Below are 115,343 nucleotides of genomic sequence, written 5' to 3'. Positions count from 1 at the left end.
GAGTTTCTGCATCTGGCTTGACGCTAATATCGGCAAACACGGGTTGGACAACAGCAGTCCAAAGATCTGCTTTAATCTTGGCTTGAACTGCGGCTGTTTCGGTGATATCGTCGATCGCCTCAGTGTGCTGAGTAGAAATTAAGATCGTATCAATGCCAACAGGTTTCCCGTCTTCGTAAATTACGGTAACTTGGCTTTTACCGTCCGGACGCAGGTAAGGCAATTGACCAGTTTTGCGGACTGCGGCCAGTTGACGGCAAATCCGGTGCGCCAAACTAATAGGTAAAGGCATCAATTCCGGCGTTTCGTTGCAAGCAAAACCGAACATCAAGCCTTGGTCGCCAGCGCCGATGGCATCCAACTCCTCTTCACTGGACTGTTCGCGACTTTCGTGGGCTGTATTCACCCCTTGAGCAATATCGGGAGATTGAGAGTCCAAAGCCACCAGCACCGAGCAGCTATTGGCAGAAAATCCGTTGTCAGCGTGGATGTAGCCAATATCGGCTATTTTTTTCCGCGCCAATTCTATGTAATTTACCTGAGCTTTGGTGGTAATTTCGCCCGTCAGCAGCATCAAACCCGTGTTGACGACAACTTCGGCTGCGACGCGACTTTTAGGGTCTTCGGTCAGCAAGGCATCTAAGATCGTGTCTGAAATTTGATCGCAGATTTTATCGGGATGGCCTTCAGTGACCGATTCAGAGGTAAACAGGTAGCGGCGTGACAATGATTATTTCTCCTATTCGTGCGAATCTGCTTGACATTGGCGACAGACGACTGACTTTTCAGGTAGAGGCGCAGAATCATCGCGTCTCGGTCGCCAGAAAATTTGTGTCGGTCTGGTGCGAGTTTAGGCAGGGTTTGAGATTAGCTAAAGTGACACTACTATAGCAAAGTGAGTTCCGAGAAGTCCTGAAAAACTTACATTTTGTCCGATTGTCAATAAGTCTTTGACACCGATCCTCTACCCCCCCCTAATCTGACAAAGGTAAGATACAGTCAGGGTATCGCCTCGCGGATGCACTATGGCAGGAATCCAAAAATCACCAAATTTAATCCAAACGGTTGCAGACCTGGAATTTCCTGGGGGCCCAATACCGCTTGACTCTCGATTTTATATCGATCGATCGCCCGTCGAAGCCCGAGCTTGTGCAGAAATTAGCAAGCCAGGGAGTCTGATTCGGATTAAAGCTCCCAGAAAAATGGGCAAAAGTTCGCTGATGCTGCGGATAATTCAAGCTGCGGTCGATCGCGGATACCGCACAGTCACTGTAGACTTTCAGCAAGCCGACGAAGCAGTTTTTGCTACCTTAGATAAATTTTTGCGCTGGCTGTCTGTCAATGTCGCTCGCCAACTCAAACTAGAACCAAATCTCGATGAATTTTGGGATGAAGATATGGGCAGCAAAGTAAGCTGCTCTCTTTACTTTGAGAACTATTTGCTCGAACAAATTGACAGTCCCCTGGTCTTGGTACTCAACGAAGTCAACCGAGTATTTGAACGCGCCAATATCGCTCAAGAATTCCTGCCGCTGCTCCGTTTTTGGTACGAACAAGCGAGACAGAGCGAAACCTGGGAAAAACTGCGAATCGCGGTCATTCACTCGACAGAAATTTATATTGCTTTGAGTCTCAATCAATCTCCATTCAATGTAGGGCTACCGATTAAACTCTCAGAATTTAGTGCCGAACAAGTCCAAGAGTTGGCGCGCCGCCACGGACTGAACTGGAACGACAGCTATCCGGTCGAGCAATTAATGCAAATGGTAGGCGGTCATCCTTATTTAGTGCATTTAGCACTTTATCACCTGGCAATTTTACAGCAAAACCGCCTGTCGGTTGGCGAGAATGAGTCTGGGGAGGATCTGGGGCGGGCCGAGTTGGAAGAACTATTAAAAGCAGCTCCTACTCAAAGCGGAATTTATAGCGACTACTTGCGGAATCAGTCGATCGCCATTCAGCAGCAGCCAGAACTCGCCTGGGCATTCCAACAGGTTCTTGATGTTAAAAATAGCATTCACCTCGAACCTTTGATGGCCTATCAGTTAGATAGCATGGGACTTGTCAAATTAGCGGGCAATAACTGTAGTTTGTCTTGCGAATTATATCGGCTGTATTTTCAAGAACAAAATTTATGCGAGGACGGTTTCTCGGCTGTAGGTTTTGAGGAGTTGCAGCAAGAAAATGAAAGACTGCTAGCTTTAGTTAATGTGGACGAACTTACCCAAATTGGCAACAGACGACATTTTGAAAGTTGCTTGCGAGCGGAATGGAAACATAATGCTCGCGATGAGTCTCCGATATCTTTAATTTTGTGCGACATCGATTATTTCAAAATTTATAACGATACCTACGGACATCAAGCTGGAGATAGTTGTTTGCGATCGGTAGCTCAGGCAATTCGCCGATCGCTCCAGCGTCCTGCTGATGTAGCTGCTCGCTACGGCGGTGAGGAATTTGCGATCGTTTTACCTCAAACTGATGCGGCGGGCGCTCTGCTGGTTGCGGAACGCATTAGAGCGAAAGTTAAAGCTTTGAATATTGTTTTTAACCCGAGTAGTGTTGAATGTTTGCCTAATTCTGTGGTGACAATTAGTTTGGGAATTGCCAGCGTTGTTCCCGGCCCGGAAAATGATGCAGCAACGCTGGTACTGGCGGCTGATGAGGCTCTTTATGACTCAAAAAGGCACGGGCGCGATCGGAGCACTATGAGTACGCTGTTAAATTTTCGATTTGCTGCTGTTAATTAGCATTCAGATCCTGTCAGCCCAAACCCGATAATAAACAAAGGTTCGTAGTAAGGACTTTAGTCCGCATCCGGTTCGTAGTGAGGACTTTAGTCCGCATCCGGTTCGTAGTGAGGACTTTAGTCCGCATCCGGTTCGTAGTGAGGACTTTAGTCCGCATCCGGTTCGTAGTGAGGACTTTAGTCCGAACGATAGAACCTAGATTGCGGTAGTTGGAGCGGACATCAGATTAATAGCGGGGGATGGTGCGATCGACCAATATTGAGTAAGCATCGATGCCACCAACGATATTTTTAACGTTGTTAAATCCTCGATCGCTCAACCAGTGACACATTTGAGCCGATCGCACTCCGTGGTGGCACAGTACCAGGGTTTCTGTATCGCGATTTAGTCGATCGTCAATATCACCACACCATTGGGCAAACTCGCTCAGCGGAAAAGCCACAAATCCCGGCAGCGCGGCGAGTTCAATTTCGTCAGGTTCCCGCACATCTACAAGCTGCAATTTATCAGCATTGGTTTCTGCTAATTTGCGAGCTAATTCTTCGACTGTAATTTGACCAAAAACTTCTGACATTTGATTATAAAAAATAGGGAAGAAGGAAGAAGGAAGAGGGAAGAATTACAAAGGTACGTAGTTGCGCTTCAGCGCTCTTTGTTTATATAAACAAGAGCGAAGAATTACAAACAGTCCTGGAAGTAATTGTCACATCAAAGGTATGTAGTTGCGCTTCAGCGCTCTTTGTTATATATAAGACAAGAGCGAAGAATTACAAACAGTCCTGGAAGTAATTGTCACATCAAAGGTATGTAGTTGCGCTTCAGCGCTCTTCGTTATATATAAGATAAGAGCGCCCAAGCGCAACAACGTACCTAATTCGCATTTCCCAATTACCCATAACTAATTAATTGAGTCGCGAAGGCGGTGGAATTAACTCCGTAGGAGGTGTCGGTGCAGGACGCCCGTCCAACTGACTCACTGCGCCCCTGGGATCGAGACAAGTGGCAACTAACCTGTCCGTGGGAAAGTCGAGTCTGCCGCTCAACCCGACTACGCATTCAGCAAATAGCTCTGGCAATAAACTGCGGCGGCACCCATCAAGAACTAACAGGGCAGCAGCAGGTTGAGTTTTAGTTTTGCTATTAATATTCACCACGCAAGTAGTTAATTCGTTGGGGCGCCTCACCCGCCGACAACTAGAGAGCGCTTCGAGACCAGAAATATTGGTTTTGCGGCTGATTTGGAGGGCGCATCTAGATATGTCGCGGGGGTGGAGCGCGTCGGCACAAGCTGCTGCTGCTTCCTCTGCACCGATTCCCGCTTCGATTAGTTCCTTAGCGCAGACGCGATAGGGATTTTGAGTTCGGGGGAATCTCAGGGTGATGGCTGATGCTGGCGAGATTGGCAGTGCTGCTGCCAACAAACTCAGCGCGACTAAGGGAGTGCCGAGAGCCAACATCCAGCGCGGTGCTGGCTTTGGGGAAGCAGTGCGGAAAAAATTGGGGTTTTGCATGGCAGCTCGGTTTGTGAGTTTTTTGGGCTGGTTGGGTCGATCGCTCGATCGGCTTTTACTTCAAAATTTACCGCACATTACGGATGGCTGCGGTCGATCGATTTTTTTTTATCGATTTTTGTTAGAATTTTCACCCTTATCAACATATAATATAGAGTCTGCATAAAATTGCATACAGAGATTAGAGAGGAAAATAAATGTCTCGATATCGAGGCCCCCGATTAAGAATCGTCCGTCGCCTGAAAGAGTTGCCGGGTCTAACCCGCAAAACTCCCAGACGGGATTATCCGCCTGGGCAGCACGGTCAAAACCGCAAAAAGCTCTCTGAGTACGCGGTTCGCTTGCAAGAAAAGCAAAAACTACGTTTCAATTACGGTGTGACGGAACGCCAATTGCTCCGTTATGTCCGTAAAGCCCGTCGTGTGACGGGTTCCACAGGTCAAGTGTTACTGCAATTTTTGGAAATGCGCTTGGACAATACTGTGTTTCGGATGGGAATGGCTCCAACCATTCCGTCCGCTAGACAATTGGTAAATCACGGTCACATTACTGTGAACGATCGTGAAGTCAATATCGCCAGCTATCAGTGCAAGCCTGGTGAAGTGATTGCAGTCAAAAATAGAGAACGCTCTCGCACAATGGTTGAAGCTAACCTCAAAGATCCAGGCTTGGCTCACTTGCCCAGTCACTTGGAATTTGACAAGCAAAAACTGGTTGGCAAAGTTAACGGCATTGTCGAACGTGAGTGGATTGCTCTTCAGATTAATGAACTGCTAGTTGTTGAATACTACTCGCGTCAAGCTTAATTTATTAGTCATCAGTCATTGGTCATTAGTCATCAGTTTATCAGGAAATTGCTACTGATACAAAACTGACGACTGACGACTGAGGGCTAACGACTAATGATTTTTCACACTCCCACCCCTAAAAAGGGATGGGATTTTTTGCAGGTTTCGCTTGAAAAGTATTTTTTCCTAGTGCTTATGCTTCCTCAGTATTGAAATTGCCCGGAAACTCCAGTTAGAAACGGTATAATAATCATGTCTGCGATTATAGCAACGACCAAGGGGATTGCTCTATTATGATGCGAACGAGTCGCACTCAGGCTCCGGATGTTTTTTGCTTGCTAATATGGATGTAATCGAGGCAGCTTTCGTGGACAGCTATAAGATTATTGATTTTCCAATTGTTATGGTTGCCATCGGCATGATGGAGAATTACGTTTTTTGATAGTTATAACTGAGTAGTAAGATCCTCGGAAAAATCCTCCTATGTCCAACAAATTTTCTCACGGTTATGCTCTGTTGATCGGTATAGGTGACTCAGCTTCTTACTCAAACTGGTCGCTCCCGGTTACTGTCAAGGATATTCAGGAACTCCAATCCATACTCATTGATCCTAGTTTCTGTGCCTACCTAAACGATGACGTTCATATGCGCCTCTTATCTAATGCTGGTGCTACACGGGGTGCAATCTTGGACGGTTTAACCTGGATCAAAAAGCAGGCTGCTACCGATTCAGAGGCTACAGTAATCGTGTATTACTCTGGTCACGGCTGGTTGGATGAGTCTACGGGCCAATATTACTTAATTCCCCATGATATCGAACCCTTTGATATAGCAAATTCTGCTCTCTCTGCCCAAATCTTTACGGAAGCACTGCGCGAAATTCAAGCACACCGACTGCTGGTTATCATCGACAGTTGTCGCGCCGAGGGAATGGCTACTGCTAAGAACGAGCAAGCAACAACGAAACTTCCCTCTAGTTTTGTACAGACTGCTTTTCCCAAAAAACTGATTGATGAGCTTAAACAGGGTGAGGGACGGGCAGTATTCACGTCTTCCCGTGGCACACAAAGTTCTTGGATTCGCTCTGATCGTGCAATGAGTATCTACACTTACCACTTGATCGAAGCGTTGCGAGGTGCAGGAAGTCAGCCAGGCGAAACGGTTGTGCGTATTTCCCACATAATGAATCATGTAGGCAAAACTGTTCCTCAGAGCGCTCACAGTATGAAAGTTGAGCAAACACCGTTCTTTGACTTCGCTACCGAGGATTTTGCAGTGGCGTTATTGCGTGGGGGGAAAGGTTTACCTAAAGATGGATGGGATGCAGTGGAAGCAGAAGCTGCTGAGACAATTAGCGCAATGATGCCAGGTAGGGATACTATCACTATTTCTGGCAACCAGGAAGTAGATCAGTCAGGTTCCGGCAACATAAACCTAGGAAACATCGGACAAGCTAGAGACATAACTCTAGGTAGTAAAACTCAGGCAAAAGATTAATCCCAACTTGATATGAGCAATCATGATGACTTGGAGGCAATTCTAGACCGGATTGCCGAAGATAGACATACTCAGGCTGATATTACGGCGCTACGCCATGCCTTGAATTTTAGTGGCAAGCAGGTTGTATTGCAATGGGGCAAGGACAACATCAACCTTGGTAATATTGGTCAAGCAAGAGATATTAATATTGGTGCTCGTCACTATCAAGGAGCCGATGCTGAAGAGATTAAGAAAGTTTTGCGTCACATTTTAGAGAAAAACAGAGATTATCCTCTAACCATTAGAACCAGTAATATTTTTATTGAGTCATTATTCGACTATTTTGAGTACGAAATTGGAAGTAGTACAAAAAAGCTTCTTCAGATATTATTTTTTTTATTGTTATTGAGTTTTATTGTTTTCCTTATATTTACATCTATTCAGATTGAGAATAATGATTACATTAAAATTAACAACTTATTTTTTGCGTTTATATCAGTATCCATTATACTAACTCTCTTTTTACCTTGGGTGTTCAGATCCATTCATAATCAGAGAAGTTTTTGGAAAGAGCTATCTCTAGATGAAAAAAAGATTGTGTTCGTTTATCTAACAGAAATCAAGCGAAGGTTGGTTGAAAAAATCGAGCTAGCTTTCAATACCGAAGAAGATCATGTAGCTCTTTCAGGGAAGATAGAAAATACTTATCCTCATCAAGCATATGAAGAAAAATCACCTACTCGTAAGAAAATAAAAGATTTAGATAGATATTTATTGTCTCCAAATATTAAGCGAATTTTTATTTATGGATCTCCTGGTAGTGGAAAATCAACAACCCTTTATAAGGCTTTTTTAAATTATCAATCCAAAATTAGATCGCAGAATGTAAATTCTATCCCAATTTTTATTCATGCTAATGAAATAGCTCAAATTCTCGATCGTAATACAAATCATGCAACCAAAATCAATGAATTTATTGCGAAAATTTACCAAGGTGAAGACTCACGAGAGGTTATTGAATTTGTTAAGCTACTGCGTAAAAAAACAAATATTAATTTAGTCATAATAGTTGATGCCTTGGATGAATTTGTAGATAAAACTAAGCGAAATCAGCTATTTGACTATTTATCTACCTTAATGAAGAATTCTCCTGGAGAAACAAAGTGGCTCCTCTCTTGTAGAGAGGAGGAATACAAAGCTTATTCAAACAGGCTGAATGTAGCAAATGTCCGTATTCAGCCAATGGATCTGCTGCAAGTAAATAAGTTACTTAGCAAAAGGCTTAAATCTCTTAAGTTCAATGAGCAACAGTGTACTAGCATGAGACGTACAATACTCAGTATTGCTAAGACAGATAAACAGAATGAAACATTTCTAAAAAATCCTTACTATCTGTCTTTATGGCTTTGGCAGCTAGCTACTTCCTCAGATTATGACCCTAATATTCCTTCAATCAATGAGCTTCATACTTTAGAAATTAAAAGAGAGATATCCAAGAGCATCAACGAAAATCCTACTGAATTTGGATCGGTCGATCAAAAACTCGTAAGTAATACAATTAAAGTATTATCCGTACTCAGTTTTTATTTACTACAATTGTCATTAGAAATAGAAGTTCATCAGGGATTAGACCTAAATAATTTTAAAGTTATTCAATCTTTAATACAAGTCATCCTGCCTATTGATCTTGACAGTCAAGACGACTTGACGCGCCGACGAATTCGATACTACTCCGATCTTCTGAATAGAAACAATTCTTTAATCTCAAATACACCTGAAGATAATGAATTTGTCGTCTTAGTAAATGTTTTCGCTCCTTCCTTTTTTGATAATATTTTTCGCTTTGATTTGAGCAAGCATCAACAAATAATATATTGTCTAATTGTTATTACGAGCATTATCGATCAATCCCATAAAAATCGTTTAATCGATTGTGATACTACACAAGCTTTACTATTTGGTTTTTTCAATCAAAGAGCTGCTGACTATCTGGCAGCATGTCATTTGAAAGATATCGGCTTGACAGGTATTTTAAAAGGAAACGAGATAAATTTTTGGTTGTTTCGTGCTATTGCTATAGCCATAGCCATATCAGAAAGACCTCAAGATGTTCTTGAATTTGACATTTTTCCTAAAGACCCTGTGTTTGAAACTGCTATTGGTAACGGCTTAACACTAATTCCATCAAAAAAGAAAAAGGAAATCAGACAATTTGTCAATAAATTTATAATACATATAATGAATGAAGAACGCTTATTTAGTGAGGATTATGATCCTTGCGATCCTTTGAGGATTTTGAGGGAAATTAGGAGATTGTGCTTAAGTGGTTACAGTGAACATATAAAGTTGACTGATACAGTTTTTTTCAAGTTGCTGAAGCATAAGGATGCTGGCATATCTGAAATGGCTACTGAAACCTTACTAATTTATGCCTGTCAAGTAAGCTTCAGATATGACCTTTGGGAAACTATCCTAAAGCATCTGCTCCAAAAATCTATTCTTTTTGAGTTTGGATTTTTTAATTCTTTAATTAAATTTTGGTTGGCTATCAAGGAGATATAAAAGTGAAACAGCCTCAATTGCCGTGGTTGACTTGCATAGTCTTACCATTTCTGACTGAACTAATCTTTGGCAGTACGATTGTGTTGCTATGGCTTTTTATTCCCGGATATATCCTCATTTTTAAAGCTAGTGAGATCAACAATGTAGATCTAATAATATTTATCTACTTTGCATGTTCATGGCTGTATGCTGTATGGATATTTTTTAGACATAGTATATTTATTCCAAAATCTTTATTAAGATTTCCTTTTTTTATCAAAGATGTTTGCTGGAAGCGTCAAAGTAATCGAATTATATTCCTTGTATTAGTTGTCCTAACTGTAATGACTTGGCAGGTACTTAACAAACCAGAAGCAAAAATTAGTAATTTAGATACGATTAAGTCTCGTCTGGCTAGTGTCACTGAATCAGTTGACAGCGCTATAAAAGTCATGTCGTTAACATTAGATTCCCCAAAGCAAAAAAATACTGAATTCATTATAGATGGATGGAATAAATTCTCTAAATATCCTCAACCAAATCAAATACCTCAAGATAAAGATGGTATAGAAGCTTTATCAAAAGATTATCAGCAATTTTTAACATATATCAAATTACGCCAAGAGGAAATAAGAGAAAATGAAACCTCAATCTCTAGCCAAGAAACATTTTTTGAAAGTAAAAATATTCTAGTAACTCAAATTGAAGAAGAAATCAAGGCTGTATGTAATACTAATGATAATTCACAAAATGCACCTACTTGTTCATCTATTCTCCTCAAAATACAAGAACTAAGAATTTTAATTAGCTCTGGCTCTCAATTATTGAATAATCACAAACAACATTTAAATTCTATAAAAAATAGTTTTGATATACCTGATAAATCGCTTGCTATTTGGGAAACAAAAATCGAGGAAATTGTAGGGAAATTTTATTTTAACACAAATAGTGTTAATCATTGGCTATTTTTAGCTAATGATTATCAAAAGGGAGCAAAAGATAGTATATTAAATGCTCAGAAAATCAAATATTTAATAACAAAAAACTATGCAGGAGTGATTGATAGTTATTCGATGCAAACAAACAGGTTTGAGAGCGAAATCATAAGGTCTGAAAAACAATCTCAAGTTTCTGTAGAAGCCAAAATTATCATCAAGAAAGTTAAAAATACTGATATTGAATTAGCTAATCTAAATCAAGAAATTAGTAATTTAAGCATTGAACTTAAATCAGTAGATTTGCAAATAGAACAAGCATTAAATCAATTGAATTTTCAGTATAACACCCATAAACAGATTGCTGGTGGGGGGTATAGACTATTAGTTTATGCTAGGAGCAATTCGGAAGGCAAGCGCTACATAGACGAAATTGTTGATAAAAAGAAAAGAGTTGATAATTTAATTCAAGAAATAAGCTCTTTAAAAGATGAATTATATGGATTTAAGAATCAATTTGAAGCAAACATACAACAACAGCTTTTGAGCTTGGACAAAACTGCATTTTTAGCTAAAGATTTGCAAACCAGGAATAAAAAATTAAAGAATAAGTTGGAGTGGGTTATTCTCCGGGCTTTTCTTGTTAAAATTATACTGGCATTCGTTGTAATAGGAATATTGGTAGGTTTAGCTATATACCAGCACAAAAAGAAGCTTCTTGCTAGATCTAGACAATTAGGAACTAATCTATCTGAATTAATGCCAATAATTACCAATCCTAAAGAATTTCTACAAATCAGGTTGCAAGCTGTCAACATTCTTGAAGAATATAATTTAAGTAACCGAGAAGACATAAATGAAATTAAGAGTCTAATTAGAGACTTGGAGAAATCTAGTTTCCGTGATGATGGAGCGGTAGCTTCCCAGCTCCGAAAAGTAGCAGATTCATTAGAATTACGTTTAACAGAACAGCGCAAATCGTTATGAACTCTTCTCGAAATCGACCAATTTATGCGAACCTTTCCTAGCCCTGTTTGAATTTGAATTGTAGAAAAGTCAGGACGATCGCCCTCAGCGACAAGCTGTGCGGTTCTCGAACCAAAATTAAAGGCAGCAAGCCCACCAGCCGCACAGCAGCCGAAAGGGCAAACAGTGCGCCCAAACTCATGCCCGGAAGTTCGGCAAGAAAGCCGCCGGCGGTAGTTCCCAAAGCCCCAGTTACTCCCGAAACTGCTGCGGCGATCGCAAAATAAGTCGATGGTTGTTCGATCGGCGCTATCTCCATTTGAATATTGTTAGTACAAAGCACGATCGCCCCTAGAGTAGTTCCCCCGAGCAAGTGCAGCAGCGGCAACCACACCCACACCGCAAACGGATAATTGCCCGTGCCCAACCACAGCAAAGGCGTCACCGCTACCACCAGCCCCACGGCAATTAGCAAGGGGCGATTTCCCCAGCGATCGGCTAACTTGCCCCAAAACAGCAGCAGCAACAGATTTGCTCCCGAGCTCAAACTGTTGTAAATCGTTACCAAACTGACATCCAAGCTTAAATCTTTCAGCAGGTAGATATTAAAAAAAGGCGCGCTGAGATTAACTGCAAACGTCCACACGCTAAAGTAAATCAGAAACATTAAAAAATTAGAATCTTTCAGCACCGAAGGCACAAAATCTGTTAGAGCTTTTTCTTTTTTGTCGGGAACTCGATCGCTCTCTGCATCTTTTCGGTATGCCTGCGGGTTCACATCCACCATGAAGAATTGATACCCCAAACTAATCATTCCCGCCACAACACCCAAAAATAAAACCACACCGTAGCCCAAAATTGGATCTGCGCCCCAAGTTGACATCAACAGTCCCATCAGTGGCACTCCCAGCAAAGTAACTAAGCTAGTAGCACTGTTGCGAAATCCAAAATAGCGTCCCCGCAAACGGTGAGGAACCACCGCAGCCATCCAACTAAACCAATTAGAAGTAGCAAAAGCTGCCAGCACGCTAGCGGCGATGACAGTGACCAGAGTCCACTGGAGCAATTGTTGGGGATCTGCGTGCTGTCGGCCCCAAACAATTGCGATGACGAGCACTAGCCACAGCAGCCGCGACACGCCGAATATTGCTAGGTTGTACCAGTGGCGGCTGGTTGTGCGATCGGCGATGTATGCTCCTAATGGTTGCAGGAGATTTACCAGCATCGGAATAGCAGATAATATACCTATTTCCACGCTGCTCGCGCCGACTTGCAGCAAGAAGTTGCTCAGCAGCAGGCCGGTAGTCGCCGACTCGAAGACAGCGGCAAAAACTCCCTCTATAGTTGAGGCTTTGAGAGTGGCTCGAATGTCTTGTTTAGAAATTTTGAGAGCTGTTTTTGGAGGTAGAACGAGCTGAGATATTGTCTTTTCTAGTATTTCAGGAGTCTGAAGACAGAGAGGTTCATTTAACTCTGCAACTGGTTCAACCATAGTCATAGGATTTTAGATTTTAGATTTTAGATTTTAGAATTGCAAAATCCTTGGTTTGTAAAGGTTTTGGGCTTGATTGGGATTAAATTATTTTTATACCAAAAAGAATTGGTTGAAAGCCCCAAGCGCGATCGGGAGAAATTAAAAGAAGACGATTCATTACTCTAATCCTCGGACTTCCAGGTAGAGGTCGCCCTCCGAAGTCAACTGTCAACTGTCAACTGTCAACTGTCAATTGTCAACTGTCAATTGAAGCCTTGGCGTCAATCAAATTTAATCTTTCTGCTCTTATAGCGCAATACGGTTTACTTAAGGCAGATCCCCCCTAACCCCCCTAAAAAAGGGGGGGGACAAGAAAGCTCTTAAGTCCCCCTACAACCAGGGGGATGCGAGGGGGATCTCCGGGGCAGAAAAAGTGTTAAGTAAACCGTATTGTCTTATAGCGGCTCTAGCTCTCATATTCGCGGACGTTTTTGGGAAGAGGGCCCTATACGTTTAAGCGGTTATGTAAGCTGTCAGTCATACCTCACCTTTTTGAGAAAAGCTATAATTGCTGAGTCCACCTAGCAAGATAAAGCCAGTCTAGCTTTCAAGATGTTAGCTTGAAAGCTAGACTGGCACTTCCGGGTAATTGTTATAAATATAAATGACAATCGCTCGCTCGGACATCAACCGCTTGGAAGATTTGACATACTCACGCCTGCTGAAGCAAGGGTGATTCTTATTCATGGTTCACAGAAGTCGGCTTGCGATATCAGGCTTCCCTTTTATAGTAGAGGCAGTCTTCTCCCCATGCTTTCCCGATTGCTCGGCAGATTCCTAATGCCCTTAGGTACTGTTAGATGGAATTAATTATTGTTTTTGTTTTTTTGGGTACTTATTTATTTCCCCTAGCTATGTTTTTCTTGGCTTTCGCTACCCAATATTTTGCAGATCTAAGCTCTACTTTCTGGTTCAAGGAGTCTTAACAAGCCACCACCATGGGATTTCCAACCGCTATAATTATAGTAAAAGTCGTGCTAGCACGGGGCTTTAGACCCAATTTTTTGGTAATTTTGCAAATTGTAAAAAAGTAGGTTTTACCGCTTCACAAGGAAGCGATCGCAACATTTCGTCTGTCAAAAATTGCTCGAATTTCCCCTCGAACAAGTCGCCCCAAGGGCCAAAACAAATTTCGCGCGAGCTCCTCCACTCGGCTCTCAAACCTATATAGGTGGCTAAATCTATAGAATCAAAGACGATCGACTTGCCGAGTATAGCTGCTAACTCCAGCCCTCGGGCTAGCACGGCTATTCCATCTGGGGCGACAACATCCACTTGCTGCATATCCACAACAACTCTCAGAGCGGCCATTTCCAAAGCTTGCTCCAAATTAATTTGGAAATCTAGGACATACCGCTACGTGCGCGTAAGGCTTCGGTGTGGGTTGTTGACGATCGCACCTGAAAAAAAATGTTGCTTGCTTCAAGACAACAGGTTGGACAAAATTCTTGCTTGACAAAAATGAGGCTAACTGCTAATAATAGCAAACCCTAGAATGAAGCTCAAGTGTTTGATGGGTATCACTACCACACTGTGATGTCGATCGCCCACTAATTTAAGGATTTCTGCATTTTGTGACAAAAACTCAACCTTTATCCGGGTATACACTGCCAGTATTTGCCTGTGCGGCCGCACTTGCAGCTTTGCGATGTTTGCGCGCAGGTACTCAGTCTGTAGGTAGCGTATCAGTAGATTTACTGGAACCGCCGATCGCGGCAGAAATTGCGATCGAACAGGCGTCCGTACTCAAAACTGGTACAGCTTTAGGCGTGACTCGCTCCGATCCGGGAGACAACCTCGATCTGACTCGCAATACGCCCGTTTGGGCAATGGTGGAATTGCTCCCAGAGGGAGAGGGGGAGAATGGGGGAGAGGGAGAGCAGATTGTGATTGTCGGGGGCGAGGGAATTGGACATCACAAAGTAGGTGGTGGAGCGGCAATCTATGATTACGCGATGCGACTGCTGCGATCGAATCTGAGCCGAGAACTCGCACCGGGAGAAAGAATTACTGTCACCCTGATTCTGCCCTTGGGGCGCCAACTCGCCACCCGCACTTCTAACGAAGCTTTCGGCGTCGTCGAAGGACTTTCGCTGCTGGGTACAACTGGGATTTCTCAACCTCTGAGCGCCCCCGGACAGTTGGAAATTTACCGCGAACAACTGCAACAAAAAGCCGAACTGTTTGACACTTTAGTCTTCTGCATCGGCGAAAATGGGTTGGATTTGGCGCGACAACTGGGCATCGATCCGCAGCGGCTGGTGAAAACTGCTAACTGGCTGGGCCCGCTGCTGGTAGAGGCTGGATGTCAGGGCGTGCGATCGATCTTGCTGTTTGGCTATCACGGCAAATTGATGAAATTGGCGGCGGGGATTTTTCACACTCACCACCACCTCGCTGACGGGCGCCGGGAAATTTTGACAGCTTTCTGTGCTAAAGCTGGAATGCCCGCTGCTGCCTGTTCCGCGATTTTTGCTGCGGCGACAGCCGAAGAAGCTCTCGGCCAACTGCGGGCTCTAGATGTGGCAACTGGCACCCATTGGGTCGATCGAATTTACGGCGACATCGCCCGAGAAATCGACTTGCGATCGTCCGATTGCATTTTCACTCACACAAACCAGCGTATCCCCGTGGGTTCAGTGATGTTTGGGCGCGATCGCAAAATAATTGTTAAGAGTGACACAGGAGATACATTTTTGACGCAAATTTGTTAATGTGGTGTGAATATCCCTTAATGCTGTTCAAAAGATAGCACAGGGAGAGTATTTAAAAAGTAATAATTCTGAGTCCCTAGAACTTAATTAAACTAGGTTCATTTCTGACCCATAATACCTCCGCTACGTTCTGCCCAATTAGCAATTATTAACTACGCAATCACCGTGACTACTCAAATAGAAACTGAATCCGACCTCACCAATTCTTCTCTGGGGCAAATAGACCGCCAGATGATCGTGATTCTCGACTTCGGTTCGCAATATTCCGAACTGATTGCTCGACGCATTCGCGAAACTCAAGTATATTCAGAAGTTATTTCTTACCGCACTACGGCAGAACAGTTAAAAGCTATCAATCCTAAAGGAATTATTCTTTCAGGAGGCCCGAGTTCTGTATACGATGACAGAGCTCCCCAATGCGACCCGGAAATTTGGAATCTGGGAATACCAGTGTTGGGCGTCTGCTACGGGATGCAGTTGATGGTAAAGCAGCTCGGCGGGACTGTTGAGCGGGCTAAGTTGGCCGAATACGGCAAGGCATCGCTATTTATTGACGATCCGACGGATTTGCTCACAAATGTCGAAGAAGGCGCGACGATGTGGATGAGCCACGGAGACTCCTGTAACGAATTGCCATCTGGTTTTGAGATTCTCGCTCACACGAACAATACTCCGTCTGCTGTTGTTGCTCACCACGAGAAAAGTTTATACGGGGTGCAGTTTCATCCAGAAGTGGTTCACTCGATCGGCGGACAAGCTTTGATTCGCAATTTTGTTTACCATATTTGCGAGTGCGAACCGACTTGGACGACAGCTACTTTTGTGGAGGAAACTATTCGCGAAATTCGAGCCAGAGTCGGAGACCAACGAGTTTTGTTGGCTCTATCTGGCGGGGTTGATTCTTCAACTTTGGCTTTTTTGCTGCACAAGGCGATCGGCGACCAACTTACCTGTATGTTTATCGACCAAGGGTTTATGCGGAAGTACGAACCGGAACGGTTGGTGAAATTGTTTCAAGATGAATTCCACATTCCGGTGCAGTACGTTCTAGCTCGCGATCGCTTTTTGGCTCAACTTGAAGGCGTTACCGATCCTGAAGTAAAACGCAAGCGGATCGGTCACGAATTTATCAGTGTATTTGAAGAAGAATCGAAGCGCCTCGGCCCCTTCGATTACCTCGCTCAAGGTACTCTTTACCCGGATGTAATTGAGTCGGCTGACACGAATGTAGATCCGAAAAGCGGCGAACGAGTTGCTGTTAAGATTAAAAGCCACCACAATGTGGGCGGATTACCTAAAGATTTGTGTTTTAAGCTGATCGAACCGCTGCGAAAGTTGTTTAAGGATGAGGTGCGAAAAGTCGGTAGATCGATCGGGCTTCCGGAAGAAATCGTCAACAGACAACCTTTCCCGGGCCCGGGGTTGGCGATTCGGATTACGGGAGAAGTTACCGCAGAGAGGCTGAATATTTTGCGGGATGCAGACTTCATCGTGCGCCAAGAAATCAACCGCCACGGATTGTACAACGAACTTTGGCAAGCTTTTGCAGTGTTGCTCCCGATTCGCAGTGTAGGCGTTATGGGCGATCAGCGCACCTATGCTTACCCAATTGTTCTGAGATTTATCAAAAGCGAAGATGGGATGACGGCTGACTGGGCGCGGGTTCCCTACGATTTGTTGGAATTGATCTCGAACCGGATTGTGAATGAGGTTAAGGGCGTTAACCGGGTGGTTTACGATATTACTTCTAAGCCACCTGGTACGATCGAGTGGGAGTGATTGCTAGTTAGCTATTGAGTGGGCGGACAATATTTTTGTCCGTCTGCTGCACTGACGAACTTTTGGAAGGCTGTGCGCTCTGATCCAAAATCAGGAGATAAATTAGGGTATTGTGTTGTCAAAATTGAGAATGATGTCGCGAATCTTGTCGGTAGCAATGCTGTCTTCATCTGACTTCGAGTACATAGTAACTAGAAGAATGATGGTTGCTTCTTTGAGTTGGTAGATAACACGATATCCGGCGCTTTTACCTTTTTGAATGTCGCTATTTTTGAGTCTAACTTTGAAAGTGGTGTATCCAGTTCCCACAATTTGATCGCCGACTAAGTTGCCAGATTGGAGTTCCTTAATCAGTGATTGTAAGTCGGCTTGAATACTGCGATACCGTTTTGCTAGGGTTCGCAGCCGAGCTTTAAATTCATCAGAAAATAGGATCTCGAAGTTGGTTAAGTCATTAGACATCGATGCCATCCCAGAGTTCAGAAATGGGATGAACTTTGCCATCACGAACTTGTTGGAGGGAGCGATGGAGACTTTCTAAAATGAGTTCCTCCGGTTCGTTGTCGGGATCGATTTCGTCAGTTTCAGTTGTTGCAGCAGCAAGGGCGCGGTTGGCTAGCAGTTGTTGCAATTCTGGTGGGGAAATTTGGGCGAGTTGGGCGGCTTGGGTGAGGGTGAGGTTGGTTTGTTGACAAAGGGCGATCGCGATTTCCCGCAGCCAGTCACTCTGGTTGAAGGTATCGGTTTGGGTGAGGCTTTCGGGTAGAGTCAGGGTGATTTGCATGGTGGGCGCTGATGGCGGCTGTTTTTATTTTAGAACATAGTTGAAATGGTTGAAGAGGTTAGGCAGGATGCGGGGCAAGATGTTGAAAATATTCGTTATCTTTGGTTGAGTGTCTGCTGGCGCTGTGGGCGACGATCGGTCAAGAAGGTGAATCCTTAATGTGGTTGAATCCTTATGGAATGGTAAAGTGTTCCACAGAGGATGCGAGCAACCTAACGAGTAACGAATGAGAATTAAATAATACCATTTTTTTCAAGTTATGACAGACTTTTGCAAAAAGAGAAAGTTTATAAATTACAATCTCTTGTTGTCCTCGATCTCTATCTATCGTTATAAAAATGGTATTGGTATGTTGTTGGGCCCCGGCCCCAAGAGCGCTTGCATCGCAACTACGTACCTGGTTATACCATTTTTTTCAAGTTATGACAGACTTTTGCAAAAAGAGAAAGTTTATAAATTACAATCTCTTGTTGTCGTCGCTCTCTATCTATCGTTATAAAAATGGTATTGGTATGTTGCTAGGCCCCAGCCCCAAGAGCGCTTGCATCGCAACTACGTACCTGGTTATACCATTTTTTCAAGTTATGACAGACTTTTGCAAAAAGAGAAAGTTTATAAATCAATACAGTTTACTTAAAAAAAATCTGACTTGCCCAAAATGGCTGTATTGCCAGAAAATCCTCAGATGAAATTCATCAAAAGCGTTAAGTAAACCGTATTAAATTATAATCCACTCCATCAAGAGAAGAGTTTTGAACCGTATTGGGGCGCTTTTGGCGCAGAGGGAAGAGTATTGCGAGGGTTTTGGATGTCGTAAAAAAACCTTTTGTCCCTCCCCTCTCTGTGTTCTCTGCGTTCTCTGCGGTAAAATCTTCTTAAGATCTATTTCACCTCTTTATAATCCAAAAATCGTCAGATGAAATTTATCAAAAGCGTTAAGTCAACCGTATTGGTTTATAAATTACAATCTCTTGTTGTCGTCGATCTCTATCGATATTTAAGAAAAATGGTATAAGCTTTGATGTTCTCTAATCTAGTATGGCATAGCGACTTAAAAGTTGCCAAATCGCACGCCGGACACGGCATTGCCGTGTCCTGATATCCCGTACAATTCAGTCAACAATCAAGGCAAAGTCGAGCCATTTTGTGGTTCTATGTATTCATTTTCCCACAGCAGTCGGCTGCTTGCGGTTTCGCACTTCCAGATAAATTAGCAAAGCATTAACATCCGCCGGATTCACCCCGCCAATTCTCGCCGCTTGGCCAATAGTCAAGGGTCTAATTTTAGTCAACTTTTCTCGCGACTCCTTCGATAGAGTTGTAATTGCCATATAATCCAAATCCGCAGGTAATTGGCGGCGTTCGTGTTTGGCAATGTCATCGATTTGATTTTGCTGTCTTTGCAAATAACCGGAGTATTTGAGCTCGATTTCTGCACCATCTTTCTCAGCCAATTCTAGGCTCGAATTGCCTAAATTGTAGCGTTCTAAATCGACGTAGTGAAAACCGGGACGGCGCAGCAAGTCGGCGAGAGTTATTGAACCTTTAATCACTTGTTGAGTGTCAGCAAAAATTGCTTTACCAACTTCTTCGTGTTCTTTAACGCGAGTTGAATATAAACGGGCTTTTTCCGCTACAATATTAGCTTGCTTGCGCTCGAATAACTCCCAGCGACGATCGCCAATTAAGCCAATTTCCCGTCCAAGCGGGGTCAAGCGTTGGTCGGCGTTGTCCGATCGCAATAACAGCCGGTATTCCGATCGCGAAGTCAACATCCGGTAAGGTTCCCGCAAATCCTTCGTACACAAATCGTCAATCAAAGTGCCGATATAACTTTGCTCGCGGGCAAACACAATCATCTCCTGATTCTTCGCAAACCTAGCCGCATTAATACCTGCGACAATCCCCTGTGCAGCCGCCTCCTCATATCCAGTCGTACCGTTCACCTGACCCGCGCAAAACAGGCCTTCGATCTTCTTCGTCATCAGAGTTGGATAACACTGAGTTGCAGGCAAATAATCGTACTCCACAGCATAAGCAGGCCGCATCATCTCGCACTTTTCCAAACCCGGAAGAGTCCGCAGCATTTGCAACTGCAAACTTTCCGGTAAACCAGTCGAAAATCCTTGGATATAAAGTTCAGGAATATCCCTACCTTCCGGTTCAATAAAAATCTGGTGGCTTTCCTTATCTGCAAAGCGCACGATTTTATCTTCAATACTCGGACAATAGCGCGGCCCCTTTGCATCAACCCAGCCGCCGTAAACTGGAGAAAGGTGCAAGTTGTCTCTAATTAACTGGTGAGTTTCGGGCGTGGTTCGAGTTAAATAGCAGGGCATTTGTTCCCGTTCCACCCAGACTTCTGGATCGAAACTAAACCAGCGAACATCTGTATCTCCCGGCTGGGGTTCCAGGTTAGTATAATCGAGAGTGCGCTTGTCAACTCTTGCCGGAGTTCCTGTTTTTAACCGTCCGGTTTCAAAGCCCAAACGATTGAGAGTTTCTGTCAAACCGACAGCAGCAAATTCTCCGGCGCGTCCGGCCGGCATCGACTTGTTGCCTACCCAAATTGTGCCACCTAAAAAAGTTCCGGTTGTCAAAATTACGGCTTTGCATCCAAAGCCGACGCCGAAGTAGGTTTCAACACCGATGACTTCTTCGTTTTTGCCCAAAACTAAGTCTGTAACCATTGCTTCGCGGATGGTCAAATTCTCTTGATTTTCGACAATATTATTCATGACAGCGGCGTATTCCCGCTTGTCTGTCTGGGCTCGCAACGCCCAAACTGCGGGGCCTCTCGAAGCGTTGAGGATGCGTTTTTGTAGGTAAGTGCGATCGGCCATTTTGCCGATTTCTCCGCCTAGGGCATCGACTTCGTTGGTAAGTTGAGTTTTAGCGGGGCCGCCGACGGCTGGGTTGCAGGGTTGCCACGCGATTTTGTCGAGGTTGAGGGTGAGTAAAAGCGTGCGGCATCCGAGGCGAGATGTGGCGAGGGCGGCTTCGCAGCCGGAGTGTCCGCCACCTACTACGATGATGTCGAAACTGTCTTGAAATTGTACGGGGGTTTGTGCGGTCATGGTCTGCGTTTGAGCGGCAAGGACTCGTACTTTATTTTAGCAGTAATTTGGATAATTAGGTAAGCAGAAAAAGACCATAATATTTGGCAAATAATTGGTAGCGGGGGATAATTCCACCGACAAGAAACAAATCAAAAAAATCTTTTTTTGTGGAACTGGCCGGAGAGCCTGTTCCGAAGCAGACAAGATTTTCACCTTATAATAAATAAATCAAAAAAATCCTTTTTTTTGTGGAACCAGTATCTTTCCCGTTTCGAGGCGGGCTGATAGCGCAGCCCTGTGTCCACTCAGCGCATCACTTTGAATAGAAATATCATTGATTGTACTCCCATTCTGCTGCATCGGGCGATCGCCCTGCACGCCCGATCGCCCTACACGCGCGATCGCCCCAGTTACACCCTGTAGTCCCATTTAACATCGGTTCCCAAAACCAATACCGCTATAGGACTGATTCCCAACCTCGATCGCATTACTTGCCAAGTCAATCTAAAATCCCAAATCTCAAATCTCAAATCGATCGACTCGCCCTACTTTATTAGTAGCGCCCAAGTAATGTATCATTGTCACCAAACCTTAAGCAACAAAAATTTCCGTGTTAGAAGCCTTCGTATTTGCCACAGTATTGTGCGGATTTTTTGGTATCATCCTTAAAAAGAACCTGGTGATGAAGATCGTCTCTATGGACGTGATGAGCACCGGTGTAATTGCCTATTATGTCGTGATTGCATCCCTAAATGGCTTGTTCACGCCAATTATGGGAGATGTCAAAAATAGAGCTTTCGCCGATCCAGTCCCCCAAGGGATCATCTTAACTGCGATCGTCATCGGCTTTTCGATTCAAGCCCTGATGCTGGTAGGTGTGATGAAGCTAGCACGGGATAATCCCACATTGGAAACCAGCGAGATCGAGAAAAATAACACGCCGTAAAACCCATCCATGAATATTATTACGATCGCTTGGCTGACAATACCATTTTTTATCGGGTTCGTCATTTATCTACTTCCCAAGCTTGACAAATATCTCGCCTTAGCAGTCACCTTTGTTTCAGCAGGCTACGCGCTACAACTATTTCTCGAAAAATCGCCCCTCAAACTCAAATTACTGGATAACTTCGGGGTTGAAGTAGTCGCCGATCAGTTAGGCGCCTACTTTATCTTGACAAATGCCATAGTAACTGCTGCCGTGATTTTCTACTGTTGGCACAGTGGTAAATCAGCCTTCTTTTACTCCCAGATGATTATTCTGCATGGCAGTATAAATGCTACCTTTATCTGTGCAGATTTTGTCAGTTTATATGTCGCCTTAGAAGTCAGCGGGATTGCAGCTTTTCTGTTAATGGCTTATCCTCGCACCGATCGCTCTTTATGGATAGCCTTGCGCTATTTGTTTGTCAGCAACACCGCCATGCTATTTTACCTCGTGGGCGCGGTGCTAGTCTATCAAAAACATAATTCCTTTCTTTTTGACGGTTTAAAAGGTGCGCCACCAGAAGCTTTAGCCCTAATTTTTCTAGGATTGTTGCTCAAAGGCGGGATTTTTGTATCGGGATTCTGGCTGCCGCTAACTCACTCAGAATCAGAAACCCCAGTCTCCGCCTTACTCTCAGGAATAGTCATCAAAGCGAGTATCTTACCTTTATTGCGCTGTGCTTTGGTTTCCGATGACATTGATACTATCGTCAGGATTTTTGGCGTAGCAACAGCTTTAATGGGAGTGTCCTATGCCGTCTTTGAAAAAGATACCAAACGGATGCTGGCTTTTCACACAATTTCCCAGTTAGGCTTTATTCTAGCAGCACCGGCAGTCGGCGGATTTTATGCTCTCGCTCACGGTTTAGTTAAATCAAGCCTCTTCTTACTTGCCGGTTCCTTACCAAGCCGCAGCCTCAAGGAATTGCAATCTAAGCCGATCGATCCTAGTCTTTGGATTGCTCTAGTTATCGCCAGTCTTTCTATTTCTGGCTTTCCCTTGTTGGCAGGATTTGGAGCCAAAGTATTGACGGTGAAAAATCTGTTACCTTGGCAGGTAATCGCCATGAATATAGCCGCCGTAGGTACAGCAATATCCTTCGCCAAATTCATCTTTATACCTCGGGGAGAGAAACAAGAAGTCCAGCCAGGTTTGTGGCCAGCCGTCATCCTCTTAATTGGCGGGCTAGTTATCGCAAACGTAGCGTACTTAGATGCCTATAGCATTGAAAGTATCGTCAAAGCAGTAGGAACGATCGCGATCGGGTGGCTGATTTATGTTTTAATTATTAAACGGTTAGCGATCGCCCTACCGCGTGCAGCCGAGCAATTCGATCATCTGGTAGGTGTGATGACTCTAACCTTGATCGTACTTTTTTGGATGGCATTAGCGACAGGAACCCACACTTAAACAATCCCAACTGCGATCGCTAATAGTAAAGGTATGCAAGAAACCTCTGTTCATTCAGTTGACAGTTGACAGTTGACAGTTGACAGTTGACAGTTGACAGCCGCCCCTACCTGGAAGTTCGAGGATTGGAGTAATCAATAGTCTGATTTAAATTTATCGATTACAAGGGAGAGGATTTAAACCACTTCTTTCTAGTAAAAGTAGAAAGAATATTGTAATTATCTGTGTGGCTGTCTGTTTATCTGCCTGATATCTGCGGTTTTTGTACCAATCCCAGAGTTGTGCGAGAAATCTAACAAGGAAAAAACATGATTGGAAGTTTCATATTACGATTGACAATTTGGTTTTTGTTGACAGCCGATTTCACTCTGCCAAATATCATCATTGGTATAGCGATCGCATTTCTCCTACCCCGCGGCAATACATCCCCGGAAAGGATCAAGGAATGGCTAAGTATGCTCAAAAAAATCCTGATTGCGATTCCGGTAGCATACATTGAAGCCTTTGAAATTATCATTCGTCCCCATAACGGAGAAGATATGATTTTGGAACGGGCAAAAATGAAAAGATCGCCAATCATGATATTTTTGGATGTATTCCTAATCACGTTTACGCCCAAAACAATTGTGGTGAGACACAACCAAGAAGGCTGCTACGAAGTTCACCGGGTTTTCCCGATTAAAAAACCATGAATTTGCTCTTAATTGCGATGATTGCAGCCATGCTCATCCCCATGTACGAGGCATTGACGGATGATGATATTTGGCAGAAAATGTTAGCCTTGGGCAGTATTTCCACCAAGGCAGGAATTATGACTTTGTTCATCTCTGTCTTGCGGGACGATTGGATGATTGGGGCTGTAGGGGCAATTATCCTGACTGTGGGAAATGCGGGATTAATGCTGTTAGCACACATAATAAAACGAATGGACGATCTATGATTGATGTGGTGAGTTATGTCTTTTTTGGTGTAGGAATATTCTTCTGGTTTTGGGGAACTTCTCACCTAGTCGGCAAGCGATCGGTATTATTTAAGTTACACAGTCTTTCGGTTGCCGATACCTTGGGTTCGATCCTAATCGTGCTCGGGCTGCTGATCAAAATACCTAGTAGATGGCCGCTGCTAACTTTGGCAATTCTTTCCTTAGCAATTTGGAATACAATGCTGGGATATGTGTTGGCGCATTGTTCGAGTGAAGAGCAAGAAAATCAGACGGAGTTTCCCACAGAGACATTATGAATGATGATAGCTATATCTATATCTTAACTGCGCTGTTGCCCTTGGCTGCTTGTATGGTAGTAGTTCAGGCTAATCCCTACCATGCCCTAGTCATTCGCGGCATATTAGGTGCGATCGCAGCATTGATCTATTCAGTGTTTGGGGCGGCGGATGTGGCTTTGACGGAAGCCTTGATGGGTACGATGTTGGCAATAACCCTGTATGCGGTGGCAGTGCGATCGTCCTTGGTGATGCGTTTGGGCGTGTTGGAAGAGGAGAAAGTCGAGTCGGACGGTGATGTTTTGAAGGTAGAATTGACGGTAGAGAGTCCCCGCGATTTTAACTCATTGATGAAGGATTTTCGCCGGATTTTCAGCAAGTATTATCTCCGCATTGAGGTAGTACCTTTCACAAGTGTGGAGGGTTTACATCGCGCCCTGATGGAGAAAGAAATTCATGCAACTTGTGTGCCTGTGTTAGATAGCGATCCAGAAACCAAACATTATCAAACTGTGACTAGAATCCAACGGCTATATGACATCATGCAAGCCGAAATTTCATCAGTAAATACCAGTCTGGCTTACAAAAATGCTACAGATTTAGCGGAGGATTTTCAATGAAATGGGTTTACATTGCGGCGGGAATAGTGCTTTACATTAAAATGCTATTTTTCGCCAATCCAGCGTCAGGTTTATCAGGTTTGGCGATCGTAGAATTGATTGTCAAAGATAGCGGAATTCCGAATGCAGTATCGGCGATTATTTTCCGCAATCGCCTTTATGACACGATTTTTGAAGTGGTGGTATTTACGATCGCCATTATGGGCGCTAATTTTCTGTTAGCCACGGAAAGACCATCCTGCACAATTTATCAGTTTACCGATCAACCTTCAATTGTGTTAGCCCGTTTGGGAGCGACTATTGCGGCTTTGGTGAGTATTGAATTGTCACTGCGAGGACATTTGACTCCGGGGGGCGGTTTTGCGGCGGGTGTCGCGGGGGGAACTGCGATCGGTTTGGTGGCGATTACTTCGTCATCCGAGTGGATGCAGCGGATTTACGATCGATCGCACGCGGCGACTTGGGAGAAGATTTCGGTATTGGTTTTTGTGGTTTTGTCTGCGATAACTTTGTGTGGGTACGAGTTGCCGCACGGACAGTTTGGCGCTTTGGTGAGTGGTGGTGTAGTGCCTTTGCTGAATATTTTGGTGGCTGTAAAGGTTGCTTTGGGCTCGTGGGCGGTGGTGTTGATTTTTATTCGCTATCGCGGTTTGTTGTGATGGATTTTTAGGGGATGTCGATCGGATTCTCATTCATCCATATAGAACCCATTTCAGATCTATTTTGCGTAAATATCAGAAACCGGGTTTCTCTCTATATTTCTCGTCACCCAACCCAAAAACTCGTAAAAACCCGGTTTCTCGCCCCTTGCGTAAATATCAGAAACTGGTTTCTCTCTATATTTCTCGTCACCCAACCCAAAAACTCAAAGATGTCAAATGCGTTCTATAAGTCGCTACAAATTCCCGCGTAACAATTTTTGAAAAGACTCAGCTACTGTTGTCTGCACCCCTCACTCCATTTAATTAACAGCAAACGTTGAAACCAGGTAAAACGACTATAGCCCGACAACCCCGCTACAGCAAACAAGAATTTGCTGTAGCGGGTGATCGGATTTATCAATCTCAAGTCCTGCCTCAAGTCGATACAGCCGATCGCGGTAAAATAGTGGCGATCGACATTTAGACAGTAGCTTTGGCGCGATCGCACTTTACCCAACAAATCTCTTCACATCCGCCACCTCCCCAGACAGCACCTGAACCACTTCCTCTACCCGTCGCTATCTCCCCAACCTAAGCATCGCCACGTCCGATCGCAGATAGCTACCTTCCTATAGGGCTAATTCTACTTCCATTAGGTCGATCGAGTAATGTCTGCGATCGCTCACGAGAGCAACCAGGACGAACGCACTATATACAAAGAGCGATCGCAACTTCCCAATTCATCTCGCCGACAACTCCCATCAATTTTTGTAAACACCGCCCGACCATCCAAAAAATTTGAATTAGGATGGGTGGGAATAATAATTAATCTTGACTTAAACAGCATTTACAGCATTGAGTTTAACCTATAAAGGTTATTGGTTGGCATCGACGAGTTATTAGCGCTGGTTATACAAAACCAGAAACCTCGAGCCCATCATACTTTTGTGCAATTAATGCAATTGGCCATCAGCACATATAAAACAACTGTTTCCTATGGCAATCAATCAGAAAGAGTTTGATAAATTAGTCAAAAATTTGGAAGAATTCTCGCAGCGTCATCCGGGAAGTTACCGCTTGCGAGTAGCCCTGTTTGCCGTATTAGGTTATGCCTACATCTTTTTAATACTTGCTGGGTTATTCGCACTGATCGGGCTGTTAGTCTTTGTGATGATGTTTAGCCATCACATCAATGGTTACATCATTAAGTTTGGCATTTTGTTACTGATTCCGGCATGGGCAATTGTACGATCGCTCTGGGTAACTTTCCCCCATCCTCAAGGATTGAAACTCAGTCGCGATCGAGTTCCTCACTTATTCGGCATGGTAGACGAATTGACCGCTAAACTTGAGGCTCCCCGATTCCACAACATCTTGTTGAATCGAGAATTCAATGCAGCAGTCGTTCAAGTTCCGCGGCTGGGTATCTTTGGCTGGCAAAAAAACTACTTGCTTCTAGGACTTCCCCTGATGCAGTCCTTGTCTTTGGAACAATTTAAAGCCGTTCTAGCACACGAATTAGGACATCTCTCTGGCAATCATTCTCGCTTCGCGGCATGGATTTATCGAATTCGCAAAACCTGGTTGCAGATTTACGAACGGTTATACCAGAGCGAGCAACATGGAGCATCAAAGTTGTTTAATAGCTTCCTAGAATGGTATTGGCCTTCCTTTAATGCCTACTCTTTTACCCTAGCACGGATGGATGAGTACGAAGCCGATCGCTGTGCAGCCCAACTCGCTGGAGTACGCCATGCGGCTGAGGCGCTAATTAATGTAAAAATCAAAGCCCGTTTTCTAGAAAGTTCCTTTTGGTCAGATATCCAGAAGCAGGTTGCAGATCGGGTCGATCCGCCGGACAATGCTTATTCTTCTATGTTGACTTTCCTGCACGGTGCGATCGCAGAAGCACAGACCAATCTATGGTTAGAGCAGGCTCTGGCAGAAAAGACCGATAATGCAGACACCCATCCCTGTCTGAGCGATCGACTCAAATCCCTAGGTTATCTGAGAACTCGATCGCCAAAATTGCTTCAGTCAGTAACCATACAAACAAGTGCAGCAGAACATCTTCTCGGAAACAGCTTACAACAGTTTGCTACCCAGTTCGATCGCGATTGGAAAGAAGCAGCATCGACACCTTGGCGGCAGCAGTATGCTTACCTCCAAGAAATCCAAAGTAAACTGCAAGCTTTAGAGCAAAAAGCACAAGTGCAAGCACTGGATGAACCAGAAGCATGGGAACGAGCCCATTACACATTACAAGTGCGAGGTGGTGAAGCCGCAATTCCCTTGTTGCAAGATGTCTTAAAAACTCACCCCGATTGTGCAGAAGCCAACTATAGCCTCGGGCAGATCTTACTACAAAAGGACGATCCAGTAGGTATTGCTTGCCTGGAAAAGGCTATGACACAAAGGATAGATTGGGTAATAGACGGCTGCGAGCTAATTTACTGTTTTTTCTGGCAACGAGGTCAAACTGACAAAGCAGACAAATATCGCGATCGAGCCGAGAAGCATTCTCAGTTGCTGCTCAAAGCTCAACAGGAAAGAGCTAGCGCGAGCGATCGCGACCAACTCAAACCTCATACTCTAGAACCATCAGAAGTAGATGAACTAAAACAACAGTTGGCTCCCTATTCACAGGTTGAAGAAGCTTATTTGGTAGAGAAAGTTATCACCTACTTTCCCGAAAAAAAATTATGTATCCTAGGAATCGTTCGCAAACGAGGTTTGATAGAAAATGAGAATGCGGCTCATAATGTGGCCGACCTGCTGGCGAAAAGTTTGCAGTTTCCTATTCAAGCTTATGTCATCATTTTGAATCACAGTAGTTCCGGCAATTTGCAAAAAAAGATGTCCCTGGTGGAAGGGTCTTTAATCCTGAAACGTTAGTGCTATCGGCGTTGCTTAATCATGGTATGAAAAAAATAAGTTTAAAATCCAAAACCTTTGTGGATACAGGTTTCTATGACAGACCTATTTAGCCTTTCATACCGTAAATCAGCAACGCCATTTTCGTTCCTTAAATTTCGGAATTCTGTGCTTGCGCTTCCGGGACTTTAACTTCTGCATCCGGCAGATTGACAGCAACTTCCGCAGATTCTACAATCTCTAACGGATCGGGAGTGCGCTTAGAAAATCCCCAGACAAACATTAAGGCGATAGAAGAAACTACCAGCCACTGGGGAGGTACTAAACTCTCATTGATTACCTTCACCAGCAGTCGCATTCCCACGAAACCGACTGTAATGTAGCCAGCAGTTTCAAGGTGTACGAATTCATCCAGCCAGCGGATGAACAAGCCCGCCATAAATCGCAGGGTAATGATGCCAATTGTCGCGCCCGTCAACACCAGCCAAGTTTGGTCAGAAATCGCGATCGCAGTTGTAACGCTATCCAAAGAAAAAGCTAAATCCGTCAGAGCAATTACTGGAATTGCTTTCCACAGAGACGCAAATCTGGGGCCGTGATGTTCTCCATCAGAGTCAGCCTCTGAGGCAAAGTGCTGGAAAACTAGCCACAGCAGATACAGGGCTCCCAGCAGTTCAAACTGCCAGAACTGGATCACCCAAGTCGCCATTAAAATTAGTGCTATTCGCAGTACAAAAGCAATTATCAAACCGATGTTGAGAGCTTGTTGCTGTAGCTTGGGTTCTTCTAAACCTTTGGAAATAGATGCCAGGGCGATCGCGTTGTCAGCCGAAAGCACCGCCTCCAAAGCTACCAAAACCAACAATAAAAAAAAGGTGTCAACTCCCAAATTGGGTGAAGCCTCGAGAAATTGATCTAGCATTAATTATTTTGTGCACCTAACGATTTGCAAGGGTCGAGCTCAGCGCAAATCACCGGCTCTGTTTATAAATGAGTGTCACCTTCACTTATCGTAACCTAGTGCGGTAACTTTGTCGCGGGCGATCGCGATCGCTATGGCAGTTCGGCAACAAGCAATCTACGGGATTTTAACGGATGTAGCGGATTTAAGCGATCGATCTCGCTCCGAGAACCAGAAGTCAACCATCAAGATTTTCCCCATCTCCCGCGATCCCCCTCTCCCACTCCTCCCCAACGGCGCCGAATTACTTGTCGATTTGTAACAAAAGATTCCCAAAAGCGCCAATTTGTCTCAAATTGATGAAAGCTCGTGCCCGTAAAATGGAGTTTTCCTCATATGTCTTTAACAGATACCCAAGTCTACGTAGCGCTCGTAATTGCTTTGATTCCGGGAATCTTGGCTTTCCGGCTGTCAACAGAACTGTACAAGTAGTTTCGAGACACCAGTAGCGAACCGCACCGTCGCCTGTCCTCCTTAGTTAAATCTCGAAATTACAGACAATTGCTGTCATCGTGCAGTAGATTGTTTGTGGTCACGAAGACGAGACTGCAAGGGCAGGCATTTTTATTGGGAAATTCCGTCCTCAGCCGTCACCCAGTCTCAAAAATTTGGGCTGCGAGCACCCTGACAAACAGGGGCGGGTGTGCGTTAAACTCAGAATTTTCTGTGGTCAGCTCTAAAAAGTCAGTCTCAGGTATTTGAAAAAAAAATTATGCAAGCGATTCAACCTACCGTTACCCCACTACGTCCTGTAAAAACTCCCCCTCGGGTTACTCCTCGTCGCAGCAGCAGCCAGCGTTCCTACCCTCATCAAACGCTCGCCGCCGAAACAGGAGTCAAGTTAGCAGTTAATGTAGTTCTGTCAGTGTGTGCGACTTCTGCTTTGATTCAGCTTTGGCCCCACTACCGGGGAGTCCAAGAAAAGTTGCACGAAATCCAAGCTGAAGTGAATCTTACTCAAGCGCGAGTCGATAAGTCGCGATCGGACTTTAACCGCTATTTTGACCCCAGTCTCGCTAAAACTGTGATGCAAGAGCAAAGCAATCGAGCCGATCCCCAGCAACGCCCGGTGATTTTGCAGGAACCCGAAGCACCCGATTCTGAGGAATCTACCCTGCAACCTTAATCTGAAGAGCGGGCGAATTCCATTCGCCCCCATACAAACAAAACCCGCCTGATGCGGGTTGAAGAAGTGGTAGTTGAAACTACTTTATTGTCTTGCGTCTGCGGAGGCGGACATTGTTTGTCTGGGCGCGGTTTCAACCGCCGTCTTTGCCATCACAGTTTTTTCTTTTAGCAGTTGCAATGCAGCTTGATATTGTAAGTCTTCTTCAGTGCCAATTCGATCGCGCGCAATCGGTTCTAGCGGCACTGCGCGATCGGGCGAAATCCCCAATTTGTTAATATCCGTGTGGTTCGGTGTCTCGTATTTAGCAACAGTTACAGCCAACCCGGAACCGTCGGACAAATCAAACAGCGACTGAATCAGTCCTTTGCCGAAAGTCTTTTCGCCCACCAGTTGAGCTCTGCCGTTATCTTGCAGCGCACCCGCCAAAATTTCGCTAGCACTAGCCGTTCCCTTGTTCACCAAAACAATCAGCGGATCGCCAGTCAAGGCTTGTCCAGAAGCCTCAAAACTGCCGAGAATGCCTTGTCTGTTGACCGTGTAGACGATCGTCCCGGAATCGATCCACAGGCGCGCAATTTCAATCCCAGCTTGCAACAGCCCGCCCGGGTTGTTCCGCAAATCGAGAATGTAAGCGGCGGCGCCTTGTTTTTCCAAACGATCGATCGCGTGGGCGACTTCCTCAGTGGCGTTAGCGCTGAATTGACTCAGGCGAATGTAGCCCAGAGGTAAATTGTCCGGCCCCGACTGCAATTCGGCGTAAACCGGATTCAAAGCAATGCGATCGCGCACCAGCTCAACGTCTTCAGGAACCTCCCTGCCTTCGCGTCCCAAGGTCAAGGTAACAGCAGTGCCGATGCGGCCGCGCATTCGAGTTGCAGCTTCGTCCAGGCTCAATTCTGAGGTAGGAGTGCCGTCAATTTTCAAAATGCGATCGAGCGGTTGAATGCCGGCTTTATCCGCCGGCGAACCCGCCAAAGGAGCCACTACTGTTAGGGTATTTGTCTCGGGGTCGATCGCAATTTGCAGCCCAACTCCCGTCAATTCTCCCGAAGTGTTGACCTGCAAACTGCGGTACTGTTCTGGTTTGAGCAGTCGAGTGAAAGGGTCGTCAAGATTTGCCAGCATCCCTTGAATCGCCGCGTAAGTCTGCTGTCTGTCGTTGAGCGGTTCCTTGACGGCTTTTTCGCGAATCGACCACCAGTTTTTAGAGTTGAAGCTGTCGTCCACATAAGAGCGGTTGACAATTCGCCAAGCTTCGCTCAACAACTGCTGTTCTGGAGTTAGCGCCGCCGCCGGAAGAGCCCATGCGCCTAGAACCAGGACGACTTGGAGAAAGAAGATAATTGCTGTCTGGAAAACTCGTCTCTGCATGATTTTTTTGTGTCAAAGATAGGCAAGTATGGCATTTCCTGTATTTTAAGTTTGTAAGCTTTTAAGCTTTTGTGCAGTCAACTGTCCCGGAGACATTCAGGATTCATCATTGCCCAGCCGCGAACAAAAAATTAGCTCATTGTAACATTAAATTGCAAATTTAGTGAAGTTTTATCATGAATATTAAATTTTACGGCTGGGCCAGCCTCGGCCGGCTCGGACTTTGCTCCTGGGCTCGGCTCTTGGCTGTATGCCAGCTTGGGGCGAATGTTGAGCTGGCAAAAAATGCTATTTCAGACGAAGACAAAAGCATCGCTCCGTGAAATTTGTACAGCAATTATGTTACATTTTTTATCACACTCTGGAATTCGATCGCGCAACGCCAGCGAGTAGGGATCAGCTCTAGTTTAGTTTCCCAGTGCTCGCGGGCGATCGCACAATAGATTTCCTTTCGTGAGCTCCAAATTTAAAAATAGCCTCAGGCATTTGCTAGTAAAAGCCAACTGCTCGGCGCGGGGCGACAAAAAAACCTTGTGGCTGCTGCCCTGAACCTCAACCACAGCAATATTCTTTTAGGAATTCTGGCTCCATGTTTTCTAAACAAATCACCGAATCAAAAACCTACCAGTGGTTTGATGAACGCCTGGAAATTCAGGCGCTCGCAGACGACATCACTACAAAGTATGTACCTCCCCACGTCAACATCTTCTATTGCTTGGGCGGGATTACTCTAGTTTGTTTTCTAATTCAGTTTGCCACTGGCTTCGCCATGACTTTCTATTACCGTCCCACGGTAGCAGAAGCTTTTTCTTCAGTGCAATATCTGATGAATGAAGTCAACTTCGGCTGGCTGATCCGCTCCATCCACCGCTGGTCTGCCAGCATGATGGTACTGATGATGATTCTGCACATTTTCCGGGTTTACTTGACCGGCGGCTTCAAAAAGCCCCGCGAATTAACCTGGGTGACAGGAGTAATCTTGGCAGTCATCACTGTTTCCTTCGGTGTGACAGGCTACTCGCTACCTTGGGATCAAGTCGGTTACTGGGCCGTTAAAATCGTTTCCGGCGTACCCGAAGCTATCCCGTTTGTCGGTTCTTTGCTGGTGGAACTGCTGCGCGGCGGTGTCAGCGTAGGTCAAGGCACTTTGACCCGTTACTACAGCTTGCACACTTTTGTGTTGCCTTGGCTGATTATCGTCTTCATGCTGGCTCACTTCTTGATGATTCGCAAGCAAGGCATTTCTGGCCCGTTGTAAATTTTGAGTTGTGGGGGCGGTATTTTTTTTGCCCCCCTGCGGAATTTTGGGTTGAAAATTCAGAATTCATCTCTCATGATATTTATTAGGGTCAATACTTCCTGCGATCGCGCCGCTGATTCGGACTAACGAGTACAGCGGAATGCCAAGCCCGGGTAAAACTAAAAGGAGAACACTCTCACTATGTCTATTATCAAAAAACCAGATTTGAGCGATCCAGAGCTACGCGCTAAGCTCGCTAAGGGCATGGGTCACAACTATTACGGCGAACCAGCTTGGCCCAATGACTTGCTGTACGTTTTCCCCATTGTGATCATGGGAACAATTTCTCTGTGCGTCGGTTTGGCTGTACTTGACCCAGCTTTAGTTGGCGAACCTGCTAATCCCTTTGCTACTCCGCTAGAAATTCTGCCGGAATGGTATTTGTGGCCTGTGTTCCAACTCCTGCGCGTTTTGCCTAACAAACTGTTGGGAATTGCTTGCATGGCCGCTGTTCCAGTTGGCTTGATTTTGATTCCGTTCATCGAGAATGTCAACAAGTTCCAAAATCCGTTCCGCCGTCCTGTGGCTACTACAGTCTTCCTGTTGGGAACTGCGGTAACTCTGTGGTTGGGTATTGGTGCTATTTTCCCGATCGACAAATCTTTCACGCTCGGTCTGTTCTAAGATTTAAGCTTGTCTAATTTTGACGCCTGCGGGTTTCCGATAAAGTGCTTTTGTACTGCTGGGAAACTTTAGCGGGCGTCATTTTATTTGGGAGCCGTTTAGGTACGTAGTTGCGATCTTTGCGCTCTTTGATAATATAAGCTAAGAGCGCTCTTCGCGCAACTACGTACCTTGGCCCGATCGCGCGAGCCGACCTTTGAGCGATACTTTTGGTAGTTTTATATCTCCTATCCTGACAATAAAACCACCTTCCTCATGTCAAATTCCATTAAATTTTATTGCGAAGGCTAGACAAACAGACAGAGAATATGTGGCGTAAGCCCTGGGTATCTTTGTATAACTGCGGGAACTTCAGACCTATAAAATAATAGCCACTACCGCAGGTGTAAGCTATGTCCTCAGAGAAAGCATTAATTCTCGATTTTGCCCAGCCAGACGCGATGAAATCGATTCTGCCGAATACCTCAATCCTCTCGAGTCACGGCGCAAATTGGCAGGGAATTCACGTCGAATATCACCGTCAGCCGCCAAACGAATCTCCCGCACACTATCTCCAACAACACAGCATTGGCATAATATTCTCTTCAGCTATCGGGGGAGTAGCACTGAACGGAAAACAGTACGGTAGCGAACCGTGCCAAAGTGGACAGATGTTCATCGCTGCTGCTGGTACTTATTTTCAGTCACATGCAGTCGAAGAACATGAATTTATGGCGATCGCGATCGACCCTACCGACTTCGACAATACAGTTCACGAATCTACAAACGGGAATCTCATTGAATTTATACCGCACTGGCCAATCAGCGATCCGTTAATTTTCGGCATTGGCTGGGCCCTCAAAACCGAACTCCAATCAGGTGGATTAAATGGTACTCTCTATGTCGATGCACTAAAAAATGCGCTTTCACTACACCTACTGCACCGGTATTGTGCACAAAAACCAAAACTGCAAGATGTTGAAGGCGGTCTTGGTTCTCATAAATTGCAGATAGTTTTTGACTACATAAATGACTACCTCAGCCGAGATTTGCACATAGCTGAACTGGCTAATTTAGTGCAAATCAGTCCTTATTATTTCAGTCGTTTGTTCAAACAATCAACGGGAATAGCACCCCATAATTACGTGACCCAGTGCCGGATGAAAAAAGCCAAGCAGTTGTTAAAAATCCCCGATTTATCAATAGCATATATCTCGCAGCAAGTCGGGTTTCACGACCAAAGTCATTTTAGTAAAACTTTCAGCAAAATCGTCGGTGTGACTCCTAAGAAATATCGCGATTCACTTTAATAAAGGTAACACCCGCAGTCCGGCCCTCCGGCAGTCAGGCCCTCCGGCAGTCCGACAGTCCGGCAGGGGTTTAAACCCCTGCCTCATAGCGAAAGTCGGTTGAGACCGACTGGTAAATCTAGATTAAATTACGATTAATATGAGTCCTCTTTGAGAAGACTTTCGCTATGAGACAGGGGTTAAAAACCCCTGGCGGACTCTCGGACTTACCCAAAATATTTCGCATTCAAAAGTCTTCGCATTACCCAAAATATTTCGCATTCAAAAGTATTTATTACCCAAAATATTTCGCATTCAAAAGTCTTCGGATTACCCACAAGTCCGCCGGGAAATCAATTCCCCGTCGAGAAAGCGAAAATCGGTTGAAACCGACTGAAAAACCAAATTAAATTACGATCGTCAATCCCAGTCCTCTGTGAGAGGACTTCCGCTATGAGACAGGGGTTTTAACCCCTGGCGGACTATGAAACAGGCATTTTAACCCCGGTTGGACTATGAAACAGGCATTTCAACCCCTGGCGAACCCTCAGAATGTCGCACTTACAAATCGCACCCCCCAACCATTGTTACAATTATTCACAAAAATCCGAGAAATTTCGCAAGAAAATTGTATTTTTCGCAAATTTTTCGCAAGAATTTACAATACAGCCGAGCTGGTACTTCCGTAGACTTACTGACATAACATAAACCAGGGGTACCAGCTATGAATTCTCCAAATCAACAAACATCTTACGGTCAAATTCCCTTAAGTTTTATTGCAAATGCTGGACAAACAGACCCTAATGTGAAATTCCAGGTCAAAGGCGCCGGTCACAGCATCTATTTCACTCCCAACGAAATCACCTTTACCGCTTTCCAAAAACCAAATGAACCGGGAAACCAAGCCACAAATTCTGCCATTGTCCGCAGCAGCTTAGCCAACAGCAACCCGAATCCTACAATTTCCGGGCTGGAAAAATTGCCCGGAGTTGCTAACTTTATTTTAGGCGAAGATTCCAGTCAATGGCACACTGACGTTCCTACTTTTAACGGCGTTGTTTATCAAAACGTTTATCAAGGAATCGATCGCGTTTTAAAAGGCACGGAAGGACAACTTAAAAGCGAGTTTTTGGTTGCACCTTTTGCCGATTCGAGTCAAATTAAGATGAACTATAGTGGTGTTAACAACATCCGGTTGCGTGACGACGGAGCACTGATACTAGAGACACCGCTAGGCGAATTAATTGATAACGCACCGATAGTTTATCAAGACATCAACGGACAGCGGGTGAATGTTCCCGCAGCTTACAATTTATTAGGAAACGGTCAAGTAAGTTTTAGTTTGGGAGATTTCGATCGCACTCAACCCCTAGTTATTGACCCGGTTTTAGCTTACTCGACTTACTTAGGCGGCAGCGGCTATGATGGTGCCAACCGCATGACTGTAGATAGCACAGGTGCGGCTTACATTATTGGAACTACTGTTAACAATTTTACGACTACTCCTGGTGCATTCCAAACTACACCAGGGGGTCAAGCTGATTTCTTAGTTACTAAAATCAACCCCCAAGGAACTGCCTTAATTTACTCTACTTATATCGGCGGTGCTGGCAATGAATATGGTTTTGGAATTGCGGTAGACAGTCAAGGCAATGCTTATTTAACTGGACAAGTCGATCCGGGTTATCCAACTACACCTGGTTCTTTTCAACCTATAGCACCTAATTATACTGCTGCGGTAACTAAACTCAATGCAGCCGGCAATGCGTTAGTTTATTCTACCTTTTTAGGCAATAGCAGCAGCGGCGCCCTAGGCAACGGCATTGCGGTAGACAGTAACGGGAATGCTTATGTTACCGGACTCACAGGTGGCAACAACAGTTCCCCCCCTGTAGTTAATGGCGGTTTCCCCACAAAAAATGCTTCCCAGCCTACAATAGGAGGCGACATTGATGCGTTTATTACTAAAGTCAATCCAACTGGCAATGATTTAGTTTACTCTACTTATTTCGGCGGTTCTAGTCGCGAAGATGCTCAAGCCATTGCCATAGACAATAATGGTAATGCCTACATTACTGGAATTACTTATTCGACGAACTTGCCGGGGAAAGATTTAGGCTTTCAAAATGCCCTTGCAGGTGAATATGATGGTTTTGTCGCTAAATTTGACGCGAATGGTGCGCGCGCTTATGGCACTTATTTAGGTAGCTTTGGCAATGAAGTAGGTCATGATATCGCTGTAGATAGTTCTGGAAATGCCTATGTTGTGGGACGTACCACTTCAACAGAGTTTCCGACTAAAAATGCAGTTCAAGCGACTTATGCAGGTGGTGCAAATGATGCTTTTGTCATCAAGTTAGGCCCTCTAGGTAACAATGCGATTTATTCAACTTATTTGGGTGGCAGCGGAGATGACAACGGGCATCGCATTACTCTAGACAGTGCGAATAATGTTTATGTTACGGGAGATACGACTTCGACTAATTTCCCGACTAAGAATGCGATTCAAAGTGTCAGCGGTGGCGGCAAAGATGCTTTTGTCACGAAAATCAATGCGTCGGGTTCTGCCTTAGTTGATTCTACTTATCTTGGCGGCAGCGGCGACGACAACGGTAGTGGTATTGCGGTGGATGCTTCTGGTGCAGTTTATGTGGCGGGATCTACTAAATCTACTAATTTCCCAACAGCAACCCCTTTGCAAGCGGCGAATGGGGGAGGTGATTATGATGCTTTTATTACTAAAATCATTCCTGGCGGGCCGCAGGTGAAGATTGTTGAGTCGGGGGGCAGTACTAATGTAGCAGAAAGCGGCACGACTGATACTTATACAGTGGTGCTCACTAATCAGCCTACTGCAAATGTGGCGATCGCCCTCAACACCGCGACTCAAATTCAACCGATTGCTGGCCTTAGTTTCACTCCAACTAACTGGTTTGTACCGCAAACGGTGACAGTCAGTGCAGTTGATGATACCGTAGCAGAAACTTCGCCACACACCGGCCCGATCGCCCATACTGCTATCAGTACCGATGCTAATTATAACGGCGCGACTGCAAGTTTTACAGTTAACGGTACTGCCGGCAACACTGTCAATGCGAACATCACCGATAACGACATTCCAGGCGTTAGCATTACTCCTGCTACTACGACTGCTACAGAAGGCGGTGCCAATGGCAGTTATACCGTTAAATTAAATACTCCACCGACGGCACCTGTTACGATTAACTTGGCTACGGGCAGTCAAATTCAACCAATTACCGCACTTACTTTTACCCCTAATAATTGGAATGTCGCTCAAACTGTGCAGGTGAAAGCAGTTGACGACAATTTAGTTGAAGGAAATCATACAGGTGCGATCGCTCTTACTTCTACCAGTACCGATACGAAGTATAACAACATCACAATTCCCAGTGTTAGTGTCGCCATTACTGATAACGACACGGCAGGTTTCAGCGTTACACCTACAAACATAACTGCTACAGAAGGCGGTGCAACTGGCAGTTACAAAATCAAGCTAACCGCGCAACCGACAGCACCGGTTACGATCGCGTTTAATACTGGAACTCAACTCAATCCGATCGCCACACCGATTACTTTTGACAGCACTAACTGGAATGTTGAAAAAACAGTGACTGTGACTGCGATCGACGACAGTTTAACACAAGGAACGCACAGCGGTACGATCGCTCACACAGCTACGAGTACCGATGCAAATTATAACGGCAAAGCCATTCCCGATGTGACAGCCTCGATTACTGATAACGATAGCCCTGGTGTGTCTATTGTCCAATCAGGAGGCGGCACAGATATTGCTGAAGGCGGCGCAACGGATACCTACAGCGTAGTTTTGACTACCGTACCTACTGCCAACGTCACGATTAACTTTGAAACTGGGAATCAAATAAGTGCGATCGCGCCTGTTACTTTCACCCCGACTAATTGGAATGTAGCGCAAAGTGTCACTGTTAAGGCGATCGATGACAGCATAGCGCAAGGAACGCGCAGCGGCACGATCGCTCACAAATCTGTCAGTACCGATCCTAAATATAACAACCTGACAATTCCTCCGGTAACTGCCACGATTGCTGACAACGATACCGCTGGTGTGACTGTTTCACAGGAAAACATCACAGCTACAGAAGGCGGTGCCACAGGCAGTTATACACTCAAGTTAAATTCGCAACCAACTGCGCTAGTTACAATTAATTTTGATGGGGGAAATCAAATAAGTGCGATCGCCTCCATCACCTTCGACGCTACTAACTGGAATGTGGCGAAGTCAGTCACAGTCACGGCTGTTGACGATACGGTTGTGGAAGGAAATGATACAGGCAGTATTTCTCATACCGCTACCAGTACCGATAGCAAGTATAGTGCGATCGGCATTCCGGCTGTGAATGTCGCAATTACCGATAACGACACCGCCCCAACACCAACACCTCCAACCCCAACACCTCCAACCCCAACACCTCCAACCCCAACACCTCCAACCCCAACACCTCCAACCCCAACACCTCCAACCCCAACACCTCCAACCCCAACACCTCCGTTACCAACCCCAACACCTCCAACCCCAACACCAACTCCAACGCCAATTAGAAGAGTACCTCCTGGTATTACTGTTAACCCAACAACAGGATTAGTTACTGATGAAGGCGGACTAAAAACAACATTTACTGTTAAACCCAATACCCAACCTACTGCCGATGTCACAATAAATTTAAGCAGTTCTAATACAGCAGAAGGAACTGTTTTTCCGCCATCACTTACCTTCACTTCTGCCAACTGGACTATAGCACAAACGGCAACAGTAACAGGTGTTGACGACCGTGTAATAGATGGCGACAAAGCTTACACAATTATTACCGCACCTGCTATCAGCAATGACAGCAACTACTCCGGGTTAAATGCAGCCGATGTTGCTGTTACCAATCTTGATAACAAGACCAATACTGCCGCACCAAAGGACGACGCAGGAAACTCTGCAAGTACAGCCAGTGACATCAATGTAACTTCTGCTCTCAAAACTCATAGTGATTCAGTTAGCAGCGCTGACGAGGATTTCTACAAATTCACGATCGGTGCTAAAAATGACTTCAGTTTGTCAGTCAACGGATTCACTTCAGATGTGAAAGTTGAATTACTTGACAGCAGTCTCAATGTCATCTCAACGGCACAAAATTCTGGCAACTCTTCCAAGTCAATCAATCGTCTTTTGGAATACGGCACTTACAGAATTCGAGTTGCTTCAGTTAATGGCGCTGAAACTCCATACAACTTAAATCTGTCTGCTGTACCTCGCCTTTCAGGTGTCACAACCACAGGGTATCAAGTCACTTCCTCTACACCTACGCCGTTAAGTTCAAATACCACAAACTCTTCTAACAGCAGCAACCCCAATTCATTCAATTTCCTGAGCAATAACAATTTCCTTGCTGCCACACCGAATCTTACCAATGTTAACAGCAACAACAATCTTGTTAGCACTTTCAAGCCTGCTACAACCAGTTTGCTGATTAATAACAACCCGATCGCCCCAGCGAATTTTAACGATATTGACGGCACTGATGACCCTAATCCCAATAATGTTAAGCCCGCCAGTGTATCGAATTCATTGATTAAGCTAGATAAATTCCGCGAGACACCGAGTTTTGCCGGGATTGACGGCAGCGGTTATTCTGTAGCAGTATTAGATACTGGCATTGACTTAAATCACCCATTCTTTGGCCCGGACACCAACTCAAACGGCATCAGCGATCGCATCGTTTTTAACTACGATTTTGCTGACGGCGACGCGGATGCTAGCGACAGAAAAGGACACGGATCGAACATTGCAAGCATCATTGGTTCCCAAGACTCAACCTACAAAGGGGTGGCACCAGGTGCTAACATTATCAGCCTCAAGGTGATGCGGGATACGACTCGTGAGAAAGACGAAAAGAATAAGTTTGCTTTTGTAGAACAAGCCTTGCAGTGGGTATTGGAAAATGCAGACACTTACAAGATTGCCAGTGTCAATATGTCCTTAGGCGACGCCGAAAATTATCCCAATCCTGCTTCACCCTACGGTATTGAAGATGAACTGGCAGCTTTGGCGGCGAAAAATATAATTGTTGTCTCTTCATCAGGCAACCGTTACTACCAGTACCAGAACAATCCAGGCGTGCAATACCCTGCCGCCGATCCAAATTCTCTGTCAGTTGGCGCGGTATATAACTCTGACATTGGTCAGTACAAGTATGACGATTATTTTGTCAATTATGAAACTAATAACTTCGTCACCGCTAATACCACTGCTGCCGATCGCATTCTCCCCGTTTCTCAGCGTAGCGCGACATTAACCACAGTTTTCGCACCGGGGGCACCTATCACCGGTGCGGGCAAAGATGGCGATTTAATCACCTATCACGGTACCAGTCAAGCTACAGCCTACATTAGCGGAATTGCTGTATTAGCCCAACAGTTAGCACAGCAAAAATTGGGCCGCAAACTGACGCCAACCGAGTTCGCCAAACTTTTGAAATCAACGGGTGTCACTATCAATGACGGCGACGACGAAAAGGATAGTGTTGCCAATACCGGTCTTAATTTCAAGCGCGTTGATGTGCTGGCTTTGGGTCAAGCTATTGCTGCTGGAGGTGTTGTTGGGAACCGTCCGCCACAAGAGAAGATTCATTTAGCCTATTACTATAAGGAGTTTAATCAAGACATTAAAAATGTCTACACCGATCCGGATGGCGACTTGATCTCCTACAAATTAACTCTCAAAGATGGCAGTCCTTTAAGCAGCAATTTCAACAGTCGTTGGCTGGGATTCTCTTTCGACTCTAACAAGAACACCATCAAACTTACTGGCACTCCCCCATCGTTTAATATTAATGGACGACCGTTGAGTTTTGTCAGACCATTTGAGGTGAAGTTAACCGCCACCGATCCGGCCGGTGCTAGCAGTTCTCAGATTTTCAAGATTACGAAACTTAACGGTCGCTGGGTGATTGATAATTACATTGCAGGTGCCAAGGTATTTTTGGATGCCAATAAAAATGGTGTTCTCGATGCTAACGAACCATCAACCAATAGTGACAGCACTGGTCTATTTAATCTCGATTTCCCCTTCGAGGAATTTGACAAAAATCAAAATGGGGAAATTGATTCAAATGAAGGCAATTTAGTTGCTTTTGGCGGCATTGATACCGCGACCGGTTTGCCTTTAGAAACGCCTGTTACTGCACCTGCTGACGCTACTGTGGTCACGCTTTTAACAACTTTGATGGTGGACTTGGTAGATAAGGGCATTGAGGGCGATCGCGCCGAATCTCTGATCAAATCTGCTCTTGCTATTCCGGCTGATGTTGCGATCGCAGATTTCGACCCGATCGCAGCCACCAACGACAGCGAACCGGGCGGCGTCGCCACTTTATCCGCAATGGTAAAAGTTCAAAACGTCATCACTCAAACTGCTGGTTTGATTGACGGCGCATCTAGTGCATCTACTAAGGATATTGTCAAGGCGGTTGTGAGTTCAATTACTGAAAAAATTCAATCTGGTTCTGCCTTAAACCTCAGCAATGCAGCCACTTTAGAACCCATAATTCAGCAAGCAGCAGCGAAAATACAGCAGATTGACCCCAGTTTCAACAGTCAAAAAGTCACCTCAATTACCTCGCAAGCTGCGACAGTAATGGCAACAGCAAATCAACGCATTGATACTGCTGTCTCCAGTACAACAACATCAATTCCTGCTTCTGTTGCCCGCATCCAAAAAATAGCTTTGGGCGCAACAACTCAAGATTTAAAAGCCGTTGGTGCGGGAAGTAAGCCAATTTCTCAGGTAGTTACTGACAATACTGGTTCTGCTTTAGATAGCAAACTTCAAGCTGTCACATTACCTGCTGGGATTGCGAGTCCTGTTGTCAGTGGCGACGCGGATTTGACCAGCAATTCCGCCGATCGCATCGTCGGTACAAATGGCGACGATACCCTGACTGGCGGCAGTCCGAATAACGTTTTGCTGGGCATGAGGGGCAATGATTCCCTCGATGGCGGTGTTGGGAATGACACTCTATTCGGCGGCAAAGGTAGCGATACTTTGCTCGGAGGTAGTGCTGATGATGTCTTGTTTGGAAATCGCGGTGATGATTTGTTGGATGGCGGTTTGGGAAGTGATAGTTTGACGGGAGGAAATGGGAGCGATCGCTTCTTATTATCTACCAATTCTGGCATCGATACGATCGCCGATTTTGAAGATGGCAAAGATTTGCTCGCACTCGCCAGTGGCATTACTTTCTCGCAATTAGCAATTATTCAAAGTGACGGTGCAACCTTAATTCGCTTGGCGGCTACCGGAGAAATTTTAGCTTCTCTAACTGGAGTATCGTCGAGTCTGATTGGTGTCGCCGATTTTGCCTCAATCTAATAGTAAGCAGTCGCAGATAACCGCAGTTATCTGCGACTCTCAGCAATTGGCACTATAGCGGTTCTCACAAAGATGAGGTACGTTGTTGGGCTTCAGCCCTCTTGGTTTCAGCGGTTATACAACCTGCCAGTCATACCTCATCTTTTTGAGAAAGGCTATAATACTTGAAAACTAGAGAGTACATATACTTACTAGGAATTGTAATAAATTACAGTCAATCTCCGGAATAAGGCTAGACTTGAGCGCAGACATATTCAGTAGAATTAATCTATATTGCCACGACGTTTACAAATAAAGATGGCTATAGTTGTACTTACTGATTTTGGCAATCTTTGAGGGTCTGAAATCCCGGTAAATAAGGGTTCAATACTCTCTTGCTGCTAAATGCGTAGCGTGTTAAAGCCTAAAGAACTCGGAGGAAGATCGTGAACCTAAATTTAGATACTATTTTCTCACCGCTGATGAACCCGGCCCTGAATGAGTTTCAGGTTTGGGCTTTGGAAAACCCCCAGGAGGGCCTCAGCAAAACGATGCTGCCAGCGATCGCCCTGATCGAGGGTTTAATTGCCAACGAACCCACCTATTTGCCAATAAAACGGCTGGCTTTCGGGGCTAATTTTTGCTGCGCGGGACAAGTGGTGATGGGAGAGTTTGCAACACTCGAAGAAGCACTCACATCGCCCCAGGCGCGCGGATGGCGGCTGGGTACTTCTGTGCTCGATCCGGATCTCTCCCCCAACCAAGATGTCGGCGGTAGGAACCTTTTCCTGCTGTCTTTGTCCGATCGCGAACCAGACGGTAGCAGCAATCACGCAGCCTTCCGAAGCTGTATGCAGAAGTATCTCTTCAACAGCGCGACAACCGATCGCCAAGCAGACGAAATCAGCAGGCGGTTGCTCGATCGCCTAGCATCAGATTATACCGAGATGTCGCACGGTGCGGGGGGAACATTTTTTACCGATGTCAGGCGCGGTTGGATGGGATTTTTAGTTCCATATTTGCACTACGTAATTTTTGGGATTAACCCAGATGACAAAGAGTCGATCGAACTTCTCACCGATTTACATTACATCCGCCAAAGCCCCGCGCACTACTTCGCCGTCGCGGGCAGCCTGCTGCAAAGCCTGAACCTGTTTGGACACGGGGATTTGTCGGCTTTAATCGAGCGCGCGGCGACTATCTACGAAAATTCTCCCGCCCTAGCCGACTTCGATGTGAGCTCGGAATACAACGGCATGACTAAGCGGGAATTGGCAAAGCTGATGACAGCAATTATGGGGATAGCGGGACTGCAAGGCCCCCTGCACCTAGGCTACACGGCTATGGGATACCGTCCTCTCCCGGCGTATAAAGGAACACAGACGGCTGACATTAATCCGACGGATTTTTGGGACGATCTTGATTTGGACGATCGCCAGTCGATCGAGCTTTTCCTGTTGGAATGCGGGCGCCTCTGGGCTCCCGTCAGCGCTACCCACCGAGTGGCGACAGAGCCATTTACCGCCACGATCGGGGGCAGACAGCGCACTTTCCCCGCCGGAACAAAGGTACTGATACCGCTCAGTTTGGGGCATCTAGACGCGAGTTTCTGGGGTTCTACGGTGTACGAATTCAATCCTAAGCGCGAGAATTTGTGCCCTTATCACATGGGTTTTCATGCGGTGGGCGATCGAAGTGCGGGACGGATTTGCCCAGCTAAAGATATCGCACTGAAGATGCTGGTGGATGTTATTAGTACCGTTGGTAAAGTGAGACGAGCTTCGGCACCTAATTTGCAACAGTAATTAATCAGGTTTGTAGTGAGGACTTTAGTCCTCTATCCTTGTCCGAAGAAGGACTAAAGTCCTCACTACGAACCTAATTTTAGTTATCTAACTGGACAGGTTTGTAGTGAGAACTTTAGTCCTCTATCCTTGTCTGAAGAAGGACTAAAGTCCTCACTACGAACCTAATTTGGATTATCTAACTGGACAGGTTTGTAGTGGGGACTTCAGTCCTCTATCCTTGTCCGAAGAAGGACTAAAGTCCTCACTACGAACCTAATTTTGGTTATCTAACTGAGCGCGAAATCACAAATATTTTCGAGGTTAAATAATACCATGTTAATCGAAACAAAGAAACAAAAAGATATCGCAACTTGGATGAAAGCAGAACATCCACCCGAATTCCCCGAAGCCCTCCAAGGCATCTTCTTTATGGATGGGAATATTTTGCCAGACTATTGTCTGACGATGTCCAATTCAGAATGGAATCCCAGCCAACGGACGTTATTGCTGCGGATTTATGAACCAGTTGTCTGGACATTTCATTCATCAATGGCGGGACGGATGTTGCTGTATGCCGTCAAAATTTCTCGCTTCAGCTACTTGTTTCGCTTCACGGATGCAACTTTGCAGCACGGGCACATCACGCCGATCGCGTTTGGATTCTCTGTACCGCCGTGGATTATGGATTTTTTGATCGATCGCGATCCGAACACTCCCAATGGGGATATCTGGGATCGCAGAAACTCGTTTTTCGGCAGAGCTCCTGAAAAAGGCTATACACTCCGCAGAGTCGTCAACAAAGATAGCAGCCCCACAGCAGCATTTCCTGATTTTCTGTCGAAAGTTGGCAGTGATTGTTTAATTATTGCTCAAGAATGAAAATTTTACCACAACTACTAAACCCGCTGAATAAGGCGGGTTTTTGCGATCGAAGTACCGGAATTTATATCAAATCCGCTCTTCATCATCAGGTGATTCATCTCTCCATTCTCTCCCTCTGTGTCCTCTGCGCCCTCTGCGGTTTAATTATTCCGGTACAGCCGGATTTGATATTAAACCTACTAATCAGACTAATACAATCTTAAACACGTAAATAATTATCACAAAAACATTATTCACCCTCTCATTTGTTGTGTTATGTGAGATATTAAGTTAAGGATTGACAGCAGAGATTTAATAAAATATGTGGGGTTTAGACTATGGTGGATAGTTTATCAATTCCAGAAGATTATCATATTTTCCTGCGGGAACTCAAAGAACGCATCCGCAATGCTCAAGTACGGGCAGCAGTTTCTGTTAACCGAGAATTAGTGTTGCTTTATTGGCAAATTGGACAGGATATTTTAAATCGGCAACAGCAGCAAGGATGGGGTACTAAAGTTATAGACACTTTGGCGACTGACTTGCAAAAAGCTTTTCGTGAAATGAAGGGTTTTTCATCTCGCAATCTTAAATATATGAGGAGTTTTGCGGAAACTTACCCGGATTTTGAATTTGTGCAAGAGGTGCTTGCACAAATTACTTGGTATCACAATATTGCCTTAATGGAAAAGGTTAAATCCACAGAGGAACGTCTATGGTATGCAAGACAAACTATCGAGGAAGGATGGAGTAGAAATGTGTTAGTTCATCAGATAGAAAGTGGGCTATACCGGCGGCAAGGGAAAGCTGATACTAATTTCTCTCGCACTCTGCCAAATCCGCAATCAGAACTGGCTCAACAGTTATTTAAAGACCCTTATAATTTTGAGTTTCTCAGTTTAGGTAAAGCAGCACAAGAACGCGATTTAGAGCAGGCTTTGATTGAACGAATCCGCGATTTTTTGCTGGAGTTGGGAGTAGGGTTTGCGTTTGTGGGCAGTCAGTATCATCTAGAGGTTGAAGGCGAAGATTTTTATATGGATTTATTGTTTTATCATTTACGGTTGCGTTGTTTTGTGGTAATAGACTTGAAGGTGGAAGCGTTTAAGCCGGAATTTTCGGGAAAGATGAGTTTTTACGTTTCGGCTGTGGATGATTTACTCAAACACCGGGACGATATGCCGACTATTGGGATGATTTTATGCAAGAATAAAAAGCAGAAGATTGTCGAATATTCCTTGCGAGACATGAATAAGGCGATCGGGGTTTCGACGTATCAATTGCGGGAGACTTTACCGGAACAGTTACAGGGGAGTTTGCCGACTTTTGAGCAGTTGGAAGCTGAGTTAGGAGCCGTGGATTTGGAGATTGAGGAGGAGTTATGAAAAAAAACAATGAAATGGTTTATGAGATAGCATTCGACAATATTTAACAGCACATTCCGACACTACGATTATGAATTTCTTACTCCCTCCCCTTAGCAAGGGGAGGGCTGGGGTGGGGTAAAAAAATCACGACTCATGCAAGGATTGCTACATACATAGAAAATTATTTAGGATCGCCATCTATGACATAGGTTTGTGTACAATCTAAAAAAACCTACGACAAAACTTGTGCATTCTATCAATTAAAATGAAACCAAAAACTTCACAAGCTCCTATTGCCACTAAAATCAAGAAATGGGTTCAAACAGCCAAGGAAGCTGAAAAAACTCGGCTTGCTATTTCCATAACCAGGCTGACAAGTATCAAAAGTTTGTGTACCGAGCAAGTTGCTGCTGAAAAATTTGCGATTTATATTGCGAAACGAGTGCAACAAGATATGAATCAGACTACTTGTCCCGAACACTACCCTGAAGAAGAATGGGAAGTGCACAAACAGGTAATAGCTGAAGGAATCGCCACAATGGAAATTTACCTAGAAAATCCTAGTAATGAAGGCGAGCATTCTATCCGTAACTTATTGAGAACAATTAACGGCCTACAAGGAGACGATCGTCGTAATGTTGCCTGGGGAACAGTACATTTTGTTCGCAGTGGAAATTTACTAAAATTAGACTATGCACTGCGTTGTTTTGCAGAGAACGATTTTCCTTATTGGATCTATAAACTAGCTAAAGAATACGTAGAACGTTATGGCCCGCAGTATGGTTCAGGTATAACTTCTGAATCTATACCGATGTTGTTAGAAGTAGCAGAATTTTGGTGTCAGCATTATTTCTCTCAAAGTTTGAGTGAGAAATTTCCTGGTTTTGTCTAAAAGAAGTCCTTACTCCCTCCCCGATGCCTTGGGGAGAGTTGGGGTGGGGTTAAAATTTTACAACGACTCCTGCAAAGATTGCTATATACGGTTCAGCTAGCGATCGCAAACAGCACTAAAAGAAATTGTGCTGTTTGCGAAAATAAGATGCTCCCTACCAAAACATCGGGAGCATCTGCACAAAAAACTTTACAAACCCCGAGGGTTGCTGTGATGGTTGCCTTGGGAAAATTGGGGAGGCTGCCCTTAATAATTTGTTGCAATATCGTAATAATCCTATACGCGGATCGTCGTATTGTTCGCAAAGTTTATTTTGAAGAGGATGAGAGCAATACTTCGCATATTGTTTGATTGCGAACCGTAGCATAAGGGTTTCAGGGCGATTGTGCGATCGCCTTTCCGGTAAATCAAGGTTTTTAGGCTAGGAGCTAAAAACTCCGCAGTGTGAATTGTTTACACTGGAAAAATTGAAGCTAGAATGGGAGAATAAAAGTTCCTTCCTTGTACAGCGGGAGCGCCATCTCCTTTGGGGATGTTGAAGGCAGGAAATCTATCCTGCCCAACAGATGAACCTCACAAAAAATCTTGGTTTCACAAGGATTTAAGTTTGTTTGCACAAGCTCGGGAACTCGCATTTGTCTGGGTCATTCCTGACATCGTTGCCGTTTCTATTTCCTGAATCTACTGCGTTCACACCTGATTCAGGTAGATCGAAATAAATATTCTCAAGCATCGCTGGTTATTTGGAATAATTTTTCAGCAATTCAGTACGCCTTGGGATTTACAGTCTCTAGGCATTTACTTTTGAGGAATTTGTCATGACTAAACTTTCGGAAATCGACTCGAATCAAGTTGAGCAATTACTAAAACGCATCGAACAAATTGAAGCTAAGCTCGGAATCCAAGTTGACTTGGGTGTCGGAGAATATAGTCAAAAAGCACAACATTTTTGTGCTATGCCAAAGGTTGCTCCACGCATCTTGGATGCAAGTGTGTCGCCGGATCGAGCTCGTCTCATACGGTACATCGGCAAGAAGTGGGTTAACGGTACAAAATTACGTTATTACTTTTTTGAGAGCGGCCCAAATTCAGGCCCGAACGAGCAGAAGGAGATTGTCCGTCAGGGGTTTGAGGTGTGGAAAAAGGTAGGGATTGGTATCAAGTTTGAGGAGGTTCGGAACATCGGCGAAGCAGAGATCCGAATCGGCTTTGTGCAAGACGATGGAGCCTGGTCATATCTTGGCCGCGATGTGCTCAGTATTCCTAAGCAGGGCGAGCGAACCATGAACTTTGGCTGGGATCTGCGGCAAGATCCCCGTGGGGTAGATGTCCCCGTTCACGAAATTGGCCACACCTTAGGTTTCCCTCACGAACACCAAAACCCCTTTGCAGGTATCGTATGGGACGAAGAAGCTGTTTATAAATATTTTGGTGCTGCTCCTAACAATTGGGATCGAGATACAACTTTTTACAATGTGCTCCAAAAGCTTGGAGTAGGAGAAGTTGAGGGTTCAAAGTGGGATCCCAACTCAATCATGCACTACGGTTTTGCAGGGGGACTGATTCAGAAACCCGTGGAGTACCAAAAGGGATTAAACCCGGCTGGCGGACTTTCCGAGCAGGATTTGTCCCAGGTACGATTGTTCTATCCCCCGCTTGATGACTCGAAGTATACTGAGCTTAAACCGTTCCGTTCGGAGATTCTGTCCCTCGCGCCTGCTGAACAGAAAAACTTTGCGATCAACCCGGATGCTACCCGAAGCTATACAATTGCGACTTTCGGAAAAGCAGATACAGTAATGGTTCTGTTCGAGGATCAAAACGGTGATTTGAAGTATGTTGATGGTGACGACGACAGTGGCACAGACTTGAATTCACAAATTACTGTTCGGCTTTATCAAGGTCGGCGGTATGTGTTGAGAATCCGCTTGTACTCTAACTTTTCTGCTGGCGAGGCCTCAGTGATGCTTTCTTGAGGGGGTTGTCGATCGCAATTACACTCACCCATAAAAACAACAAAACCTTCTCAAACGAGAAGGTTTTATCACGATCTTTATCACAATCGGAGCGGCGGGATTTGAACCCACGACCCCTACTACCCCAAAGTAGTGCGCTACCAAGCTGCGCTACGCCCCGACAGCTTTAACACCTTAGCATAGAATCTCAGAAAAAGTCAAAAAACTTTTAAAACTTTGGTTGCCTGCACCAAACTAGGAACCGCAGCAGCCGCCCAAAAACCCTCGCACCTCCTACCAGCATTCAAGATCAACTGCACGCTGTAAGCTTGGGGATAGCCTTCTAACTGCACCCACAACAAGTCGCTTTCGGCTTCAATGGCGATTTTTTCCTCGTCCATGAGCTCAGAGGCCATTTGACTCATTGTGGCGGCTAATTGTCCCAACAACCGGCAAAAGTCGTTTAACTCGGCTTCGGTGAGTTCGATCGCCCAACCGTCCCCAGCCACCAAACCCTGAAACTCTTCTGCGTTTGGGTTCCATCCCAAACGCCAGCCAACACCCGTCTTAATTACACGTTCCATTGTTGAGAGATTTTAGATTTTGGATTTTGGATTTTAGGACTTATATCATGTCCGGTCGATTACCATAACAACAACCGATCGCGCGTGCGCCCTCCCATTCCGCAGCCGGATAGCGGACTGAAGTCCGTACTACAAACCAATCGCGCGTGCGCCCTCCCATTCCGCAGCCGGATAGCGGACTGAAGTCCGTACTACAAACCAATCTGCGAGATTTAAGCTAAATTTGATATTCAATAAAATCTTAAGGTGCGAGCAATTTTGCATCTCCCGGCTGCGGCTGCGGTATTTCCGGGGAAGTCTCGCGCCCTTTTGGTGTTTCGCCCGCCGCCGGTGTGCGCGATGGCCCCGAATTTTCGGTAAAAACATCAACCAAAGCTTGAACCAAAGCATCCCGCTGTTTTCTATTTAAACTTTGAATAGCCGCGCGATCGCGTTCCATCGGATTTTCTCGCAAAACATCTTTTCCCGGATACACGCCTTCCACCAAATAATCGGGAGTCGCCCCCAGATAGTCAGCCAAACTCAACTTCCAATCAAAACGGTAATTCGGCGGCCTTCCTTTGACAAACACGTGATATCGAATCAAACGCCCGACTAAAGTATTGTTGGGATCTACTTTGCCGGTTTCCTTAGAAATGTAGTTATTCTCGATCGGCAAATCAGGCACTTTTTCATACACCAATTTCCACGCATCTTGCGCCCTCAATTGCTGTGGCGCCGATTGTTGAGCAACCAGTTCTCTAGACCCAGAACCGCGCAGCAGCGAAGGTTCCAAAGCCGACACACTTAATTTGCCCGATTCCAATACCCCACTCAAAAGCGTAAAAATCGCCACACTCAAAGTAACTAGCAGAAAACTGAAGCCCAGCTTGAATTTCTTTTTCACGGTTTTGACAATAATTTCAATTCAAAAATAGAATAATTCCCTAAGCTCACCTACCAGCAGATATCCTAATTTCTGATTTGAGGACTTTCCCAAAATCAACCCGATTGGGTTCATCGCGATTTGGTGAAGATAGTTTTTTAAGAGTGCGAGGCGGACACTCCCTTGTCTATATATTTCTACCTCTCTTCGGTAGATATAGAAGTCTTTGCATGAGTCGTAAAGTTTTTCACCCCACCCCAACCCTCCCCTTATTAAGGGGAGGGAGTAAGAAATTCACAAATCATTTAGGATTGTTATATAATCAACCGGATTTTTTGGCCAGTCGCGCCAGTCTATTTGAAGAAAGTTTTGAGTTTTGAATTAACAAAAATTGTTGAAATTCACCACTCAAAACTCCCCAAGTCTAGATATCCCCGATAATTTCCGGCTGAGTGAGTTCGTCCGACATCTCAAATATCGCCCGCATCACAGGCTTCATCATTTGAGTGTCGTCCATATTCTCGAAATCTTCATAGCGACGGCGTTTGGCGCGGTTCGCCACTTGCACCGTAATCCGATAGCGGTTGGATGCAGCACCGATCAACTCTTCTGCCCGACGGGTTAGCTGAGTTGAATCGAAGGTTGGACGCTTAACCATGAGATTACCTACTTTATCTAATGTTACATTCTAGTCTAGTATGCGAAGATTCAAAATTACTAACTGAGTATCATTGCTTATGCAGGCAACAACAGCCTATTCCTTTGGTAACTTACATCGGGTAAATTCTCATCCCCTCAAATTGGTTGCTTTCGGCGACAGTTTAATCTACGGTTTCGGCGACGGTGTAGGCGGGGGTTGGGTGGAAAGATTGCGGCGACAGTGGATGTTAACGGAGAGTGCAGGACACGTTTTATATAATTTGGGCGTTCGGGGCGATCGCACCTATCAAGTCGCCCAGCGGCTCGAAAACGAGTTTAAACACCGCGGCGAGCTCAGAAACCGCGTCCCAGATGCGATTATTCTGTCGGTAGGCCTCAACGATACGGCGAGGGTGCAGTCGCCTACTGGGCGCAGCTATACTGATTTTGAACATTTTAAAGCTGTTTTGGATAATTTGTTAAACATATCGCAACAACTTTGTCCGGTGATATTTGTCGGGATGGTGCCGGTGGATGAAACCAAAATGCCTTTTCAAGATTGTTTGTACTACAATCACGCTGACCAATATCGCTATAAAGAAGCCACGAAGTTAGCTTGTTTGGAACGGGGAATTCCCTATTTAGATATTTTTGATAAATGGATCGATCGCGGTAATATTTGGTGGCGTTCTTGTCTGACTTCGGATGGTCTCCATCCCAATGCAGCCGGTTATCAATGTTTATTTGAAGATGTGACAAGTTGGGAGCCGCTACTTGCTATTAGTCATTAGTCTAGGTACGTTGTTGCGCTTTAGCGCTCTTTCCTAGATCTCAAAAGAGCGCTTAAGCGCAACTACATACCTTTATCTAGGTACGTTGTTGCGCTTAAGCGCTCTTTCCGATATCCCATTTAAAGATGTGACAATTTGCGAACGGTTACTCACTATTAGTCGTTAGTCTAGGTAAGTTTTTGTGATGTAAGTGCTTTTTCCTACATACCTAAGAGAGCGCTGAAGCGCAACTACATACCTAAGAGAGCGCTGAAGCGCAACTACATACCTAAGAGAGCGCTGAAGCGCAACTACATACCTAAGAGAGCGCTGAAGCGCAACTACATACCTTTTACGTACCTTTCTTCCAGGTAGATAAGGAAGATAAGCAATATAAGGATTTTAAGGAATTTAAGCATTTTAAAATCGACCAACTAGCATAAAAATATTTATTTTAAAAGACCGTATCTTCCCCTCGCCACAAATAAAAGCATTTAATAATGATGACATCACTGAGCACTCATAGCAAGCTAGGCAAGAATCAATCAACGATAAATAGCCGGACAAAGGCTTGCTTTTTTCTCAATAAAAAACTTGTGTAAATTGGAGAATCAAAAATGTCTGTATTTCAACGCATTAAATTCGGCACATCTGTTTTATTAGCCTTGGGAACTGTTGCTGGAAGCGCAGCGCCGATGCTCGCTCCCGCGCCTGCTTTTGCTCAGACAGCTTTTTCAGATGTTAGTAATAACTATTGGGCAAAAGACTTTATTCAAGATTTGTCGGAAAGAGGAATTATCAAGGGATTTCCCGATCGCACTTTCCGCCCGGATGCACTGGTAACGCGGGCAGAATTCGCAGCCATGATCCGTTCTGTGAAAAAGGCGAAAACTCGCGCTGCTATAGGTTTTGTCGATGTTCCGTCTAATTTTTGGGCGCGGGGGGCGATCGCCGAAGCTTATGAAATGGGATGGATGTCTGGCTATCCCGGCAATGTTTTTCGGCCATCACAGCAGATTCCTCGCGTTCAAGTTGTAGTGGCTTTAAATAACGGACTGGGTTATGAGCCTACTTGCAATTTTCAAGATGTTCTCAGCTACTATAATGATGCGGGTGAGATTCAAAGTTATGCTGTGAAAAGTGTGGCTGCTGCTACTGAAAAACAGTTGGTTGTCAGCTATCCCAATCCTAAATCTCTGAAACCAAACCAGTCAGCGACGCGGGCGGAAGTAGCTGCTTTTATCTATCAAACATTAGTCAGTACCAATCAAGCAAGAGCAATTAATTCTCCTTACATTGCTAAGGTTGATATTGGCCAGAATGTGGCTGTGAAAATTCCCAGCGGGGTGACTATTCCCATCGAGTACGCCAAAGGCAAGATTTTGCTCGCGCCCAATGACAAGTCTCCGATTACGCTGACTGTGGCGGAGGATGTCGCAGGGAGTAATGGCAAGGTTATGATACCCGAAGGCTCGAAAATTAGCGGTGAATTGCGATCGACTGCTGAGGGCGTTCAGTTTGTGGCACAAGAATTGAGTATCATCAACGGTAGCAGGGTGCCTTTGAATGCTACTTCGCAGGTGATTACTCGCAAAGAAAGTGTGACGAAGGGCGTGAATGTTGGTAATCTGATTAAGAACACGGCTTTGGGTGCAGCAGCGGCGGCGGCGATTGCGGGAGTTACGGGCGATCGGGCGATCGCAACTGAAGAGGTACTCGGCGGTGCGGGAGTCGGGACTTTGGTTGGGGTATTTTTAGGTAGAGATAAAGTCGATTTGTATGCTGTTAATCCCGACACCGATTTAGATTTGTTGGTGAATTCTGACTTGGTATTGGGTACTGCAAATACAGGCATTTGTCGCACTCGGTAGAAGCAATTTCGGCAGCGGATGTAGCAGATATCAGTGATGCTGACTTAACAAGGTTCGTAGTGCGGACTTTAGTCCGCATAATGCGGACTAAAGTCCGCACTACAAACCCATTTTATTCAGTCTTATTTAAATCAAAATTTCTACGAACATCCCAGACTTTCTCGCGTAGAAACTCCCGTCACGGGATTGACACCATCTGCTTTTTCGCACATCATTGTTACTTGATAAGCATCGATAATTGCGTCGGTAAAATCAGCCCCGGAAATGGCAGCATCAAAAAAACGACTGCGAGTCATAATTGCTTCGGTGAAATTAGCATTCGTCAAATCAGCGCCATCAAATGTAATTCTATCGGCTAAAGCACCGGTGAGATTTGCACCTGATAAGTTGGCTTTCCACAAAACTCCCTTAGTCAAAATCGCATTGGTTAAATTAGCGCCTTGAAAGTTAGTTCCCCGCATCTCGGCGGCGACGAATGTTCCCCCGGCTAAGTCAGAATTGGAGAAATCGCGATCGGACAAGTTAATATTTGTATAATTAATATTGGTTTTTGGTAGCGCAAATGCCGGAGTAGCACTCAGCATTACCCACCCAAAGGCTAAGACTACACTTATAATTAGGCTCAAGACTATTCGGAATACACTTTTCACAGATTTTTTACTCATGGTAATTGACTAATAACTAATGATAGTATGTCCGAACCGAACAACAACTATAAAATCGGTTTGTAGTGAGGACTTTAGTCCTCTTTCAAATCAGAGGACTAAAGTCCTCACTACAAACACTTGTGACTAATTAAAATCGCTTTACCAAATCTTCGCCGACGCGAAGTGTCAAGTCAGATTCAATTTCACCAGTAGAAGATGCCTCTATTTTACCGTAGCCTAAAGTTTTTTGCAGAAGATTTGCTGCTTCTAAATCGCCTTGCTGTACAATAATTTGACTTTGACGTTGCTTGTCGGGCCAATCTTTGACTACAGATACGTTAGAAAAGCCCTTTTTTCTGAGAAATTCAGCGACGGTTTTGGCGGTTTTTGGGTTGCTACAAGCATTTTGGACGGCGATTTTGAGGCTGCTGGGTGAAACTGGCTGGCTGGGATTGGCGGTTCGCCCTTGGGCAAAATCCGCTGCGCCTTGTTTGAAATATTGTGTCATAATGCGATCGCGCGCAGCAACATCCACAATCCAATAACTCCTCAAATCCCCTTGTGATGAGCTAGAGCGTCCCGGCAACATCACCATTTTAAAATTATCTCGCTCCAATTGCAAACCGAAATTGGCGATCGTCAATATTTCCTCAAAATTTAGGTTTGTATCTACATATTTTTGCATCAATCGCACAATTTGTGGCAATCGCACCAATATTGATGGACTCGTGAGGCGGTTGCGAATAGCTTGAATTAAAGATTGCTGTCGCCCAATTCGCCCGATATCTCCCAAACCGTCGTTGCGAAATCGAGCCAATTGTTCTGCTTGTTCTCCGTTGAGATTTTGCCATCCCTGTGCTAAATTTATGCTTAACTTTTGGGCTTTATCTGTATAGGACATCGCCCGAGGTACAAATACCTCAACTCCGTCCAACAAATCGACTAATTCCCGAAACGCACCGCTGCTGACTCGCACGTATCTTTCAATTGTCGCATTGTTCGCGATCGTGCTCACCAATCGCGCCGCCAAAACAGCTCCTCCTCTAGCATTTGCTTCGTTAATTTTGCTGAAGCGAATTCCGGGAATTTCGACTTTTGTATCTCGCGGAATTGAAAGCAAATTAATAGATTTATCTCTAGGATCCAGGTGGAATAAAAGTATTGTATCGCTGCGGCCGTTAAAAATCTTGCGGGAATTGGGGGCAGCGTGCGGCACGCGGTCAACTCCGAGGATTAAGATATTAACAGGCCGCGAAAGGCGGTATCCAGAGCGGTTGGATGATATATAGTTAAAGCCTGTAGCGTCTAGGACTCTACTAATAATTGGGGGTTCGACGGGCGCTAAGAGGGCGGTAATTGCCCCAATTCCTGCGGAGATGGCTGCTGTGACAATTAGCACAAATAGCCCAAATATACATAGTGCTAATTGGAGCTTTTGTCTAGATTTGCGATCGGCTGGTTTAACAAAGTTTCTTTTAAAGATTGACAAGTTTTTCATTGACTTGCTTTTAATTATTACATTTTTTCAGCTTTGCAATAAAACTTGGGCGGTGCTTCTAGAAAGTATTTAAACAAAGCCGGGCACAGCCAGCCTTCCATATTTTTGGCTTCCCACCGATACCAGTTACCGCCGTATTCTGCTTTAAACCAAGCCATTTCTGCTTGATATCCGGGAAATGGATTGGCTGAAAATAATAGTCGGAAACCTTGAGCGGCATTGGGAATGTCTGCGACAAGTAGGTTAATCATTTCGGGGACGCCCTGAACAAATGGTTCTCGGACAAGTCCGGCTCGCTCGTCGTCAAAAACCCAGGTGTACTGTTCGCGATAGGGGAAAATTACCATCATGGCATTTGACATCGTATTCTCCTCTTTTTATTTTGTTTTTTGGGGATATAGCGATTCTCAGAAAGATCAGGTACGTTGTTGGGCTTCAGCCCTCTTGGTTTAAGTGATTATATGAGCTGTCAGTCATACTTCATTTTTTTGAGAAAGGCTATAAATGCAAGTCTTGATACATTATATTCGGTGGGGCGGAAGTTGTGTACAATCCGATTAGAGCGCTATGTTTTAATACCAATTTAAAATAAATTGCTACAATTCTTAATATTGTGCCAATTATTAAAACTCGCTGTTCTGTGAGCTAGGCGGCATTGTCGTATCCCTACAGATGCTCACATACTATTTATATTTCGCCAGTTTTTTTAGGAAGTGAAGTACGTTGTTGGGCTTCAGCCCTCTTACCGTAGATTATAGATCGATACGGTTCAGTTAAGCATAGTCAGGCTGTTAAAAAATGCTTGTATTTTCTGTAAATTTGTGAGATTAAACTCATTTGAAAGCTTTAACCCAAGCGTATTTAGGTAGATTCGGTAAAAGCAGTTGTTGCGTAACTTGTCATTCGTCACAAATTTTCGGAGGGCTGAAGCCCAACAACGTACCTGAAAGAGGGCTGAAGCCCAACAACGTACCTTGTTTTTTTTTGGGAATTTCTTTAGTTAAGGGTTAGGTTTTTTTTGGGTAACTTTTAGTCAGCTTCCTGTTAGCTCAGCTAGCGCTTTCGCTAAATATTCATACTGTGGCAAGGTATTGTAAAATTGAGCTGAAATCCTCACCAGCCGCTTGCTAGTATCCGGCCAAGGAATCACGGGTACTTCTATTTTAAAAATCTGCCACAGCACCTCTTGCAATGGTGGAATTCCACCCGTTGCAGCGGCGTCAGGCTGTTCGTCGGCTAGTGGTATAACAGCCATGGAACCTACCATTTCATCGGGACAAGGCAGGGGCAAATCTAATTTATCTGCTAATATTTGTCTCCCAGCCAATGCTAAATCATGATTCTTTGCCATCAATTCCGGCCAGCCGCCACTCAACAAAGAACCCATGAAATCAATGGCTACAGGTACGCACAAATAGGGACTTGGATCGACTGTTCCCATCCAGTCAAATTCTAGTTGAAAGCGCGATTTGTCGGCGCGCGGTGAGTTGGCGCCGTGACTGATGGTAGTTGGCCGAATGCTATGTTGTTTGTCGCGCCGCACGTACAGGAAAGCTGCTCCTTTGGGCGCGCAAAGCCATTTGTGGCAATTTCCTGTGTAGTAAGCGGCGCCGATTTCTTCTAAATTCAGTGCTACCATTCCTGGCGCGTGAGCTCCGTCTACTAATACATCTACGCCACGATTAGCTAATTCGCCGACTAACTGTTTGATGGGGAAGATTAAACCTGTTTGGCTGACAATATGGTCTAATAAAGCTAGTTTTGTTTTCGGGGAAACGCACTTAATTATTGCTTCGATAATTTGTTGGGGCGATTCTATGGGAAATGGTATTTCTGCTACTATTACTTTGGCACCTGTGCGCTCTGCGATAAAATCTAGTGTGTTGCGGCAGGCGTTGTATTCCTGATTTGTGGTTAGCAATTCGTCGCCCGGATTAAAAGAGATCGATCGCAAAACGGCATTGACTCCAGTGGTAGCATTCGGCACAAAGGCTAGCTCTTCTTCGCCTGCACCGATAAAGGCAGCTAACTGATTTCTAGCGTTATCTAACAGCGGCTCAAATTCCCGCATTAAAAAGCGCAATGGTTCTCTTTCCAGTTGTTCTCTAAAACTGGTTTGTGCTTCCAGTACGGGAATCGGACAGGCTCCAAAGGAACCGTGGTTGAGGAATGTGATTTCGCGATCGAGCAACCAATATTCGTTAATCATTAGTTATTAGTTATTAGTCATTAGTCATTAGTCATTAGTCATTAGTGTGAGCTTAAGAGCTCGCGAACGCTATTAGTCCTTAAGTATGAGCGTCCCCGCTCGCGAAAGCTATTCGTCATTAGTCTGTCAACTGTCAACTGTCAACTGTCAACTGTCAACTGTCAAACATTTTACCTTTTAATTGCTCAAACTCTTCTGATGTATTGCAATTTGATAACATTAGTGCTTCTGGTTCGCCTACGGGTAGAGGGATTGCTTGGATTTGATTTAACCACTCTTGAAATGAACGTCCCCCTTTGTCAATAAAACTTTGCAAGCTGGATAGAGATTGTTTGCGGTAGAAACCGCATAATGGCTCCCAGCGCGAATTTTGATAGGGGACAACTGCTAAGGTAGATGGGGGAAATTCTGTTAACTTACTCGCCCAATTATCAATGATTCGGGAATCTAATAAGGGCAAATCGCAAGCTAACAGTAAAATCCAGTCGGCTGAAATGTCCGTCAGTCCTTGAGTCAATGCCACTAAGGGGCCGGAGCCCGGATTGTACTCTACCAGAAATTGGGATTTTTGGGTTGCGGTCGATCGATAGCGATCGGGCCAAGCTGTCAAAACATACACTTGTGGCGTTAAGGCTGCTGCAACCTCACACGCCCGCTGCAACAGGCTTTTACCCTCAATTTCTAGGAGAGCTTTATCCGTACCCATCCGCGAACTTTGACCGCCTGCGAGTACAATTACTGCTATTTTATCGTTAGTCATTGGTCATTGGTCATTAGTCATTAGTCATTGGTGATTGGTCATTAGTTAACTGTCAACTGTCAACTGTCAACTGTCAACTGTCAACCTGATTGATTGTGTTCAATTCAAAGCACTAACTGCTTTGCTAACTTCCTCTAGTTTTTGCACGACTTCACCGCTGCTTAATAAATTTTCCGCTTCAATTAAGCCCGAGTTCATATCCAAACAAATTCCGCTGCGCCACAGATAAAATCCGCCGTTCCAGATAGCAGATTGCATCAGTTCTGAGGGTTTTCCTAACAAAACTTCCTGCATTTGTTTGAATAACTCAGATGCTGATTCAAAGGCGGGATTTGTACTGCTAAAACCGTAATCTCCGTGGGCTAAAAGCACTCGCTCGAACTCGGCGCCCGGTTTAGCAATGCCGATAATTGCAGTTCGATCGCGCGGCAAGTCGCAACTGCCCTCCAATCCTTTGACTGTGGTATAATTCTTGACTCCCCGCAACTCAAAGGCTGCTTGAAACATACCCTCTGTAGGCGGGTGCACGTAGCCTGAGATGACGTTAACGTCGCCGGCGCAGGGACACCACATCAATTCCATTGTCGAAAAAGGCGGCCGTTTGCCGATTTCGCGGCGGTAGGGCACTAAACTCGCGGCTTGAGGAAAATGCTTGGGAAGGTAAACAAAACCTAAACCGGTATTGTCAAAAACTTGCTGGACTTTTTCTAAACTAAGTTTTCTCCAGTCAACTCCCAAACCGCGCCAAATTTCGATTAGGGGAATGCCTTCTTTGGTTGGCATTGTCTCCCCTCCGTGCATGACGGTTGGGACGCCAGAGGCGGCTAATATTAGGGCGGTTATTGGGCTAATTGGAGCGGTGCGCGATCGCCCGTCGTAGGCTACGCCAAACACGGCGACGCTAGAAACGGCAAATCCTTTTTCTCGGTTGGGAGGGGCAAGCATTGGCCCCAATTCTTCGTAAGCATCCAGCATTCCGGCTAATTCTTCGCCGGTGGGCCGTTTGATGCGATGGGAAATCATGAAAGCTCCGATTTGAGTCGGTGTTGCTTCTCCTAGCAGCATCATTCGCGTGGCTGCTGCTGATTGCGATCGAGTTAAGTTTTCTCCTGTGTGTATTCCGCTGCCAATTTTTCGCAGCAATTCTCTAAATGCGTCACTCATAATTATTGAAGTTGGGAATTTGTCAGTTGTCAGTTGTCAGTTGTTAGTTGTTAGTTGTTAGTTGTTAGTTGTTAGTTGTTAGTCGTCATTGGTTGTTGGTTGTTGTTATTGGTTATTAGTAATTGGTGACGCCCTCAAATCTCAAATCTCAAATTTCAAATCTCAATTAGAAATAGATATTAATTTCAGGATTTTACTACTTTGATGACATCACGTGGTGGCACAAGTTCCCGTACTAGATTCCAGAAATGGGCGATCGGCGGAATTTGCATTCGATCGTGAGTTGTTACCAACACCACTTCGCGAGTCCAAGTCGGATCGATCGCCGATTGTCCGTTAGGGAAGCCCTCGAAGAGGATCGCCGAAACCTTGGAATTTGCGCTTTCTTGAGCGATCGAGCGAATTGCTAAAGTGCGATCGGCCTTAGCGTCTAGCAAAGCTGAATGCGGCAGCAAAGCAATCAATTCTCCCTGGCGCACCACGCCTCGAAAAGCATCGAGAGTGTTGAGTTCCAAAACAGCATGAAGTTTAGCACCGATGCGTCCGAATTGCTCTTGTACCATGCGCTGCATTCCGTACCCGTCCTTAAACACCACTTGCGGGTAACAAATCAATTCCGGCCAAGGTACTCGATCGTACTGGGCCAGGGGATGACTCGCGGCCATTAATACCTCGATCGGCTCATTGTAGAGCACCTCAACCAACATTTCCGGGGCTTGAGTAAAATAGCGGTTGTTCATCACCACCGCGATGTCCACCAAACCGTCTTTGAGAACTTTCAAAGCTCGATCGCTTCCCAGGGATGTCACGCGCAACTGCACCTCAGGATAGCTGCGACAAAACCTTTGCAGCACAGGCGGTAAATAAGCAGCGCAAACCGAGTGAATCGCAGCCACGCAAAGTTCCGGCTGCTTTCCCGCCAGCAAGTCTCCCAATTCTTCCGCAGCATTTCGCCAACTCTGACAGATTTTGCGAGCGTGAGGTAACAGGCGTTCCCCTCCCACTGTCAGCTTGGCATGGGCGGTGCGGTGAAACAGCGACAAACCCACCTCCGCTTCAAGTCCCTGCACTTGACGGCTAATAGTCGATTGGGTAACGCCGCACTTCCGGGCTGCTTGCTGAAAGCTACCGGTTTCAGCAACTGAAAGAAATGCTTGAAGCTGCTCTAAGCGCATGGATGTTTAATTCGAGATGGTTTGAGAAATTTGACTGGGAGATCGTCAGAGACTTTAGAGACATTAACCGATTGAGTAGAATAATTTAGTACAGCTTGATACAGGTGCAGATTAGTTTGGATTCTGGTTCTAGAGGCGCGGATGCTTGGCCCTATAAATTAATTTGCTCGGTTAGGATTTATTAGGCTAAATAAGACTTAGACTATTCCATTCTCCTCTATTGAATCCATTATATTATATGAACGGGCAATTTTATCAATCATAACGATTCTGTTGAGCAAAATTGAGCGAGCGATGTTTTCAAGTTGGCAACTCACGATCGCAAATTAAATAATTTACACAGTTTTGTGGGATGGGCCCAAAGAGCCCGTTCAGAAAGGACGGGCTCTTTGGGCCCATCCCACAAGAATTATCAAATTGTATGTAAGTTGTTTAATTCTCATTCCTAAGCAGCTTCGATCGACTGTACAGTGGCAGTGGTTTTTTCCAGGACTTTAGCTAAGTTTTTTAGATAAAATCAAAAGTTGAAATTTAGCATTTTATATCGTATATTTTTGTGAAGATTATAGTATCTAACTCTCCGTATTACTGTCAACGAATGTCCGAATCTTGCCGACAGGTTGAAATCTGCGATAAACTTTCATCCGCCGCCTAAAGTTATTGTTGTTTTCGGTTTTTTTGTGTATTGTAAAACTTCGTTGAGTTTATAAGAAATTATAAACAATGGTAGTATGATATTATCATGGTGGTCGAGTGAACTACACATAGGTTAAAAAATGGAAGCCTTAAATGCAGCTAACAGAAAGGCACATCATTAAATCGACGGAATATCGTTTCACTGAAATTGACACACTAGCTTTTAAATCAAAAAATCTCTACAATGCGGCCAACTACGTCATTCGTCAGAGTTTCATTTATGGATGGGGCTATGTCGGCTACAACGAAATGAATTGCTTGATGAAGTCCCACGAGGCATACAAAGCCCTGCCAGCTAAAGTAAGCCAGCAAATCTTGATGGTGTTAGACAAAAACTGGAAATCATTTTTTGAGGCTCTCAAGGCTTACAAAAAAGATTCCTCTAAATTTACTGGCCCTCCAAAACTGCCAAAGTACAAAGATAAAGTCAAAGGTCGAAATATCCTAGTTTATACAATTCAGGCGATTAGCAGCAAGCAACTGAAGAAAGGAATCATTAAGCTGTCGGGTACTGAGATTTTAATCAAAACCAAAGTAAACCCCGAACGAATCTGCCAAGTCAGACTGGTTCCCAAATGCGATGCTTATGTAATTGAGGTAATTTATAATGAGCCGGAGTCCACCGCTAGTAGTAGCAACTTCGTAGCTAGTATCGATTTAGGACTGAATAATTTAGCGGCGCTAACTTCAAATCAACCGGGATTTATTCCTTTGTTGATTAACGGGCGACCATTGAAGTCAATTAACCAGTTCTACAATAAACGCTCATCGCGATTGCAGTCTCAATTGAAAGGTAGTCGCAAAACCTCATCACGCATTCAACGCTTAACCCGGTGTCGCAACCAAAAAGTCGATAATTACTTGCATCACACAAGTCGATTAATAGTCGAACTTTTGACAACTCATCAAATTGGGACGCTAGTAATTGGCAAAAATGCACAGTGGAAAACAGAAATTGACCTGGGAAAACGAACTAATCAAAACTTTGTCAGCATTCCTCACGCTCGACTAATTGAGATGTTGGAATACAAAGCTCGATTGGTGGGAATTAAGGTGATAGTGCAAGAAGAATCTTACACGTCTAAATCGAGCTTCTTGAATCTAGATCCAATTCCTGTGTACGGGTCTACTGGCGCTTTGGATGTCATATTTAGTGGCAGGCGAATCAAAAGAGGATTATACAGAACATTAGCCGGTCAATTAATTAACTCTGATGTGAACGGTTCTTACAACATCCTCAGAAAAGCAATCCCAAATGCGTTTAGCAATGGGATAGAGAGCTGCGTAGTTCAGCCGAGGCGGGTTAATCCGCTCAAAGTAAAAGTGAAGGGGGAGGGATTTAACGCCTCCCATGTCATGTAATAAATGACTATACTTTTACCAGCTATAAACTAGGAATTAGCGGGTCAGCAACACAAGTGCAAGTACGATCGATCGCACAGGAAAGGCGAAATGCAGAATTTTCTTAAGATTATGTCATTTAAGCACAATTTTATGCCCCAAGGTGGATGGGAAGAGTGGCAATCGCAGTTAGTGGGATTGCACGCGGTGAGCGATTTGTTAATTGCCTTGGCTTATTACTCAATTCCAGCGATGCTGATCTACTTTGCCAGGAAGCAGCGGGACGTGCCTGCAAGCAAGGGTTTTATCCTATTGGGACTCGGGTTTTTCTGCGGTGGCACAACTCACCTGATGCAAGTTTCGATGCTGGTGCATCCCAGTTATGCGCTGTCAAGTTTGCTCGCCGCCGTTACCGCTGTCATTTCTGTGTGGGCTGTGTTGGAATTGATGCCCTCGCTTTTTCAAGTGTTGGCTGCGGGGCGGGCGACACAATTAGCAGCAAATACAGCGCTGGAAACTCAAAAGGCCGATCGACCGCAAGCTGGCTGTACCTTTGAAAATCCCGTCCCATCCCCCAGCAGCGAACTCGGGCCAATTAACCAGCAATTGCTCCTAGAAATAGCGCAGTCGGAGGGAGTCCAACAACTCCTGCTGGAAATTGCCAACAAGCTGCAAGCAAGCGAAGAACGCTTTCGCGCTTTTCAGGAATTATCTCTAGACGGATTTAACGTGTTTCGCAGCATTCGAGACGGTTCCAAAATTGTCGATTTTGAATGGGAATACGTCAATCCCGCTGCGGCAAAAATTCAGCAAAGCACTCCGGGCGAATTGGTCGGAAAGCGATTGCTGCAAGTGCTGCCCGGTCATCAAGATAGCGGTTTGTTCGATCGTTACGTGCAAGTTGTAGAAACAGGAATTCCGCTCAATACTGAGATTTCTTACAACAGCGAAGGCATTGTCGGCTGGTTTCGGATTATGACCGTTAAATTGGGCGACGGTATGGCTATTTCTTTTAGCGATATTACTGACCGCAAGCAAGTAGAAGCATCCCTGGGCGACGCCCTGCAAAAACTGACTTCTCATTTTGAAAATACGCCCCTAGCTGTGATTGAGTGGGATGAAAATTTTCGCCTCAGTGGGTGGTCTCCGGCTGCTGAAAAGATTTTTGGGTGGAAGGCAACAGAAGTTTTAGGCAAGCATTTTAGCGAATGGAACTTTATTTTTGACGGCGATGTGAAAGATGTACAAGCGGCAATTGAGAGTTTGAAAAACCAACACGAACGGTGCAATGTCGTTCGCAACAGCAATTATGATAAGTCGGGTTCTTTGGTGCATTGCGAGTGGCACAATTCGGCTTTTTACAGCGATTCTGGACAGTTGATCTCGATGCTGTCTCTGGTTTTGGACGTGACGGAACGCTTTAAGTTTATGGAAGTGCTGCGACAGTCAGAAGAGCGGTTTCGGATTGCGGCAGAAAGTGCTAGCGATTTAATTTACGAATGGGATATCGAGACCGGTATCGTGCTGTGGTTTGGTCGTGTAGATGAAATTTTGGGGTACAAAAAAGGCAGATTTCCGAGGACGAGAGCAGCTTGGAACAGTATTTTAAATTCGGAAGACCGATCGCAAATCGAGGCCGCAGTCGATCGATATTTGAGCGGGCCAGACAATTGGACTGCCCCATTTTTGCAGGAATACCGCGTGCAATGCTCCGGTGGTGGCTTGCTCCACTGGATCGATCGGGGCAAAGTAGTTCTTGACAAACAAGGCCATCCGTGGAAATGGATCGGCGTCATTAGCGACATCAGCGATCGCAAAGAGGCCGAAGAACAGCGAAATCAGGCTTGGGCGCGGGAACAAACCGCCCGTCGCGCAGCCGAAGCTAGCGAACATTTGTACCGCATCCTCGCAGAAACTATCCCCCAAATAGTTTGGACTGCTTGGCCTGACGGCTGGATCGACTACTACAACCAACGCTGGTTTGAATACACCGGTTTGACCCTAGAAAAAACTCAAGGCTGGGGGTGGCAGCCAGTGGTACATCCAGATGACTTGGAAAATTGCCTGGAACACTGGAATGAGTCGGTGCAGATGGGGGAGACCTACGAGGTGGAATACCGCTTGAAACGGGCATCTGACGGGGTTTACCGCTGGCATCTGGGTCGCGCCATGCCAGTGCGGGACGCTGACGGAAACATCCTCAAGTGGTTCGGGACTTGTACTGATATTGACGATCGCCAGCGATCGGCCGCCACAGCGGATTTGCGCGCCCGAGCTTTGGCTGTGCTCTCATCGGCTTCTTTGAATTACCAAGAGGCGCTGCAAGATTTGGCAGATTTAGCAGTACCGGGGCTGGGGGATTGGTGCTGCGTGCATTTAATCGAGGCTGACGGCTCGATCGGCTTGCAAGCAGTTGCTCACTCAGATCCGAGCAAAGTCGCTCTGTTGTGGCAAATCGATCGCCGTTTGCCGGTAGACCCCCAGGGACGCCACGGAGTAGCAAAGGTGCTGCGGACTGGGGAATCGAAGCTCTACCCAGAAATACCGCATTGGGCGATCGAGGCGGTGCTGTCGGACAACGAACTGTTGGAAGTGCTGTGCTACCAGAACCCGCTGTCGGCAATCTGCGTGCCGCTGATCGCTCGCGGGCGGACGCTGGGAGCGATTTCGTTGCTGTGCGGAGAGTCCGGCCGCCGCTGTTGCGAGGGCGATTTGATTTTGCTCTCGGATTTGGCGCGGGATGCGGCGGTGGCGATCGATAATGCGCGGCTTTACCGGGAAGCAGCGGAGGCCAACCGGATTAAAGACGAGTTTTTGGCAACGCTTTCTCACGAGTTGCGGACGCCTCTGAATGCAGTTGTCGGCTGGGCCCAGATACTGCGACAGCGCAAGTTGAGTGCCGAAAAAACGGCTGTGGGTTTGGAGACGATCGAGCGAAACGGGCGGTTGCAGACTCAGATGATTGAGGATTTGCTGGACGTTTCCCGGATTGTGAGTGGCAAAGTGTGTTTGAAGCTGCGCCCCGTGGATTTGGTGCCGATTGTAGAAACCGCAGTCAAAGCGCTCGCCCCTGATGCTGAAGCTCGGGGAGTTGAATTGGCGACTTTTTATGGCGAAGGGGTGAGCTTGGTGAGGGGCGATGCTACTCGTTTGCAGCAGGTTGTGTGGAATTTGGTCTCGAATGCCATTAAGTTTACGCCACCGTCCGGTAGCGTGGAAATCAGGCTCTCGGAGGAGGGGGAACCGCGATCGGCTCCTAGTGCGATGTTGTCTCCGTCTCCGGTTCGCTCTGTGACGATCGCCGTTACCGATACAGGAATTGGCATCAGCAAGGAGTTTTTGCCCTTTGTGTTCGATCGCTTCCGCCAAGCTGACAGCAGTCATACACGCAATTACGGCGGGTTGGGAATCGGATTGGCGATCGTCCGCCATCTCGTGGAACTCCATGGCGGCACTGTCTGGGCCCAAAGTCCCGGCCTGGGACTCGGCTCGACTTTCGGTGTGCGATTGCCTATTGAAAAGAGGTAAAGAAGACAGTTAACCTGTGGTAGGGGCAGTGTTCGTAGTGCGGACTTCAGTCCGCAGCCAGAAAGCGGACTGAAGTCCGCACTACGAACCTTTAAAGAAGTGCGATCCTAATTCTCTTGCCATTCTTGCAGGGCGATCGCAATTCCCTGTTTTAATCTGGGTTCGAGACTTGGACGATCGACTAAACTTGCTAATTGCTGCCGAACCTCTCCCCCACCCAGCCGTTTGAGTGCTGATAAACTATGCAGTCTGACGCTGTTATCGGCATCTGCCAACAGTTGAACCAACACATCTAAAGCTCTGATATCTCCTAATTGTCCTAACGCTAAAGCCAAAGATTGTTTGATTTGGGAAGACTGCACAGCGGGATGATTGCTCTCCAGCAAATCGATCGCAATTTCAGCAGCTTTGGCTTTTAATTCCAGCTTTTCCACTCGCCCCAAAACAGTGACAATCTCTTGACAAACAGCAGGATTCATGTTTTCAATTAATCGGTGTTCGCCGACAATTGGAATTGCAGAATTACTTGTCAATGTCTCGCCTTCCAAATCAGCAGCCGATCGCCAGATCAGCGCTTTTTGCAAATATTCTAAACCGGCAGTGGTTTCGCTCCAGCCGAGGGCGCGCACAGTTTCGATTTGCAATTCAAGGGGAGTTGCGGGCGATCGCAACAATTCAAATAAAGCCGCCGCCGCAGCATCGGTTTTTAGTCGCCCAATTGCGATCGCCGCTTCCTGACAAACTTCTAATCCGATATCCCAAAGCAAAGGTTTGAGCAACTTAACTAAATCTAATTCTGCATCTAAATAGGCGCGCACTCCCAAAGCCCGCACGGCTTCTTTTCTGACTGCTGTCGCCGGATCTTTGAGTGCACCTACCAGTATTGGCGGAATCCGAGAGTCGTGAAAACTACTCAACGCCTCAATAGCGCAAGCACGCACCGCAACTTGAGAATCTGTGACTACACTCAACAGCGGTGCGATAATTTCGGGGCGCCGAATTTGGGCGAGGGCTGCTGTAGCAAACTGTCGCGAGTCTGGTTGTTGCAGGAGATTTGTCAGGGATTCGATCGCACTCGTGCCGAAATTTCCTAGGGTTTCCGCCGCAATTTGGCTCAATTCTTCATCAGAATTTTCGATTAATTTGACTAAAGCTTGCATCACTTCCGGGCGATTCCCTTCGGGATAGCTAGGCTTCACAAACTTTCCGAGGATGCGGGCGGCAAACCACCGGGGCTCTGTATCTGCCTCTTCGTCTTCAAGCAAGGCGATTAAAGGTGCGATCGCGCCATTTCCCAGATTGGGCAATACTTTAGCAATTTCCCAGCGGTCTTGAAAATCCCCCCATTCTAAGGCTGCGATTGCTAAACTGACAGCTTGTTCCAAAATATGTGCTTCCGGCTGCTGACTGCCGTTTGCTGTCACTTGCTGCAAGCATTCCACTAAAAGAGGCCAGTTTTGGCGATCGGCAGCAGCCTGCGCTTGTTCTAAAATATTCGACATGATTTTAATTTAGCTTCAAGAAGGTAGATGACAGCTAGCGCAGAATGCGAGAGACTTTTCAGCAATCTTTTGCTATAATTATCAATTATTTAAGATTAATGTCAATCCATCACCATAGGTATAATGTAATTAAAGCATTAAATTCATGCACTTAAGTCATCCACCTGTTAAATTCTTAATTTGAAAAACCAAAATCGCAGTCGATCGCAGCTTTGAGACAACCAAGATAAAAACAACGACACCCAACCGCGATCTAATTATTTTTCCCAATTCCCAATTATTCATGAAAAAAGCTCTCCTTTTAGTAAACCAGCACTCCCGCAAAGGGAAAAATCTGTTATCTCAAGCCACTCTAAAATTACAAGCACTTGGTTTTGATTTAATTGTAGAATCAACCAACCGCGCCGATGAAATTCCCGACACAATTCGGCGCCACCAAAATCAAGTCGAATTAGTCATCGTCGGCGGAGGCGACGGCACACTCAACTGCGCCATAGAAGGTTTGATAGACACTAAATTACCCTTAGGTATTTTGCCCATGGGAACTGCCAACGATTTAGCCCGCACTCTGAAAATTCCTACAGATTTATCCGCAGCTTGTCAATTAATTGCCAGCGGCAAAGTTCGGCTCATAGACTTAGGTTGGGTGAACGGCCAGCATTTTTTTAATGTAGCGAGTTTAGGATTGAGCGTGCAAATTACCCAGCGCCTGACTAAAGACGCCAAGCAGCGCTGGGGAGTTTTAGCTTATGCTTTTACCGCTTTGCAAACAATTTGGGAATCGCGACCATTCAGAGCAGAAATCAAGGTCAACAACCAATCTTTTAATGTTAAAACTATTCAAATAGCCATTGGCAACGGCCGCTATTACGGCGGCGGCATGACAGTTGCCGAAGATGCAACCATCGACGATAAGCGACTAGATTTGTATAGTTTAGAAACAAAAAATTGGTGGGAAATCATTGCTTTGCTGCCAGCGATGAGGCAAGGAAATCATAACAGTTGGCCAAACGTTCGCGCCTTGCACGCTCAAGAAATTGAGATCAATACTAGCAAGCGCCGTCCGATTAATACCGACGGTGAAATTACCACTCAAACCCCTGCAAAATTCCGAGTGATTCCTAAAGCTTTAGCTGTTATAGCGCCTGTATAACCCACAACTCATATATCAGATAAGACGGCGGTTGAAACCGCGTCTACACAAACCAAGTCCGCCTCCGCGGACTAAAGAAAATTAACTGTTTTAACTCGTTGCCAGGCTGAAGCCTGGGAGCCTGGTAACGAGTTAAACTGCTTGCTCTTCAACCCGCGGAGGCGGGTTTTGTCTGTATAGACGCGGTTTCAACCGCCCGGTATTCTACAAATAAAAATACTGAGAATTAATAATCCCCTCCAGCGCCGTATTTCCAGGCTTCAACCAATCGGTGAAAATAGTATTGCTGTTGGGCCCCTAAATTTTTCACCTGCGGTTCTACCGCTTTCCCTAAAGGCTGCAATCCTGTATAAATCCCTAAATTCACATAATGAACCATCCAATCGAGCAAATTAGCTATCCCCACCTGCGGGACAATTTTCATCACCAATCCGGGATGGCTGATTGCTGTTTTAAACAAAGTTTGCGACAAAGCCGGAAACAGCACGATATCCTGAAGAAACGGCTTGAGCACTGGTTCTCCCAATTCTTCCATTATCCCAAATACAGCAGCCAAAAGTTGATTGATTTGATTGGGGTCTATTTTCTGATTCATCGCAGCACTCATCGAACGCTGAAACAACCAAGTAACTGATAGATTTGGTTGATACGGTTGCAAAAGTGCCAGGGAATTTTTGTCTAGACTTTCGCTGGTTAAAGCTTCGTCAATTCCGAGAGTCAAGCGTTTGAGGTGGCGCACCATTGCCCCGAAACCGCCGAAGCTGAGGGGCGATTGGCTGCCGCTGCTGTCTCCGACTGGAAGTATCCGATTCCAAGGCATTTTTAGAGGGCTTTGGCGGTAGCAGGGAAAGAATCCGTAGAGTGCTCTTTGGAATTTTAAGTGTTCGAGTTCGACGTTTTGATATTCGGGAAGCAAGCGCAAATAGTCTTCAAATAATGTTTCTAAACTAAATCTTTCTGTGTCGGCATCTATATAGGTAAATAAGTAAGTCGTGCGCCCGTCTCTGGCGGGAAATGCTTCCCAAAAATATTGGCACTGATTTTGCATGGGGGTGAAGGATGCAAAGATATCGCCAGTGTCATTTTTGGGGTATCCTTGGGCGCAACTGCCGACTACTAAACATACGGCGTCGGGTTTTTTGCCTTGTCTGGCCTGGCGGACAATGGGCGAAAAATGTCCCATTGCGTCTAATAATAATCTGGTTGTAAATGCAGTGTTGACATTTTGTGAGTCGGTATTTTCTGATTCTACTATAACTCCGTTGGGGTGAATTGTTGCTGTTTTAAATGGTGTATTTTCAAATAGTTTTCCTCCGGAATTGAGAAATTTCTGTTTGAGGGTTTCGAGGAGGTAAATAGGATCGATGCCGATGTTGAGTACGTCGCGAACCCAGATGTCGGGGGTGTTGCTAAAGCTGATGCGGGCTGGGTTGTATTCGGTGGCAATTGCTTTGTCTATTTCTGCAACTGAAAGCAAGTTTAGTTCTAAGAATGCGTCTAATTCTTTGCGTGAAATGTTCCATTCTTGTTCGCGCCCTCGCAGGATGCCGCGTTCGAGCAAGGCTACTCGCCAACCGCGTACTGCTAAGGCTGTACCGATTAATATTCCTAGGGTTCCGCCGCTGATAACTATGTCGAAGTCGAGGGTTTCTAGGGGTTGTTGGCTGTGTTTGACGGCTGCGGGTGTTGGGGCGGTGTTTTGTTTGAGGTTTTCCCAGAGTCGATCGACCTTTCGCAGGCCTCCAAGGGCGTCTCCCGGCACTTGGGAGAGAATTTTTTCGGTGAGGGACATGGGATTTTAATATTTAAGAGCGGTTAATTTGATATAATTTAGCTTAAAATTTGGTCTGCATTTAAATTTAAGTTTCGTGGGATGGGCGTCCCGCCCGTTATTTTCATGACGGGCGGGACGCCCATCCCACAAGAACCATCAAATTGTAAGTTTTTGATAAGTAGGGTGCGTCAGCTAGGATGATTTTGGTGACAAACCCACAATCTCACACCTGACGCACGCCGGGAATCATCTTATATCCGGTGGATTACCATCACAAAAACAGTTTGTAGTGCGCCCGAAAGCTCGCAGCATTTTCCAGGGCGTTTTTATTGTCGTCAGACAAATTAGGTACGTAGTTGCGCTTGTGCGCTCTTTCCTAATATCAGCTAAGAGCGCACAAGCGCAACTACGTACCTTGGCCCAAACGCGAGCCGACCTTTGAGCGATATTTTTGGTAGTTTGAGATTTCCTATCCTGACAATAAAACCACCCTCCCATTCCGCAGCATTTTCGGACTGAAGTCCGTACTACGAACAAATCTTACTGCGGTTAATCGCACACGATATCAATGGTGCGTCAGCCTGAGACTTTGGGTGGTGATTGAAAATGTCACACCTGACGCACCCTACTTATTTGTCAACTGGTTTAATCAGGTGCGCTTAATTCTTCAACTCGCAGCCGATCGCACAAAATTCGCTCGCACACAATAGCACCCGTCTCGGCACTCCTGCAAACTTCTAACTGAGCTTCCGGGAGCGCTTCAAACAAAAAACGTTCTCCCGGAAACACCGTCCGCTCAAAATACCAATTCGGAATATTTGTAATCCGAGCAATTTGCATTTGGCTAGTAGTATTGAGATACCAACACAAAATACGCGCATCACGTTCCGAAATTACCTGAGTAAGTGTCATATTCATGTTTTTAACTTGTTTGTGAAATTGTGCAAGGTATCTGTCACCAGCCTCAGTCTAATATATATCCGCTCGCCTGTCAAAATCAAATTTTTCCCGACATTCTTTAGATTAATTAATAATTAATTAATTAATTAATTAATAAATAAATGTCCCTGAGGAAATAGTGGCGCCTTCCACTTGTTCCCAAGAAGGTGCAAAAGGCGGCAGTGCTAAAGTGCAAGATTTCCATCCTCCTCGCACTGGTGCGCCTAACAATTGACAGTGACCCACGGCACCTCTTTGCATCTTGTAGTGACCGCAAAATTTACACTTAGAAGTCTGATTGCAGCCGCGATCGCTAATTACCCGATTGGGATTGCTGTGAATGTTGTGGCGTTCGAGAGTCAGGGTTTCCATCAAGATCTTTTTTAAATCGTCACTCTCAAGTATGACAGCCGGATTTCAGTCGTCGCGTCTATCTCAAGGCTTAGTTCGTTACTTAAGTTTTATTAAGGATCGATATAAAACACATTATTTTTGACATTATAAACCCAGGGAGCAATTTAATTTTGTTATTGTCGAATTGCTGGCTTTGGCTGGACGGGCGATCGCCTTAGCGCTGTGTATACCTCCTAAGACATAAGCTAATTATCCTCTCCTAACTTGCTGAACAAGTCGGCTAAAATTGTATTAGAAAACAAAAAACCTTCGGGATCGCTCAATCTCAAATTTCCCGAAAGCGGCAGTTTTTCACCTTCGGCTAAAGTGGCGATCGCCCCAGCATTCACAATTTCCACCAATCCCTGCCGCCAGTAGGGCTGCAAGCAATGCCAAATGCGATCGACAGTTTGCTGAGTAAACTTTTCAGTCAGCGCCGGCAGGTTAACTCCTGCTGCTAAACGCAAGCCTAGCATCAGCGTTTCTAACAAAACATCATTGTCTGAGACTTGAAAATTGGGTTCAATTGCTGGGTGAATATCGGTCTGGGTTTCCCCCCCCAGTTGGGCGGTAGCAGCAGAAGTTGTCTCGGAAAGATTTCGCACCCACTGATAATATTCTTGAGTTTTGCGAGGCCTTGTCAACCTCCGGCCTTCCACATAACTCGCCGCCCCCATCCCCAAGCCGTAGTAAGGGCGATTTTCCCAATAAACGCGGTTGTGCTGACACTGATAGCCCGGCCTAGCATAATTAGAAATTTCGTAATGTTCGTAGCCAGCATCAGTCAGAATTTCCTGCGCTAAACGGTACATTTGAGCAGCAGTTTCATCTGCTGGAAGCGGCTGGGAACCTGCTTCAAAGTATCGCCCGAAAGCTGTTCCCTTCTCAACAATTAAGTCGTAACTCGACAGGTGAGTCGGGCTAATTGCTACGGCTGATTTTAGGGAAGATTCCCATTGTTCTAAGGTTTGGTGCGGCAGTCCGGAAATTAGGTCTAAACTGAAATTGACAATCCCAGCCGATCGCACTATTTCTACTGCTTCCCAAATTTCTGCCACCGAGTGCGATCGGCCGCAAGCTTGCAGCAATTCATCCTGAAAAGCTTGCACTCCCAAACTAACTCGATTTACTCCCGCTGCGGCATATCCCCGCAACTGTTCTAAAGTAAATGTTCCAGGGTCAATTTCTATTGAAATTTCTGCCCCAGCAGCAATCCCAAATTTGCCGTCGATAGTTTCTAAAATATGGCTCAATTGACTGACAGAAAGTAGCGAAGGCGTGCCACCACCAAAAAAAACTGTCTTTAGAGATGTGCCTAAATTTCGAGTTTCTTGAATTTCTTGACACAGTACGGCAACGTATTGGACAATTGTGCCGGAATTTTCGCCATTTTTGCGATCGCCCACCACAAAAACCGGAAAGTCGCAGTAGTAACAGCGGCGGCGACAAAAAGGTACGTGCAGGTAAGCCGAACTCGGAATGCCGAAATTTGACACCTGCCCACTTTTTGGGAATTCAAATGTTAAATAATCTGTGGTAGGGTTCATTACATTTCCAGCCAAAAGTGCAACTTCAAATCTAAAGTTTTAATTAAACCGTCATGAATAATTATGTATATTGTGACATTTTCTTAGCAATAACGCACTGCGAACGATGGCGTCGGGCCCCACAAGTTACGGCTATTGTAGCTCGATATCCTAGCGATGGCGATCGGCAGAAATTCCCGAACAGGTTGCAGGGCGGTCTATTGGCACCTCGTGTCTGCCCGTGAAGGGGCGCGCTAAATGCCGCGAAGCACGGGTAGCAGATCCGCATTCACGGTACAGGCGCGAAATATAAGTTCATAAAAATTGGTGAGTAAAGATAGCGATATCCGATCGCAACTACGAAAAAACTATCAGCACTCGAAAGATATAATGTAAACACATTCATTAACCTAGAACTAATGCTAGACGCAATCATAATTATCTCATTCATAATTGCAGGCGGAGGAATCGGCTATTACGGAGTCGAGCTCCTGCCAAACAACCTGCTGGAGCAAGTTACAAATATACAAGGCCTAAGTTCGGTACTCGGCTCGTTTGGAGCATTAATCGGCTTCGTGTTGGGATTAGTGGCTCAAACAACCTACCGGCGGGTAGAAAAGCAAGTCCGCGATATGCCGGTGGAAATGCTGCTGACAAGGGCTATAGGCTTAATCATCGGGTTGCTAGTCGCCAACTTAATGCTGGCTCCGCTGTTTTTGCTGCCAATTCCCCGCGAGTTCGGCTTCATCAAACCGCTAGTCGCAGTATTGGGTAGCGTCATGTTCGGCTTCACAGGCGTCAGTTTGACAGACACCCACGGCCGCGCTTTCCTGCGACTGATCAACCCCAAAAGCTTAGACACCACAGTGTTGATAGGCGAAGGTAATTTCAAGCCAACAAGTGCCAAAGTTGTCGATACAAGCTGCATTATTGACGGCCGGATTGAAAACCTGCTAGAAACAGGCTTCCTCGAAGGTCAAATTATCATCCCGCAATTCGTGCTGCAAGAACTGCAACTGATAGCTGATTCCGCCAACGATCAAAAGCGAGTGCGCGGGCGTCGCGGCTTAGATATTCTCAACCGCATCAAAGAAACATATCCAGAACGGATTCAAATTCACTCGGCTGACTACGAAGAGATTGCCACAGTCGATGCTAAATTAGTCCGATTTGCTTTGGATATCGACGGCATTTTGCTCACCAACGATTACAACTTGTCGAAAGTAGCTACCGTTCAAAAACTGCCCGTTTTAAATATCAACGATTTGACTCATGCAGTGCGCCCGACTTATTTGCCGGGAGATACGATCGAACTAAAAATCCGCAAAGAAGGCAAAGAACCGTCTCAGGGAATCGGTTACTTGGATGACGGCACAATGGTTGTCGTAGAAGCAGGCAGCAGCTACGTCGGCGCCGAAGCCCGAGTCGTAGTCACTAGCGCCTTGCAAACTAGCGCGGGCCGCATGATTTTTGCCCGCCCTCAAGAGTCAGTTATTGCTTGAAACTGAGAAACAATGACCAGAGGAATTAGAATCAAATATTGCGATCGCTGTTCCCAATCTGCCCCGATTCTCTACCGCGCCCGGTATGACGAGTCGGGGCAGTGGTTTTTTCTGTGTCTTAACTGTTGGGAATTGGTAAGCAAAAACAATGCTTTGTACTTCTACGGCGGCACTTGGAAAGCCAGCAAGAAGAAATAAAGTTTGTAGTGAGGACTTTAGTCCGCTGTTTGTAGTGAGGACTTTAGTCCGCCCTCTGCCGTTTAGTCGCTCAGGACTAAAGTCCTTATTACGAACAATTTTGATGAATTAGAGCAGTATCGCATCTTCATACAATGCCTCGATCGCACAGCTAAAATCAATACTAGCAAACTGAACGTCTTGCCCTTGAGTATAAGGATAAAGCACCCACAAACCCTCTGCATTCCGGCGAAAACACTCTACACTAACTCTTTCTTGATTGATTAAGACATACTCTTGCAAAATTTCAGAAGTGCGGTAATCGGCAAACTTTTCGCCTCTGTCAAAAGCCGCTGTTGTCGGCGATAAGACTTCCACAATTAAGCGCGGGTAGATAATGAAATCTTCAGCAGTATTTCTGTCCCGTTCATCGCAAGTCACCGCTACATCGGGATAGTAATAACAATTTGCGGCCTCAATCCGAACTTTTATGTCTGCCACGTAAGGTATACAGCCACTTCCCCGAAGATTATTTCTCAAAAGAGCAAACACGTTTCCCGTAATAATGACATGAGCTTTGCTTGCTCCTGCCATTGCATAGATTTCACCTTGTCTGTACTCGTGTTTGATGGGGCTGACTTTCTCGCCTGCTAAATAGTCTTCGGGGGAGACGTAGGTGTCGCTTTTACTTGCAACCATATAATTTTGAGGTGGGTGAGGATTACACAATTATAGCTCGTCGATGCGCGATCGCTCAGAATACCAGGCGGTTGAAACGGCGTCTGTACAAACTCTCATCCCAACCCAGAGGGGTTGAAGAGCGGTTAAAATTAGCAGAAAGAATTAGTTGAAAGCCTATCCCTTATAAGGAGAAATAAAAAGAAAACTATTTATTACTCCAATCCTCTTCCTTCTAGGTCAACTGATGTCCTAGGTTAACCATTCGACTACGTTCACGGCAAGCTGTCAACTGTCAACTGTAGACAAGATTGCATAAGTCTTCGATCGATCCTGCAACCGCAGATGTCAGACAGATAAACACAGGTAAACGCAGATAATTTCAGGGTGTTTTCCGATTTTTGCAAGAGGTCTTGTCAACTGTCAACTGTCAACTGTCAACTGTCTTTGGGGTTTGTTACGAAAAATAAATGTTCCGATTGTTGACAACTGCTATCTCTATAGATACGATTCACTTAGCGATCGCTAAAATTTCAGATTTCAAAAGATGCTGTTTAACTCCACATTATTTTTGGTCTTTTTGGTGGTGGTGGTGTATGTCTATTACTTGCTGACACCGCAATACCGACGTTGGTTTTTGTTATTGGCTAGCTACTGCTTTTATTGGGTGTGGAGCGTACCTTACTCACTCCTAATGGTTTTATATACCCTGCTAGCTTATATAACAGCTCGCATCATAGAGTCATCAACTAAAAATAGAGATAGAACTACTGCCTTAATTGCTTTCCTGGTTGTAGTTATAAGCACTCTCTGCGTTTTCAAATACGCAAACTTTTTTTCGGCTTCGGCACACTCCCTGTTGGGATTTTATCCTTGGCCTAAACTAAATCTACTATTGCCTCTGGGTATTTCTTTTTACACATTCCAGACGATCGGTTACATAGTCGATGTCTACAAGGGCGTTACACCTGCTCAAAAGTCATTTCTCGACTTAGCACTGTACGTCATTTTCTTCCCTAATCTGGTTGCTGGCCCGATCGTCCGCGCGAAGGTTCTCATGCCCCAGTTGACCTGCGAGTCAGCGGTAGACTGGGTTCAGATCCGCAGCGGCATTGCCCAAATCATCTGGGGGATGCTGAAAAAAGTTTATATAGCTGACCCGATGGCATCAATTACCAGTGAGGCTTTTAGTGGGCCCCAGAGCGTTTCCGGGTTGGGGTTGTTACTAGCTACGTTCGCCTTTACAGTTCAAGTCTACTGCGACTTTTCTGGTTATTCAGATATGGCGATCGGTTCTGCCCGCCTATTCGGAATAGAACTGCCGAAAAATTTTGACAGGCCTTATCTGGCCTACAGCATTACTGATTTCTGGCGCCGCTGGCACATTTCACTGTCAAATTGGCTGCGCGACTATCTTTACATTCCCCTGGGTGGCAACCGGCAGGGCCAACTCCGTACCTATGGAAACTTAATGATTACGATGCTGCTGGGAGGGCTCTGGCACGGTGCTGGATGGAACTGGGTTGCTTGGGGAGGTTTGCAAGGGGCAATGCTGTCAATGGAAAGAGCGTTTGGACTCTCCTCTGCACCTAAGTCGAAAGCCAGTTATTTCCTGCACTGGCTGTTGACCTTTTTTGTGATTTGTACTTCTTGGGTACTCTTTGCATCATCTGATTTGAACAGTGCGGGTGTGGTATTTCAGCGGATATTGACTTTTGCTGATGGCCGGATACCTATTGACTATCGCCCGATATTCTACCTGGCGCTAGTTTTGCTAGCTCAATGGGGGGATGTGAAGCAACGATGGATGAGTTGGGCTCAGATGCACCCAAATTTGCTCAAGTGGATTGTTTGTACGATCGCAATTGCGCTGATATTTACCTTTGCCGGCGCCTCAAGTTCAAATTTCATTTACTTCCAGTTCTAATCGGATCGATCAGTTATGCTCCCAATATTTAATGACCAAGCACTTTCCCATATAAAAACCGCATTTCGCCGCACCACCGCAGACTTGTCAAAGCTATTGTTAGCAGCTTTATTATTGGAAGGAATGCTGCAAGTTATTGCTCCTGAGTACAAAAATAACGTTTACGATCGCCAATTTACAGGAGGTCGTCCCATCGCGATGAGCAGTGCGGGAAATCGCGGCCCCCTGCTGCCGGTTCAGAAACCCCCTGGCGAAGTGCGAATCCTCGGGATGGGGGATTCAACAACATTTGGGACTGGGATTGGTGCAGAAGATACTTGGCCAGCTCAACTAGCAACTGTTTTTCAGAAAAATGGTGCCAAAGCAACCTATATCAACAGCGCTATAGAAGGTTATACGGTCAAAGAAATTAACTATGTTTATCGCAACCAGTGGTCGGCCTACAAACCAGATATAGTAGTGCTGGCTGTAGACAACAACATGGTCTCAATGACGTGGTTTCGCCGCGAGGACAAAGGTGCGCCGAAAAACCCCTATCTAGAGCCTGCCCCTCAATCCAAACTGGACAATTTGAAAAACGGATTAAAACAAGTTACTCACGTCTTAGCTTCTCCTTCCTGGCTGAGAATCAACTCCCAAAAATGCTTGTACTTGCTAGGTTTATCAAATAACAACATCAACCCGGAAGTTCCTTTGGGCGCAACGGTAGCCTCTGGCTGGAAGCAGGCTAATGTACCTCCAGATCTCCCCGATCGCGTTTGGAAGCAGTTTGAAGAAGATTTGAGCGTACTCCGAGACTCCGTTGCTGCTGACGGTCGATCGCTGGTTGTAGTTTACTTACCTGCTCGCTTTATTGCTTTTGACGGGTTTTTTGACAACGAGCAGCGAGTGCCAAAAAATCGGCTGACTATCGACGCGGGCAAGCGACTTGGGGAAATTAGTCAGTCACTCGGTGTACCCTATCTCGATGGTACCGAACCAGTCCGTCGGGGTCGATCGCAAATTGCCAAAAAAGAAGGTCGTTCTGCTCCCATGTATATTAAGTTTGATAGTATCCACCTTGATAAAGACGGCAATCAAGCTGTTGCTGAAGGGTTGTTCGATCTCGTTAGCAAATCTGAAAAAGCTCGATAAAATCTGTCTGTCGTGTTGAATGGTTTGTAGTGCGGACTTCAGTCCGCAGCCTAAAAGCGGACTGAAGTCCGCACTACGAACGAATCTTCTTGCGGTTAACCGATCGCTAGTTTTAACGCCGGCGCGGGGCCGGAAGCCTCGCGCTATTTGACGGTTGCGGTTTTTCTTGCAGCTTCATCGTCAAACTCACCCGCTTTAACTTTTCATTCACCTCCAAAACCCGCACTTTCACAACTTGTCCGACTTTCACAACCTGTTTCGGATCGTCCACGAAGCGATCGGCTAATTGAGAAATATGAACCAAACCATCTTGGTGCACTCCCACATCTACAAAGGCTCCAAAGTTAGCTACATTCGTGATGATGCCTTCCAATTCCATCCCAACTAGCAAGTCGGAGATTTCGTTAATTCCGGCTTGGAAAGTAGCATATTTAAACTCGGCGCGCGGGTCTCTTCCGGGTTTTTCGAGTTCGGAAATAATGTCTCGGAGTGTCGGTTCTCCGACTTTCTCGGTGACATATTTCTTGATATCTACTGTCTTGACTTTTGCCGATATTTGTGTTATTTCCGTCAGCGGCAAACTTAAATCTTTGGCGATCGCCTGGACAACAGGATAACTTTCAGGATGAACTGCTGTATTGTCTAACGGGTTTTCGCCGCCGCGAATGCGGAGAAATCCGGCTGCTTGTTCAAAAGCTTTTGGCCCGAGTTTGGGAACTTTCAACAGTTGGCGGCGATTTTTAAAGGCGCCGTTTTCGTTGCGGTAATTGACGATATTTTTGGCAACTGTTGCTGTCATTCCCGACACAAATGTCAGCAGTTCTTTGGAAGCTGTGTTTAAGTCAACTCCGACATAGTTAACGCAGCTTTCGACTGTTTCGTCGAGTTTCTTTTTGAGCAGTTTTTGGTCAACGTCGTGTTGATATTGACCGACTCCGATTGATTTTGGGTCAATTTTGACAAGTTCGGCTAAAGGATCTTGCAAGCGCCTACCGATGCTGACTGCACCCCTGACGGTGATGTCGAGATCGGGAAATTCGGCGATCGCCACATCACTCGCTGAATAAATCGATGCGCCGGATTCGTTCACCATAACTTTAATCGGTTTTTTGTCCATATCTGCCAAAACTTCCGACACAAAGTCATCGGTTTCGCGGGAAGCTGTACCGTTGCCGATCGCGATTAATTCAATTTTATATTTTTCCAGCAAATGCTTGACAATTTTACCAGCTTGTTGTCTCTGACCTGGGGCTTGGTGGGGGAAAATGGCTTGATATTCCAAAAACTGCCCGGTTTCGTCGAGGGCGGAAACTTTGCACCCCGTGCGAAATCCCGGATCTATTGCCAGTGTGGGTTTCATGCCCGCCGGCGCCGACAGCAACAACTCGCGGAGGTTGGTTTCAAAGGTGGTGATGGACTCGATATCAGCCTCGGCTTTGTGGTGCGATCGCACTTCCGTCATCAGCGAAGTCTTCATCAGGCGGTTGAAAGCGTCCTTCAAGGTCGATCGATAAAACTCTTTAACTTCAGGTATCCTAGTTCTAATTTCCTGAGATTCCAAATAAGCCATCACCGCCGATTCATCAAAGGCTAAGTCTAAATCTAAAACCCCCTCCGTTTCCCCGCGAAACAAAGCCAACATATTGTGCGACTGAACATTTCTCGCTGCAATTTGGTAATTGCGGTACATTTCAAATTTCGTAGTTCCTTCCGGGAAATCATCTTTAATTTTCGAGACAAAAACCCCAGTTTTCATCAAGAAATCTCGCAAATAAGCTCGGTACTCAGCTTTTTCAGAAACCGCCTCCGCCAAAATATCCCCAGCACCTTTGACAGCTTCTTCTGTTGTCTTCACGCCCTTTTCTTCCGAAATATATTTAGTGGCTTCCGCTTCGATATCGACTGGTTTCGCCGTCGGCAAATTCAGAGACTTAATAAAAATTGCCAGCGGTTCTAAACCTTTTTCTCTAGCAATCGTCGCCCGCGTCCGCCGCTTGGGTTTGTAAGGCAGATAAAGGTCTTCGAGTTCATTTTTTTGCAAGCACGACTCAATTTTGGCTTGCAATTCGGCCGTAAGTTTGCCCTGGGAGGCGATCGTCTCTAAAATCGACTTTTTGCGGTCTTCAATTTCCGTCAAATAGGTGAAGCGATCGGAAATATCCCGCAACTGAATTTCGTTCAGCAAATCGGTGCGTTCTTTGCGGTAGCGGGCAATAAACGGAATAGTTGCGCCCTCCGCGAAAAGTTCCAGAGCATTGTTGACTTGAGAGAGGTTGATGGAGAGTTCTTGGGCAATCAGTTGAGGAATGTTGAGCATAGTACAGAAGTTCGAGTCAGTCGATTTGAGCTTTTAGATTGGAGATTAACTTCACGGAATAGACGCAGAAAAGGGGAGCATCCAGATTTTATAAAAATGGTTTTTTATAAGTGCGAGAATCCGCTAGCGAGCCGATAATCTGAGAGCATCCAGATTTTATAAAAATCGTTTTCTAGGAGTGCGAGCGTCCCGCTCGCGAGCCTATATATTTAAAGCTCGCGAGCCTATATATTTAAAGGTGTTATTACTCGCCCTAGCAGTATTAAAATAATGTTAGCATAAATGCAGTCATTTCTCAATATTATATGTTTCCTTTTAAATATCCAGTGCCGCAAAGCGATCCGCCGCGATCGCCCAGAGAAACGCTGCCGACAATGTACGATTTACCTAGCGAAGATCCGGAGGAACCTGGTTTGCCAGACGAATTTCACGATTTGCAGCCGCAGTTGTTAACCCTGGCGTTTCGCCCTCCGAATTATCAGGCTTCTGAGATATTTAGCGGCACCGACATGAACCTGTATTATGACGTGCAGCACACTCTGTGGCACAAGCGCCCGGATTGGTTTGGAGTGGTGGGAGTTCCGAGACTTTACAATCAATCCGAACTGCGGATGAGTTACGTCACTTGGCAGGAAGGCGTGAATCCTTTTGTAATTGTGGAACTGCTTTCGCCGGGAACGGAAAAAGAAGATTTAGGTGCAAATATCGATGAGGAAAAGTTGCCAACTCAGCCGAATAATGTGGGTAACGGGCAACTTTTACAGGCTGATACAAATGAGAAACCGCCCAGTAAATGGGAGGTTTACGAGCAGATTTTGCGGGTTCCTGTTTATGCAGTTTTCAGCCGCTATACTAACAGGTTGCGAGTGTTTGCATTGAATGCCGGACACTATCAAGAATTAGAATTATCTGACTCGCGAGTCTGGATTCCGGATCTAGGTTTGGGCTTGGGTTTGTGGCAAGGGGAGTTTCAGGGAATCGATCGCCTGTGGTTGCGCTGGTATGATGTTGATGGCAACTGGATTCTGACTGAAGCGGAACAGCAACGGCAGCGCGCTGATTCAGCGGAATCTAGGGCCGAGTCAGCGGAAGCTCAATTGCAGTCTTTAATTCAGCGGTTGCGGGAATCTGGCATCGATCCCGATCGATTTTTAAACCGTTAGAAAAAACGTATAGCGCTTCTCAGAAAGATAAGGTACGTTGTTGGGCTTCAGCCCTCTTAGAGGTTGAAACCGCCTCTAGACAAACAAAGTCCACCTCCGTTTTTCAACCGTTAGAAAAGACGGCGGTTGAAACCGCGTCTACACAGACAAAGTCCACCTCCGTGGACTGAAGAAAATAACGTATAGCGGTTCTCAGAAAGATGAGGTACGTTGTTGGGCTTCAGCCCTCTTAGCGGTTTCAACCGCCCGATTTTCTTGTTTATTGCTGACACAATTTACCAAGAATAATGGGTTTAAAGCCTCCTCCTTCTATGGGTAATAAAACAAAATTATTCACTGTTTTAATCCTATTCCTTCTAGGTAGAGGTCGATCTAAAACTGTCAACTGTCAACTGTCAACTGTCAACTGTTGAACGTAAATCCTTCCGCATAAGGTGACTGATGCAAATAAGCCTTACCAGCAGAACCGAAAAGTTGCAACTTGCCCGCAATCACCGATCGCATAGCAGCGATCGCCTTTTCCATAACTTCCAACAAATCCGGATCTGACAAAGAATTGCTAGTTTTCAACACCTCCATATAAGCATCGCGAACTTCCGTATTTACATTAAACTTAGACACACCTAATGTAATAGATTGATTAATCATAGATTCCGGCAAACCGCTAGCGCCGTGCAGCACTAACGGCACCGAAACAGAAGCTCGGATTTTTGCCAAACGCGGAAAATCGAGTTTCGGTTCGCTGAAATATTTACCGTGAACGTTGCCAATTGTTACCGCCAAAAAATCCACCTTAGTTGCTGCAATAAACTCTACAGCTTCCACCGGATCGGTCATCTTTGCCGCTTTTTCTTCAATTGTCAAACCGTCCTCCGTGCCGCTAATTCTGCCGATTTCCGCTTCAACTACCGCACCGTTAGCGTGGGATAACTCAGTCATTTCGCGAGTAAAGATTAAGTTTTGTTCGTAAGACAAAGGAGAACCGTCAGCCATGATGGACTTGATACCGGCGGCGAGGGCGAGGTGAATGTCTTTTTCTGAGGTGCTGTGATCTAAGTGTACTGCGATCGGCACTACAGACTTGCGCGCTGCTTCCATGCAAAGCGCGACTAAAGGCGATTTTCCGTATTTGAGAGCGCTGGGATGAAGTTGCAACATCGCAGGACTTTGCAGCGCTTCGGCGGCATCGATGACGGCTTTTACTCCTTCGAGATTGTACACGTTAAAAGCGCCGATCGCGTAAGCATTTCTCCGGGCTGTGTTCAGCAATTCGCTAGTTGAGGCGAGCATAAGTACCTGGCTTAAAAACTTGTCAGTTGTCAGTTGTCATATCATGTCCGGTCGATTACTATAACAAAAAAAGGTTCGTAGTGCGGACTTCAGTCCGCAATATGCTGCGGACTGAAGTCCGCACTACGAACCGATATTATCGCGGTCAATCGACCGGACACGATATCATTAGTCATCAGTCATTAGTCATCAGTCATTAGTTAACTGTCAACTGTCAACTGATTAACGCTATCAACTATTTTTGTGTATTACCAGCGTGCAAACCGCACTCTTTCATCGTCGATTCTTCCCACCACCAACGACCTTCGCGTTCGAGTTGGTTTGGCAATACTGGTTTCGTACAAGGTTCGCAACCAATGCTGACAAAACCGCGTTCGTGCAACTTGTTGTAAGGCACTTCCAAAGCGCGAATATAATCCCAAACCTCTGCCGAAGACCAGTTTGCTAAGGGGTTGAATTTAATTAATTCATGGTCTGGAGTTGAAAAAGCACCGTCAGCTTCAATCACCGGAATACCGTTGCGGGTACTGGGACTTTGGTCTTTGCGCTGACCGGTAATCCAAGCATCAAGAGTATTCAATTTGCGGCGAAGCGGCTTGACTTTCCGCACGCCACAGCATTCTTTGTGGCCGTCTTCATAAAAACTAAACAATCCCTTTTCATCTACTAGGGCTTGTACTTCTGCTGCATCGGGAAACATTACTTCTAATTTAATGCCGTAATGTTTTCTAACTCGCTCCAGAAACTCATAGGTTTCTGAGTGCAACCGTCCCGTGTCTAGGGTGAAAACGCGGAAGTTTTTGGTAATTTTTGATGCCATGTCGATCAGAACTACATCTTCGGCACCGCTGAAAGAGATTGAAATATTGTCAAAATTGTCTAGGGCAAATTTGAGAATTTCTCGCGGTGTTTTTTGACTGTATTCTGCTTCCAGGGCGGCTATGTTGAGATTCTTCTGAGTGGCAACCATATTTTTGCGCGATCGGTGTTCTTTTTTTCTAACTCTTGATTATAGCCGATCGCAGTATCTATCTCACGGATTAATTTTACTGCATCTTGCGACAGTCTTTTCGGCTGTGCGATCGGGATCGAGGATGGCGATCGCCCGTTTGTCGTAATTTCGGTCAAGCCAAAACTCTTATACCGGGGAAAATATCACTATCGCGCCGTCAATGAGCACTGATATCACCTCCGCTCGATCTACCACTATAAAACAGGTTTGTAGTGAGGACTTTAGTCCGCATGAATTTTTGCGGACAGGTTTGTAGTGAGGACTTTAGTCCGCATGAATTTTTGCGGACTAAAGTCCTCACTACAAACTGATTAGTCGCAATCATTATGACAAAGATTCCATTTCTTTCTGCCACTTTTTCAATAAAACTTCCCGCTCTTTTTGTTCCTGAGGTTCCGGGATTCTCAAGCCATTTGTAGAATCATATTTGCCGTAATACTGCGACATTCCCTGAAAAGATTTAGTCCCCTCATTGGGCATGATTTTTTTCTGTTTCAGCCACTTTTCGCAAGAACTTTGCCACATGAAAACGCGATCGTGCACTTCACCGCCTAGTTTTCTGATGCGCTTAACAGACAGTTCTTTTTTGACAAACAACAGCCGATCGCTCTCTTTGGTACGCTTAATCAAGCGAATTTCGGCGCCTGTACCCCGGAAAAACTCGATCGCGCAATAGCCCTCCAACTGAAAAATGCAAACTTCCGTTGGAGGAGCGCCGTCTTCCGGTAAGATATCCACATCAAACGGCAACTGGTAGCCGATCGCGCTCACAGACGACTGCGGCAACAGCAAGCGCACCCGCAGCAGGCGATCAGTATAATTGGCCCAAAAATCCCGGCGCTCCTCCAACTGCTTAATTTCCACATCAGACAGCCGCAGCATCCGCGCCACCAAATCAATTGTTTTCTGGAAATAACTGTAATTTAGTCCGCCAATCCATCGCCTCAGCGACTCTTGGGCGGGAGTCGAAAGTAACTGCAATTTCGGATAATATTCATCTCGCACCCACTCCACCAATTTCGGCCGTTGATTTTTGAGAATATCGCTCGAAATTTTAACTAACAACTCTTCAACTGCTGCAAGTTGCGGCGCTGGTGGCATTTCCTTCAAGCACCTGAGCAGCCATTCTACACCCGACAAATCGGCAACCTGATTTTTGGCAAAAATTCCAGCAAGATGTGGCCCGGCGCGATCGACTACGGGGATACTTGCGGGTAACTGAGCTTTTCCTAATAGTTCTACGGGGGTTTTTAGGTATTGCCAACTCAGTTTTGCTAGCTCGTAATCTGGTAAATCGCGGGTCAGTATTTTAATGATTTGTACTGGCAAAGCATCGGTACCAGTCGCTGTATTAGCAAAGTCGGCAAAGCACTCTACCAAAGCTCGATCGAGGGCGGGAGCATTGCTAGAAACAGGATTTTCTAACTGGTGGCTGTAATGCAGCGCCAAACGCCACAACAACTGCTGTTTCAGGCGCACGTTGTTCTGAGCTACCAGCCAAATAGCTTGAGATACTTCTCTAGTGCGATCGGGATTTTTCAGATCCCATTGAGATTTAGCCCAGAGACAATAAGTCCATTCTAGAGGAGTAATACTGTCAGCTCGATCGCCCTCAATATCTGCTATAATTTCTGCCATCCCTCGCAAAATACCTGCTTTCACTTCGCTAATATTTGGCTTGCTTTTCTGTGCAAAGCTTCCCGCAGTTTTTGTTTTTTCTGGCAGTGGCTGGGTGGGATTTTCCGGTAGTTGAATTTGGCGAAACTGAACGCTCATATTTATAATTTGTTCCTATAAAGTTGCTGCACTAGCCATTATGCAATTTTTGATCGGAAAGAATTGGTTTAAAGCCTCTCCCTGAGTGGGATAAATTCAAAGAAGGCGATCTATCAATCCAATCTTCTTCCTTCCATGTAGAAGTCGCTGTCAACTTTCAACTGTAAGTAAGGTGCGTCGCTCATCGATAGTCGATTTTTATTTGTGATGCTTGGTGGCGAGGCACCCTACAACTGAAAGAGGGCGTGCCCGCACCATCCACGGCCCCTACAACTGTCAACTGCCAACCAACTATTGTAAAGAAATCTCTTGCAAGTGCGCGATCGATCGCAATTGAAAACCCCGTTGATTGGCTCGCCCGCGCGTCATTTCTGTGATTGCAATATTTTACACAATTTTCGATATTAAGGGAAGGTACGACTGGAAAAACGAGCTGGCGTTGGGCGTTATTCTCTCTTTCGGCAGAAGTCAAGCTAGCTTTTCCGTGGCGCAGTAGCCCTGTAAACTCAAAAAAGAAGCACAAAAGTGCGTTAGCGAAGCCCTCGAAGAGGATCGGCTTGGCTGACAATCTCCCTCTCAGGTAGCATAGACTAAATTTGTAAATTGTTATTAAATTTAATTGTGCGCGACAGTAACTTAAAAGTTAAGAGAAGTTGCTAACACTACCTAGTGTAACAATCCTCAATCGCGTAGGAAATTTTACAGTAAATAAAATTAGAAGGTTTGTGATGAGAATTGCCCAAATTGCCCCCCTGTTCGAGCGAGTTCCGCCCCCAGCTTACGGAGGAATTGAACTGGTGGTCAGCCTCTTGACCGAAGAATTAGTCAGAAGGGGACATGAAGTCACCTTATTTGCCTCCGGCGATTCAATTACTTCTGCTACTTTAGAATCAGTTCACCCCAGAGCGCTGCGTCTCGATCCCACCGTTAAAGAATACGGCATTTACGATATGATGCAACTGAGCAAAGTATATGGAAAAGCCGGAGAATTTGATATCATTCATTCCCACGTAGGCTGCACAGCTTTGTCTTACTCGCACTTAGTAAAAACGCCCACAGTTCACACCCTCCACGGCATTTTTACCCCAGACAACGAAAAGATGTTTAGCTTGGCCCGCACTCAGCCCTATCTAAGTATTTCTAACTCTCAGCGGGAAGATAGATTAAATCTCAACTACGTCGCCACAGTTTATAACGGCATCGATCCGGTGACTTACGAATTTCACCCCCAGCCCGAAAATCCTCCTTATTTAGCTTTTCTAGGTCGCATTTCGCCGGAAAAAGGTACTCATTTAGCCATAGAAATTGCTAAGGCTTCCGGTTGGCATTTAAAGATAGCAGGCAAAATTGATACTGTCGATCGCGAATATTTCGAGCAAGAAATTAAGCCGCACATTGACGGCGAGCAAATAGAATATTTAGGCGAAGCTAACCACGCTCAAAAAAGCGTGCTGATGGGCGGTGCAGTCGCCACATTATTTCCGATTACTTGGCGCGAACCTTTCGGGTTAGTCATGATTGAGTCCATGGCAACGGGAACGCCCGTAATTGCCATGAAATTAGGCTCGACTTCCGAAGTTATTGTTCACGAAAAAACTGGTTTTCTGTGCGAAAGCGTGGCAGAATGTATCGCCGCCATCGAACCCGCCCGACAACTCGATCGCAGCGCTTGTCGCCAACACGCGATCGATCGCTTCAGCGTTAAAACAATGGTCGATGGCTATGAAGCAGTTTACCGACAAATTTTAAAAGAGCGATTTTCTCAAAATGGTCACGCGCATCATTTGACAGAATTTGAACTGCGTAGCAGATAGCTGCTTAAACAGTTGACAGTTGACAGTTGACAGTTGACAGCGAAGTGATAAGAACGGAGATTTAAACTCCGTTCTTATCACAATCTGCCGACCTGAGTAAAGGCTTCAAACCCGGCTATTCGGTGAGGACAAATTAAACCCACGGTTGACAAATCCAAAATTTACGCACAATACTCAATTCACGGGTCTTTTTACGAAAATATTCTATTTCTGTGTGACGAATGTTATCGTTTTAGCTGTGGGATGGCAGAAGGAAGAATATCAATCCCGCGTGATTTATTGTAGGGAGACGAGACTGCCGTCTCCGACTTTGCTATAATTTCAATGCAGCCAAAATTGATATCACTTATATTTTCTATTTTAAGAAAAGTTGATTTTATTTTATCAACCTAACTATTAGTTAGCAGGAGGGGATAAAAATGGTAGTATAAGAATAGTGAAGCATTACATTAGGGTGCTTCGCCTCAAAATTTAATGCCAAAAAGTCAAGAGTCAAAAGCTCAAGAAAATTAAACTTTTGAAAGCTGGGAATCCACTTTTTGTAAAAATGACCGATACCTATGAACTAGAAGGAAAAACATTTGTCGCCGCTGCGGAATTACCCGTAACCGAGTGGCCTTGCGCGATCGCCGATCGACCTCAACCAACACTCACCCTCAAAGACGATGATTTATTCCTGATTACTGACACCCTCGGCAACATCTCAGGCTGCTTAGAAGACGACAACGTGTCTAGCTTTGGGTTGTTTTGCCACGACACGCGCTTCCTCAGCCGCCTAGAATTGCAAATAGAAGGGCGATCGCCAATTTTGCTCAGCAGCAACGCCGAAAAAGGCTACCTGCAAACAGTTTTGTGCTCCAATCCCCGCATTGACGAGCGCATCGGCGCCGAAACCATCGGCATCAGGCGAGAAATGGTGCTCAACGGCGGTTTGTTTGAAGAAATAGAAATCACCAACTTCACCACAAAACCAGTCAGCTTTGAAATAAGTCTCAGCTTCAGCTCAGATTTCTTAGACTTATTTGAAGTCCGGGGTTACGGCCGCTCCCAGCGCGGGAAACTCCTGCGCCTGGTGCCCCAAAAAACCGACGGAGCATCCCCCAGCGAATTTGCAGGCAAAGCAGCTTTTCCTGACGCTGCAAACGGCAATAGCCACGGTGAAAATCCGGCAGTAGAAAACCCAAATGTGCCAATTCAAGAATCAGCAAAAAACCCGATCGGCGATCGAGCGATCGCCCCATATCCTTTCTGCGATCTTCAACAAGATTTAACCCTTGCCTACCAAGGTTTAGACGGCTTAGTAATGGAATCTCGGATCGAGTTTTACAACCAGCCACCATCACTGTTTCAGGGGAATACAGCAGTATGGCGCATCTCCCTAAAATCCCACGAAGCAATCAAATTGGGATATCGGCTCAAAATGCTGATCGACGGCAAATCGATCTCCCAAGTTACCACTCCCGTAAACCTAGTTCAAGCCAAAGCAGCGGAACTTTTAGAAGAGCGAGAATGGCTGAGCGAAATTACCCGAATTAAGTCAGATAAAAACACCTTTAATCGACTCCTAAAACGCGCCGAACAAGACATTTATTCCCTACGACAAACCTTTGGCAAAGGCAAAGCAATTTCAGCCGGAGTTCCCTGGTTCTCAACATTATTCGGGCGCGACTCCATCATCGCCGCTGCTCAAATCTTAATTCTCGATCCAACTTTAGCCAGAGAAACCCTAACAACTTTAGCTCACTATCAAGGCAAAAATGACGACGATTGGCGCGACGAAGAACCGGGCAAAATCTTGCACGAAATTCGCATGGGAGAAATGGCTCGCTGTCAGGAAATACCCCACACTCCCTATTACGGAACTGTCGATGCAACGCCGCTGTGGTTGATGCTTTACGCTGAATATTATGCCTGGACTTACGACAGCAAAACTTTAGACCTTTTGTGGCCAAATGCCTTGGCAGCGATGGAATGGATCGATCGCAAATGTGCCGCCACAGGCTACCTCAGCTATTACAAAAAATCCCAGCGCGGCTTAGCAAATCAAGGCTGGAAAGACTCGGGAGATTGCATCGTCAACCGATCGGGTGTCATCGCAGAAGGAGCGATCGCCCTTTGCGAAGTCCAAGCCTACGTTTACGCTGCCAAAACCAGGCTGGCAGAGATTGCCCGCATCAAGAAACGCATCGATTTATGCGATCGCTGGCTAGAAGAAGCAAGAGACCTAAAAACCCGATTCAACCGCGATTTTTGGATCGAAGATTTAGATTATTGCGCCCTAGCATTAGACGGCCAAGGCAAACCTGTAGACAGCATTTCATCAAATCCGGGACACTGTTTGCACCTCGGCATTTTGTCCCGAGAAAAAGCTCGCAGCGTAGCAGAAAGATTGCAAGCCCCAGATATGTTTAGCGGTTGGGGAATTCGCACCCTATCCTCCTTATCTCCCGCCTACAATCCCATCGGCTACCACACAGGCTCCGTCTGGCCCCACGACAACACTTTGACAGCGATGGGATTGCGATCGCTCGGCCGCGTCGAACAAGCCCTAGAAGTAGCTCAAGGCTTATTTGACATGACATTGCTGCAACCCTACGAGCGTCCCCCCGAACTTTTTTGCGGCTACGAGCGCAACAGCGAGAGCGATCGCCCCGTGCAGTATCCTGTAGCTTGCTCGCCCCAAGCTTGGGCAACCGGCAGCATTTTTCAACTCTTGCAAATGATGTTAAATTTAGTTCCCGATGCCCCTAACAACCAACTGCGAATTATCGATCCGGCTTTGCCCGAATCGATTAACAAACTATCTCTAAATAACTTAAAAATTGGCTCAACTTTGCTCGATTTAGAATTTGAGCGCTCCGGTGCGTCCACCGCTTGTCGGGTGATGAAAAAGCGCGGCAATCTGCGAGTAATTATCGAAGCTTAAATGTCGCAAGCAAAGGGAATTAGTAATTACCAATTCCCTTTGTTCGCGACACCGAAGTCACGGAGATAGGGATAGCTTTTTTGTCTTCCAACTTCATCAGACTTCTTCTTTCTGGCTGATTCTCGCTAATTCTGGCTGATTCTTCCTTTTTTCCTGTTTCTGCTTCCTTCTTTTTTCTTCCCTTGGGCAATGTGACCGGCTATATTGTATTTAGAAGTGGATGAATTTATTCGTTAGTGCGGTGAAGTTAAACAGCCGTAGCTTTCGCTGGGTGAAAGCCATCGCGCCAGCAGCTTCTGAATCCTCAATAGTCCGCCGTCAACGGCAAAAAAGTGTGAAATTATGTCAAAAATTTTAGTAGTGGACGATGTTCCCAGCGAACTAGAAATCATCTGTCGCATTCTGCAAGATGCCGGAATGCAGGTGTTCCGGGCTGGTGACGGCGAAGAAGCGATCGCCCTGATCCGAGAAGTGCCGCCGGATCTCGTGGTTTTAGACGTAGTGATGCCGCGAATGAACGGATTTGAAGTGATCAGAGAATTGCGGGGCGATCGCGCCACTGCACACTTACCAGTAGTATTTTGTACTCATAAAAACACTGATATCGATAAAGCTTGGGGAACCGATTTAGGCGCCGATGCTTACGTCAGCAAACCATTTGAGCCTCAGCAACTCGTCAACATCGTGCAGCGACTGCTTTGGGCATAAACAAAATATATAGCGCTTCTCAGAAAGATAAGGTATGTTGTTGGGCTTTAGCCCTCTAAAGATTTGTTATATAGCAAGGTATGCGCCTAACAACTCCATTTACAGTCATACCTCATCTATCCGATCGAGGCTATATAGCCCTTCTCCTAATAGTGAGGGAATTGATAATCGTCATTGACCTCACTCACACTCTTTTGTGCTATATCAAGTGTTCAGTAGCTTTTACAAAATATCATAGCAAGAAACCCCGTTTTTTTCAACAAACAGGGTTTCTAAATTTCTTAAAAGTGCTACATATAATCAGAGAAATCTTTCCTGTTGCCCAGCCCGCTATTTATTTAACCATTTGATGTGGCAAAACCGCTCCTGAAAAACTTTCCGGGCGATCGGCTTTCCTGGCAAAGCAAAATCCTAATTTGCTAAGATACACTATAAACAAAAAATCAGCAATGAAAACAACTGCTACCCAGGCGGCGGGGAATCAGACAACTGGAACAAAGCAATTTCTCCTTTTCGGTCAAGGAGGCAGTCTCTTTGGCGTAGAGTTAGAAGCAGTGCGGGAAGTTCTTTCCCTCAACGAACAACCGATTTCCCCGGTTCCCAACACCCTGCCATTTTTGTTGGGATTAACCAACTTGCGGGGCGAAATCCTAGCAGCAGCAGACTTCGGACGGTTTGCTGGGCTCGATCCGGTTGACACCCACCACCCAAGCAGCCGCATCTTAGTGGTGGAAGCGCCCGATCCGCGAGATGTGAGATTGTCGAAAATGCGGATGGGCTTGGCTGTCTCCCGTGTCGAAGGAGTTTTGTCTCTAAATCCCGATCGCACTGTCTCAGCAGTAGATGTCAGTCCCGACTTGGCTCCCTTCTTAAAAGGTTTGTACAATTCCGAAGGACGCTTACTCATGATAGTGGATGTCGAGGCGATCGCCCATTCCGAACGCTGGTAATTAAACAGTTGACAGTTGACAGTTGACAGTTGACAGTTGGCAGTTGACAGTTGGCAGTTGGCAGTTGACAGTTGGCAGTTGACAGTTGACAGTTGACAGTTGACAGTGAGGTTTTTAGGCAGTTGACAATTGACAAAGGAAGAATATGGAGTCAATCTAAAATCTAAAATCTAAAATCGATCGCCTTTAATTTACCAATTCTTAATTTTATCATGAATTTTATCTATAGTTCGATCGCCACGACATTCACCCTGACATTACCTGACTTCTCTACTTCGCTGGTAGCTGGGATTGCCAATTGTATTATTTGTTTCTGTTACTTTGCGATCGCCTCGCTAATCAGCTTAGGTTTGTGGCGAAACCGTCAATTCGGGTTCGACATCTTCGCCACAGTCACAGCATTCATATTTTGGAGCTGCGCTTTCGGCCACAGCGGCCACGCAGCCGAATACCTGGGATTGCCACACTCCCCGGTAATGCAAACTGTATCGGATTGGATAACTGTCATTCCGGCGATCGCCTTTTTGAGTCTGTCCAACCGCTACAGCTTATTAGTAGGTTCCACCCAAATTCTGCAAGCTAAAAAAGAAACAGAACAAGCCCTCAGCGAAACAACCCAGCGATTTCAGGCAATCTTCGACCAAGCTTTTCAACTGATCGCATTATTGAACCCAGACGGCACTCTGATCGAAGCAAATCAGACAGCATTACAATTGGGAGATTTGGAACCATCAGAAGTGCTGGGGCAAAAATTTTGGCACACACCTTGGTGGGCATCATCCCCAACCAACCAGCAGCGCCTCAAAACCAACATTAAACAAGTCTCGATCGGCAAGTTTGTGCGGGAAGAATACGAAATCACCGGAGCCAACAACCAGGTGACAGTAATTGACGTATCATTTAAGCCCCTGTTAAATGAAACAGGAGAAGTATTTCAAATCCTCGCCGAAGGTCGCGACATAACAGCGCGCAAACAGACAGAAGCCCAATTGCAGCATCTAACCGCAGAACTAGAGCAGCGAGTCAATGACAGAACCGAGCAGATTCAGCAAACCAACGCACTATTGCAACAGGAAGTTCGCGATCGCACCGCTGTTCAAGAGCAATTAAAAGCCTCTGAACAATTTTTAAACAACATCATCAACACCATCCCTGACCCGATTTATGTCAAAGACGAACAGCACCGCTGGCTAGCATTAAATGATGCTTTTTGTCAATACATCGGTCGCAGCAGATCGGAACTAATTGGCAAAGCTTACCGCGACTTCTTGCCCAAAGAACAAGCAGACATATATGAAGAAAAAAACCAATTAGTTTTCTTGGCAAACACCAGCAGCGAAACCCAAGAAACCATTACTGAACCGGACGGAAATACCCGTTTTCTGTCGGTCAAAAAATCTACCTTTGTAGATGCCGGCGGCAGCAAAGTCCTCGTTTGCGCCATTAGAGAAATCACCAACCGGGTGCGTATGGAAGAACAACTGCGGGAGACACTCGCCGAGGCTGAAAGCTCCCAAAACTTGCTGCGAACAGTTATTGACTCCACCCCAGACTTGATCTTCGTCAAAGATCGAAACTTCCGCTACAGCCTAGTCAACGCAGGTTTCGCCGCCGCCTTCGGCAAAACCCAAGCAGAAATGCTAGGCAAAGATGACCTAGAACTCAACGTACCCACAGAGCAAATATTCGGCAACTTCCATACCCAAACAGATCCTCAAAGACAAGTTAAAGGCTGGCGCGCTGATGACACAGCCGTACTCAACGGTCAGGTAGTCCATAACCCCAACGACATTGCCTCCTTAGCAGACGGCAAAGTACACATCTTCGACACCCAAAAATCGCCCCTCAAAGACGCAGAAGGCAAGATTCTAGGCGTTCTCGGCTTCTCGCGCGACATCACACAACGGCGCGAATCCGAACAAGAACTATTGCGGCTCAAAGCAATTTTAGAAACCACCACCGACTGGGTAGGCATGGCAGACTCCCAACAGCGCACCATCTATCTCAACCGCGCAGCCAGAGAAATGTTGAGAGTTGGCAAGGACTCAGGTTTAGCCGGAATTAGCATTTCTGACCTAACATCGCCCAAAAGTATGGACGCTCTGATGGAAGTTGGTATCCCCGCAGCTTGCCGGGACGGGGTGTGGAGCGGCGAGACAATTTGGCAGACTTTAGACGGCGAAGAAATACCGGTTTCCCAAGTAATTATTGCCCACAAATCCCAGAGCGGAGAAGTTGAATTTATGTCAACGATCGCCCGCAACATCACAGAACGCAAGCGCACGGAACAAGCCTTGCAGCAGAACTTGCAAATGCTCGACCTTGCCAGCGATGCTTTGATTGTTCGGGACATTGACGGCACGATTAATTATTGGAACCAAGGCGCCCAGAGAATGTACGGTTTCACGAAACAAGAAGCTTTGGGTCAACTCACCCACAATCTGTTTCACACCATCTTCCCCCAGCCTTTAGAAATAATATCGGCACAGTTAGCAGAGCGGGATTATTGGGAAGGAGAACTGATTCACACCACCAAATACCACACCAAAATTACCGTATTCAGCCGCTGGAATTTGCAGCGAGACGAACAGGGAAAACCTAAGGCAATTTTAGAAACTAACAATGACATTACAGGGCGCAAGCAAGCCGAAATCGAAAATCAAAGATTGAGATCGATCGTCGAAAGTAGCTCGGATTTTATCGGGATGGCAACAATGGAGGGAGAGCCATTTTACCTGAACCCCGCTGGCACGAAGCTAGTGGGACTCAACTCTCCAGAAGAACTCAAAACTAAGAATACGGGGGAATTCTTTTTTCCCGAAGACCTCCAGCAATTCACAGCAGAAATTATGCCGTGCGTCATGGAGACTGGCTCTTGGCGGGGCGAGTTTCGGTTGAAGCACTTTCGCACCGGCGATCGCATTCCCGTTGACTACAGCCTATTTACAGTCAAACACCCAGAAACAGGAGAGCCGATGGGGTTGGCAACAGTTACCCGCGACATCAGCGATCGCAAACGGGCAGAAGAAATGCTGCGCGATCGCGAAAGACTGTTCCGAGCCATTTTCGACCAATCGTTACAATTCATGGGGCTGCTAGAGCCAGACGGTACTGTTTTGGAAATCAACCAAACAGCCCTCCTTGCCGCTGAGGTGGGGATTGAAGAGGTAGTAGGCAAGCCGTTTTGGGAAACCCCGTGGTGGCAGATTTCCCCAGAAGTCAAGCAACAGGTACGAGAAGCTGTCGCCAAAGCCGCCGCCGGCGAGGTAGTTCGCTACGAAGCGGACTTGTTAGTTGTCGGCGGTGCAGTAGCAACCGTTGACTTCTCCCTCAAACCAATCAAAGACGAGAGCGGCAAAGTCGTGCTATTAATTCCAGAAGGCCGGGATCTGAGCGATCGCAAAGCCCTAGAACGAGAGCTTTCTTTGCGTCAAGCTCGCTTTGATGCCTTTTTCGCCGCAGCACCAGCGGGAATGTTCATCACCGACGACCAACTGCGGTTCATGCAGTTCAACGAAAAGCTTGCCGAACTTGGAGGTCAGCCTGCTTCAGCATACATCGGCAAAACCCTATGGGAAGCCGAACCGGAAATGGCACCGGTGCTCGGCCCGCTGTACCAGCAGGTTTTGAGTACCAACGAACCGATTTTAAATCTCGAAGTCGCCCACGCTACCACCGCCCACCCAGATGTGGTGCGGGATTGGCTGTCTTCTTACTTTCCTTTGCCGGGAGAGGACGGCAAACCCCTTGGTATCGGTGCTTTCGTTCTGGAAGTTACCGATCGCAAAAATTTAGAACGAGAATTAGTTTTGCGTCAATCCCGCTTTGACGCATTTTTCGCAGCGTCCCCAGCCTCAATGTTTATTTTTGACGACAAGTTGCGGTTCGTGCAAGTCAACGAAAGTTTGGCAGAAACTACAGGGCCCTCAGTTGCCGAGCACCTAGGCAAAACCGTCACAGAAGTGATACCGGAAATGGTCGATACTCTACAGCCGATTTTGCAGGGGGTTTTGGCAAACAACCAGCCGCTTTTAAATATTGAGGTTGCAGGTACAACCGTCAATCAACCGGGCGTAATCCGAGATTGGCTGGCTTCTTACTTTCCTTTGGCCGGAGAGGACGGGAAACCGATCGGTGTTGGCGGTGTGGCGATCGAAATTACCGATCGCAAAAAAGCCGAAGCAGAGCGCGATCGATTTTTCACCCTGTCCCTAGACTTGCTGTGCATAGCCGATTTTGAAGGCAACTTCAAGCGTCTCAATCCCGCTTGGGCAACAACCCTCGGCTACACAGTAGAAGAACTGCAAAACCAATCTTTTATCGATTTTGTCCATGCCGAAGACGTGGAAAAAACCTTGGCAGAAACGGCAAAAGTAGCCGGCGGTGCCGAAACAATATCTTTTGAAAATCGCTACCGCTGCAAAGACGGTTCCTACAAATGGCTCTCCTGGAAATCGCGACCGCTAATGGAAGAAAAGATCATGTATGCAGTTGCGCGCGACATTACCGAAAGCAAACAAACAATTACTCAACTGCAAGAAACAACAGCCCAATTAGCCCGTTCCGAAGAAGAGTTTAGAGGACAAAGCAATCTCTTGCAACTGCTAATTAACAGCATTAGCGACGGCGTGGTTGCTGCCGATGCCAATGGCAATTTTGTGTTGTTCAACCCCGCCGCTACAAATATGTTTGGCTCGGGTTCCACAGATACTCTCCCCAACGAGTGGTCGGCCAAATACGGTGTATTTTTGCCCGATACTGTCACTCCCTATCCCACAGCCGACATCCCTTTAGTACGCACGCTTCGAGGAGAATCCGTTGACGATGTAGATGTTTTCACCCGCCACGCAGCCCAGCCTGAGGGCCTGTGGGTCAAAATTAACGGCCGGCCGCTCAAAGACGAAACAGGAGCAATTAAAGGTGGTGTAGTCGTTTGCCGCAACGTCACCCAGGAAAAAGCATCGCAGCAGCAGATGCAGCAGTTGGCCGAGGCACAGGAACGCTTGCTGCAAGAACTCAAAACGCGGCAAAATGCCCTTGATGAAGCTGCGATCGTCAGCGAAACTGACCTCAAAGGCATAATTACCTACGTTAACGAAAGATTCACCCAAATATCCGGTTTCAGCATGGGAGAACTGCTGCACCGCGACCACCGCATTGTCAATTCTGGCTACCATCCCAAAGCATTTTTTTCCGAAATGTGGCTGACAATTTCTCGCGGTTTGGTGTGGAAAGGGGAAATCAAAAATCGGCGCAAAGATGGCTCGTTTTATTGGGTAGATTCCACGATCGCCCCTATCTTCGATACTAGCGGTACCATAGTCAAATATATCGCCATCCGCTTTGACATTACCGAGCGCAAAGAGGCAGAGGAAGGACTGGAAAAATTGGCCGCCGAACGCAAAGCCGAAGCTGATTCGATGACGCAGCAAGTTCTCAAACTGTTGGGAGAAATTAAAGGCGCAGCTCAAGGGGATTTGACAGTCAAGGCGGAAGTAACGAATGACGTTTTAGGTGCTGTCGCCGACTCTTTTAACTTTTTAATTGGTTCTCTGCGGAAGGTGGTAACGGGAATTCAAACTTTAGCAGAACAGGTAACATCTGCCACCGGCGAGTCAATTAACAATACCAGCGAACTCACTCAACAGGCGGAAGTTCAAGCAGAAAAAATATCTGCAATCATGCGGGAAATCGAGCGAATCGTGAATTCGATCCGCGACGTGCGAGATGTTTCGGTGCGCGCCGAAACCGTCGCCCAGCAGTCTTCTCACACCGCAGAAGTCGGCGGTATGGCGGTCGATCGCGCTGTCGAAGGCATTAACGAGCTCCGGTTGACGATCGCCTCTACCTCAAAAATGATGAAGCGTTTGGGCGAATCTTCGCAACAAATCGGCAAAATTGTTACTTCGATTTCTCAACTGGCTTCCCAAACCAACTTGTTAGCCCTGAATGCTACGATTGAAGCAGCCAGAGCCGGCGAACAAGGTTTAGGTTTTGCGGTTGTCGCCGAAGAGGTGCGGAAGTTGGCAGAGCGATCGGCCGGCGCGACTGAGGAAATCTCGGAAATTGTCGGTACAATTCAAGAAGAAATCAGCCGCGTGATGAAGGCAATGGAATCGGGGACGCTGGAGGTAGTGGAAGGTACTAAACTAGCCAGCGAAGCTAAAACTCACCTGAATGCCATCATCGAAGTCAGTCGAGAAATGAATGCTTTGGTGCAGAATATTACTCGCGCTTCGGCTAAACAAACTGTTTCGGCTGAGGAAATTTCTAACAGTATGCAGCAAGTCAATGAGATTGCTAATACAACTGCCCAAAAAGGTTCGGATGTCAAAGCATCGCTTGATGATTTATCTGGTTCTGTCAGCAAATTGCAAAAGTCTGTGGCGAATTTTAGGAGTTAGTTATTAGTCAAAGGTTTGTAGTGAGGACTTTAGTCTTTTCTTAGATGCGGACTAAAGTCCTCACTACAAACCAATCTTATTATGGTTGACGAGCAAGTTAAAATTGTCCTTTCTTAGATGCGGACTAAAGTCCTCACTACAAACCAATCTTATTATGGTTGACGAGCAAGTTAAAATTGTCCTTTCTTAGATGCGGACTAAAGTCCTCACTACAAGCCAATCTTATTATGGTTGACGAGCAAGTTAAAATTGTCCTTTCTTAGATGCGGACTAAAGTCCTCACTACAAACCAATCTTATTATGGTTGACGAGCAAGTTAAAATTGTCCTTTCTTAGATGCGGACTAAAGTCCTCACTACAAACCAATCTTATTATGGTTGACGAGCAAGTTAAAATTGTCGGTATAGATCACATTACTGCCAAGCCTGGGAATAAATATATATTTCAAGGGGAAGAGGAAGAAGTATGATTAACTGGGATTATCGAGTATTTTTGGAGGATGCTGGCTACACAATTCGCACGGTGTATTATGACGATATGGGTACGATCGCAGCCTGCGCCGAAAAAGAAACCGCACCTTTTGGAGAATTAGTCGAAGAACTTCAAGAAGAATTAAACTTATTTCTCGCTGCTCTAAAAAAGCCAATAATTTCCGCTTCCGATGTGCCGCTTCCAAGCGATCGCCCGAAAGCAAAAAGAGGAAAATCATTGCAAGCAGTCCGGCAACAGCTTGGATTGCGATCGCCAATAACGAAAGAAAGTTCGTTCAGTTCAAAGGATTAATAAAAAACCGAGGTTATCGGTAATAGTTCAAAACTACTGGGTGCCGATATTCATATTTATACCAACTGCCATATCGGGCGCGGACATAAATAACCTGATGAATAGAGCCGATATCCGTTAAGCATAAATGGTTGGATTCCCGTACTGTCAACTGTCAACTGTCAACTGTCAACTGTCAACTGTCCACTGTCAACTGTCCACTGCTATATATGAATGATGATGATTTAAACGAATTAATAGATGCTTTTACCGCAGAAACCCAAGAGTTTCTCCAGTCAATGGAGACTCACCTGCTGGCGATGGAAGGCGCAGATTTGAAACAGCGACAAGCGGCTGTTAAAGAAATGTTTCGGGCCGCTCACTCGATTAAAGGTGCGGGTTCAATGTTGGGCTTTCAAGACGTGTCGGCGGCGGCTCACACGCTGGAGGACTGTTTTGTCATTTTGCGCGATCGCACGGACTTGTCGGCCCTGGAACCGGTCACTATAACTGTTTTGCTGCAAGGGGTGGATACTCTCAAAAAGATTGCGATCGAAGCGATCGGGCACTCGGATGTCAGCACTCCCGATCAAACCGAAAACCTGGAGGCGATCGCCCAAATTCACGCCCAGTTCGAGGCAAAGTACGGCAAGCCGGGGCCGCCACCAGTCCCCGCAGCCAGTCGATCGGCAGCCCCGGAAACCCTGAAACTGATTTTTGAACACGAATTGCCGCCAATCTTCAATCGCCTAGAAACCGAACTTTCCCAAGCTTCCGAGGCAGATTTAGCACAAAGCGTCACCGCCCTCAACCAGGTTTATTACCAACTTTCCGGCTTGGCTGGAATGCTGCAATTGCCGGATTTTGGGAAAGTCGCTGAACCCCTCAGAGATTTGATCGACTCTCCAGATTTGACTTTACAGCGGTTGCAGTCCGAGGGTTGGGCGATCGCCCAAAATTTGCAAACCGCACGAGGGCAACTATTGGAAGGAAGGGCGATCCTCTTCGAGGGCTGCGCTAACGAACTCCCCCAAATCTCCCCCCCACCCCCAAACCACCAGCAAGAACCGACAGCATCGGAGGAATTGGAGGAATTGGAGGAATTGGAGAAACCAGCACTCAAAACTCAAGGCGGGCACGGGGACACCGCCCCTAAAATACTCAAAACTCAGGGCGGGCACGCACCATCCACCGCCCCTACTCAATCTTCAGTCCCCAACCCGCAGCGACCAACAATCCGCGTAGACTTAGAACGCCTGACAGAATTGGTGAATCTAGTCGGGGAATTAGTCATCAACCGTACAAATTTGGAACTTCAAGAATCCGAATTGCGCGGCGAAGTCAAGCGAATTCGCCGCAGTATCGTAGATTTAAATCAATTCGGCGGCCAGTTGCGAGAAGAATACGACAGACTGAGTTTTGCAGACTGGAAAGGGGGAAACGGCAATTCGGGATTAGGAAAACTTGCAGGATCTGAAACAGAATTTCCACTGATTGCTAACGGCAAATCCTCGATCGACCACAATCACTTCGATATCTTAGAGATGGATCGTTATACAGAGTTCCACTCGACAGCCGCAGAAGTCATCGAAACCACCGAAGCAATTTCTCAATCCGCCACCAAATTAGACACCTTAGCAATGAAATTCGAGCGCAGTACCGACCAACTGCGCCGCATCACCGAACAACTTCGCAGCCGCGTCATGCAGTTGCGAGTCGTGAGTTTCAGTCGCGCCGTAGACCACTTACCGAGGGCGCTTCGGGATATGTGCCTCACCTACGATAAAGATGTCAACCTCTTGTTAGTAGGAAGAGATACCAAAATTGACGAAAGTTTGCTCGACGCTTTGCGCGACCCCTTGGTACATTTAGTCAGAAACGCTTTTGACCACGGCATCGAAATGCCCGAAGTTCGGCAAGCAATTGGCAAACCCGCCAGCGGTCAAATTGAAATAGAAGCCCGCCACCAAGGCGGCCAAACTATTATTACAATCGCCGACGACGGCAAAGGCATTGACCCGGAAATCATTCGCCGCAAAATAGTTAAAAAGGGTTTAGCGACGGAAGAACAAGCCCAAGACTTTTCCATTGCCGAACTCTATGATTTTCTATTTTGGCCTGGTTTTAGCACTGCTGAGGAAGTGAGCGACCTTTCCGGGCGGGGAGTCGGACTCGACGTGGTGCGAACAAATTTGCGGACTGTGCGAGGGACTGTGAAGGTGGATTCTCGCCTGGGAAAAGGTACGAGTTTTATCATCAAACTGCCATTGTTGCTGTCAATTACTGAGGCTTTGATGGTAAAGACCGATCGCAATAAAATAGCAGTACCGCTAGATGCAGTCGAGGAAATTCTGCATATTAAAGCTTCGGAAGTTCACACCGCCGGCAATCAGCCGATGCTGTGGTGGCGGGATGAATTTATTCGTTTGGTACGGCTGCAAGATTTGCTCGAATACAGCGTCGTCGGGCCCGATGGCCCCTCTCCAGACCCTTTGACTCAAGATCACATTCCCGTCTTGGTTTTGGCTTCTTGCGAAGGAATGCTGGCCGTGGCCGTGGAACGCCTGATCGGCCAGCAGGAAATTGTAGTTAAACCTTTGCCACCACCTCTATCCAAGCCTCGCGGGGTTTTGGGGAGTACGATTTTGGGGGACGGTAAAGTTGTAACTATTTTGGATGTGGATGATTTGGTGGGTCAACCTTTATCCAATAGTTCGATCGCCCCTGTGTCTGGTAAAGTGCCACAAGTGGCGCCAACTTCGAGTCAGTCGCCCCAGATTTTAGTAGTAGACGATTCCTATACAATTCGGCAGTTGTTGTCTCTGATGCTGACTCGCGCCCGCTACCGCGTAGTTCAGGCTAAAGACGGCTTAGATGCGCTGGAAAAGCTGCAAAATGGTCTTGATTGCAGTTTGGCGATTGTCGATATTGAAATGCCCCGGATGGATGGATTTGAATTATTGCGCTCTATGCGATCGACCCAGCGGTTTGCTAAGATTCCCGTAGCCATGCTGACATCCCGCAGCGGCGAAAAACACCGACAAATGGCAATGGAATTAGGCGCCAATCAATATTTCACGAAACCTTATAGCGAATCTCAACTTTTAGAAGCAATACCAAAATTAATCAAACATTAAACAATCCAAACTGCATTTTCTTCTTACTCTTCCTTCGCGTTCTTAGCGCCTTCGCGGTTCATTAATCTTCAATCCAAAATCGAATGACTCACGCCAATTACAATCGCCGCTTTCGCAGTAAGAAACAAGGCACTTCCAGAACTGCTCCTCGAAAACTTGTTTCCTTTGAACTTGGAAATGTTAATTATGCGGTTCCTATAGAAAAAGTGCAGCGCGTTGTCAAAGACTTTAATCCTTACGGTTTTTTAGATAGCGGTCAAAGTTTAGTGCGGCACCAAGAAGAACTAATTACCCTGATTAATTTATCTAAAATATTTCCCAGCAGTCGGAGTATTGCTGACTGCAACTACCTGATTGTTTGCAGCTTAAATAAAAGCGATCGCTTGGGAATTCCCATTCCTGAGATGCCGAAAATCTTGGAAATTGGTGAAGAAAGTTTCTCCGAAATTCCAGAATTGTACCGCCAACAGCAACTGCCTCCGGTAATAGAAAAGTTGATTCGCGCGCCTGACGGTTCCGAAGTTTTTTATCTAAATTTGGATCTATTTAGCCAACCTAATATCTAGCAATTTTCAGTCATCATCCAAACGAGGAAGCCCAAAATTTGCTCAACCGGAAGCAGAGAATAATCAGTAAGATCGATAGATACGCATTGCTCTTCTAGTTTAAGAAACCGCCAAACTGTACCGCTAGTTACGGTTCCGTAAATAGTCGATATCGGCTGTTGCTTTTGTTGGTTAAAACGTTGAGCGGCAACCATTTCTGCAAGGCATTGCCCCAAACCTGGTTTAAGGTCTTCTTTCTTGGCTTCCACCAAGACAACCGCAGGGGCTTTAATAAATAGTTGTTCCGGGGAACGACTTAGGAGAAAGTCCACATAGCCTGTGAGTTCAGCCTCCGGTTCTACATTGAATTCTTCGCCGGAAAAAACGCTAATCTGCCCTTGAAGCTGCCGTTTGACTTCCAGCAACACAGGATTGATAATCCCCTCAGAACGAGCTTTTTCACTGCTGACTGCGATCGCCCAGGGAATCGTTTCTTTAAGAGTATCCCGAAGTAAAGGACTAGGAGTGACTGGGGCAATTTCTGGTAAGAAACGCGCGCCTTCAATAATAGTAAGATTGAAATCCTCTACAGCTTTACTGAGTGTGAATTTACTGTAAGGCATAGGTTGATTATTTGCGATCGCATATCGTAAAACTTTTGGCTGAAATCAGGAATGTTTTATTTTTGGCTTAATATGCTTGATTGAGTGTACCATCTTTACATAGAATTTGCTGTAAATGTTATTCTGGCAAGCAACAAGTTATTTATTTATGAAAAAAATCACAATATTGTCGATCGCCCTGCTAATTTTTGCCGCCACTCTAGAATATCCGAAGGTGGGGCTGCAATATCGGGCGATCGGGCAAACACCAACGCCCCAACCACAAACACCTCAACCATCAATAATCCAACCACAAATACCCCAACCACCGACAACTCAACCACCGACAACTCAACCACCAACACCCCAAGCACCAACACCCCAACCAAAAGCAGAAGATCCCAAAAAGCTCGGTTACGTCTCCCCAGAATTTGCCGAAAGGTTCTCCCAGCAACAAATTGACCAAATCAACGCCAACGTCGAAACACTGTTGCTAACCCAAAGCTGCGTCCGTTGCGACCTCCGAGCTATAAAATTAGTTAACATACGCTTAAAAAATGCGATCGTCACAGGAGCAGATTTCTCAGACGCCAGCCTCAGCGGTAGCACCTTCGAGATCTCAGATTTTGTCAACACCAATATGGCCCGCACAGACTTAAGCGGAGCCCAGTTAATCGGAGCGAGAATCAGCAACACCAACCTCCGAAAAGCCAACTTGACAGGAACCAATCTAGACGGTGCAGACTTGCGATTTTCCGACCTCAGAGACGCAAATCTGTCCAATGCGAACCTCCGAAATGCTAATATAGATGGCGCTAGTATCGATCGAGCCAGCATGGCCGGCACCACAATGCCCGACGGTCGGAAAAATTAATAACATCAAATCCAGCTTGAATATCCCCTTCATTCTTGAGTCCGCGTAGGCGGACTTCGTTTGTGTAGTTGCGGTTTCAACCGCCGAGTCTTATTGATTCGACATCAAACAGCCAAAAACCGCTGAATCACCTCATCACTCAACTCGCTAGTGCTTCCAGAAGCCACAATTCCCCCTTTCTGCATAGCATAATACCAATCAGCTTGCCGCACAAAATGCAAATGCTGCTCCACCAACAAAACCGAAATTCCCCTAGTAGCAACCACGCGGCGCACCGCAGCCTCAATGTCTAAAATAATAGACGGTTGAATCCCCTCCGTCGGTTCATCCAAAACCAGCAACTTCGGCTCACCCATCAAAGCCCTAGCAATCGCCAACTGCTGCTGCTGTCCCCCGCTCAAATCGCCCCCCATGCGATCGAGCATAGTCTTCAAAACCGGAAACAAATCAAAAATCTCATCAGGAACTTCAGGATTTTTGGTCAGAGTTGGTTTCGCTTCCAAACCTAGTAATAGATTTTCTTTCACAGTCAAACGCGGAATAATTTCGCGCCCTTGAGGCACGTAACCAATCCCCAATTTAGCCCGCTGGTGAGTCAACTTAGAGACAATAGATTGTCCGCCAAAATTAATTGTGCCGCTGCGAGGTTGCAGCAAGCCCATTAAGGTTTTTAGCATAGTAGTTTTGCCAACACCATTGCGGCCGATCAAGCAAACCATTTGCCCCGCATTGACACTTAAATCGACACCGCGCAAAATGTGACTTTCGCCATAGTAAACATTCAAATCAGAAACTTGCAGCATATGATTAATAATTGGTAATTGGTAATTGGTAATTGATAATTTGTATCGTGTCCGTTGAATTACCGCGCTCAAATTTTGTCGCCAGGGCGGGTTTATGTAGATTGTCCGTGAGAATGAAAGATTGTTGGTAAACCCGCCCTTACAAATCTTGTGGTTAATTTACAGAACATGATATGACAACTGTCAACTGTCAACTGTCAACTGTCAACTATCTTCCGGTTTTCCCAAATATACCTCAATTACGCGATCGTCATTTTGCACCTCATCCATCGTTCCCTCGCACAAAACAGCACCCTGATGCAACACCGTCACCTGCCGCGCAATTTGCCGCACAAACTCCATATCATGTTCAATTACCAACACCGAATGACTTTCTGCCAGCGAAATCAGCAACTCTCCAGTTAACACAGTTTCCTCATCAGTCAAACCCGCCACAGGCTCATCCACCAACAACAAATCAGGAGATTGCGCCACCAACATCCCAATTTCCAACCACTGCTTTTCCCCGTGAGAAAGCAAACCAGCCAAAACATCAGCCTTAGCAACCAAACCAATAGTTTCTAACAAACCCGCCACCGTGCGCTTTTCAGCAGCAGGAGCAGGCTTAAACAGAGTTGGAAATACATTTTTATTGCCGTTGCAAGATAGCTCCAAATTTTCGCGCGGCGTTAAATTCAAGTAAACTCGCGGCGTTTGAAACTTGCGGCCAATACCCAGACGCGCAATCTGATACTCCGACAATTGGCGCAAATTTTTCCCCTTAAATATCACTCGCCCTTCCGTCGGCTGCACCTTCCCAGTAATCGAATCGAGAAAAGTTGTTTTCCCCGCACCGTTAGGGCCAATGATAACTCGGAGTTCCCCCGCATCCATGCTGAAATTTAAACCGTTGATGGCTTTGAAACCATCAAAACTAACAGTCAAATTTTCTATCTCTAATACTTTTCCCTTCATAACTTTAATTCCGCAATATACAACTGATTTTTCTTGATTTTCCTTAATTGTAGTTGTAGGGTGCGTCAGTCAACAGTCTTTGGAAAAGGCGAAATATCTGCGGGCTGACGCACCTTGCTTAATATCATGTCCGGTCGATTGACCGCAATAAGTAATGTTCGTAGTGCGGACTTCAGTCCGCATTATGCGGACTGAAGTCCGCACTACAAACTTTGATTGTTATGATAACTGACCGGACATGATATAACTGGTTATCCTGATTTTAACGTCCTAGGTGCGTCAGCCAACAGTATTTAGAACAACCCAAAAATCTGCGGGCTGACGCACCCTACATCAGCACTAGCCGCGATTGCTCATAAAGTCAAGCGAAATACTGTTAGAAGTGCTCGTTACAGGAGCTGGATTTGCAGCCATAATCCGCTCAGCCAACTTCGAGAGCGGCAAACTTTGCAAATACACTTTACCCGGCCCCGTTAGCTTCACCAAAAACAAGCCTTCGCCACCAAATAAAGCATTTTTAAAGCCGCCCACAAACTGAATATCGTAATCTACAGTCGGCGCAAAAGCGACCAAACAACCAGTGTCCGCCCGCAACACTTCGCCAACTCCCAAATTTTTCTCAACTATTGTTCCTCCCGCATGAACAAAAGCTAACCCGTTACCCTGTAATTTTTGCAGAATAAAGCCTTCTCCGCCAAAGAAACCGGCACCCAGCCGCTTGGTGAAAGCTACCTCAATTTCAATCCCGTTGGCGGCACAGAGAAATGAGTCTTTTTGACACAAAAATTTACCGCCAAGTTTGCCTAAATCGAGGGGAATAACTTTACCCGGATAGGGGGCGGCAAAAGCGACGCGGGCCTTGCGATTTCCGGCGTTGACAAAGGTGGTAATGAAAAAACCCGCTCCTGTCAGCATCCGCTTGAAACCTTGAAATAGGCCACCACCTGTGGATGTTTGCATTTGGATGTCGCCTTCCATGTATGTCATGGTTCCTGCTTCGGCCCTGACGCCTTCTTTGGGGTCGAGCTCAATCTCGATGAGTTGCAAATCGTCGCCGTAGATTTTGTAGTCAATAATATCTGCCATACGTTTCCCCTCAAATTTAAAAAAACGAAGCTGGTTGCTACTGATATCTAAGCAGGTGGACATATATATTGCATCTGGGGAGCGAGTCATGTTAACGAAGCGAGCCGCTCCGAAAGCTGGTCTCAAGTCTATGGCGATTGCTTCGTTTCTCTCTTCCGGGTGACATTTATTTATATCCGCCTACTTATATATACACGATATTTTTGCAATCAATGTTCAAGTTCTTCTTTTTCGTGCTGTACTTCGGGGTCTTGTTCCAGGCTGGGGTAAGTAGATACGTACTTCGGTTTTCTGAACAAGCGGCGAATTGGCTCAAAATCATGATATTGCACCCATCCGACTAACCCGTCTGGCAAGACTGTGACTACTATTAAAAATAGCGCGCCTTGGAAAAATAGCCATACTTCGGGGAATTGTTCGCTCAAGAAACTTTTGCCAAAGTTGACTAGCAGCGCTCCCAATATTGCTCCTGATAATGTGGCGCGACCTCCTACTGCTACCCAAATTACCATTTCGATGGAAAATGCTATATCCATTGCCTTTGGCGAAATAATTCCCGTTTGTACGGTGAATAATGCGCCTGCAATCCCCGCCAAGCCTGCGGAAATTGCAAATACTAAAACTTTGTATCCTGTGGGATTGTAGCCGGAGAAACGCAGGCGCACTTCGTCGTCGCGAATTGCTAATAGCAAGCGCCCGAAACGCCCGCTTGTCAGCCAGCGGCAGAGGGCGTAAGTTGCTGCTAGAAATAGTACGGTGAGAATGTAGAAAATATATTGAGTATCTCTGCCGTTTACTGTGGCTCCAAACAGGGTTTTAAAGTCGGTGAGTCCGTTGGTGCCGTTAATCAGTTTTTGCTGGCCGTTAAAAAAGTTGAAAAATACAATTGTGGCTGCTTGGGTGAGAATTGAAAAGTAAACGCCTCGAATGCGATTGCGGAATACTAAGTAACCTAAAAGTCCGCCCAAGATGGCGGGGATGATGAATATTGCGAGGACTGAGAAGGGAAATGAATAGAATGGTTGCCAAAACCAGGGGAGTTCAGTGACACCGTAGAGGTTCATGAATTCGGGTAGTTGACTGCTGGCGTTTGGGGGGAATTGCAGTTTTAGGTGCATGGCGAAGGCGTAGCCACCGATCGCAAAAAATACGCCGTGTCCCAGACTGAGCAAACCTGTATATCCCCAAATTAAGTCTATACCGAGAGCTACAATCGCTAGTGCTAAAAATCGTCCCAATTGGTTGAGACGAGCGTCAGCAAGTATTCCTGGGACGATCGCGATCGCAATTAGGGCGATCGCCCCTACAATTGCTGCTTCTTTGAACAGAGCCGTTTTTTCTGTATTCTTCATTTTTTTGCCGCTCAAAGCTGTAGTTTTTAATTCTCAACAGTGCGCCCTTTTTGCGGAAAAATTCCTCCCGGCCGCACTTGCAGAAAAGCCATAATTAAGGCGAATACCATCACTTTTGCCATGCTGGTGGTGGCGAAAAATGTGAAGAAATCAGCTAAGGGCTTGACAGGAGCAAACATTAATGCAAGTGTTCCCGATCCGATGAGATAATTTGCAGTGCCGATCGCCATTGCAGCAACTATACTGCCCATAATCTTGCCCACACCGCCCACAACCACCACCATAAAGGTATCGACTATATAATTTTGTCCGGTATTTGACCCTACAGAACCAATCAAACTAATCGCGCACCCAGCGACACCAGCCAATCCCGAACCCAAAGCAAAAGTCAGCGCATCTACTTGTTCGGTAGGTATTCCCAAACAAGCACTCATGCTGCGATTTTGCGTCACAGCACGAATCCGCAATCCCCACACAGACTTTTGCAAAAATAGGTAAATTCCCACCAAACAAATGCCTGTCAGCGCAATAATAAAAAGTCGGGCGTAGGGTAACTGAAAAGTTCCCAGCGGGATGCCGCCGCGCAGCCATCCGGGCGCAGTCACATCAACGTTTTGAGCGCCAAACCAAGGTTTAGTTACTGCGAGTTGGTAAGTTTGTGCTAAAAATGCGCTCGCCGCCCACGAAATCCCGAGAGACAGAGGCAAAATTATGGCGATAAATGTGCTGCGAGTGCGATCGAAATCGGGGCGCCGCTTGAGCACCTGCAAACCGCCAAAAAATAGCAAACAGAATACTGCAATTCCCGTTACCAGCACCCAACTGACGCTGCGGACAAACTGCTGTAAAATCAAACTTACACCCCAAGTTGCCAGCAGAGTTTCTAGCGGCCGCCCGTAGAGATAGCGAATCACTCCTCGTTCGAGAATTAATCCTACTAATGCCGCCACTAAAAAAGCGAGGGGAATTGCAAATAAAATATAAGTTTCAAAGGCAAATTCTCCCATACCTTTGAAGACATTCTGCACTACAAAAGTTGTATAAGCGCCCAACATCATCAACTCGCCGTGAGCCATATTAATCACGCCCATCAGCCCAAAAATAATCGCTAATCCCAGCGCTGCAATTAGCAAAACAGCGCCGATGCTTATGCCATTAAATAAACCATCCAATATCGCCACTTGTTTTCCTCTTACTTTTTAGGTACAATAAATATTTTTTGTAGAGGTGGGTTTTATTTCATTCGTCTCAACTTAGAAGTGACATACTCCTACACTGACGCTCGTACAGTTAGCGTGTAGGCTTCTCACCAAATCCAGCTATTGCTTCGGATACTCGATGAGCTTTAAGAACGGAATGCCCTACCGCTCTGTTTTTGATATTTATTGCCGCATTAAGATCGCGGTCAAGACTACATCCACAATGCGGACAGTCGTGCCATCTGTCATGCAGTTTTTTAGGTACTTTCTCGCCACAATTGGAACAATCTTGACTGGTGCCAGATGCTTTAACTGGGACAACCAATAAACCAGCATTTTCGGCTTGGTTTTTTAGTATCGACAGAAAGCTTGACCATCCGGCATCAAGGACAGATTTTGCCAACCATGTACGTGCAAGTCCTTTGAAATTCAAATCTTCAACCGCGACAACATCATATTTTTTCAACAAGTTGTTAGCTGTTTTGAAATGAAAATCTTTGCGTTTATCGGCAACCTTTTTATGTCGCTTGCCTAACTGTTTCACCGCTTTTAATCTTCGATTGCTTCCTTTTTTCCGACGGGAAACACGTTTTTGAATAACTTTTAAACGTTTTTGAGACTTACGGTAATGCTGAGGTATGGCAACAGTTTCACCCTCAGAAGTTGTCAAAAACTCCTTTAAGCCAACATCAATACCAGTTATTAACTCTGGATTGAAATCGGGTTTAATTGTTGGAACTGTCGCATCTTCCAGGCTGAGAGTTAAATAGTAACCGTCAGCCTTTTTTGTAATAGACGCTGTTTTGATTTTAAAACCATTCGGAACGGGACGATGCAAAATAACTTTAACTTTTCCCAACATCGGAAGATTGATTAAGTTGCCTTGCAAGCATCCATCCTTCATCTGAGGATAAGTAAAAGTTCTGTAACGATCGCGAGACTTAAACCTCGGTTTACCGCTACGCTTCCCGTTACTGTCACCTTTCAAAAATCTGTCAAAAGTTACCTTGACTCTCTTGACAGTATCCTGTAGAACTTGTGAGTAAATTTCGCTATACCAAGGATGAGTTTTCTTCAGCTCGGGCAGTGTTTTCTTTTGACTGTAGTAATCGGGATTGTCCCGTAATTCTGGAAGGTTACAAAGCAGAGGACAGGCGTTGACAGGGCAACGATTTTGTTCGTACCAGTTAAATCTATCTGCCAACAAATAGTTATATTGAGCGCAAAGCATAGACAACCATCTATCTAATTCTATTGCTTGTTGCTTATTTGGGCGTAATTTATACTGGTATGCTGTCCTCATTTATTTCTACCTCCTATTGCTACTATGTTACCATAATTGTGTAACTCTTGATTCGCTACAAATACCCAAGATTGGCAATTCGTCATCGACCGACATCGCTGATTGAACTGCGTTCAATATTGCTCGTCGGTCAATTCCTCATTGCCTCGCATTCATCCCACACTAACCTGAGTACAAGTATAATGGGGATGAATGCTGTGCCAGCTAAAACCCGTATAATAGCGCTGCTGGCGAAGTCTCGATCGCCCTAGATTGCCTGCGGGAGGGAGACTTTGAAACAAAGATCTTGTCCCCCCCCCTCCCTGATGGGAGGTTAGGGGCGATCGAAGATCTGTTGCCAACATTAATTAATAAAATTGGTCTTGGCTACTTATGGTGTCTTGAATTTGCCACCTTTTGCGGGGTCAGACCAATCGCAGGAAAAACCTTTGGTTTCAGCGACAAACTGATTCCAAGGAATCGGCTTCACGGCTTCTGGCGTAGCAAAAGTGATGTTAAACAAACCATCTTCTCTCACTTCGCCCAACCGCACAAATTTAGAAAGGTGATGGTTAACTTCCAGGGTTACTTTGCCACCCGGGGCGTCAAAAGTTTGACCCAAAGCTGCTGCCCGCACTTTTTCCAAATCGTCTGGTGTTCCTGCTTTTTCGACGGCTTGCTTCCACAGGTAAACCATGATGTAAGCTGCTTCCATCGGGTCGTTAGTCACTCTGTCTTTGCCGTATTTTGCCTTGAAAGCTTCCACAAATTTTTTATTTGCCGGAGATTCCACAGTCATGAAGTAATTCCAGGCGGCGTAATGGCCTTTGAGATATTCTACGCCGATCGCCTTTACTTCTTCTTCTGCTATACTGACTGACATTGACGGATATTTGTCCGGGCCCAAACCTGCGCCCTGCAACTGTTTGAAGAATGCGACGTTGCTGTCGCCGTTGAGGGAATTGAAAATGACTCCACCCTCGGGCAAAGCTGCCTTGATTTTAGTAATAATTGGCGTGACTTCTGTACCGCCCAAAGGTATGTAATCTTCGCCAACTAATTCGCCACCTTTGGCTGCTAGCTGTGCTTTGATAATAGTGTTTGCTGTGCGGGGAAAAACGTAGTCCGACCCGACTAAGAAGAATTTTTTGCCTTTATTTTCTAGCAGCCAGTCAACTGCTGGTTCGATTTGCTGGTTCGGCGCAGCCCCGGTATAAAAAATATTCTTGGAACACTCTTGACCCTCGTATTGTACGGGATACCAGAGCATATGATTTTTTTCTTCAAATACTGGTAACACTGCTTTGCGGCTGGCGGATGTCCAGCAGCCAAAGACGGTGACAACTTTGTCTTGATCGATCAATTTTTTAGCTTTTTCGGCAAAAGTCGGCCAGTCTGAGTTGCCGTCTTCTACTATTGCTTGGATTTGTTTTC

At 45.7% G+C, this 115,343-nt stretch carries 94 protein-coding genes and 1 tRNA gene (2 of these 95 cut by a window edge); 51 read left to right on the top strand and 44 right to left on the bottom strand.

Features of this window, described 5'->3' with window-relative positions:
• On the bottom strand, positions 1-727 hold the 5' portion of the coding sequence (gene metK / locus QZW82_RS01035) for a methionine adenosyltransferase (protein WP_293143111.1). The gene continues 536 nt to the left of window position 1, outside the view; the window shows 727 of its 1,263 coding nt (coding positions 1-727); it begins with the start codon at positions 725-727; its stop codon lies beyond the left edge, outside the window.
• A gap of 298 nt (positions 728-1,025) precedes the next feature.
• On the opposite strand from metK, the gene QZW82_RS01030 reads away from it, so the two are divergent.
• Positions 1,026-2,750: an AAA-like domain-containing protein gene (locus tag QZW82_RS01030; RefSeq protein ID WP_293143108.1), complete on the top strand. Its 1,725-nt coding sequence runs from the start codon at positions 1,026-1,028 to the stop codon at positions 2,748-2,750.
• A gap of 226 nt (positions 2,751-2,976) precedes the next feature.
• Here QZW82_RS01030 and QZW82_RS01025 read toward each other — a convergent pair whose 3' ends face one another.
• The gene (locus QZW82_RS01025) at positions 2,977-3,324 is read right to left on the bottom strand and encodes a rhodanese-like domain-containing protein (RefSeq protein WP_293143105.1); all 348 of its coding nucleotides are present in this window, start codon (positions 3,322-3,324) and stop codon (positions 2,977-2,979) included.
• 328 nt (positions 3,325-3,652) lie between these two features.
• Positions 3,653-4,261 (bottom strand): hypothetical protein, encoded by a 609-nt coding sequence (locus QZW82_RS01020; protein ID WP_293143102.1) that lies wholly within the window; start codon positions 4,259-4,261, stop codon positions 3,653-3,655.
• Between QZW82_RS01020 and QZW82_RS01015 the strand changes: the two genes are divergently transcribed.
• The 5 genes from QZW82_RS01015 to QZW82_RS00995 all read left to right on the top strand — a co-directional run bounded on the left by QZW82_RS01015 (position 4,260) and on the right by QZW82_RS00995 (position 10,991).
• Positions 4,260-4,427 (top strand): hypothetical protein, encoded by a 168-nt coding sequence (locus tag QZW82_RS01015; protein ID WP_293143099.1) that lies wholly within the window; start codon positions 4,260-4,262, stop codon positions 4,425-4,427. The two genes, QZW82_RS01020 and QZW82_RS01015, sit on opposite strands and share 2 nt — an antisense overlap.
• A 31-nt stretch (positions 4,428-4,458) precedes the next feature.
• The gene (gene rpsD / locus QZW82_RS01010; protein WP_293143096.1) at positions 4,459-5,067 is read left to right on the top strand and encodes a 30S ribosomal protein S4; all 609 of its coding nucleotides are present in this window, start codon (positions 4,459-4,461) and stop codon (positions 5,065-5,067) included.
• Positions 5,068-5,532: 465 nt separating this feature from the next.
• Positions 5,533-6,546: a caspase family protein gene (locus QZW82_RS01005; RefSeq protein WP_293143093.1), complete on the top strand. Its 1,014-nt coding sequence runs from the start codon at positions 5,533-5,535 to the stop codon at positions 6,544-6,546.
• Positions 6,547-6,558: 12 nt separating this feature from the next.
• The gene (locus QZW82_RS01000; protein WP_293143090.1) at positions 6,559-9,090 is read left to right on the top strand and encodes an NACHT domain-containing protein; all 2,532 of its coding nucleotides are present in this window, start codon (positions 6,559-6,561) and stop codon (positions 9,088-9,090) included.
• A 2-nt stretch (positions 9,091-9,092) separates the two neighbouring features.
• On the top strand, positions 9,093-10,991 hold the full coding sequence (locus QZW82_RS00995) for a hypothetical protein (RefSeq protein WP_293143087.1): 1,899 nt from the start codon (positions 9,093-9,095) through the stop codon (positions 10,989-10,991).
• A gap of 37 nt (positions 10,992-11,028) precedes the next feature.
• Here QZW82_RS00995 and QZW82_RS00990 read toward each other — a convergent pair whose 3' ends face one another.
• The gene (locus QZW82_RS00990) at positions 11,029-12,462 is read right to left on the bottom strand and encodes an MFS transporter (RefSeq protein ID WP_293143084.1); all 1,434 of its coding nucleotides are present in this window, start codon (positions 12,460-12,462) and stop codon (positions 11,029-11,031) included.
• A gap of 1,032 nt (positions 12,463-13,494) precedes the next feature.
• Complete coding sequence (locus QZW82_RS00985) at positions 13,495-13,833, bottom strand: hypothetical protein (RefSeq protein WP_293143081.1); 339 nt, start codon at positions 13,831-13,833, stop codon at positions 13,495-13,497.
• 245 nt (positions 13,834-14,078) lie between these two features.
• Here QZW82_RS00985 and cbiD point away from each other — a divergent pair, with 245 nt between their 5' ends.
• Together cbiD and guaA are read left to right on the top strand one after the other, a co-directional pair.
• Positions 14,079-15,218 (top strand): cobalt-precorrin-5B (C(1))-methyltransferase CbiD, encoded by a 1,140-nt coding sequence (cbiD, locus tag QZW82_RS00980; protein WP_293143078.1) that lies wholly within the window; start codon positions 14,079-14,081, stop codon positions 15,216-15,218.
• 165 nt (positions 15,219-15,383) lie between these two features.
• Positions 15,384-16,997, top strand: a complete 1,614-nt coding sequence (gene guaA / locus QZW82_RS00975) for a glutamine-hydrolyzing GMP synthase (RefSeq protein ID WP_363318843.1) — start codon at positions 15,384-15,386, stop codon at positions 16,995-16,997.
• A gap of 102 nt (positions 16,998-17,099) precedes the next feature.
• Here guaA and QZW82_RS00970 read toward each other — a convergent pair whose 3' ends face one another.
• Together QZW82_RS00970 and QZW82_RS00965 are read right to left on the bottom strand one after the other, a co-directional pair.
• A complete protein-coding gene (locus QZW82_RS00970) occupies positions 17,100-17,459 on the bottom strand; it encodes a type II toxin-antitoxin system RelE/ParE family toxin (protein WP_293143075.1) in 360 nt (119 codons plus the stop codon).
• A complete protein-coding gene (locus QZW82_RS00965) occupies positions 17,452-17,781 on the bottom strand; it encodes a UPF0175 family protein (protein WP_293143072.1) in 330 nt (109 codons plus the stop codon). Before QZW82_RS00965 ends, QZW82_RS00970 begins: the two co-directional genes overlap by 8 nt.
• Positions 17,782-17,882: 101 nt before the next feature.
• On the opposite strand from QZW82_RS00965, the gene QZW82_RS00960 reads away from it, so the two are divergent.
• Positions 17,883-18,011, top strand: a complete 129-nt coding sequence (locus QZW82_RS00960; protein WP_293143069.1) for a hypothetical protein — start codon at positions 17,883-17,885, stop codon at positions 18,009-18,011.
• A gap of 930 nt (positions 18,012-18,941) precedes the next feature.
• Here the strand turns inward: QZW82_RS00960 and mnmG are convergent.
• Both mnmG and QZW82_RS00950 read right to left on the bottom strand, forming a co-directional pair.
• Positions 18,942-20,858 carry a tRNA uridine-5-carboxymethylaminomethyl(34) synthesis enzyme MnmG gene (gene mnmG / locus QZW82_RS00955; protein WP_293143066.1) on the bottom strand — a complete coding sequence of 639 codons (1,917 nt, stop codon included), beginning with the start codon at positions 20,856-20,858 and terminating at the stop codon, positions 18,942-18,944.
• 210 nt (positions 20,859-21,068) lie between these two features.
• Entirely contained in the window at positions 21,069-21,269 is a 201-nt protein-coding gene (locus tag QZW82_RS00950; protein WP_293143063.1) for a hypothetical protein, read from the bottom strand.
• Between the two features lie 181 nt (positions 21,270-21,450).
• On the opposite strand from QZW82_RS00950, the gene QZW82_RS00945 reads away from it, so the two are divergent.
• The 10 genes from QZW82_RS00945 (at position 21,451) to QZW82_RS00900 (ending at position 28,612) form a co-directional block, all read left to right on the top strand.
• Positions 21,451-21,786, top strand: a complete 336-nt coding sequence (locus QZW82_RS00945) for an NADH-quinone oxidoreductase subunit K (RefSeq protein WP_293143060.1) — start codon at positions 21,451-21,453, stop codon at positions 21,784-21,786.
• A gap of 9 nt (positions 21,787-21,795) precedes the next feature.
• The gene (locus QZW82_RS00940) at positions 21,796-23,238 is read left to right on the top strand and encodes a cation:proton antiporter (RefSeq protein WP_293143056.1); all 1,443 of its coding nucleotides are present in this window, start codon (positions 21,796-21,798) and stop codon (positions 23,236-23,238) included.
• Positions 23,239-23,546: 308 nt separating this feature from the next.
• The gene (locus QZW82_RS00935) at positions 23,547-23,930 is read left to right on the top strand and encodes a Na+/H+ antiporter subunit E (RefSeq protein WP_293143053.1); all 384 of its coding nucleotides are present in this window, start codon (positions 23,547-23,549) and stop codon (positions 23,928-23,930) included.
• A complete protein-coding gene (locus QZW82_RS00930; RefSeq protein WP_293143050.1) occupies positions 23,927-24,178 on the top strand; it encodes a hypothetical protein in 252 nt (83 codons plus the stop codon). Before QZW82_RS00935 ends, QZW82_RS00930 begins: the two co-directional genes overlap by 4 nt.
• Positions 24,175-24,477, top strand: coding sequence for a monovalent cation/H(+) antiporter subunit G (locus tag QZW82_RS00925; protein ID WP_293143045.1), 303 nt, complete (start codon positions 24,175-24,177; stop codon positions 24,475-24,477). The genes QZW82_RS00930 and QZW82_RS00925 overlap by 4 nt, the downstream gene beginning before the upstream one ends.
• Positions 24,474-25,076 carry a DUF4040 domain-containing protein gene (locus tag QZW82_RS00920; RefSeq protein ID WP_293143042.1) on the top strand — a complete coding sequence of 201 codons (603 nt, stop codon included), beginning with the start codon at positions 24,474-24,476 and terminating at the stop codon, positions 25,074-25,076. The genes QZW82_RS00925 and QZW82_RS00920 overlap by 4 nt, the downstream gene beginning before the upstream one ends.
• Positions 25,073-25,735: a Na(+)/H(+) antiporter subunit B gene (locus QZW82_RS00915; protein ID WP_293143039.1), complete on the top strand. Its 663-nt coding sequence runs from the start codon at positions 25,073-25,075 to the stop codon at positions 25,733-25,735. The genes QZW82_RS00920 and QZW82_RS00915 overlap by 4 nt, the downstream gene beginning before the upstream one ends.
• A 319-nt stretch (positions 25,736-26,054) precedes the next feature.
• Entirely contained in the window at positions 26,055-26,201 is a 147-nt protein-coding gene (locus QZW82_RS00910) for a hypothetical protein (protein ID WP_293143036.1), read from the top strand.
• A 184-nt stretch (positions 26,202-26,385) separates the two neighbouring features.
• Entirely contained in the window at positions 26,386-26,589 is a 204-nt protein-coding gene (locus QZW82_RS00905; protein WP_293143033.1) for a hypothetical protein, read from the top strand.
• A 124-nt stretch (positions 26,590-26,713) separates the two neighbouring features.
• Positions 26,714-28,612 carry a M48 family metalloprotease gene (locus QZW82_RS00900; protein ID WP_293143030.1) on the top strand — a complete coding sequence of 633 codons (1,899 nt, stop codon included), beginning with the start codon at positions 26,714-26,716 and terminating at the stop codon, positions 28,610-28,612.
• A gap of 130 nt (positions 28,613-28,742) precedes the next feature.
• On the opposite strand, the gene QZW82_RS00895 is transcribed toward QZW82_RS00900, so the two are convergent.
• A complete protein-coding gene (locus QZW82_RS00895; RefSeq protein WP_293143027.1) occupies positions 28,743-29,513 on the bottom strand; it encodes a TerC family protein in 771 nt (256 codons plus the stop codon).
• Between the two features lie 133 nt (positions 29,514-29,646).
• Between QZW82_RS00895 and QZW82_RS00890 the strand changes: the two genes are divergently transcribed.
• From QZW82_RS00890 to QZW82_RS00880, 3 genes are all read left to right on the top strand, one after another.
• Complete coding sequence (locus QZW82_RS00890; protein ID WP_293143024.1) at positions 29,647-29,814, top strand: hypothetical protein; 168 nt, start codon at positions 29,647-29,649, stop codon at positions 29,812-29,814.
• A 74-nt stretch (positions 29,815-29,888) separates the two neighbouring features.
• Positions 29,889-29,984 (top strand): photosystem I reaction center subunit XII, encoded by a 96-nt coding sequence (gene psaM, locus QZW82_RS00885; protein ID WP_015174804.1) that lies wholly within the window; start codon positions 29,889-29,891, stop codon positions 29,982-29,984.
• A gap of 280 nt (positions 29,985-30,264) precedes the next feature.
• A complete protein-coding gene (locus QZW82_RS00880; protein WP_293143004.1) occupies positions 30,265-30,678 on the top strand; it encodes a hypothetical protein in 414 nt (137 codons plus the stop codon).
• Between the two features lie 84 nt (positions 30,679-30,762).
• On the opposite strand, the gene ctpA is transcribed toward QZW82_RS00880, so the two are convergent.
• Positions 30,763-32,052, bottom strand: coding sequence for a carboxyl-terminal processing protease CtpA (gene ctpA / locus QZW82_RS00875; RefSeq protein ID WP_293143001.1), 1,290 nt, complete (start codon positions 32,050-32,052; stop codon positions 30,763-30,765).
• 589 nt (positions 32,053-32,641) lie between these two features.
• Here ctpA and petB point away from each other — a divergent pair.
• The 9 genes from petB (at position 32,642) to QZW82_RS00830 (ending at position 50,522) form a co-directional block, all read left to right on the top strand.
• On the top strand, positions 32,642-33,310 hold the full coding sequence (gene petB / locus QZW82_RS00870; protein WP_293142998.1) for a cytochrome b6: 669 nt from the start codon (positions 32,642-32,644) through the stop codon (positions 33,308-33,310).
• Between the two features lie 183 nt (positions 33,311-33,493).
• A complete protein-coding gene (gene petD, locus QZW82_RS00865; RefSeq protein WP_293142995.1) occupies positions 33,494-33,976 on the top strand; it encodes a cytochrome b6-f complex subunit IV in 483 nt (160 codons plus the stop codon).
• Between the two features lie 392 nt (positions 33,977-34,368).
• Positions 34,369-35,265, top strand: a complete 897-nt coding sequence (locus QZW82_RS00860; RefSeq protein ID WP_293142992.1) for a helix-turn-helix transcriptional regulator — start codon at positions 34,369-34,371, stop codon at positions 35,263-35,265.
• Positions 35,266-35,968: 703 nt separating this feature from the next.
• Positions 35,969-43,660 (top strand): SBBP repeat-containing protein, encoded by a 7,692-nt coding sequence (locus QZW82_RS00855; protein WP_293142989.1) that lies wholly within the window; start codon positions 35,969-35,971, stop codon positions 43,658-43,660.
• A 425-nt stretch (positions 43,661-44,085) separates the two neighbouring features.
• Positions 44,086-45,444, top strand: coding sequence for a cytochrome 450 (locus tag QZW82_RS00850; RefSeq protein ID WP_293142986.1), 1,359 nt, complete (start codon positions 44,086-44,088; stop codon positions 45,442-45,444).
• Between the two features lie 315 nt (positions 45,445-45,759).
• Positions 45,760-46,305, top strand: coding sequence for a hypothetical protein (locus QZW82_RS00845; protein ID WP_293142983.1), 546 nt, complete (start codon positions 45,760-45,762; stop codon positions 46,303-46,305).
• Positions 46,306-46,625: 320 nt separating this feature from the next.
• Positions 46,626-47,672: a PDDEXK nuclease domain-containing protein gene (locus tag QZW82_RS00840; RefSeq protein WP_293142980.1), complete on the top strand. Its 1,047-nt coding sequence runs from the start codon at positions 46,626-46,628 to the stop codon at positions 47,670-47,672.
• Positions 47,673-47,919: 247 nt separating this feature from the next.
• Entirely contained in the window at positions 47,920-48,546 is a 627-nt protein-coding gene (locus tag QZW82_RS00835; protein ID WP_293142977.1) for a hypothetical protein, read from the top strand.
• An 818-nt stretch (positions 48,547-49,364) separates the two neighbouring features.
• A complete protein-coding gene (locus QZW82_RS00830) occupies positions 49,365-50,522 on the top strand; it encodes a matrixin family metalloprotease (RefSeq protein ID WP_293142974.1) in 1,158 nt (385 codons plus the stop codon).
• A gap of 86 nt (positions 50,523-50,608) precedes the next feature.
• Here the strand turns inward: QZW82_RS00830 and QZW82_RS00825 are convergent.
• The 4 genes from QZW82_RS00825 to QZW82_RS00810 form a co-directional block, all read right to left on the bottom strand.
• Positions 50,609-50,682: transfer RNA gene (locus tag QZW82_RS00825), tRNA-Pro, on the bottom strand.
• Positions 50,683-50,719: 37 nt separating this feature from the next.
• Entirely contained in the window at positions 50,720-51,085 is a 366-nt protein-coding gene (locus QZW82_RS00820; RefSeq protein WP_293142970.1) for a DUF1818 family protein, read from the bottom strand.
• A 241-nt stretch (positions 51,086-51,326) separates the two neighbouring features.
• Positions 51,327-51,971, bottom strand: coding sequence for a hypothetical protein (locus tag QZW82_RS00815; protein WP_293142967.1), 645 nt, complete (start codon positions 51,969-51,971; stop codon positions 51,327-51,329).
• Positions 51,972-52,374: 403 nt separating this feature from the next.
• Entirely contained in the window at positions 52,375-52,608 is a 234-nt protein-coding gene (locus tag QZW82_RS00810; RefSeq protein WP_106148190.1) for a DNA-directed RNA polymerase subunit omega, read from the bottom strand.
• A 79-nt stretch (positions 52,609-52,687) separates the two neighbouring features.
• On the opposite strand from QZW82_RS00810, the gene QZW82_RS00805 reads away from it, so the two are divergent.
• Both QZW82_RS00805 and QZW82_RS00800 read left to right on the top strand, forming a co-directional pair.
• Entirely contained in the window at positions 52,688-53,380 is a 693-nt protein-coding gene (locus QZW82_RS00805; protein WP_293142957.1) for a GDSL-type esterase/lipase family protein, read from the top strand.
• Between the two features lie 596 nt (positions 53,381-53,976).
• Complete coding sequence (locus QZW82_RS00800) at positions 53,977-55,230, top strand: S-layer homology domain-containing protein (protein ID WP_293142954.1); 1,254 nt, start codon at positions 53,977-53,979, stop codon at positions 55,228-55,230.
• Positions 55,231-55,370: 140 nt separating this feature from the next.
• On the opposite strand, the gene QZW82_RS00795 is transcribed toward QZW82_RS00800, so the two are convergent.
• The 7 genes from QZW82_RS00795 to QZW82_RS00765 form a co-directional block, all read right to left on the bottom strand.
• Positions 55,371-55,895, bottom strand: coding sequence for a pentapeptide repeat-containing protein (locus QZW82_RS00795; RefSeq protein WP_293142951.1), 525 nt, complete (start codon positions 55,893-55,895; stop codon positions 55,371-55,373).
• A 130-nt stretch (positions 55,896-56,025) separates the two neighbouring features.
• Positions 56,026-57,375: an LCP family protein gene (locus QZW82_RS00790; RefSeq protein WP_293142948.1), complete on the bottom strand. Its 1,350-nt coding sequence runs from the start codon at positions 57,373-57,375 to the stop codon at positions 56,026-56,028.
• Positions 57,376-57,392: 17 nt separating this feature from the next.
• Entirely contained in the window at positions 57,393-57,737 is a 345-nt protein-coding gene (locus QZW82_RS00785) for a DUF6717 family protein (RefSeq protein ID WP_293142946.1), read from the bottom strand.
• Positions 57,738-58,408: 671 nt separating this feature from the next.
• Positions 58,409-59,584 carry an aminotransferase class V-fold PLP-dependent enzyme gene (locus tag QZW82_RS00780; RefSeq protein ID WP_293142943.1) on the bottom strand — a complete coding sequence of 392 codons (1,176 nt, stop codon included), beginning with the start codon at positions 59,582-59,584 and terminating at the stop codon, positions 58,409-58,411.
• A gap of 154 nt (positions 59,585-59,738) precedes the next feature.
• Entirely contained in the window at positions 59,739-60,344 is a 606-nt protein-coding gene (locus QZW82_RS00775) for a molybdenum cofactor guanylyltransferase (RefSeq protein WP_293142940.1), read from the bottom strand.
• A 99-nt stretch (positions 60,345-60,443) separates the two neighbouring features.
• Positions 60,444-61,508, bottom strand: a complete 1,065-nt coding sequence (locus QZW82_RS00770; protein ID WP_293142937.1) for an anthranilate phosphoribosyltransferase family protein — start codon at positions 61,506-61,508, stop codon at positions 60,444-60,446.
• A gap of 185 nt (positions 61,509-61,693) precedes the next feature.
• The gene (locus QZW82_RS00765) at positions 61,694-62,683 is read right to left on the bottom strand and encodes a LysR family transcriptional regulator (RefSeq protein WP_293142934.1); all 990 of its coding nucleotides are present in this window, start codon (positions 62,681-62,683) and stop codon (positions 61,694-61,696) included.
• A gap of 789 nt (positions 62,684-63,472) precedes the next feature.
• Between QZW82_RS00765 and QZW82_RS00760 the strand changes: the two genes are divergently transcribed.
• Both QZW82_RS00760 and QZW82_RS00755 read left to right on the top strand, forming a co-directional pair.
• On the top strand, positions 63,473-64,741 hold the full coding sequence (locus QZW82_RS00760; RefSeq protein WP_293142931.1) for a transposase: 1,269 nt from the start codon (positions 63,473-63,475) through the stop codon (positions 64,739-64,741).
• 90 nt (positions 64,742-64,831) lie between these two features.
• Positions 64,832-68,248, top strand: coding sequence for a PAS domain S-box protein (locus tag QZW82_RS00755; RefSeq protein WP_293142928.1), 3,417 nt, complete (start codon positions 64,832-64,834; stop codon positions 68,246-68,248).
• A 107-nt stretch (positions 68,249-68,355) separates the two neighbouring features.
• On the opposite strand, the gene QZW82_RS00750 is transcribed toward QZW82_RS00755, so the two are convergent.
• Both QZW82_RS00750 and QZW82_RS00745 read right to left on the bottom strand, forming a co-directional pair.
• Positions 68,356-69,750, bottom strand: a complete 1,395-nt coding sequence (locus QZW82_RS00750) for a HEAT repeat domain-containing protein (protein ID WP_293142925.1) — start codon at positions 69,748-69,750, stop codon at positions 68,356-68,358.
• A 156-nt stretch (positions 69,751-69,906) separates the two neighbouring features.
• Positions 69,907-70,035, bottom strand: a complete 129-nt coding sequence (locus QZW82_RS00745; RefSeq protein WP_293142922.1) for a hypothetical protein — start codon at positions 70,033-70,035, stop codon at positions 69,907-69,909.
• Here QZW82_RS00745 and QZW82_RS00740 point away from each other — a divergent pair.
• Positions 70,034-70,903 (top strand): lipid kinase, encoded by an 870-nt coding sequence (locus QZW82_RS00740; protein ID WP_293142919.1) that lies wholly within the window; start codon positions 70,034-70,036, stop codon positions 70,901-70,903. The two genes, QZW82_RS00745 and QZW82_RS00740, sit on opposite strands and share 2 nt — an antisense overlap.
• A gap of 226 nt (positions 70,904-71,129) precedes the next feature.
• Here QZW82_RS00740 and QZW82_RS00735 read toward each other — a convergent pair whose 3' ends face one another.
• The 4 genes from QZW82_RS00735 to hemW all read right to left on the bottom strand — a co-directional run bounded on the left by QZW82_RS00735 (position 71,130) and on the right by hemW (position 75,556).
• Complete coding sequence (locus QZW82_RS00735; RefSeq protein WP_293142916.1) at positions 71,130-72,695, bottom strand: FAD-binding oxidoreductase; 1,566 nt, start codon at positions 72,693-72,695, stop codon at positions 71,130-71,132.
• 627 nt (positions 72,696-73,322) lie between these two features.
• Complete coding sequence (locus QZW82_RS00730; protein ID WP_293142913.1) at positions 73,323-73,589, bottom strand: DUF1830 domain-containing protein; 267 nt, start codon at positions 73,587-73,589, stop codon at positions 73,323-73,325.
• Between the two features lie 138 nt (positions 73,590-73,727).
• On the bottom strand, positions 73,728-73,988 hold the full coding sequence (locus tag QZW82_RS00725) for a hypothetical protein (RefSeq protein ID WP_293142910.1): 261 nt from the start codon (positions 73,986-73,988) through the stop codon (positions 73,728-73,730).
• Positions 73,989-74,215: 227 nt separating this feature from the next.
• Entirely contained in the window at positions 74,216-75,556 is a 1,341-nt protein-coding gene (gene hemW, locus QZW82_RS00720; RefSeq protein WP_293142907.1) for a radical SAM family heme chaperone HemW, read from the bottom strand.
• A 398-nt stretch (positions 75,557-75,954) separates the two neighbouring features.
• On the opposite strand from hemW, the gene QZW82_RS00715 reads away from it, so the two are divergent.
• On the top strand, positions 75,955-77,037 hold the full coding sequence (locus QZW82_RS00715) for a PIN/TRAM domain-containing protein (RefSeq protein ID WP_293142905.1): 1,083 nt from the start codon (positions 75,955-75,957) through the stop codon (positions 77,035-77,037).
• 12 nt (positions 77,038-77,049) lie between these two features.
• Positions 77,050-77,235 carry a hypothetical protein gene (locus tag QZW82_RS00710; protein ID WP_293142902.1) on the top strand — a complete coding sequence of 62 codons (186 nt, stop codon included), beginning with the start codon at positions 77,050-77,052 and terminating at the stop codon, positions 77,233-77,235.
• 108 nt (positions 77,236-77,343) lie between these two features.
• Here the strand turns inward: QZW82_RS00710 and QZW82_RS00705 are convergent, their stop codons facing one another.
• On the bottom strand, positions 77,344-77,913 hold the full coding sequence (locus QZW82_RS00705; protein WP_293142899.1) for a Uma2 family endonuclease: 570 nt from the start codon (positions 77,911-77,913) through the stop codon (positions 77,344-77,346).
• A gap of 526 nt (positions 77,914-78,439) precedes the next feature.
• Here QZW82_RS00705 and QZW82_RS00700 point away from each other — a divergent pair.
• Both QZW82_RS00700 and QZW82_RS00695 read left to right on the top strand, forming a co-directional pair.
• Positions 78,440-79,819, top strand: a complete 1,380-nt coding sequence (locus tag QZW82_RS00700; RefSeq protein ID WP_293142896.1) for an MBOAT family O-acyltransferase — start codon at positions 78,440-78,442, stop codon at positions 79,817-79,819.
• A 15-nt stretch (positions 79,820-79,834) separates the two neighbouring features.
• Complete coding sequence (locus QZW82_RS00695) at positions 79,835-80,953, top strand: GDSL-type esterase/lipase family protein (RefSeq protein WP_293142893.1); 1,119 nt, start codon at positions 79,835-79,837, stop codon at positions 80,951-80,953.
• A 112-nt stretch (positions 80,954-81,065) separates the two neighbouring features.
• Here QZW82_RS00695 and QZW82_RS00690 read toward each other — a convergent pair whose 3' ends face one another.
• Positions 81,066-83,270, bottom strand: coding sequence for a Tex family protein (locus QZW82_RS00690; RefSeq protein ID WP_293142890.1), 2,205 nt, complete (start codon positions 83,268-83,270; stop codon positions 81,066-81,068).
• 305 nt (positions 83,271-83,575) lie between these two features.
• On the opposite strand from QZW82_RS00690, the gene QZW82_RS00685 reads away from it, so the two are divergent.
• Positions 83,576-84,433, top strand: a complete 858-nt coding sequence (locus QZW82_RS00685; protein ID WP_293142887.1) for a Uma2 family endonuclease — start codon at positions 83,576-83,578, stop codon at positions 84,431-84,433.
• Between the two features lie 402 nt (positions 84,434-84,835).
• Here the strand turns inward: QZW82_RS00685 and QZW82_RS00680 are convergent, their stop codons facing one another.
• The 4 genes from QZW82_RS00680 to QZW82_RS00665 form a co-directional block, all read right to left on the bottom strand.
• A complete protein-coding gene (locus QZW82_RS00680) occupies positions 84,836-85,723 on the bottom strand; it encodes a class II fructose-bisphosphate aldolase (RefSeq protein ID WP_293142884.1) in 888 nt (295 codons plus the stop codon).
• A gap of 235 nt (positions 85,724-85,958) precedes the next feature.
• Positions 85,959-86,693, bottom strand: coding sequence for a phosphoadenylyl-sulfate reductase (locus QZW82_RS00675; RefSeq protein WP_293142881.1), 735 nt, complete (start codon positions 86,691-86,693; stop codon positions 85,959-85,961).
• Positions 86,663-86,851: a hypothetical protein gene (locus QZW82_RS00670; RefSeq protein WP_293142878.1), complete on the bottom strand. Its 189-nt coding sequence runs from the start codon at positions 86,849-86,851 to the stop codon at positions 86,663-86,665. The genes QZW82_RS00675 and QZW82_RS00670 overlap by 31 nt, the downstream gene beginning before the upstream one ends.
• A 208-nt stretch (positions 86,852-87,059) precedes the next feature.
• The gene (locus tag QZW82_RS00665) at positions 87,060-88,511 is read right to left on the bottom strand and encodes an EH signature domain-containing protein (RefSeq protein ID WP_293142875.1); all 1,452 of its coding nucleotides are present in this window, start codon (positions 88,509-88,511) and stop codon (positions 87,060-87,062) included.
• A gap of 728 nt (positions 88,512-89,239) precedes the next feature.
• Here QZW82_RS00665 and QZW82_RS00660 point away from each other — a divergent pair.
• The 5 genes from QZW82_RS00660 to QZW82_RS00640 all read left to right on the top strand — a co-directional run bounded on the left by QZW82_RS00660 (position 89,240) and on the right by QZW82_RS00640 (position 94,909).
• A complete protein-coding gene (locus QZW82_RS00660) occupies positions 89,240-90,325 on the top strand; it encodes a glycosyltransferase family 4 protein (protein ID WP_293142872.1) in 1,086 nt (361 codons plus the stop codon).
• A gap of 547 nt (positions 90,326-90,872) precedes the next feature.
• Positions 90,873-93,251: an amylo-alpha-1,6-glucosidase gene (locus tag QZW82_RS00655; RefSeq protein WP_293142869.1), complete on the top strand. Its 2,379-nt coding sequence runs from the start codon at positions 90,873-90,875 to the stop codon at positions 93,249-93,251.
• A gap of 220 nt (positions 93,252-93,471) precedes the next feature.
• A complete protein-coding gene (locus QZW82_RS00650) occupies positions 93,472-93,609 on the top strand; it encodes a hypothetical protein (RefSeq protein ID WP_293142866.1) in 138 nt (45 codons plus the stop codon).
• Entirely contained in the window at positions 93,594-93,959 is a 366-nt protein-coding gene (locus QZW82_RS00645; protein WP_293142863.1) for a response regulator, read from the top strand. The genes QZW82_RS00650 and QZW82_RS00645 overlap by 16 nt, the downstream gene beginning before the upstream one ends.
• Before the next feature lie 449 nt (positions 93,960-94,408).
• The gene (locus QZW82_RS00640) at positions 94,409-94,909 is read left to right on the top strand and encodes a chemotaxis protein CheW (RefSeq protein ID WP_293142860.1); all 501 of its coding nucleotides are present in this window, start codon (positions 94,409-94,411) and stop codon (positions 94,907-94,909) included.
• Here the strand turns inward: QZW82_RS00640 and QZW82_RS00635 are convergent.
• Positions 94,863-95,045: a hypothetical protein gene (locus tag QZW82_RS00635; protein ID WP_293142855.1), complete on the bottom strand. Its 183-nt coding sequence runs from the start codon at positions 95,043-95,045 to the stop codon at positions 94,863-94,865. The two genes, QZW82_RS00640 and QZW82_RS00635, sit on opposite strands and share 47 nt — an antisense overlap.
• Positions 95,046-95,121: 76 nt before the next feature.
• Here QZW82_RS00635 and QZW82_RS00630 point away from each other — a divergent pair, with 76 nt between their 5' ends.
• The 4 genes from QZW82_RS00630 to QZW82_RS00615 all read left to right on the top strand — a co-directional run bounded on the left by QZW82_RS00630 (position 95,122) and on the right by QZW82_RS00615 (position 105,778).
• Positions 95,122-101,313, top strand: coding sequence for a PAS domain S-box protein (locus QZW82_RS00630; RefSeq protein WP_293142852.1), 6,192 nt, complete (start codon positions 95,122-95,124; stop codon positions 101,311-101,313).
• Between the two features lie 465 nt (positions 101,314-101,778).
• A complete protein-coding gene (locus QZW82_RS00625) occupies positions 101,779-102,096 on the top strand; it encodes a hypothetical protein (RefSeq protein ID WP_293142849.1) in 318 nt (105 codons plus the stop codon).
• A 131-nt stretch (positions 102,097-102,227) separates the two neighbouring features.
• Positions 102,228-105,212: a hybrid sensor histidine kinase/response regulator gene (locus QZW82_RS00620; RefSeq protein WP_293142846.1), complete on the top strand. Its 2,985-nt coding sequence runs from the start codon at positions 102,228-102,230 to the stop codon at positions 105,210-105,212.
• Positions 105,213-105,295: 83 nt separating this feature from the next.
• Positions 105,296-105,778: a chemotaxis protein CheW gene (locus QZW82_RS00615; protein ID WP_293142843.1), complete on the top strand. Its 483-nt coding sequence runs from the start codon at positions 105,296-105,298 to the stop codon at positions 105,776-105,778.
• Here the strand turns inward: QZW82_RS00615 and QZW82_RS00610 are convergent.
• Entirely contained in the window at positions 105,775-106,380 is a 606-nt protein-coding gene (locus QZW82_RS00610; protein WP_293142840.1) for a hypothetical protein, read from the bottom strand. The genes QZW82_RS00615 and QZW82_RS00610 overlap by 4 nt on opposite strands.
• A 148-nt stretch (positions 106,381-106,528) precedes the next feature.
• On the opposite strand from QZW82_RS00610, the gene QZW82_RS00605 reads away from it, so the two are divergent.
• Entirely contained in the window at positions 106,529-107,233 is a 705-nt protein-coding gene (locus QZW82_RS00605; protein ID WP_293142837.1) for a pentapeptide repeat-containing protein, read from the top strand.
• 104 nt (positions 107,234-107,337) lie between these two features.
• On the opposite strand, the gene urtE is transcribed toward QZW82_RS00605, so the two are convergent.
• The 8 genes from urtE to urtA all read right to left on the bottom strand — a co-directional run.
• On the bottom strand, positions 107,338-108,036 hold the full coding sequence (urtE, locus tag QZW82_RS00600) for an urea ABC transporter ATP-binding subunit UrtE (protein ID WP_293142834.1): 699 nt from the start codon (positions 108,034-108,036) through the stop codon (positions 107,338-107,340).
• A 204-nt stretch (positions 108,037-108,240) separates the two neighbouring features.
• On the bottom strand, positions 108,241-108,990 hold the full coding sequence (gene urtD / locus QZW82_RS00595) for an urea ABC transporter ATP-binding protein UrtD (RefSeq protein WP_293142831.1): 750 nt from the start codon (positions 108,988-108,990) through the stop codon (positions 108,241-108,243).
• A 339-nt stretch (positions 108,991-109,329) separates the two neighbouring features.
• On the bottom strand, positions 109,330-110,076 hold the full coding sequence (locus QZW82_RS00590) for a TIGR00266 family protein (RefSeq protein ID WP_293142828.1): 747 nt from the start codon (positions 110,074-110,076) through the stop codon (positions 109,330-109,332).
• 209 nt (positions 110,077-110,285) lie between these two features.
• A complete protein-coding gene (gene urtC, locus QZW82_RS00585; RefSeq protein ID WP_293142825.1) occupies positions 110,286-111,428 on the bottom strand; it encodes an urea ABC transporter permease subunit UrtC in 1,143 nt (380 codons plus the stop codon).
• 26 nt (positions 111,429-111,454) lie between these two features.
• Positions 111,455-112,609, bottom strand: a complete 1,155-nt coding sequence (locus QZW82_RS00580; protein WP_293142822.1) for a branched-chain amino acid ABC transporter permease — start codon at positions 112,607-112,609, stop codon at positions 111,455-111,457.
• 109 nt (positions 112,610-112,718) lie between these two features.
• A complete protein-coding gene (locus QZW82_RS00575) occupies positions 112,719-113,930 on the bottom strand; it encodes a transposase (protein WP_293142819.1) in 1,212 nt (403 codons plus the stop codon).
• Between the two features lie 152 nt (positions 113,931-114,082).
• Positions 114,083-114,211: a hypothetical protein gene (locus tag QZW82_RS00570; protein WP_293142816.1), complete on the bottom strand. Its 129-nt coding sequence runs from the start codon at positions 114,209-114,211 to the stop codon at positions 114,083-114,085.
• Between the two features lie 89 nt (positions 114,212-114,300).
• Positions 114,301-115,343, bottom strand: partial view of an urea ABC transporter substrate-binding protein gene (urtA, locus tag QZW82_RS00565; protein ID WP_293142813.1) — the 3' portion only. Its footprint extends 286 nt past the window's final position; 1,043 of the gene's 1,329 nt are visible here — the last part of the coding sequence; its start codon lies off the right edge, out of view; it ends in the stop codon at positions 114,301-114,303.

It is taken from the genome of Microcoleus sp. bin48.metabat.b7b8b9.023, assembly GCF_013299185.1.
In the GTDB taxonomy this organism is placed as follows: Bacteria; Cyanobacteriota; Cyanobacteriia; order Cyanobacteriales; family Microcoleaceae; genus Microcoleus.
Note: the sequence above shows the minus strand (reverse complement) of the source record. Positions and strands in the feature narration are given on the sequence as shown.

Coding starts and splice junctions, on each gene's coding strand:
- QZW82_RS00800 (WP_293142954.1), top strand. CDS start 53,977: ATGTCTGTATTTCAACGCATTAAATTCGGCACATCTGTTTTATTAGCC.
- QZW82_RS00660 (WP_293142872.1), top strand. CDS start 89,240: ATGAGAATTGCCCAAATTGCCCCCCTGTTCGAGCGAGTTCCGCCCCCA.
- QZW82_RS00675 (WP_293142881.1), bottom strand. CDS start 86,693: ATGGTTGCCACTCAGAAGAATCTCAACATAGCCGCCCTGGAAGCAGAA.
- QZW82_RS00715 (WP_293142905.1), top strand. CDS start 75,955: ATGCTAGACGCAATCATAATTATCTCATTCATAATTGCAGGCGGAGGA.
- QZW82_RS00750 (WP_293142925.1), bottom strand. CDS start 69,750: ATGTCGAATATTTTAGAACAAGCGCAGGCTGCTGCCGATCGCCAAAAC.
- petD (WP_293142995.1), top strand. CDS start 33,494: ATGTCTATTATCAAAAAACCAGATTTGAGCGATCCAGAGCTACGCGCT.
- urtE (WP_293142834.1), bottom strand. CDS start 108,036: ATGCTGCAAGTTTCTGATTTGAATGTTTACTATGGCGAAAGTCACATT.
- QZW82_RS00665 (WP_293142875.1), bottom strand. CDS start 88,511: ATGAGCGTTCAGTTTCGCCAAATTCAACTACCGGAAAATCCCACCCAG.
- QZW82_RS00820 (WP_293142970.1), bottom strand. CDS start 51,085: ATGGAACGTGTAATTAAGACGGGTGTTGGCTGGCGTTTGGGATGGAAC.
- QZW82_RS00685 (WP_293142887.1), top strand. CDS start 83,576: ATGTTTCCTTTTAAATATCCAGTGCCGCAAAGCGATCCGCCGCGATCG.
- QZW82_RS00840 (WP_293142980.1), top strand. CDS start 46,626: ATGGTGGATAGTTTATCAATTCCAGAAGATTATCATATTTTCCTGCGG.
- QZW82_RS00930 (WP_293143050.1), top strand. CDS start 23,927: ATGAATTTGCTCTTAATTGCGATGATTGCAGCCATGCTCATCCCCATG.
- hemW (WP_293142907.1), bottom strand. CDS start 75,556: ATGAACCCTACCACAGATTATTTAACATTTGAATTCCCAAAAAGTGGG.
- QZW82_RS00830 (WP_293142974.1), top strand. CDS start 49,365: ATGACTAAACTTTCGGAAATCGACTCGAATCAAGTTGAGCAATTACTA.
- QZW82_RS00965 (WP_293143072.1), bottom strand. CDS start 17,781: ATGCAAATCACCCTGACTCTACCCGAAAGCCTCACCCAAACCGATACC.
- psaM (WP_015174804.1), top strand. CDS start 29,889: ATGTCTTTAACAGATACCCAAGTCTACGTAGCGCTCGTAATTGCTTTG.
- QZW82_RS00700 (WP_293142896.1), top strand. CDS start 78,440: ATGCTGTTTAACTCCACATTATTTTTGGTCTTTTTGGTGGTGGTGGTG.
- QZW82_RS00710 (WP_293142902.1), top strand. CDS start 77,050: ATGACCAGAGGAATTAGAATCAAATATTGCGATCGCTGTTCCCAATCT.
- QZW82_RS01030 (WP_293143108.1), top strand. CDS start 1,026: ATGGCAGGAATCCAAAAATCACCAAATTTAATCCAAACGGTTGCAGAC.
- QZW82_RS00970 (WP_293143075.1), bottom strand. CDS start 17,459: ATGTCTAATGACTTAACCAACTTCGAGATCCTATTTTCTGATGAATTT.
- QZW82_RS00705 (WP_293142899.1), bottom strand. CDS start 77,913: ATGGTTGCAAGTAAAAGCGACACCTACGTCTCCCCCGAAGACTATTTA.
- QZW82_RS00625 (WP_293142849.1), top strand. CDS start 101,779: ATGATTAACTGGGATTATCGAGTATTTTTGGAGGATGCTGGCTACACA.
- QZW82_RS00795 (WP_293142951.1), bottom strand. CDS start 55,895: ATGAGTAAAAAATCTGTGAAAAGTGTATTCCGAATAGTCTTGAGCCTA.
- QZW82_RS00740 (WP_293142919.1), top strand. CDS start 70,034: ATGAAAAAAGCTCTCCTTTTAGTAAACCAGCACTCCCGCAAAGGGAAA.
- QZW82_RS00755 (WP_293142928.1), top strand. CDS start 64,832: ATGCAGAATTTTCTTAAGATTATGTCATTTAAGCACAATTTTATGCCC.
- urtD (WP_293142831.1), bottom strand. CDS start 108,990: ATGAAGGGAAAAGTATTAGAGATAGAAAATTTGACTGTTAGTTTTGAT.
- QZW82_RS00915 (WP_293143039.1), top strand. CDS start 25,073: ATGAAATGGGTTTACATTGCGGCGGGAATAGTGCTTTACATTAAAATG.
- QZW82_RS00835 (WP_293142977.1), top strand. CDS start 47,920: ATGAAACCAAAAACTTCACAAGCTCCTATTGCCACTAAAATCAAGAAA.
- QZW82_RS00890 (WP_293143024.1), top strand. CDS start 29,647: ATGGCAGTTCGGCAACAAGCAATCTACGGGATTTTAACGGATGTAGCG.
- QZW82_RS00645 (WP_293142863.1), top strand. CDS start 93,594: ATGTCAAAAATTTTAGTAGTGGACGATGTTCCCAGCGAACTAGAAATC.
- QZW82_RS00935 (WP_293143053.1), top strand. CDS start 23,547: ATGATTGGAAGTTTCATATTACGATTGACAATTTGGTTTTTGTTGACA.
- QZW82_RS00575 (WP_293142819.1), bottom strand. CDS start 113,930: ATGAGGACAGCATACCAGTATAAATTACGCCCAAATAAGCAACAAGCA.
- QZW82_RS00940 (WP_293143056.1), top strand. CDS start 21,796: ATGAATATTATTACGATCGCTTGGCTGACAATACCATTTTTTATCGGG.
- QZW82_RS00905 (WP_293143033.1), top strand. CDS start 26,386: ATGTCTGCGATCGCTCACGAGAGCAACCAGGACGAACGCACTATATAC.
- urtC (WP_293142825.1), bottom strand. CDS start 111,428: ATGAAGAATACAGAAAAAACGGCTCTGTTCAAAGAAGCAGCAATTGTA.
- QZW82_RS00735 (WP_293142916.1), bottom strand. CDS start 72,695: ATGTCCCTCACCGAAAAAATTCTCTCCCAAGTGCCGGGAGACGCCCTT.
- QZW82_RS00845 (WP_293142983.1), top strand. CDS start 45,760: ATGTTAATCGAAACAAAGAAACAAAAAGATATCGCAACTTGGATGAAA.
- QZW82_RS01020 (WP_293143102.1), bottom strand. CDS start 4,261: ATGCAAAACCCCAATTTTTTCCGCACTGCTTCCCCAAAGCCAGCACCG.
- QZW82_RS01025 (WP_293143105.1), bottom strand. CDS start 3,324: ATGTCAGAAGTTTTTGGTCAAATTACAGTCGAAGAATTAGCTCGCAAA.
- QZW82_RS00615 (WP_293142843.1), top strand. CDS start 105,296: ATGACTCACGCCAATTACAATCGCCGCTTTCGCAGTAAGAAACAAGGC.
- QZW82_RS00610 (WP_293142840.1), bottom strand. CDS start 106,380: ATGCCTTACAGTAAATTCACACTCAGTAAAGCTGTAGAGGATTTCAAT.
- QZW82_RS01000 (WP_293143090.1), top strand. CDS start 6,559: ATGAGCAATCATGATGACTTGGAGGCAATTCTAGACCGGATTGCCGAA.
- QZW82_RS00590 (WP_293142828.1), bottom strand. CDS start 110,076: ATGGCAGATATTATTGACTACAAAATCTACGGCGACGATTTGCAACTC.
- QZW82_RS00650 (WP_293142866.1), top strand. CDS start 93,472: ATGAATTTATTCGTTAGTGCGGTGAAGTTAAACAGCCGTAGCTTTCGC.
- QZW82_RS01015 (WP_293143099.1), top strand. CDS start 4,260: ATGGCAGCTCGGTTTGTGAGTTTTTTGGGCTGGTTGGGTCGATCGCTC.
- QZW82_RS00900 (WP_293143030.1), top strand. CDS start 26,714: ATGGCAATCAATCAGAAAGAGTTTGATAAATTAGTCAAAAATTTGGAA.
- ctpA (WP_293143001.1), bottom strand. CDS start 32,052: ATGCAGAGACGAGTTTTCCAGACAGCAATTATCTTCTTTCTCCAAGTC.
- QZW82_RS00730 (WP_293142913.1), bottom strand. CDS start 73,589: ATGACACTTACTCAGGTAATTTCGGAACGTGATGCGCGTATTTTGTGT.
- QZW82_RS00880 (WP_293143004.1), top strand. CDS start 30,265: ATGCAAGCGATTCAACCTACCGTTACCCCACTACGTCCTGTAAAAACT.
- QZW82_RS00805 (WP_293142957.1), top strand. CDS start 52,688: ATGCAGGCAACAACAGCCTATTCCTTTGGTAACTTACATCGGGTAAAT.
- petB (WP_293142998.1), top strand. CDS start 32,642: ATGTTTTCTAAACAAATCACCGAATCAAAAACCTACCAGTGGTTTGAT.
- QZW82_RS00725 (WP_293142910.1), bottom strand. CDS start 73,988: ATGGAAACCCTGACTCTCGAACGCCACAACATTCACAGCAATCCCAAT.
- QZW82_RS00950 (WP_293143063.1), bottom strand. CDS start 21,269: ATGGGACTACAGGGTGTAACTGGGGCGATCGCGCGTGTAGGGCGATCG.
- QZW82_RS00810 (WP_106148190.1), bottom strand. CDS start 52,608: ATGGTTAAGCGTCCAACCTTCGATTCAACTCAGCTAACCCGTCGGGCA.
- QZW82_RS01005 (WP_293143093.1), top strand. CDS start 5,533: ATGTCCAACAAATTTTCTCACGGTTATGCTCTGTTGATCGGTATAGGT.
- mnmG (WP_293143066.1), bottom strand. CDS start 20,858: ATGACCGCACAAACCCCCGTACAATTTCAAGACAGTTTCGACATCATC.
- rpsD (WP_293143096.1), top strand. CDS start 4,459: ATGTCTCGATATCGAGGCCCCCGATTAAGAATCGTCCGTCGCCTGAAA.
- QZW82_RS00770 (WP_293142937.1), bottom strand. CDS start 61,508: ATGAGTGACGCATTTAGAGAATTGCTGCGAAAAATTGGCAGCGGAATA.
- QZW82_RS00695 (WP_293142893.1), top strand. CDS start 79,835: ATGCTCCCAATATTTAATGACCAAGCACTTTCCCATATAAAAACCGCA.
- QZW82_RS00680 (WP_293142884.1), bottom strand. CDS start 85,723: ATGCTCGCCTCAACTAGCGAATTGCTGAACACAGCCCGGAGAAATGCT.
- QZW82_RS00655 (WP_293142869.1), top strand. CDS start 90,873: ATGACCGATACCTATGAACTAGAAGGAAAAACATTTGTCGCCGCTGCG.
- QZW82_RS00745 (WP_293142922.1), bottom strand. CDS start 70,035: ATGAATAATTGGGAATTGGGAAAAATAATTAGATCGCGGTTGGGTGTC.
- QZW82_RS00640 (WP_293142860.1), top strand. CDS start 94,409: ATGAAAACAACTGCTACCCAGGCGGCGGGGAATCAGACAACTGGAACA.
- QZW82_RS00690 (WP_293142890.1), bottom strand. CDS start 83,270: ATGCTCAACATTCCTCAACTGATTGCCCAAGAACTCTCCATCAACCTC.
- QZW82_RS00990 (WP_293143084.1), bottom strand. CDS start 12,462: ATGGTTGAACCAGTTGCAGAGTTAAATGAACCTCTCTGTCTTCAGACT.
- QZW82_RS00925 (WP_293143045.1), top strand. CDS start 24,175: ATGATTGATGTGGTGAGTTATGTCTTTTTTGGTGTAGGAATATTCTTC.
- QZW82_RS00775 (WP_293142940.1), bottom strand. CDS start 60,344: ATGACTAACGATAAAATAGCAGTAATTGTACTCGCAGGCGGTCAAAGT.
- QZW82_RS00630 (WP_293142852.1), top strand. CDS start 95,122: ATGAATTTTATCTATAGTTCGATCGCCACGACATTCACCCTGACATTA.
- QZW82_RS00860 (WP_293142992.1), top strand. CDS start 34,369: ATGTCCTCAGAGAAAGCATTAATTCTCGATTTTGCCCAGCCAGACGCG.
- QZW82_RS00855 (WP_293142989.1), top strand. CDS start 35,969: ATGAATTCTCCAAATCAACAAACATCTTACGGTCAAATTCCCTTAAGT.
- QZW82_RS00785 (WP_293142946.1), bottom strand. CDS start 57,737: ATGTCAAATGCCATGATGGTAATTTTCCCCTATCGCGAACAGTACACC.
- QZW82_RS00790 (WP_293142948.1), bottom strand. CDS start 57,375: ATGAAAAACTTGTCAATCTTTAAAAGAAACTTTGTTAAACCAGCCGAT.
- QZW82_RS00605 (WP_293142837.1), top strand. CDS start 106,529: ATGAAAAAAATCACAATATTGTCGATCGCCCTGCTAATTTTTGCCGCC.
- QZW82_RS00765 (WP_293142934.1), bottom strand. CDS start 62,683: ATGCGCTTAGAGCAGCTTCAAGCATTTCTTTCAGTTGCTGAAACCGGT.
- QZW82_RS00760 (WP_293142931.1), top strand. CDS start 63,473: ATGCAGCTAACAGAAAGGCACATCATTAAATCGACGGAATATCGTTTC.
- QZW82_RS00920 (WP_293143042.1), top strand. CDS start 24,474: ATGAATGATGATAGCTATATCTATATCTTAACTGCGCTGTTGCCCTTG.
- QZW82_RS00895 (WP_293143027.1), bottom strand. CDS start 29,513: ATGCTAGATCAATTTCTCGAGGCTTCACCCAATTTGGGAGTTGACACC.
- QZW82_RS00780 (WP_293142943.1), bottom strand. CDS start 59,584: ATGATTAACGAATATTGGTTGCTCGATCGCGAAATCACATTCCTCAAC.